Source organism: Streptomyces sp. NPDC050743, assembly GCF_044456925.1.
Taxonomy (GTDB): Bacteria; Actinomycetota; Actinomycetes; order Streptomycetales; family Streptomycetaceae; genus Streptomyces.
Genome location: NZ_JBITGJ010000018.1, coordinates 1 through 110,982 on the forward strand (window position 1 = coordinate 1; position 110,982 = coordinate 110,982).

Below are 110,982 nucleotides of genomic sequence, written 5' to 3' on the forward strand. Positions count from 1 at the left end.
AACCAGCGCCAAGTCGACTGGCACTTCACCACCGACGACGCACGCGTGAAACTGCGCCACCTCTACCCAACCACACAGCAAAATTAAGCCGCGACAATCTACTAGTGCTCCAGGATCCGAACACGGCGGCGCTTGACTGGGTCATTCCGCCGACCGCGTGATCAAGGTCACCGAGCCGTGCCACGAGCGTGCCAGATCGAGGGGGGAACCGCGGGGAATCACGGAGACTCGCGGTAGCCGTAGACGAGATCAGCCCCCGACCAAACTTGCTGGTCAGGGGCTGATTCACGTTACTGTGGCGGCGCCAGGATTCGAACCTGGGAAGGTAGAACCGGCAGATTTACAGTCTGCTCCCTTTGGCCGCTCGGGCACACCGCCGGGTTGGCCACCAGATCGAACCGCTTTTCGGCGGTGCCCCCTGGCGACGACGTAAACAATACCCGATACACGGGGGTGCTTCGCCACCCGATTGATCTCCGCCCCTCGGCTCGTGGGGTGGCTAGGCTGGTGCGGATGCGGCCCGGTCTCATGCCGGGCCCGGCGGCCGCCGCCGCGCACGCCGGCACGCACCCGATAGTCACCCCGATACAAGGAGCCACAGGACATGGCCGACTCCAGTTTCGACATCGTCTCGAAGGTCGAGCGGCAGGAGGTCGACAACGCCCTCAACCAGGCCGCCAAGGAGATCTCGCAGCGCTACGACTTCAAGGGCGTGGGTGCCTCGATCTCGTGGTCCGGGGACAAGATCCTCATGGAGGCGAACTCCGAGGACCGGGTGAAGGCTGTCCTCGACGTCTTCCAGTCCAAGCTGATCAAGCGTGGTATCTCGCTGAAGGCACTGGACGCGGGCGAGCCCCAGTTGTCCGGCAAGGAGTACAAGATCTTCGCGTCGATCCAGGAGGGCATCTCCCAGGAGAACGCGAAGAAGGTGGCGAAGATCATTCGTGACGAGGGCCCGAAGGGCGTGAAGGCCCAGGTGCAGGGGGACGAACTGCGCGTCTCCTCCAAGAGCCGTGACGACCTGCAAGCCGTGATCGCGCTGCTGAAGGGCAAGGACTTCGACTTCGCGCTGCAGTTCGTGAACTACCGGTAAGACACCGGCAGGACATTTGCGACAGCACGGAAGGGCGGGCGCCCCCGAGCGGTGCCCGCCCTTCCGTGCTGTCGTCGGGCACGTTCACTGCCTGTCGACGGCGTGTTCGTGGCCTGTCGACGAGGAAGACGCCGACGGCCGACCACCCGGTTCCGGCGCTCAGTAGGGTGCGGCGCATGACAACTTCCGGCACCGCACTGCGACGCACCCTCGGCGTGCGGGACGCCGTGGTCGTCGGCCTCGGCTCGATGGTCGGAGCCGGCGTCTTCTCCGCCCTGGGGCCCGCCGCGCGCGCGGCCGGATCGGCGCTGCTGCCCGGGCTGGCGCTCGCGGCCGTGGTGGCCTACTGCAACGCCATGTCCTCGGCCCGACTCGCCGCCCGCTACCCGGCCTCCGGCGGGACGTACGTGTACGGACGGGAACGGCTGGGCCCCTTCTGGGGCTATCTCGCGGGCTGGGCGTTCGTGGTCGGCAAGACGGCGTCCTGCGCGGCCATGGCGCTCACCGTGGGCGCCTACATCTGGCCGGGGCAGGCGCATGCGGTGGCGGTCGCGGCCGTGGTGGCCCTGACGGCCGTGAACTACGGCGGGATCCACAAGTCGGCGTGGCTGACGCGCGTGATCGTGGCGGTGGTGCTGACCGTGCTCGCGGCCGTGGTGGTCGTGTGCCTGGCCTCCGGGCAGGCCGACGCCGGGCGGCTGGACATCGGGCTGTCGTCGGGCGCGGGCGGGGTGCTCCAGGCGGCGGGGCTGCTGTTCTTCGCGTTCGCCGGGTACGCGCGTATCGCGACGCTCGGGGAGGAGGTGCGGGATCCGGCGCGCACGATTCCGCGTGCCATCCCGCTGGCCCTGGGGATCGCACTTGTGGTGTACGCGTGCGTGGCCGTCGCGGTGCTCGCCGTCCTCGGCGCGGACCGGCTCGGGCACGCGGCAGCGCCGCTGACCGACGCGGTACGGGCGGCCGGCGTACCGGGACTCGTGCCGGTCGTGCGGGTCGGGGCGGCGGTGGCGGCGCTCGGCTCGCTGCTCGCGCTGATCCTCGGCGTGTCCCGTACGACGCTCGCCATGGCCCGGGACGGGCATCTGCCAGGGGCGCTGGCGGCCGTGCACCCGCGTTTCCAGGTGCCGCACCGGGCGGAGCTCGCCGTGGGCGCGGTGGTCGCCGTACTGGCCGCGACGGTCGACGTACGCGGTGCGATCGGCTTCTCCTCCTTCGGCGTGCTCGCCTACTACGCCGTCGCCAACGCCGCCGCGTGGACCCTGAGTCCGGCCCCGTCGGCCCGCGCGGGGCCCGCGGTGGGCCTGCTGGGCTGCGCCACGCTGGCGTTCGCGCTGCCCGCCGTCTCGGTGGCCGTGGGGACGGGCGTGCTCGCGGTGGGCGTGGCGGCCTACGGCGTACGACGACGGGCGCGGCGGCGCCACACCGAGTGACGTCTCGTCAGCCGCGTCGGCACGCGCGCGTAGTGCCTCCTTTCCACCGGCCCGCTCAGCCGGCAGCCGGCCCTGCCGAACGGGGTCGTCTCCGAACGTTCCCGATCACGCCACAGTGATGCTGCGGGTCTGCCCGAACGCGCTGACACGCTGATACTTGTGGCAGCGGGCATGCCGGCGGAGCGACCTGGAGAGGTACCGATCATGAAGGTGTTCAACCTGCTGCTCAACATCCTGTGGCTCGTCTTCTGCGGCTTCTGGATGGCGATCGGCTATCTCATCGCCGCCCTGATCTGCTTCGTCCTGATCGTCACCATCCCGTTCGGCATCGCGTCGCTGCGCATCGCCGGCTTCGTCCTGTGGCCGTTCGGCCGGACCACCGTGGACCGCCCGGGCGCGGGGGCGGGCTCCTTCATCGGCAACGTGATCTGGGTGATCTTCGCGGGATGGTGGCTGGCGCTGGGCCACCTGATCACGAGCATCCCCCTGTTCCTGTCGATCATCGGGATCCCCTTCGGCTGGGCGAACCTCAAACTCATCCCGATCTCCCTCATGCCGCTCGGGCGTGAGGTGGTGCCGTCGGACCAGGGTTTCGCCGGGCGCTGATCTCCCCGCGCCGGCCGCTGGTCACGGCGGAGGCAGCATGCCCAGCGGCCCGAGGTCGATGTTGCGGTCGGCCAGGGTGAGGCCGTAGCAATCCCGCAGTTCGGCCGTCCGGTCGTGCAGCGGCATCTGGGTCATCGAACCTCGCGCAGCCGATCGGGGGACGGGCGGTCAGCGGGGCTCGTCCTCGGAACCACCGTCTCCCCGGTGTCCACCGTGCCCTGTGGGAGCCTGCCGCGGCGGTGGAGTACGTCCTGGCAGACGGCCATGACACCGCTCGTCTCCGGCACACGCCCGGCTCCACGACTTCGGCTTCCCGCCCCCGTCGGTCGGTCTCAGCGCCGAAACCGACTCCTGGGTTCGCCCCAGCAACTCGGCGAGCCGCTCCATCCCACTCCGCATGGCGTCGGTCGGGGACACGCGGCCCGGCCCGCGGGCTCCTGCCTTACCGGGACATACCGGGACGGCGGACCTTCACCGGTGGTGACCTGCCATCTTCTCCAGCCGGGCGATGCGGTCCGCCATCGGCGGGTGCGTGGAGAACATCTTGGTCAGGCCCTGGCCCGCGCGGAACGGGTTCGCGATCATCATGTGGCTGGCGGTCTCGATCCGCGGCTCGGGGGGCAGCGGGAGCTGCTGGGTGCCGACCTCCAGCTTGTGCAGGGCACTGGCGAGGGCCAGCGGGTCGCCGGTGAGCTGGGCGCCGGAAGCGTCCGCCTCGTACTCGCGGGAGCGGCTGATGGCCAGCTGGATGAGGGACGCGGCGAGCGGGCCGAGGATCATGATCAGGAGCAGGCCGAGCAGGCCGGGGCCGTCGTCGTCGTCCGAGCGGCCGACCGGGATCAGCCAGGCGAAGTTCACCAGGAACATGATCACCGAGGCGAGCGCGCCGGCGACCGAGGAGATCAGGATGTCCCGGTTGTAGACGTGGCTGAGTTCGTGGCCGATGACGCCCCGCAGCTCGCGCTCGTCCAGCAGGCGCAGGATCCCCTCGGTGCAGCACACGGCCGCGTTGCGCGGGTTGCGGCCCGTGGCGAAGGCGTTGGGGGCCTCGGTGGGCGAGATGTACAGGCGGGGCATGGGCTGGCGGGCCTGCGTGGACAGCTCGCGGACCATGCGGTACAGCGCCGGGGCCTCGAACTCGCTGACCGGACGGGCCCGCATCGCGCGCAGCGCCAGCTTGTCGCTGTTCCAGTACGCGTACGCGTTCGTGCCGAGGGCCACCAGGACCGCGACGATCAGGCCGGTGCGGCCGAAGAAGCTGCCGATGACGATGATGAGTGCGGACAGTCCCCCGAGGAGTACTGCGGTCCTGAGCCCGTTGTGCCGGCGGTGCACCGTGCGCCCTCCAAGTCGTGCAGCTGGGGAACACTTTGGTCCAGTGGACCCTCCCGCTTGTGACAACGCCAGGCGGCGGCTGCGAGTTCCCTGGTGGATGCGGCTGCGCGTCGGGCCGTACGGGTGACGGGGCGCGTACGGCCACGCGCGCGTGGAGGCTACGGGTGCCCCACGCGCGCGTGGCCGATGCCTCAGAACAGTCCGGTGGCCGCGAAACGCAGGACCAGCTGCGGTGCTCCGGACAGAGCGACGCCGAGTACGCCGGTGAGGGCGAGGGCGGCCGTGAGGGGGGCCGGGACGCGGTGCCGGGCGGGTTCGCCCTCGGGGGCGCGGAACAGCAGGGCCGTCCACTGCAGGTAGTAGAAGAGGGCGATCACCACGTTGACGGCCATGACGACGGCGAGCCAGCCGAGGCCCGCGTCGACGGCCGCCGAGAACACGGTGACCTTGGCGAACAGCCCGATGACGCCCGGCGGCAGGCCGGCCAGGCACAGCAGGAAGAACGCCAGCAGCAGCGCGGTGAGCGGGTTGGCGGCGTACAGGCCCCGGTAGTCGCTGATCCGGTTCAGGGCGCGGCTACGGCCCACCACGGCGGCCACCGCGAACGCGCCCAGGTTCACGGCGCCGTACATCAGCGCGTAGGCCACGGTGGAGCCGATCGCCTTCTGTGGGTCCCTGGCGTAGCCGGCGGCGGCGATCGGCACCAGCAGGTAGCCGGCCTGGCCGACGGAGGACCAGGCGAGCAGCCGTACGGCGCTGTACGCGCGCGTGGCCTGCTGGCGCAGGGCGCCGACGTTGCCGACGGTCATGGTGAGCGCGGCCAGGGCGGCGAGCGCGGGGCCCCAGACGTCGGCGTACGACGGGAACGCGACGACCGTGACGAGGATCAGCCCGGAGAAGCCGACCGCCTTGCCGACGACCGACAGATAGGCGGCGACGGGCAGCGGCGCGCCGACGTAGGTGTCGGGCACCCAGAAGTGGAAGGGCACGGCGGCCGTCTTGAACGCGAAGCCGATCAGAGTGAGGACGACACCCGCCTGGGCGAGTGTGTGCAGCTGTCCGCCGACGTGTGGCAGGCGCTGGGCGACCTGGGTGAGGTAGAGGGTGCCTGTGGAGGCGTAGACGAAGCTGACGCCCATCAGGCTGACGGCGGTGGCCGTCACCGAGGACAGGAAGAACTTCAGGGCGGCCTCGGAGGACCGCTCGTCGCCGTGCCGGATGCCGACGAGGGCGAAGGCGGGCAGGGAGGCGACCTCCAGGGCGACGATCAGGGTGGCCAGGTCGCGGGCGGCGGGCAGCAGGGCGGCGCCGGCCGCGGAGGACAGCAGCAGGAACCAGAACTCGCCCGGCGGGACGCGCCGCTCGTCGTCCCTGAGGTTGGTGACCGACAGCAGGGCCGTGAGCAGGGCGCCGCCGAGGGACAGGAACTGGATGACGAGCGTGAAGTGGTCGGCGGTGTAGCTGCACGCGCGCGTACCACCGCCCGTCAGGCAGAAGGTGCTGCGGTCGCCGTCCAGGAGGGGCAGCAGCATCAGCGTGGCCACGGCGAGTCCGGCGACCGATACCCAGCCGAGGACGGCCTTGCCGGCCTCGGGCAGGAACAGGTCGGCGACCAGGACGACGAGTGCGACCGCGGCGGCGATGGTCGGCGGGGCGACGGCGAGCCAGTCGACGGACTGGACCAGCGACTCGGCGAGGGGCTGGGCGCTCATCGGGTGCCTCCTGCGAGAAGCTGGTGCACGGCCGGGTCGGTCAGGCCGAGCAGCGCCCTCGGCCACAGTCCGGCGGCGACGGTGAGGGCGACGAGCGGGGTCCAGGCGGCGAACTCGTAGCCGTGGACGTCGGCGAGTTTCGGGACTTCCTGTTCGACTTCGCCCATGCAGACGCGGCGGACCACGATCAGCATGTACGCGGCCGTCAGCAGGGTGCCGAACGCGCCGATCGCCATGAAGGTGAGGAAGGCCGGCCGGCTGAGGTCGGCGGCGGGCTTGAACGCGCCGAACAGGGCCAGCATCTCGCCCCAGAACCCGGCGAGCCCGGGCAGCCCGAGCGAGGCGACCGCGCCGAACGCGAGGAGACCGCCGAGGCGCGGGGCCTTGCCGTACAGCGCGGCTCCCGTCTCCTCGGCAAGGGTGTCGAGGTCGGTGCTGCCAGTGCGGTCCTTCAGCGCGCCGACCAGGAAGAAGAGGAGGCCGGTGATGAGGCCGTGGGCGATGTTGGCGAACAGGGCGCCGTTGACGCCGGTCGGGGTCATGGTGGCGACGCCCAGCAGGACGAAGCCCATGTGACCGACCGAGGAGTAGGCGATCAGCCGCTTGAGATCGCCCTTCGCGCCCCGCTTGGCCAGGGCCAGGCAAGCCAGGGACCCGTAGATGATCCCGACGACGGCGAACGCGGCGAGATACGGCGCGAAGGTGTGGAAGCCGTGCGGTGCGACCGGCAGCAGGATCCGGACGAACCCGTACGTGCCCATCTTGAGCAGGACACCGGCCAGCAGGACCGAGCCGACGGTCGGGGCGGCGGTGTGGGCGTCGGGCAGCCAGCTGTGCAGCGGCCACATCGGCGACTTCACGGCGAGCCCGATCCCGATCGCCAGAACGGCGATGACCTGCACGGACGCGGTCAGCGACCGGCCGTTGTCAGTGGCGAGTGCCACCATGTCGAACGTGCCCGCCTTGAGCCCGATCAGGAGCAGGCCGAGCAGCATGACCACGGAGCCGAGCAGCGTGAACAGGATGAACTTCCACGCGGCCCGGGTCCGGCCCTCGCCGCCCCAGCGGGCGATGAGGAAGTACATCGGGATGAGCACCATCTCGAACGCGAGGAAGAACAGCAGCAGATCGAGGACGGCGAAGGTGGCGAGGGTGCCGGACTCGAGCAGGAGCAGCAGCGCGACGAACGCCTTCGGGGAGCCGCCCGCGGGCGGCTTGAAGTAGGAGTACAGCGCGCAGAGGAAGGTCAGCAGCGCGGTCAGGACGACCAGGGGGAGGGAGATGCCGTCGATGCCGAGGTGGATCCGCACGTCGAGTGCGGGGATCCAGCTGATGTCGGTCGTGGCTTGCATCTTCGACGGATGGTCGTGGTCGAAGCCGAGCGCCAGGACGATCGCGGCGATGAGGATCGCGCCGGTCACGGTCACGCCGTGCCGCAGCACGGCCTGCTCGGGCGACTTCCCCTTCAGTCCGGGCGGGGCCGGGAGGAGAGCGGCGACGGCGCCGAGGAGCGGGCCGACGACGACGAATGCCAGAAGGAACTGCATCACGGACTCGTTGATATCGATCACGCCTGCTCACGCTCCCGTGGCGACGAGGACGACGGCGACCGCCAGGACGACGGTGCCGGCGAGCAGCGCGCTCACATAGGTCTGCACATTGCCGGTCTGCGCCCGCCGTACGGCTGCCCCGAGCAGCCGGGGCAGGGCGGCCGCGCCGTGTACGTAGGTGTCGACGACCTCGCGGTCGAGGAACCGGACGAGGCTCGCTCCGGCCTGGACGGGGCGGACGAACAGTGCCGCGTATACGGCGTCCAGGTGGAAGCCGACGGCCGCGTGGCGGCGCAGCGGGCCGAGCAGCAGCCGTGCCGGGTCCGCGGGGTCGGGTGCGTAGGCGATGTCGCCGTAGGCGGGCTCGTGGGTGGTGATGGCCTCGGCCTCGACCAGCCCGGCGTCCTCCTCCGGATGGGCGGCGACCGCGCCCAGCGGGACCCGGGCGGCGAGCTGGGTGGTGCGCTGCCAGGCGCCGTAGGTGAGCAGTCCTCCGACCACGGCGAGGCCCGTGCCGAGGATGGAGGTGAGCAGGGTCGGGGTCAGGTCGCGGCCGTCGAACCAGCCGGGCAGCGAGCGGTAGGCGAGCCCGCCGAAGGCCAGGGACGGCACGGCGAGGATCCACAGCACCACGGTCATCGTCAGCGGCTGGCGGCCGTGGTCGGGGGCCTCGGCGCCCCGGCCGCGGAAGGCCAGCAGCCACAGCCGGGTCGCGTAGGCGGCGGTGAGCAGCGCGGTGACCAGACCGGCGACGAGGACGATCCAGCCGGCCGCGCCCGGCACGTGCAGGGTGCCGCCGTCGGCCGCGTGCTCGGCGGCGCCGAGGACGGACTCCTTGGAGAAGAAGCCGCTGAACGGCGGGATCGCGGCGAGCGCGAGGAGTGCCACGGTCATCGTCCAGTAGGCGTCCGGGACCCGGTCGCGCAGCCCGTGCATGCGGGACATGGCGGCCAGCGAGTTGGTGCCGGCGGCGTGGATGATCACGCCGGCCGCGAGGAACAGCAGCGCCTTGAAGGCGCCGTGGGACAGGAGGTGGAAGACGGCGGCACCGCGGTCGCCGACGGCCAGGGCGCCGGTCATGTAGCCGAGCTGGCCGATCGTCGAGTAGGCGAGGACGCGCTTGATGTCGTCCTGGGCGAGCGCGGCGAGACCGGAGCCGGCCATCGTGACGGCGGCCATGACGGCGAGCACGAGCATCGCGGCCTGGGAGGCCTCGAAGACCGGAAGGAGACGGGCGACGAAGTAGACGCCGGCGGCGACCATCGTCGCGGCGTGGATCAGCGCCGAGACGGGCGTGGGGCCCGCCATCGCGTCCGGGAGCCAGGTGTGCAGCGGGAACTGTGCCGACTTGCCCGCGACGCCCGCGAGGAGCAGCAGGGCGACCACCGTCGGATGGTGCAGGTTGCCGCTCGCGACGGCGCCGAGGACGCGCGTGATCCGGAACGAACCGGCGTCGGTGGCGAGCGCGAACAGCCCGATGAGGAACGGCACGTCGCCGAGCTTGGTGACCAGGAAGGCCTTCAGGGAGGCGGCGCGGGCCTCGGGGGTCTCCCAGTAGTGGCCGACCAGGAAGTAGGAGCAGATACCCATGACTTCCCAGCCGACCAGCAGCACGATCAGGTCACCGGAGTAGACGACCAGGAGCATCGCGGAGGTGAACAGGGAGACGAGGGCGGCGTAGGAGGGGTAGCGCGGGTCGTCGCGCAGATAGCCGGTCGAGTAGATCTGCACGCAGGCCGCGACGAACGCCACCAGGATCGCGACGAGCGCGGCGAAGCCGTCGATGTACAGGGCCAGCTCGATCGGGACCGAGCCGGTGGGCGTCAGCTCGGTGTGGGCGGTGATGGCCGGTCCGCCGCCCTGGCGCGCGGCGACGATCGCGGCCAGCGCGAGCGAGGCCAGCGGCGGCAGCACGGCGAGCGGGCGGACGAACCCGGGCGCGGTGCGGCCGAGCAGCAGTCCGCCCGCGGCGCCGAGGAACGGCAGAAGGGGGACGAGGGCGGCGAGGGTAGTCGTGGTCACGCGGTGGCCTCAGCCTTCTCGGCCGCGGAGGAGCCCGGTCCCTCGGTGCCGGGGCCCTCGGCGGTGTCGCGGAGCTTGTCGATGTCGGAGGTGCCGCGGTTGCGGTAGACGGCGAGCACGATCGCCAGGCCGATGCCGATCTCGGCGGCGGCGATGGTGATGGTGAACAGGGTCAGCGCCTGGCCGGAGTGCAGGGTGTCCTTCGCGGCCCGGCTGAGCCACACGTCGAAGGCGACGAGGTTGAGGTTGACGGCGTTGAGCATCAGCTCGACCGACATCAGGACCAGGATCGCGTTGCGGCGGGCGAGGACGCCGTACAGGCCGGTGCAGAACAGGAGGGCGGAGAGGACGGCCGGGTAGGCGAGGTGCATCAGCGGGCGCCTTCCTGCTCGACCGGGTGAATTCCGGAATCCGTGACGGAGGGGGAACTCTCGGTGATGCCTCGGGAGTTCACACGGGGAGGGTTCGACTCCGCCTTCGCCTTGCGGGACAGGACGATCGCGCCGACCAGGGCCGCGAGGAGCAGGACGGACAGCGCCTCGAAGGGCAGCACCCAGTTCCGGAAGAGGCTCTCGCCGGTGACCCGGGTGGAGCCGGCGGCCGGGCCGTTCAGGTCGATCCAGGTGGTGCGGAAGGCGTCGACGACCACCCAGACCAGGGCGACGGCGGCGGCGACCGCGACGGCCAGGGCGGCCCAGCGGTTGCCGGAGTCGGCGTCCGGGGAGCGGCCGATGGGGGCCTTGGTGAGCATCAGACCGAACAGCAGGAGGACGACGACGGAACCGACGTAGATCAGGACCTGCACCCAGGCGATGAACTCGGCCGTGAGCAGCAGGTACTCCACGGCGAGACCGCCGAGCGCGACCACGAGCCAGAGGGCGGCGTGCACCAGCTGGCGGGTGGTGACGGTGACCAGCGCGGCGCCGAAGGTGACCAGGCCGACGAGGAGGAAGGCGATTTCGACGCCGGTCGGGGACAGGAAGCCGGGCGAGGCCGCGGCGAGGTCCACGCCGGGGTGACCCGCGGCGAGGCTCAGGGTCGAGGTGAGGGTCATGCCGTGCCCTCCCCAGGTTCGGCCTGAGCGGCCGCCAGCTTCTCGGCGGTCTTGCGGGCGGCGGCGATCTCCTTCGGCTCCTCGGCGGCGGGGTCGAGGGCCGGCGGGGCCGGGACGGTCCACATCCACTCGCGGAGCTTGTCCCGCTCGTGGGTGAGGTCGCGGATGTCGGTCTCGGCGTACTCGAACTCCGGGGACCAGAACAGCGCGTCGAAAGGACACACCTCGATGCAGATACCGCAGTACATGCACAGGGAGAAGTCGATGGCGAACCGGTCGAGGACGTTGCGGCTGCGCTCGCGGCCGCCGGGGGCGGCGGGCGGGACGGTCTCCTTGTGGGAGTCGATGTAGATGCACCAGTCCGGGCACTCACGGGCGCAGAGCATGCAGACCGTGCAGTTCTCCTCGAACAGGCCGATCACGCCACGCGTGCGGGGCGGCAGTTCGGGCTGGGCGTCCGGGTACTGCTCGGTGACCGTCTTCCTGGTCATCGTGCGGAGGGTGACGGCCAGGCCCTTGGCAAGGCCGGAGCCGGGGATCGGAGCCACTAGGAGATCACCACCTTGACGATGCCGGTGAGGGCGATCTGGGCGAGGGAGAGGGGGACGAGGAGGGTCCAGGACAGCTTCTGGAGCTGGTCCTCGCGCAGGCGCGGGTAGGTGACGCGCAGCCAGATGACGAGGAAGGCGAGGATCGCGGTCTTCAGCAGGGTCCACAGCCAGCCCAGGCCGTCGTGGCCCCACGGGCCGTGCCAGCCGCCCAGGAAGAGGACGGTGGTCAGGCCGCACAGGACGACGATCCCGGCGTACTCGGCGAGGAGGAACAGTGCGAACCGCAGACCGGTGTACTCGGTGTACGCGCCGAAGATGATCTCCGAGTCGGCCACGGGCATGTCGAACGGCGGGCGCTGCAGCTCGGCGAGTCCCGCGACGAAGAAGACGACCGCGCCGACGATCTGCCAGGGCACCCACCACCAGTGGAAGCCATGCAGGATGCCGGGCAGGGAGACCGTGCCCGCCGCCATCGCCACCGAGGCGGCGGCGAGCAGCATCGGCAGCTCGTAGGCGAGCAGCTGGGCGGCCGTGCGCAGGCCGCCGAGCAGGGAGAACTTGTTCGCGCTGGCCCAGCCGGCCATGAGCGAGCCGAGCACGCCGACGCCCATCACCGCGAGCACGAAGAACACGCCCGCGTCCAGGACCTGGCCGACGGCGCCCTCGCCGGGGCCGATCGGGATGGCGAGCAGCACGAGGAGGTACGGCAGCAGGGCCACGGCGGGGGCGAGCTGGAAGACGCGGCGGTCGGCGCCGGCCGGGACCACGTCCTCCTTCTGCGCGAACTTCACGCCGTCCGCGATGAGCTGCGCCCAGCCGTGGAAGCCGCCCGCGTACATCGGGCCGAGGCGGCCCTGCATGTGCGCCATCACCTTGTGCTCGGTCTGACCGACGATCAGCGGGAAGGTGAGGAAGACGACGAACACGACCAGGAGTCGCAGGGCGACGTCCAAGGCGCCGTTCACTGCGGGCCTCCCGTGGGGTTGTCGTCGTTGGGCTCGGGTTCGGGGTTGCCGGGGGTGGCGGGCTCGTCGCCGGCGGCGGGGTCGTCACCGGTGCCGGCGGCCCGTTCGGGTTGCTGCTCGGTCTGCTCGGGTTCGGCAGGGGCCTGGGCGGGTTCGGCGGAGGCCTGTTCGGGGGTCTGCCCAGGCTCGGCGGTGCTCCGCTCGGGTTCGGCAGACGTCCGCTCAGGTTCCCTCGTCGCCTGCTCGGGCCCCGCATCGGTCCGCCCCGGTTCCTCCTGTGCCTGTTCGGGCTCCTCGAAGGCCGGACGGGCGTGGTGCCACGGGGCGTCCGAGCTGCGCGGGGCCGTGCTCCGGCGGGCGGGACGAGCGGCGCTGTCCGGTGCCGCCGACTCACCCGTAGCCGCTTCCGTCGGCTCGTCCGTGGCCGGTGCCGTCGGTTCCGGAGCCTGGGCTCGCTGTGAGGCCGAGCCTTCTGAGGCGCTGCGGGCGCGGCGGGGGCGGGCCGGGGCGAGGCCGGGCTCGTGGGCCACAGAGGCCTCGGCAGCCGGGCCTTCCGCCGCCGCTGCACGGGTCGCGTCGCCCTCGGCGGCGGTCTGCTCGAGTTCGGCCGCGTCCTGAGGGGGCCGCGTCTGGCTCACCGAGCCCTCGCTCGCGCTCCGCGTCCGCCGCGGCCGGGCACCGGCAGCACCCACGCCCCCGGTGGCCGCGGCAGCCTCGCCCGTCGGCTCGGTAGAGGCGGCCTGCGGCGCCTGGCTCGCCGAGCCCTGTGCCGCCGTGCGGGTCCGTCGTACCGGGCGGTCTCCGGCCGCGCCTGCGCGAGCAGCCGCCGGGCGTTCGCCCGCCGCGCGGCCCGCGCCCCGTGCGGGGCGGGCCGGGGCAGGGGGCAGCTGGCCCTTCAGGGGGCCCCACTCGTTGGGGTCCGGTACGCCCGGGGGAAGCATCTGGCGACGCTTCGGGCCGCCGTGCTCGGATTCGCCGGGCTCCTTGGCGCCGGGCCAGGCCTTGGCGACACGCGCGGCGAGGACGAAGTCCTTGCGCAGCGGGTGGCCCTCGAAGGTCTCCGGGAGGAGCAGGTGCTCCAGGCCGGGGTGACCCTCGAACACCACGCCGAACATCTCGTGGGTCTCGCGCTCGTGCCAGGCGGCCCCCGCGTAGACGCCGACGGCGGAGGGCAGGGTCGGCGCCTCGTGCGGGACGGTCGTGCGGACGAGGAGGCGGCGGACCGGGCCCAGGGCGACGACGTGGGCGGAGACGCGGAAACCCGTGCCCGGTTCGTCGACCGCGCTCAGCCAGTCGAAGTAGGTGCAGCCCAGGGTCGTACGGGCCGTCTCCAGGGCGGTGAGCCAGGAGGACGGCGGTACGTCCACGGTGAGGAGGTTGTACGACTCCTCGGCCGTGGCGTCCGTACCGAAGAGGTCCTCGACCGGGGCGGGCAGCCAGCCGACCGTGCTCATCGCCCGTCCCCCTCACCAGCAGGGGCGGGCGGCTTCACCAGGTCGCTGGTCAGGGCGGCCGCGGACGGGCGGGAGTGGCCGTACCGCTCCCCCAGCGACTCGCGGGCGATCTTCTCCTGGAGCTTGAGGATGCCCTGCAACAGTGCCTCGGGGCGCGGCGGGCAGCCGGGGACGTACACGTCCACCGGGATGATCTGGTCGACGCCCTTGGTGACGGAGTAGGAGTCCCAGTAGGGGCCGCCGCAGTTGGAGCAGGCGCCGAAGGAGATGACGTACTTCGGCTCGGGCATCTGCTCGTACAGGCGCTTGACGGCCGGGGCCATCTTGTCCGTGACCGTGCCCGAGACGACCATCAGGTCGGCCTGGCGCGGCCCGGGTGCGAACGGGATCACGCCGAGGCGGATGAAGTCGTGGCGGGCCATCGACGCGGCGATGAACTCGATCGCGCAGCAGGCGAGGCCGAAGTTGAAGACCCAGAGCGAGTAGCGGCGGCCCCAGTTCAGGACCACCTTCATCGGCTCGGGGGCCAGGCGGGCGAGCGTGCCCAGCCGCTTCGGCTCCGGGAGCGACACAGGTGTGGGGGTCACGTCCATGCCAGGACGCCCTTCTTGTATGCGTACAGCAAGCCCACGGCGAGGAAGCCGAGGAAGACGAACATCTCCACGAGCGTCGTCGCGCCGTAGCCGGGGGCGGCGAAGACCGTCGCCCAGGGGAACAGGAAGATCGAGTCGATAGCGAAGATCACGTACAGGAAGGCGTAGACGTAGTAGCGGACCTGGGTGTGGGCCCAGCCCTCGCCGACCGGGTCGACGCCGCACTCGTAGGTCAGGAGTTTCTCGGGTGTCGGCACGACCGGGCGCAGCAGGCGGCCCGCGCCGAAGGCGACCGCGACGAACAGCACGCCGATGAGCGCGAGCAGTCCCACCACCGAGTAGGACTGGAAGTAGCCAGCCGCGATGACGTTCCCCGCGGCGGCCGTCGAGTCCCCCAGCGTCTCCCGCACCGTCCGTCCCTCGCTCCCTGACCATGTGACCTGAGTGAATTCCGTGATCCCGCAGTTCGAGGATCTGTACGCACGGGAGTCTAGGCCCTGATAAAGAACCGGTAAGCAGCCCGTCAGGCCATGAGACAGCCGACGGAGCCGGCGGACGCCCACAGGGTGGGGTTTTCCCCCGTCGGCGGAGGGCGGCGTACCGCATGGCGCGGAGGGTGTCGGGCACGGCAGGCTGACCGGTATGACCGCTACCAGCTCCGCCGTCGGCCGAACCGACGGCCCCGACCGTCTGCCCCCGATACGGCCGGCGTACGACGCGCACACCTGGAAGGAGATCCTGTATCTCCTGCTGAACCTGCCGGTGACGGTGTTCGGCTTCGTCTACGCGATCACCGTGCTGACCGTCGGCGGGTCCCTGACGATCACCGTCGTCGGCCTTCCGCTGCTGGCGCTGAGTCTGCTGGGCTCCCGGCAGCTGGGGAAGCTGGAGCGGGCCCGCGCGCGATGGCTGCTCGGGGTGCGGGTGGAGGAGCCGACTCCGCTGCCGCTCGCCAGGAGCGGCGGGCTGATGCAGCGGCTGTGGATGGCGCTGAAGGACCCTGTGGGCTGGCGGACGCTGCTGTACGACGCCATCCGGCTGCCCTGGGGCATCCTCACCTTCTGCACCGTGCTGACCTCGTTGTTCGTGCTGTGGCCGGTGCTGCCGTACCTGGCGCGGGGCCTGGCGAACATGGACCGCTTCCTGGTGCGCGGGCTGCTGTCGCCCTCGGACGAGCTGGAGCGCCGTATCGCCGAGCTGGAGTCGGACCGAGGGGTCGTGGTCGACACGGCCGCCGCCGATCTGCGGCGCATCGAGCGGGATCTGCACGACGGGGCGCAGGCCCGGCTGGTCAACCTGGCCATGGGGCTCGGTCTGGCCAAGGAGAAGCTGCTGGAGGATCCCGACACGGCGGCGGCGATGGTGGAGGAGGCGCACGGCGAGGTGAAGCTGGCCCTGCAGGAGCTGCGCGACCTGGCCCGCGGCATCCACCCGGCCGTGCTCACGGACCGGGGCCTGGACGCGGCCCTGTCCTCGGTCGCCACCCGCTGCACGGTGCCGGTGAAGGTGCGCGTGGACCTGCCGGACCGCCCGGCGCCGGCCATCGAGGGCATCGCCTACTTCACCGTCTCCGAGCTGCTGCAGAACATCAGCAAGCACAGCCAGGCCCGGACCGCCTCGGTGGACGTGTGGCGCACCGAGGACCGGCTGCTCATCCAGGTCCGCGACGACGGCCGGGGCGGCGCCCGCCTGGAGGGGGGTACCGGCATGCGCGGCCTCGCGGACCGGCTGGGCGCGGTGGACGGGCTGTTCGTCCTCGACTCCCCGGCCGGCGGCCCGACGGTGGTCACGGCGGAGCTGCCGTGGAGGGACCGGACGGAGTAGCCGACGGCGCCGTACGCGGGTGGAGCAGCGGACGGTTCCACCTGCGGGTGCTGGCGACTGCAACCCCCTAGGGGCGCGGGGAGCTGCGCGAGCGCCCCCGGCGAACCCGCAGCGGCCCCCCAGCAGAACCCCCGGTGAACGGCTGCCCGCCGGAGGCAGCAGGTGGGGAAAACCCCCGCCCCAAGACGCCGACGGACTCCATGGCCCGCAAACCCCCGCCGCACGACCCTGGAACCACGGCTGAACCGCCGCTGCGACGAGGAGAACGGGACGGAATCGATGGCCACGGAGTACGGACACGGGTACGGATACGGACGGGGTGAGGGACAGTCCGCCGGCGCCGGCCACCGGCTGCCCGCCGCGCTGCGGGCGCCGTTCGAGGCGCGCAGCTGGCGGGAGTTCGGCTACGTCCTGCTGAGCCTGCCGATCTCGATCGTCCTGTTCACCTGGACGGTGACCATGGTGTCGCTCGGCGCGGGCCTGCTGGTGACCTTCCTCGGAGTCCCGGTGCTCGCGGCGGCGCTGGCCGGCTGCCGCGGCTTCGGCGCGCTGGAGCGGGCGCGGGCGCGGGGCCTGCTGCGGCTGGACGTGGCCGAGCCGGAGCCGCTGCGGATGCGCGGGCCCGGGGCGCTGGCCTGGATGGGCGCGGTGCTCAAGAGCGGCACCTCCTGGCGGAACCTGCTGTACGCGCTGGTGCAGTTCCCGTGGGCGGTGTTCTCGTTCTCGGTGGCGGTGAGCCTGTGGACGATGGGATGGACGCTGCTGACCTACCCGCTGTGGTTCTGGGTCTTCCCGGCGTACGCGGGCCAGGGCGGCATCCAGCTGTACGGCGACGAGCACCACAGCGTCTATCTCGACAACCCCTTCGAGATCACCGTGACCGCGCTGGTCGGGCTGCTGTTCACGCTGGCCACGCCGTGGATCGTACGGGCCCTGACGACGGTGGACGGGCTGCTGGTACGGGGCCTGCTGGGGCCGTCGCTGCTGTCGGCGCGGGTGGTGGAGCTGGAGTCGGACCGCGGGGTGGTGGTCGACACGGCCGCCGCCGATCTGCGGCGCATCGAGCGGGACCTGCACGACGGGGCCCAGGCCCGGCTGGTCAACCTCGCCATGGACCTGGGGCTGGCGAAGGAGAAGCTGCGGGAGGATCCGCAGGCGGCGGCGCGGATGGTGGACGAGGCGCACGGCGAGGTGAAGACGGCGCTGCAGGAGCTGCGCGATCTCGCCCGCGGCATCCACCCGGCCGTGCTGACCGACCGGGGTCTGGACGCGGCCCTGTCCGCGGTCGCCTCCCGCTGCGCGGTGCCGGTGCGGGTGGAGGTCGATCTGCCGGCCCGTCCGGCGCCGGCCATCGAGGGCATCGCCTACTTCACCGTCTCCGAACTGCTGCAGAACGTCAGCAAGCACAGCCGGGCCCGGTCCGCCTCGGTGGACGTGTGGCGTGCGGAGGACCGGCTGATGCTGCAGGTGATCGACGACGGCGTCGGCGGCGCGGACGTCACCCGCGGCTCGGGCCTGGCCGGTCTCGCCGGCCGCCTGGACGCGGTGGACGGCGTCTTCGTGGTGGACTCCCCGGAAGGCGGCCCCACCCGGGTGATCGCCGAGCTGCCCTGGCGGGCCTGACCCGACGATCCGAATCGTCGAGGCCCCCACCCACCCATCAATCACCGGCACACGCGCGTGAAGAAGATCCCACCCCCGAATCCGGTCGGTCCCCCGTACCCGGTCAGTCCCCCGCACCCGGCTCTTCCCTCCCCTTTCCCGGGGGCGGGATTGTGCTGATGCCGCGAGCGGCGCGTACCGAATACTGGAATGCTGGACCTCCGTACGCTGGAACGCTGGATCTCCGAGACGACGGACGTCGTCTCGGAGCGGGATCGGGCTTGGGGGGCCGGAAGATCGTGGAGGACAGGGTGCGGGTGGTCATCGCCGAGGACTCAGTGCTGCTCAGGGAGGGCCTGACCCGGCTGCTGACCGACCGCGGGCACGAGGTCGTGGCCGGCGTCGGGGACGCGGAGGCGCTGGTCAAGACGGTCGCCGACCTGGACGCTCAGGGTGAGCTGCCCGATGTCGTGGTGGCGGACGTACGGATGCCGCCGACACACACCGACGAGGGCGTGCGGGCGGCCGTACGGCTGCGCAAGGCTCATGCGGGGCTCGGCGTGCTGGTGCTGTCGCAGTACGTGGAGGAGCGCTACGCCACCGAACTGCTGGCCGGTTCCAGCCGGGGCGTGGGCTATCTGCTCAAGGACCGGGTCGCCGAGGTCCGCGAGTTCGTGGACGCGGTGGTGCGGGTGGCCCAGGGCGGTACGGCGCTGGACCCGGAGGTGGTCGCGCAGCTGCTCGGCCGCAGCCGCAAGCAGGACGTGCTGGCCGGGCTCACCCCGCGGGAGCGCGAGGTGCTCGGGCTGATGGCGGAGGGGCGCACGAACTCGGCGATCGCCAAACAGCTGGTGGTCAGTGACGGCGCCGTGGAGAAGCACGTCAGCAACATCTTCCTGAAGCTCGGGCTGGCTCCGAGCGAAGGGGACCACCGGCGTGTTCTGGCCGTACTGACCTATCTGAACTCCTGACCCGAAGAACACTGTGCCAGGAGGGCGCCGGACGGTCCGGCTTCGGTGGGAAGACCGGGTACCCGGATGGAAGACCGGAGGAGACGACCGGCAAAGGACGTCCTGACACCTCAGCGCCATGCCGACTCGAAAGCGCCACGGGCCGACTCGATGTCGTCCATTCTGTGGATCGCCTCGGGAAGGCGACCCTAACCGACGTAGGGTTGATCCTGGGATGGTCCGTGGGATGACCACGCCCCGGACAGCCGCCTCGAAGGAGGTCCAGTTCAGTGACCAGCCAGGTCAGCAGCCAGGCGGAGCAGGCCGACGGAGCCGTCGTCGGAGAGCAGCGCAAACCGGGCGGCGTCAAGGACGTACGGCGCCTGGACCGGGTGATCATCCGGTTCGCGGGGGACTCGGGTGACGGCATGCAGCTCACCGGTGACAGGTTCACCTCGGAGACCGCGTCCTTCGGCAACGACCTCTCCACCCTGCCCAACTTCCCCGCCGAGATCCGCGCTCCCGCCGGCACCCTGCCCGGCGTCTCCAGCTTCCAGCTTCACTTCGCCGACCACGACATCCTCACCCCGGGCGACGCGCCGAACGTCCTGGTCGCCATGAACCCGGCCGCGCTGAAGGCCAACATCGGCGATCTGCCGCGCGGCGCCGAGATCATCGTCAACACCGACGAGTTCACCAAGCGCGCCCTGCAGAAGGTCGGCTATGCCACCTCCCCGCTGGACGACGGCTCGCTGGACGGCTACAACCTCCACCCGGTGCCGCTGACCACCCTCACCGTGGAGGCGCTGAAGGAGTTCGACCTCTCCCGCAAGGAGGCCGAGCGCAGCAAGAACATGTTCGCGCTGGGTCTGCTGTCGTGGATGTACCACCGGCCGACCGAGGGCACCGAGAAGTTCCTGAAGTCGAAGTTCGCGAAGAAGCCCCAGATCATGGCGGCGAACATCGCCGCGTTCCGGGCGGGCTGGAACTTCGGCGAGACCACGGAGGACTTCGCCGTCTCCTACGAGGTCGCTCCGGCCGCCAAGGCCTTCCCCCTCGGCACCTACCGGAACATCTCCGGCAACCTCGCCCTGGCCTACGGTCTGATCAGCGCGTCCCAGCAGGCGGACCTGCCGCTCTTCCTGGGCTCGTACCCGATCACCCCGGCATCCGACATCCTGCACGAGCTGAGCAAGCACAAGAACTTCGGCGTGCGGACCTTCCAGGCGGAGGACGAGATCGCGGGCATCGGCGCGGCGCTGGGCGCGGCGTTCGGCGGCTCGCTCGCGGTGACCACGACGTCCGGCCCCGGTGTCGCGCTGAAGAGCGAGACGATCGGCCTCGCGGTCTCCCTGGAGCTGCCGCTGCTGGTCGTCGACATCCAGCGCGGCGGCCCGTCCACGGGTCTGCCGACCAAGACCGAGCAGGCGGACCTGCTGCAGGCGATGTTCGGCCGCAACGGCGAGGCCCCGGTGCCGATCGTGGCGCCGAAGACCCCGGCGGACTGCTTCGACGCGGCACTGGAGGCAGCCCGGATCGCGCTGACCTACCGCACCCCGGTGATGCTGCTGTCCGACGGTTACCTGGCCAACGGCTCCGAGCCGTGGCGGATCCCCGACCTGCACGAACTGCCGGATCTTCGGGTGCAGTTCGCCTCCGGCCCGAACCACAGCCTGGACGACGGCACCGAGGTCTTCTGGCCCTACAAGCGCGACCCCGAGACCCTCGCCCGGCCGTGGGCGATCCCGGGCACCCCGGGTCTGGAGCACCGCATCGGCGGCATCGAGAAGCAGGACGGCACGGGCAACATCTCCTACGACCCCGCCAACCACGACTTCATGGTCCGCACCCGGCAGGCCAAGGTCGACGGCATCGAGGTCCCCGACATCGAGGTCGACGACCCGCACGGCGCGAGCACGCTGGTACTGGGCTGGGGCTCGACGTACGGCCCGATCACGGCGGCGGTACGGCGGCTGCGGGCGGCCGGCGAGGAGATCGCGCAGGCCCATCTGCGCCACCTCAACCCATTCCCGCGCAACCTCGGCACGGTCCTGAAGCGGTACGACAAGGTGGTGATCCCCGAGATGAACCTCGGGCAGCTGGCCACCCTGATCCGGGCGAAGTACCTGGTCGACGCCCGCTCCTACAACCAGGTCAACGGCATGCCGTTCAAGGCGCAACAGCTCGCCAAGGCTTTGAAGGAGGCCATCGATGACTGACACCGGCAACGGGCTGCTGCAGCTGGTCCCCAAAGCCGGGGCCAAGCAGTCGATGAAGGACTTCAAGTCGGACCAGGAGGTGCGATGGTGCCCGGGCTGCGGTGACTACGCGATCCTCGCCGCCGTGCAGGGCTTCATGCCGGAGCTGGGGCTGGCCAAGGAGAACATCGTCTTCGTCTCCGGCATCGGCTGCTCCTCCCGCTTCCCGTACTACATGAACACCTACGGGATGCACTCCATCCACGGCCGCGCCCCGGCGATCGCCACCGGCCTGGCGACCAGCAGGCGGGATCTGTCGGTGTGGGTGGTCACCGGCGACGGCGACGCGCTGTCGATCGGCGGCAACCACCTGATCCACGCCCTGCGCCGCAACGTCAACCTGAAGATCCTGCTGTTCAACAACCGGATCTACGGCCTGACCAAGGGCCAGTACTCCCCGACCTCCGAGCTCGGCAAGATCACCAAGTCGACGCCGATGGGCTCCCTCGACGCGCCGTTCAACCCGGTGTCGCTGGCGATCGGAGCGGAGGCGTCCTTCGTCGCCCGCACCATCGACTCCGACCGCAAGCACCTGACCGAGGTGCTGCGCGCGGCCGCCGACCACCCGGGCACCGCGCTGATCGAGATCTACCAGAACTGCAATATCTTCAACGACGGCGCCTTCGACGCCCTGAAGGACAAGCAGCAGGCCGAGGAGGCGCTGATCCGGCTGGAGCACGGGCAGCCGATCCGCTTCGGCGCCGACGGCGCGCGCGGCGTCGTACGCAACCAGGCCACCGGTGACCTGGAGGTCGTCACGGTGACGGCCCAGAACGAGGCGGACATCCTGGTCCACGACGCCCAAGCGGCGTCCCCGACCACCGCCTTCGCGCTCTCCCGGCTCGCCGACCCCGACACCCTGCACCACACCCCGATCGGCGTCTTCCGCTCGATCGACCGGCCGGTCTACGACACGGCGATGGCCGACCAGCTGGACACCGCGATCGACCAGAAGGGCAAGGGCGACCTGGCCGCGCTGCTGGCGGGCGGGGACACCTGGACGGTCGTCGGCTGAGAACGCCTTCGGCTTGGCTATGAGGCCCGGGACCGGACGTCCCGGGCCTCGTCGTATGCCCGGCGGGCGCTGAGCACGTCGTCCATGCGCCGCTCGGTCCACCGGGCCAGCGCGCGCACCTGCTCCGCCGCCTCGCGGCCGAGCTCGGTCAGGGAGTAGTCGACGCGCGGTGGGATGACGGGCTTGGCGTCCCGGTGGACGAGACCGTCGCGCTCCAGGGTCTGCAGGGTCTGCGTGAGCATCTTCTCGCTGACGCCACGCCCGCCGAGGCCGCTGATCGCCCGGCGCAGTTCGCTGAAGCGATACGGGCGGTCGAGGAGCTGGATCAGCACCAGCACGCCCCAACGACTGGTCACTTGCTCCAGGACCAGGCGGTGGGGGCACATGGCCTCGCCGTCGCCCTTCCACTCACTTACCGGCATGCCGGTACCTTACTTCAAAGTGGGTACTTTCGCTTGGTTAGCGCCCCTCCTAGGGTGAGTGCCATACGAGAGTCACGGCACCCCCACAAGGAGTTCTGAACCATGAGCATCGTCGTCACCGGAGCCACCGGCCACCTCGGCAGGCACGTCGTGGAGCAGTTGCTGGAGAAGGTTCCGGCGGAGCGGATCACCGCCGTCGTGCGCGATGAGGCGAAGGCCGCCGACTTCGCCGCCCGCGGGGTGAAGCTGGCCGTCGCCGACTACAACGCGCCCGAGACCTTCGACGGCCTGTTCGCCGCCGGTGACAAGGTCCTGCTGATCTCCGGCAACGAGTTCGACAAGGGCAGGGTGCGGCAGCACCAGGTCGTCATCGACGCCGCGAAGGCCGCCGGCGTGGCGCTGCTCGTCTACACCAGCGCCCCGGGCAGCCTCACCGCCGCGCTCGCGGACGACCACCGGGCGACGGAGGAGGCGCTGCTCGCCTCCGGCCTGCCGTACACCCTGCTGCGCAACGGCTGGTACCACGAGAACTACACCGAGAACCTGGCCCCGGTGCTGGAGCACGGCGCGGTTGTCCAGGCCGCCGGCGACGGCCGGGTCTCCTCGGCCGCCCGCGCCGACTACGCCGCCGCCGCGGTCGCGGTGCTGACGGGCGAGGGCCACGAGAACAGGACGTACGAGCTGGGCGGCGACGAGGCGTGGGGCTTCGCCGAGTACGCCGCCGAGCTGAGCCGGCAGACCGGCAAGGAGATCGTCTACAACGCGGTCCCGGTGGAGACCTTCGCCGGCATCCTGGCCGGTGCCGGGCTGCCCGGGCCGCTGGCCACGATCCTGGCCGGTGTGGACGCCTCGGTCGAGAAGGGCGAGCTGGTGGTCTCCTCCGGCGACCTGTCGCGGCTCATCGGCCGCCCCACCACCCCGCTGGCGGAGGCGGTCACCGCCGCGCTCAAGGGCTGAGCACTCCGACACCCCTCGGACTGTCATGACCGTATGGCGATACGGCCATGACAGTCGGGGGTCCTCGGCGCTACCTTCCTTCTCGCGTGCATGATGCGAGAGGGAGGGGCCCATGGCCGGGAAGTCCAAGGGTGAGCACCGAATAGGCCTGCTGAATGGCTTCGCCGCCTACGGCATGTGGGGCCTGGTGCCCCTGTTCTGGCCCCTGCTGAAGCCCGCCGGGGCGGTGGAGATCCTCGCCCACCGCATGGTGTGGTCCCTGGTCGTCGTCGCCGTCGCCCTGCTCTTCGTACGGCGTTGGGCGTGGGCCGGACAGCTGCTGCGCCAGCCCCGCCGGCTCGGGCTCATCGCCGTGGCCGCCGCCGTGATCACGGTGAACTGGGGTGTCTACATCTGGTCCGTGAACTCCGGCCATGTCGTCGAGGCCTCCCTCGGGTACTTCATCAACCCGCTGGTGACCATCGCGATGGGCGTGCTGCTGCTGAAGGAGCGGCTGCGGCCCGTGCAGTGGGCGGCGGTCGCCACCGGCCTCGCCGCCGTCGTCGTCCTGACGGTCGGCTACGGCCGCCCGCCGTGGATCTCGCTCGTCCTCGCGTTCTCCTTCGCCACCTACGGCCTGGTCAAGAAGAAGGTCGCCCTCGGCGGCCTGGAGTCGCTGGCCGCCGAGACCGCGATCCAGTTCCTGCCCGCGCTCGGCTATCTGCTGTGGCTCGGCGCGCACGGCAAGACCAGCTTCCTGAACGACGGGACCGGGCACGCCGCCCTGCTCGCCTCCACCGGCCTGGTCACCGCGCTGCCCCTGGTCTGCTTCGGCGCGGCGGCGATCCGCGTGCCCCTGTCGACGCTGGGCCTGCTGCAGTACCTGGCGCCCGTCTTCCAGTTCCTGCTCGGCATCCTCTACTTCCACGAGGCCATGCCGCCCGAGCGCTGGGCCGGGTTCGCGCTGGTCTGGCTGGCGCTGATGCTGCTCACGGGCGACGCGCTGCGCTCGGCACGCAGGCCGCGGGAGCCGCTGGGCCTGCCCCGGGTTCAGACGCCCGATTCCGCGCCGGTGGAAACCTGATTCGGTGGGTCCGAAGTCAGTGCTCGCCGCTATAAGTGGTGAGCATGTCGACTCAGTCACCCACCGAGGCCCCTGCCCCGCTGCACTGGAAGCTCGTCATCGACGCGGCCGACCCGCACGCCCAGGCCGACTTCTGGGCCGCCGCGCTGCACTACACGGCCGAGGACAACAGCAGCCTGATCGAACGGCTGCTGTCCCTCGGCGCGCTGCCCCGCGAGGCCACGGTCGAGTACCACCGCCGGCCCGCCTTCCGTGACCTGATCGCCGTACGGCACCCCGACGACCCGTACGACCCGGAGACCGGCACCGGGCTCGGCCGGCGGCTGCTGTTCCAGCGCGTACCGGAGCCGAAGACGGTCAAGAACCGGCTCCACCTGGACCTGCACCCCGGCGAGGGCCGGCGCGCCGACGAGGTGGCACGGCTCCGGGCGCTGGGCGCGCGGGTGCTGGACGAGGTGAAGGAACCCTCGGGCGCATGGGTGGTGATGGCGGACCCGGAGGGCAACGAGTTCTGCGTGCACTAGGACTGTGGCCGGTTACGACCGCGCGGCGCGGGCCGCGCGGTCGGTTACGGCTGTACGGCGCGCGCCGCGCGGTCGGTCAGGCGGACCATGCGGGCGCGGGCGGACTCCAGCGGGCGCGGGTCGTCGGCGGCGGGACCCGGCTCGGTGGTGAGCTCCGTCCACAGCTCGATGAGGTCGCGGCCCAGCCGCAGGCCCTCCTCGGGATCGCGCACCGCACGCCACGCGGTCGCCGCGCTCTGCACGTTGCCGTACGCGGCTTCCGCGTCCCGCGCCTGCCGGCGCAGCCGGGCGAGGTCCAGGGACTGCCGGCAGGCGCCGACCGGGTCGCCTCCCAAGTAGGCGATGTAGGCGGACAGTTCACGCAGGTGCAGCACCTCGGCATGGCGGGGGCCCAGCATGGTGGTCGCCTCGGCGACCGTACGGTCGGCGAGTTGCGCCGCCGCCTCGATACGGCCGGAGCGCACTGCGTCATTGATCCGCGTCATCGGCTCGCTGAGCAGCTCGGCCCCCTCCGCGGTCTCGGTCACGGGCTCGTCGCCGAGCACCTCCTCGGCGACGGCGTCGAAGCCCCGGGCGGGGGTGGGAGTCGCGGTGGTGGGGGCGGGCTCGGACTCGAGGAGATCGATGACGGGCGCCGGGGGCTTGGTGACCGACATGGCGGGCGCCGGGTCCCTGGTGACCGACATGACCGGTGCGGGGCCGAACTGTCCCGTGGGGGCCTGCACGCTCCCAGCCGACACGGGTGCCGACCGCGTGACCGGGGGCACATCCCGCGCTCCCTCCGGTGCGGCCACGGCCGCCTGTGAGGACGCGCCCGCCGCACCCGGCTTCTCCGGCGCGGCCACCCGTACCGCCTGCCCCGTGACCCGGCTGGAGCCGTCCGCCGAGACCTCCAGGGGAACCACGCAGCCCGCGAGGTCGTCGTGGATCGTGGCGCGTATGGGGGCGCCGATGCTGATGGCCAGACGCTGGAGGTGGTTGAGGACGGCCTGCTGGATCTCCTCGCCCGGCGCCGCCACCACCGACGTCCCGCCGACCGACGCGCCTCCCGCGCCGAACACCCGGACCGGTACCACCGCCGGATGCGCAACGGGCTGCTGCGCCCGCTTCTTCTCGAAGCTGACTCGAGACATCGGTTTTCCCTCACTCCCCCGGCGTCGCGATCCGGTCGTACGCGTCCTGCCGACCAGTGTGTCGGCTCGCTTCGGTTTCCGCGTCACCACGGCGTCACAGCCTCGCACCAGCCACACCCTGACGCAGACTGCTTGCGCGTGCATATAATGCATGCGCCTTTATACGTCTGACGACAGCACGCCCCCGGGGGACCCATGAACCGTCGTTTTCTCTTCGTCCTGGGCAGCGCTCGCGCCGAGGGCAACACCGAGCTGCTGGCCCGCGCGGCGGCCGAGCAACTGCCCGGTGACGTCGAACAGCGCTGGATCCGCCTGGCCGAGCACCCGCTGCCCGACTTCGTGGACCTGCGGCACGACAGCGACCACGTACGGCCGCCCTCGGACAGCGCGACCGGTCTGCTGCTGGACGCCACGCTGGCGGCCACGGACATCGTGATCGCCTCGCCGCTGTACTGGTACTCGGTGTCGGGCCTCACCAAGCGCTATCTGGATTACTGGTCGGGCTGGCTGCGCACCCCGGGCGTCGACTTCAAGGCGACCCTGGCGGGGCGCACGCTCTGGGGCATCGCCGCGCTCGCCCATGCCGAGACGTCGGTCGCCGAACCCTACGTCGGCACGCTGAACAACTCGGCCGCCTACATGGGGATGCGCTTCGGCGGCGTCCTGCTGGGCAACGGCAGCGCCCGGGGTGACGTGCTGAAGGACACCGACGCGCTGGCACGCGCGAAGACCTTCTTCGCGCAGGACGCACCCTTCGCGCGCTTCCCGTACGACACGCCCGCCGGCTAGCCCTACGCGCTAATGTCCTTCGTCGTGAACCGCGCCCAGGCCGCCGAGCCGAACACGGCCGCGTACAGCGCCTGGAGGCCGAGGTTCTTCACCAGGTCGTCCCAGTAGACGGGGTCGCGCATCAGGTCGGCGAAGGACAGCCAGTAGTGCGAGAACAGGTACGGCCGCAGCGCGTGCAACTGGGGTATCTGGTCCAGGATCTGGACCGTGATGAGTATGCCGACGGTGGTCGCCATCGCCGCGATGCCGCTGTTCGTGAGCGTGGACACGAACAGGCCGAGCGCCGCCAGGCCGACCAGTGAGGCGGCGACCACCAGGGCGATCAGCAGGGCCCGGCCGAGGCCCTCGGTGAAACTGATCCGGGTGCCGGATATGGTCGTGAGGTCGCCCAGCGGGAAGAGCAGCGCGCCCACGATCAGCGCCGAGCCGGCCACGACCAGCGTGGCCAGCAGACAGAACGCCATCACCGTCGTGTACTTGGTGAGCAGCAGCCGGGTGCGGCCGGCCGGGGCGACCAGCAGATAGCGCAGGGTGCCCGCGCCCGCCTCGCCCGCTATCGCGTCGCCCGCGACGACCCCGACGGCCATCGGCAGGAAGAACGGCAGGGTCGCGGCCAGTGCCGTGAACACCAGGAACAGGCCGTTGTTGGTGATCTGTGTCATGAACGCCGGGCCCTGACCGCTGTGGTCCGCCGTCCTGCCGCCCCGCGTCTGGATCTTCACCGCGATCCCGACCAGCACCGGCACGGCGGCCAGCACCCCGAGCAGGGCGAGCGTGCGCCAGCGGCGGAGGGTCGTGACGAGTTCGCTGCGCAGCAGCCCGAACGTCCACAGGGGGCTCGGCCGGCGCACCGCGGCCTCGGGGGCCGTCCCGGACGCGGGGACCGTACCGTTCACGGAGACCGTCTCAGCCCGCGACATCGAAGCCCTCCCCCGTCAGCGCCACGAACGCATCCTCCAGCGAGGCCCGTTCGACCGTGAACCCCCGGACCCGGACCCCCGCCGCGACCAGGGCCGCGTTCACCTCGGCGAGGTCCCGCCCGGGCGGATCCCCGGTGACCCGGTCTCCGTCGACGGTGACGTCCCCGACGCCCTGCTCCTTCAGCACCCGGGCCGCCTCGGCCGGATCCGGGGTGGTCACCACCAGCCGGCCGCGCGCTCCGGCCGCCAGGTCGGCCACCGCACCCTGGGTGACGAGCCGGCCCCGCGCCATGACCGCCGCATGGGTGCAGACCTGCTCGATCTCGTCGAGGAGGTGGGAGGAGAGAAAGACGGTCGTGCCGTCGGCGGCCAGCTCCCGGATCAGGGTGCGGATCTCGCGCATGCCCTGCGGGTCGAGGCCGTTGGTGGGCTCGTCCAGGACGAGCAGCCGGCGCGGCTGGAGCAGCGCGGCGGCCAGACCGAGGCGCTGTCTCATGCCCAGCGAGTACGCCTTCGCCTTCTTGCCGGCGGCGGCCGCGAGGCCCACCCGGTCCAGGGCGGTGGCGACGCGGGCGTGCCGGGTGCGGGGGTCGGCGGTCGGGTCGGCGGCGTCGTAGCGCAGCAGGTTGTCCCGGCCGGAGAGGAAGCCGTACAGCGCGGGGCCCTCGATGAGCGCGCCGATCTGGGGGAGGACGGACCGGGCCGCCCGGGGCATCGGGCGGCCCAGCACGCGTGCCGTGCCCGCCGTGGGCTCGATCAGGCCCATCAGCATGCGGATGGTGGTGGTCTTGCCCGAGCCGTTCGGACCGAGGAAGCCGAAGACGCTGCCCGCCGGGACGGTCAGGTCGAGACCGTCGACGGCGAGCTGTCCGCCGCGGTAGCGCTTGGTGAGGCCGCGGGTGGCGATGACGCTCGCCTCCTCCTGCCCCGGCGCACGCTCCGCCGCGTCCCGCGCCTCCCGCTCCGTGACGGACCGTCCCTCCATCGGTTCCCCCCTCGCTTCGTGCTCCCGTGAAGGGTCAACGTACGGTCACGGCCCGTAGTGCCCGGGCAGGGTCACTTCCCTTCGTTCGCCGCCTTCACCAGGGCGTCCTTGGTCACCGCGCCGGCGTAGACCTTGCCGTCGTCGGTGATCAGGGCGTTGACCAGGCGGGTGGAGAAGACCGTGCCCTTGCCGAACTTGCCGGAGACCTTGTCGCCGAGCGAGCCGAGGAAGCCGCCGAGGTCACCGCCCTGGGCACCGGTCGGCAGGCCGCTCTTCGCGCCGGTGTCGAAGGTGGCGATGGAGGTCCAGCCCTTGCCGAGCACGTCGGCGCCGTTCATGCCCTTGGCGAAGTCCTCGCCGGACTCGGGCGCGTGCTTCCGAGCGGCGGAGTCCTGCTTCTCCTCCGTCACCTTCGCGCCCTTCGGCGGGCTGAAGGTGAAGGTCGAGGCGGCCGGCCTGGCGAAGGAGACCTGGGTGAAGCCGACGTCGAGGACGGCGGCGCCGCCGCTCTTCGGCGTCAGCGTGAACTTCAGCGGCATGCCCGTCTTCGCGTCGACGGCGATGCTGATGGCGCCGACCGTGGTGCCGGACTGCCTGGGCTTGATCAGCAGCTTGTAGGCGTCGCGGCCGGCGACCCGCTCGGTGCCGTCGACGGTGACGGACGTGGTGCCGTCCACCGACTTCAGCGCTTGGTCGGCGAAGTCCTTCGGCGTGGCCGGAGGCTCGGCGTTGTGCTCCTTGCCGGAGTCGGCCGAGGTGCCGTGGTACACCTCGTTGGTCTTGCTGTCGTAGCCCCAGACGTTCTTGCCGTTGTGGATGAGGTTGTACTCGGAGCCGCTCTCCAGCAGCGACAGCTTCTGCCTCTCCGGGCCGTCGGCGGCGACGCGCAGCGTGTGCGTGCCGGAGACCAGCGAGGTGAGCTGGGACTGCGGGTCGGCGGAGGAACCGTCGCCGGAGCCCTTGGCGGCGCCGGAGGCCACGCTGTTCTCCAGGCCGCCGAGGTCGGGCAGGCCGAGGTCGGTGTTGATCCGCACCGTGCCGGACAGCTGCTGCACGTCCGACTTGGCGATCTTCTCGATGAGCTGCTGTGCGGTGATCCTGGGCAGGTCGGGGTCGCCGGAGGCGGCGAGCGCCGGGACCAGACCGATCGTGGCCGCCGCGACCCCCACCACGGCGACCGGGACCGCGTAACGGGCCGCCCTGCGGTGCCCGGCGTTTCGCTCAGCGCCCCCCGCGGCGTCCACTGCGTCGTCGGATTCGTACGGTGCCATGTGTGCCTTACCTCCGTCGTCGGCGGCGGCTGTTCTCACGCTGGTCCACCTGAGCCGCCATTCTCACCCGAATCGGTGAGGATTGGTGATTTCCGTGGTTTCCATCTCACCAAATCGGCCGTGAGGAAGCGTCAGACCTCGGAGCCAACTCCGCGTACGCCTGCGGTATGACACGCCGGGGCGGGAACTCCGCCGACCCGTAGGGGTCGCGCCGGAGCGGAGGGGGCGGTACGGGGGCGCGAGGGGTGTACGGACGCGCGGGCGTACGGGTCGCACGAGCCCGTGCCGGGTCGCTCGGCTGTAGCGCGGCGTGGCGGGCGACCCCGAAGCGCGGCGTGACGTACGGCTGCGGCGCGGCGCGTCGCGATGGACGGACAGACGGAAGCCTGCCGCCACGTACAGCTCAAGCACGGCGCGACAGACGGCCGGAGCCGCGCCGGGTCGCACGGCCCGAACGCGGCGAGGCACACGGCGTCGGCAGCATGGCGCGACGTACGGCCGAAGACGTGCAACCGGCGCGGCGGACAGCCGTAAGCGTGCCATGGTGGCCGCCGGAGGCTGGGCGGGGCGTGGTGGGGCAGGCGGCCGGGTCAGCCGGCGCGGTGGACCACCGCGTCGCACAGCTGCATCAGCGCGGCCTTGGCGTCGCACTCCCGCAGCGGCGCCAGCGCGGCGCGGGCCTCCTCCGCGTACCGGATGGTGTCCCGGCGGGCCTGCTCCAGCGCGGGGTGGCCGCGCAGCGCGGCCAGCGCCTCGGCGTGCCGGGCGTCGTCGCTGAGGTCGGAGTCGAGCAGCTCGCACAGCGCAATGTCCTCGGCCAGGCCGAGGCGGGCGGCGCGCTCGCGCAGCCGGAGCACGGGCAGCGTCGGGATGCCCTCGCGCAGGTCGGTGCCCGGGGTCTTGCCGGACTCGTGCGAGTCGGAGGCGATGTCCAGGACGTCGTCGGCGAGCTGGAAGGCGACCCCGAGCCGCTCGCCGTACTGGGTGAGCACGTCGACGACCGTCTCGTCGGCGCCGGACATCATCGCGCCGAACCGGCACGACACCGCCACCAGCGAGCCCGTCTTGCCGCCGAGCACGTCCAGGTAGTGCTCGACCGGGTCGCGGCCGTCGGAGGGGCCGGCGGTCTCCAGGATCTGACCCGTGACCAGCCGCTCGAAGGCCAGGGCCTGCACCCGGACCGCCTCGGGGCCGAGGTCGGCGAGGATCTGGGAGGCGCGGGCGAAGAGGAAGTCGCCGGTGAGGACCGCGACCGAGTTGCCCCAGCGGGTGTTGGCGCTGTCCACGCCGCGCCGTACGGCCGCCTCGTCCATGACGTCGTCGTGGTACAGCGTGGCCAGGTGGGTCAGCTCCACGACCACGGCCGAGGGCACGACGCCCGGCGCGTAGGGGTCGCCGAACTGGGCCGCGAGCATCACGAGCAGCGGCCTGAACCGCTTCCCGCCGGCTCGTACGAGGTGCTGCGCGGCCTCCGTGATGAACGGGACCTCGCTCTTGGTGGCCTCGAGCAAGCCTTCCTCGACAGCCGCCAATCCGGCCTGGACATCGGCTTCCAGAGCCTGGTCCCGCACGCTCAGCCCGAACGGCCCGACGACGGTCACGAGGGGTCTCCTGTCTGCTGGTGTCTGCTGGCGATTACACGGTTTGTCGATAGGTCGCTGCCATCACTCAACTCAGCGTATCCGGTCCTGTTTCGATCACCGATAGCGCCCACCGGTCCAGCCTGGGTGGTATCGGATCACGACCGGTATGTTTTTGATCAAGTGATAAGAGCGGACATTTATCGACTTAACAGGAACCCGAACGCTTTGTCGCGAGCCGAGGGGGCGAGCGGAGTAATGCCTACGCCCAAGACAACGACAGACGGCTCGTCACGGGTTCCGCGACAGGCTCCGCCACGGGTTCCATCACCCACCCGATCCACCCGAACCCCTCATGTCCGATTTGAAATACTTTGTTATTTCGTGAATTGGGTCACGCTGGACCTGCGGCCCCCAGGAGCCCGTCAGGCCACCTCCACCCTTGCCGCGTCGGCGAGTTGAGGGTTGGCAACTGCAAAGGATCAAGTACCCTATATGCCACAGATCAAGGTCAAATAGTACGTAGTGTGCATCCGCTTCTTGTTCCCGACATGTGCTCTCGCATACGTTCCGGGCCGTCGGGCGGACGCTGAGTCCTGCCGCCGCCCGCGTGACCCATCGACGAACTCATTCGTACGGCAGGAGCGGGGGACCCAGGTAAGTCGCCGGGCCGGTCGGCACACGTCGCACCGGAACGGCTCGGGGTGAAGCCATGCCTTCTCGGGAAGGCGCGGCCGGGCACCTCCCCGCCCGAACCCGACAGCTCACCTCGCAGGCGACGGAGAGGACTTTCCCATGTCTGCTGCCGCCAAGCACCGCCGCCCGCGCAACAACCGCCTGGTCCGCGCCCTCACGGTCGCCGGCACCGGCGCCGCCGTCCTCACCCTCTCGCTCATCGGCGCCACCAGCGCCTCCGCGGCCACCGGCACGACCTCCAAGGCTGCCTCCACCGCCACCGCGTACCCGAACAACCTCGACGGCTGGATCCGCGAGTCTCTCGCGATCATGGCCCAGAAGGGCATTCCGGGCACTTACCACGGCATCTACCGCAACATCATCCGGGAGTACTCCGGCAACCCGAAGGCCATCAACCTCTGGGACTCCAACGCGGCCAAGGGCATCCCGTCCAAGGGGCTGCTCCAGGTGATCGACCCGACCTTCAAGGCGTACGACGTGGCCGGCACCTCCTTCGACCCCTACGACCCGGTTGCCAACATCACCGCGGCCTGCAACTACGCAGCCGCCCGGTACGGCTCGATCGACAACGTGTACAGCGCGTACTGACGGTCCCGCCGACCGGCACGGCAGCGGCCGCCCGGTGTGCCCTCACCTGACGGAGGGGCACACCGGGCGGCCGTCGCTCCTTCCGGGGCGGCCGTGTACTGATGTGCCGGTCAGTCGGTCGGGAACAGTCTTTCGAGGACGACGGCGACGCCGTCGTCCTCGTTCGACAGGGTGATCTCGTCGGCCACCGCCTTCAGTTCGGGATGCGCGCCGGCCATGGCGACCCCGCGCCCCGCCCAGTCGAACATCGGGATGTCGTTGGGCATGTCACCGAACGCCAGCGCCGCCTCCGCCGCGATCCCGAGCCGCTCGGCGGCCAGCGCGAGACCGGTCGCCTTGGTCACCCCCGACGGCTGGAGCTCCACGGTCCCCGGCCCGGACATGGTGACCGTCGCCAGGTCGCCCACCACCCCGCGCGCCGTGTCCGCCAACTCGTCGTCGGACAGCTCGGCATGGCGCAGCAGCACCTTGCTGATGGGCGCGCACCACAGATCGTCGCGCCGGTCGACCCGCACCACGGGCAGGGTCGGGTGCGGCATCCGGTAGCCGGGCTCGATGAGCGTGCGCCCGTCGACCCCGTCCTGGTCCACGGCCGCGTGCACCTGCCCCACCTCGGCCTCGATCTTGCCGAGCGCGGTCTCGGCCAGCTCCCGGTCCAGCCGGACCGACCACAGCAGGCGGCCGGTCCCGGCGTCGTAGACCTGTGCGCCCTGCCCGCACACCGCGAGCCCCGTGCAGCCGAGGTGCGCGAGGAGCTGCCGTACCCGCGGGGCCGGGCGGCCCGTCACCACCAGGTGCCGGGCGCCGGCCCGCGCCACCCGCGCGAGTGCGGCGAGCGACCGGTCGGAGACGGTGTCGTCGCCGCGCAGCAGCGTTCCGTCCAGGTCGGTGGCGATCAGTGCATATGCGGGGGAGGCTGCCATGATCAGAGAATACGGATACCGGGCCCCACCGACTCACCTTGTCGTCCCGCGCACTTACGTACTGTTCCACCCCAAGTAGTGCCCTCCGACTCCATGTTGATGACGGGACTCGGCACGGGCGGTCGGCGGCTTCAGCCGTGGGCCGACGCCAGGTGTTTCGTCAGGCGCGGCGAGGCGAACTCCGTGCCGCAGACGAAGCGCATCACCGGGCCGTACGACGACGCCGCCGGCAGGCCGGTGAAGTACAGGCCCGGAACGGACGAGACATACCCGGGTCCGAGTTTCGGCGTGCCGCGGCTCACCGCGAGCCGGGTACGCAACTCGTGGCCGAGGAAGTCCATCGCCGCGATGTCGACGCGGTAGCCGGTGGCGGCGATGACGTGGTCGGCGGCGAGCCGCTCGGTGTGCCCGCCATGGGTGCGGACGGTGAGGACGGGGCTGCCGTCCCGTGCCTCCGCGCTCACGACCCGCTCCACCTCCTGCACCTGCACCGCACTCTCGAAGCGCTCGCGCAGCCACCAGGCGCCGAGCGGTCCGAGGACCCGGCGGACCAGGAAGTGACGGGTGGCCTCGGGCAGGTAGCGGTAGGGGTGCGGGTAGTAGCTGAAGGCCCACAGCGACCATGCGCGGCCGAACGGGGACTCGGGGCGCAGCTTCGGCTGCTTCCAGGGCGGCGCGCCGAAGGCGACCCTGCCGCGGCCGCGCGCGACGACACGCACGCGTGCCCCCGCCTCGGCGGCGAGCGCCGCCGTCTCCAGCGCGGACTGGCCGGCGCCGACCACGATCAGTTCCTTGCCGGCGAAACGGCTCAGGTCGTGGTGCTGGGAGCTGTGCGAGACCGGGCCGGTGGGCGCCGGTCCGTCGGCCGCGGCTGCCGCGAGCTCCGCCGGCAGGTGCGCCAGGCCCGACAGGCCGGTGGCGACGACGACCGCGCGCGCGGTGAACATCTCCCCCGAGTCCAGCTTCAGCTCGAAGCCGCCGCTCTTGTCGCGGTCCACGGAGACGACCCGCACCCGCTCCAGGTCGGGGACGAGCTTGTGCTGGAACCACTCGCCGTAGGCGATGAACGTCTCCACCGGGATGATGTCCTCGTCGGTCACCAGGCGGCGGATCCCGGCCGCGTCGCAGTAGTCGGCGAGGGTGTGGCCGGGCTGCGGGCAGTCGAGGTTCGAGGCGGCGGGCGTGGACTTCAGGAGCATGCCCTCGGGCATGTGGTCGCGCCAGCTGACCATGGGGTCGCCGAAGACGCGGACGGGGATACCGCGCGCCCGCAGATGGGCGGCGGTGGACAGGCCGAACGGCCCGGCCCCGATGACTGCAACCGGTCGAGTCACGAAGTCCCTCCCCAGGACATGGTGAGCCACTTTTGGCGTGGCTTTGCCTACTTCGTGGAGGTGCCGCTGCCGCGGCGGTTGGTCCGCCACAGCTGATACAGGTGCTTCGCGCCCGGGCGCACGAAGCGGGCGAGCATCGTGAGGAACGGCAGCGGGTCGTCACCCGCGAGCCAGGCCAGCTCCGTCCCGCTCGCCTTCGCCGGCGCGTGCGGCGTCGTGTAGCCGCTGCGGCGGTAGGCGAGGAGGGCGGGAAGGTCGATGTTCTCCACGATGTAGCGGTGGCCGGCGCGCTGTTCCCCCTCCGGAACGGGGCGGCCGGTCAGGTTCAGGTGCATGGCGCGTACGACGTCCACTCCCGACTCATTCTCGAACAGCCGGAACTGGGCGCCCATGCGCGGGTTGAAGTCGAGGAGCTTGTACTGTCCATCGCGCCGGTCGAAGCGCAGGTCGAGGTCGATGATGCCGCTGTAGCCGATCTGTTTGATGAAACGTGCGGCGAGGTCGGTGAGTTCCGGGTTGTCGACGACGTAGGCGTTGGCCGTCATGCCGGCGTGCGGCGGCCATGAGCGGACCTTGACGCCGGTGAACAGCGCGAGCGGGCTGGAGTCCTGGTCGAAGCAGGCGTGCACGATCCAGTCCTCGGCCTCCTCGCGCGGCAGGTACTCCTGGAGGATCACGCCCGGCCGCGCGCTCCAGTCACGCGCGAGGGTGAGCAGGCCCTCGCGGGTGGCGATCCGCGTGGTGCCGTTGACGGCGGGCCGTCTGCGCCGGACGAACGCCTCGCGGTTCTTGGCCACCACCGGGAAGCGGGCCGTGTCGGCGAAGGTGACGATGTCCTCGTACGACTCCGGGAACGCCGACGCGGGGCTCGCGATGCCGTGCTCCACGCACAGTTCGTGCAGCCCCTGCTTGCTGGCGAGCCGGCGCGGCAGCGCGGGGTCGACGCGCGGGAAGAGGAAGGAGCCGGCCAGATCGTCCTGGTGCTCGGCGATCAGTACGGCGGCTTCCTCGTCGGTCGGGACGAGAACGGCGGGGCGCCCGATGCGGCGACCGATGCGCAGCAGGCCCTCGACCAGCCGGTCCGGGTCCTCCGCACCGGTCGTCGGCCACACGAAGGCCTTCTTCAGGTAGCGGGAGGAGGCCGCGGGCGTGTACGCGTCCTCGGTGATGGCGTACATGGGCACGCCGAGCCGGCCCAGGCTGCGGATCGCGCCGACGCCGCCGTGGTGCAGCGGATAGTCGCCGAACTTGACGATCAGCCCTGGTACGTCCCGGTCCAGCTCGAACGGCACACCGACGGTGTCTCCGGCCACGGGTCCCCCCACGTGTCCCCCCAATGGAACGGACCCACCCCGTCCGTGTCCCCAAAGGACGCTAAGCCGGAATTGCCGACTCCGACAAGACCTATTCGGACATTGCGAACCCTTTAGACAGGGTGCGAGCAACCTTTCGAAGGCCCCGCGACACGCACCTTTCGGACACCGTGGCGGGCGCCGCAGCAGGCTCTGCCCAAGACACGCATCACGGCCGTAACGTGTGGCGCGACCACATGGAACGAGCGCCATGCACGGCCCGGATGAGAGTGAGGCAGCACCCCATGCCCCCCTTCGACGTCCCCGAGGGCGACCCCTTCGGCCCGCACAACCTTCCCTATGGCGTGTTCTCGCCCTCCGGCAGCACGGAGCGGAGGGTCGGCGTCCGGCTCGGGGACCAGGTCCTCGACGCGGGCGCCGCGGCCGCCGCCCTCGGCTCGCCGCACCACGCGCTGCTCGCCCAGCCCACCCTCAACGCGCTGCTGGCCGCCGGCCGCCCGGTCTGGACGGAGGTACGGCGCGCCGTCACGGCCTGGGTCACCGACCCCGCGCACCGCGAGACGGTCGAGCCGCTGTTCCACCCCCTGTCCGAGGTGACCCTGCACCTGCCCTTCGAGGTGGCGGACTACGTCGACTTCTACGCCTCGGAGAACCACGCCCGGAACGTCGGCCGGATCTTCCGCCCGGACGCCGAGGACTCCCTCACCCCCAACTGGAAGCACCTGCCGATCGGTTACCACGGCCGATCCGGCACGGTCGTCGTCTCCGGCACGGACGTCGTACGGCCGTCCGGGCAGCGCAAGGCCCCGGCCGACCCCGCCCCCGTCTTCGGCCCGTCGATCCGGCTGGACATCGAGGCCGAGGTCGGCTTCGTCGTGGGCGTGCCGACCGAGCTGGGCCGGCCGGTCGCGCTCGGCGACTTCCGCGACCACGTCTTCGGGCTGTGCCTGCTGAACGACTGGTCCGCGCGGGACATCCAGGCCTGGGAGTACGTCCCCCTCGGCCCCTTTCTCGGCAAGTCCTTCGCGACCTCGGTGTCTGCGTGGATCACCCCGCTGCAAGCGCTGGAGCACGCGCGCGTGGCGCCTCCGGAGCGCACACACCCGCTGCTGCCGTACCTGGACGACTCGGCACCCGGCATCGAGCCGGGCGGCTACGACCTGCGGATCTCCGTCGCCATCAACGGCCACGTGGTCTCCGAGCCGCCCTTTTCGACCATGTACTGGACCGCCGCCCAGCAGCTCGCCCACATGACGGTGAACGGCGCCTCCCTGCGCACCGGCGACCTGTACGGCTCGGGCACGGTCAGCGGCCCCGAGGAGCGCCAGCGCGGCTCCCTGCTGGAGCTGACCTGGAACGGCCGCGACCCCCTCGAACTCCCGGACGGCAAGCGGACCTTCCTGGAGGACGGGGACGTGGTGACTCTGTCGGCCTGGGCCCCCGGCGCGGACGGGCGCAGAGTGGGGCTGGGGGAGGTCAGCGGGCGCGTTGTGACGGGGTGACGGGCCACCTTGTAGCACGAGGTCCCACACGTCCGCCGGGGCCGGCAGGGGCGGCACCGTGGCCCGCGCTTACCGCGAACCGGAGGCCGCGTCCCTGATCCGGGCCCGGCGCGGCGCGGGCACGCGCGTGGCCGCGCCGTCCCTGGCGCCCGCAGCCATGAGAGGTGTGAACTCATCGGTGGCACGGGTGACTTCACGGCCTGCACAGTGGCCCTGGGCTCGGAGCGGACGACGTGCTGGAGGCGGTGCGGCAGGCCTTTCGGGAGCGGGAGCCGCAGGGCTTCCGCGCCGCAAGCCGGGCAAGCCGGACCCGGGGGAGATCGGACGGCCGCAACCGCGGGACCGATCGCCGCCGAGACCTGCCTCTCGCCGCCCCGCACCGTCATACTGGGCGGACACGCACCACGCGAGGCGCCCTCGGCGCATCGCCCCGCACCACCCGCATCCGCACAACTCTCCGACCAGGAACCGGAGCCCCGGCATGACCATCTGCCTGCTCCTGCTGAGCGTCGTCGCCCTCACGGCCGCCCTGCCGGCGCCGCGCGCGCTGACCCGTGCCGCCTGGCCCGAGCGGGAACCCGTGGTCGCGCTGTGGGTGTGGCAGTGCCTGGTCGCCACCGTCCTGCTGTGCTGCCTGGCCGCACTGGTCCTGGGCGCGGCGGCCGTCTTCCACACCGTCCGCGACCGCGTGTTCGCCCCCGCGCCGCCCTCCGTCACCGCCGCCTACGACCTCTCCTCCGCGCCGGTGTGGGCCGCCGGCCTCACCGTGCTGCTGGCCTGCGGGGCCGCCTGGACGACGGCGATGCTGGCGCGGGAACTCGTCGAGGCCCGCCGCACCCGTGGCCAGGCCCGCGCCCAGCTGCGGGAGCGTGCCCCCGACCTCCCGGCCGGACTGCCGGCGGCACGCGGGCCGATGCTGGTGCTGGAGGACGAGTACCCGGACGCCTGGTGGATGCCCGGACACCCGCCGCAGCTGGTCGTCACCACGGGCGCGCTCCACCGGCTCACCGACCACCAGCTGGACGCCGTCCTCACCCACGAGCGCGGGCACGCGCGTGCCCACCACGACTGGCTGCTGCACCTGTCCACCGCGCTCGCAACGGGCTTCCCGCGCGTGCCGCTGTTCGCCCACTTCTGCGACCAGACGCACCGCCTGGTCGAGCTGGCCGCCGACGACACGGCGTCCCGGCGCTGCGGCCACCTCACCACGGCCCTCGCGCTGATCGAGCTGAACCAGCACCGGGGTGTCCTGTCCTGCGACTCCAGCCGCCGTCTCCTCGGCGAACGCGTGGACCGCCTGCTGGAACCGCCACCACGGCTGCTGCGCCGGCACCGCGCCCTGACGACGACGGTGGCCGCCCTGGTGCCGCTGCTTCCGCTGCTGATCACGTTCGCGCCGGGACTGACGGCACTGTCCTGACGGCCGCAGCCCGACCGGGTCAGCCGGGTGGCGGATCTCCCCGTCCGGAGAGGAAAACCCGCAGCTCAGTGGCGTATCCGACGCTCCCTCACCTGGCGCAACACTTCGGCAACACGAGTTTCCCTACCGCATCGGTATGGTTCCAGCCATGCCACCCACCGACCGCCCCCGGGACAACGCCGGTCAGGGCGCCGCGACCACCGTCGCCGCCCACCGCGCGCGTCGTCGGCTGCGCGCGGACCGGGCCAGGCAGCTCGCCGATCTGCTGCGCCGCCAGATCCTCACCGGTGCCTTCCAGAACGGCCCCCTCTCCCACGAGTCGACCCTCGCCGCCGACTACCGAGCCTCCCGCAACACCGTCCGCCAGGCCTTGGACCTGCTCAGGGCCGAGGGCCTGGTGGAACGGCTGCCCGGCGTCGGCACCGTGGTCGTAGCCCGGAAGTACCCGCACGGGCTCGACCGCCTCATGGGCCTCGCGGAAACCCTCCGCGAACATGGCCGCGTCACCAACGAGGTCCGCACCATGGGCCCGGCCCCCGCACCCGCCCCGGTGGCCGACCGCCTCCACGTCCCCGCCGGCGCCGATGTCCTCTACATCGAGCGTCTGCGCCGCCTGAACGGCCTGCCCCTCTCCCTCGACCTCACCTACATCCCGCTCGACATCGGCACCGCCCTGCTCGGTGCCGACCTGGAGAACACCGATGTCTTCCGCCTCCTGGAAGCCATCACCGGCCAGCGCCTCGGCCAGGCCGAGATCACCCTGGAAGCGGTGAACGCGGACACCCACTCCGCCGCCGTGCTCCAAGCCCCGCGCGGCGCCGCCGTACTGATGCTGGAACGCCTCACCCACCTCGCCGACGGCCGCCCCGTCGACCTGGAGTTCATTCGCTTCCGCGGCGACCGGATCACCATGAGCGGCCTGCTCCACCGGTCGTAGACACCCTTCCACCACCCCTGCCTGCACGTTTCCTGGAGACAGCCATGCCCTTGGCGCCCCAGCGGGCCGACGTGCCCGTGACCATCGACGAGTCGAAGTGCATCGACGGCTGCACCCTCTGCGTGGACATGTGCCCGCTGGACTCCCTCGCGATCGACGAGACCAACGGCAAGGCGTACATGCACGTCGACGAGTGCTGGTACTGCGGCCCCTGCGCGGCCCGCTGCCCCACCGGGGCCGTCACGGTCAACATGCCCTACCTGCTCCGGTGAGAGGTCCAACCGCCATGAAACGAACGGCAGTCGCCGCATCCATCGCCGCGCTCCTCCTCCCCCTGTCCGCCTGCGGCGGCAGCGCCGAGGCGGGCAGCGGCTCCACAGTCACCGTGACCATCGGCTACCAGTCCAGGACCATCAACACCGTCACCGCGGGCACCCTGCTGCGCTCCCTCGGTTCCTTCGAGAAGCAGCTCAACTCCCTGCACGACGGCCACACCTACAAGGTCGACTGGCAGGACTATGCCACCGGCGCGCCGATCACCGCCCAGATGACCGCCGGCAAGGTGGACATCGGCTCGATGGGCGACTTCCCGCTGCTGCTCAACGCCGCCCGCGGCAAGCAGCTCGGCCGCCCCACCCGCCTGGTCTCGGTGACCGGTTACAACCTCCGCGGCGGTCTCAACACCGTCGTGACCGCGCCCGGCTCGAAACTCACCTCCCTGCAGGACCTCAAGGGCAAGAAGGTCTCCACGAGCGTCGGCTCCGCCGCAGACGGCACCCTCGTACGGGCCCTGCAACGCGCCGGCATCGACCCGGACAAGGGCATCTCCAAACTCAACCAGCAGCCTGCCGTCGGCGCCTCGGCGCTCTCCTCCGGTGGCGTGGACGCCCTGTCGCAGTTCGTCGCCTGGCCGGGCCTGCTCGCCTACCAGGGCAAGGCGAAGGCCCTGTACGACGGCGCCCAGCTGAATCTGCCCACCTTCCATGGCGTCACCGCCCGGGAGGACTTCGCCAAACAGCACCCGGCCGTTCTGGAGGCCTTTCTCAAGGCCCAGGCGGCGGCGACGGACTACCTCAACGCCCACCCCGTCGCCGCCGCAGAGAAGGTCGCGAAGGCCACCGGTCTGCCCGCCGAGGTCGTCTACCTCTACAACGGCGCCCGCGGCATCGCCACCTTCGACCCGGCCGTCAAGCCACAGCTCGTCTCGGCGCTGAAGCAGGACGTGTCCGTGCTGAAGGCCGCCAAGCTGACCGGCGACATCAACGTGGACTCCTTCGTCGACGACCAGTACGTCAAGAAGGCCCTCGGTCCCTCCTATGCCGGGCGGCTCACGGCCACACCCGCGCCGGCTGCGAGCGAGGTGTGGCCCAAGGGCAGCGAGAAGACGGTCTCCTTCAAGTCGGCGAAGGAGCTGCTGATTTATGTGGGTGGACACCAAGGCGGCATCCGCGCCGCCTACGTGGCCGACGCCACCACCGGCACCCTCTGGTTCGCCGACAAGGCTGTCTGGGTGGCCGACGGCAACCAGTTGCTGCCCTTCGTCACACCGGCGACCGCCCAGGCCTACATCGCCGCCCACGGCGGCGCACGTACGGTCTCGTACCGCGAGGCTCTGGAGCGGGCCTCATGACCCGGCGACCCCTCGCCCGGTATGCGCTGCGGACGGCCTCCCTGGCCGCTTTTCTCGGCCTGTGGCAGCTGCTGACCAGCCTCGACGTCGATCTGTGGCTGCGCTTCTCGCAGTTCCCGACGGTCACCGACGTGGCCCGCGCCTTCGCCGGCCGGCTCTCCGGAGGCGACTTCTGGACCGACCTCACCGACAGCCTCACCCGGATCCTGACCGGCTTTGCTCTGGCGGCCGTCCTGGGCGTGGCCACGGGTGTGCTCGTGGCCCGTTCGCGCCTCGCCGAGGATCTGCTCGGCCCGGTCCTGGAAGTGATCCGCCCGGTCCCGGCGATCGCCCTCGTCCCGGTCGCGATCCTGCTCTTCCCGTCCGATGAGCAGGGCATCGTCTTCATCACCTGCACCGCCGCCTTCTTCCCCGTGCTGGTCTCCACCCGGCACGCGGTCCGCGCGCTGACCCCCGTCTGGGAAGAGGCGGTGCGCACCATGGGCGGCGGGCGGCTGCGGATCCTCGGTTCGGTCGTACTGCCGGGCGCGCTGCCCGGCATCTTCGGCGGGCTGTCGGTCGGCATCGGCGTGTCGTGGATCTGCGTGATCTCCGCCGAGATGATCTCCGGCCAGTACGGGGTCGGCTACCGCACCTGGCAGGACTACACGGTGGTGAACTACCCGGGCGTCTTCGTCGGCATGGTCACGATCGGCGTTCTCGGCTGGGTCACCTCCACGGCCGTGGAACTCCTCGGCCGGCGCCTGACCCGCTGGCTGCCCCGCACCTCGTACGTCCCCGGTGGCCGCACCCGCGCGCCCCGGCCTGTCGCCGCACCCGTCCGTGCCAACAGCGATTCCAAGCACCAGGCCCAGTCCGAGCAGCAGGGCCAGAAGGACACCGAGGAGGCCCGCGATGAGCACCTCGTCTGAGACCGTGACCTCTCCCGTCGCGCCGGTATCGGGCTCCGTACGCGGCACCCGGCTCACCTTCCGGGCCGCCGTGCTCGGCCACCCGGACGCGCCGGTGCTGTACGACGTCGACCTGGACGTCTCCCCCGGCGAGATCCTCACCGTCGTCGGCCCGTCCGGCTGCGGCAAGTCCACGCTGCTGCGCACCCTCGCCGGGCTGTTGCCTCCGCTGGGCGGCGTGGCAGAAGTGGACGGTGTCCCGCTGACGGGGCCGTCGGCCGACCGTGCGCTGGTCTTTCAGGAGGATGCGCTGCTGCCATGGCGTACCTTGCGCGGGAACGTCGAACTGCCGCTCGCCATCAGTGGCGTACCGCGCTCCGAACGCCGCTCCCGGGCCGAGTCCTGGCTCGGCCGCGTCGGACTCAGCGCGCATGCGGGGCAGTTGCCGCACCGGGTGTCCGGTGGGCAGCGCCAGCGTGCCCAGTTGGCCCGTGCGCTGGCCGACAGCCCGCGAGCGGTCCTCATGGACGAGCCCTTCGGCGCCCTTGACGCCCAGACCCGCTCCGGCATGCAGGACCTGCTGGTGGAGGTGTTGCGCGGCACGGGCGCAACCGTCGTCTTCGTCACGCACGACGTCGACGAGGCCCTCTTCCTCGGCGACCGCGTGGCCGTGCTCGGCTCCGGCCGGGTGGCCGCCGTACGGGACGTGCCCGGGCCGCGTGACCGCGGGGCCGTGGACGACCCGGCCCGCGTGGCTCTGCGCCGCGACATCCTCACCTCGCTCGGCTCCTGAAAGGCACCCCGGTGACCACCCTCGCCACCACTCACCCGGAGATCCCCGCCATCGCCGACGCCGAGGAGCTGAGCTGCGACGTCCTCGTCATCGGCGGCGGCACCGCCGGCACCATGGCCGCCCTGACCGCCGCCGAGCACGGTGCGAACGTCCTGCTGCTGGAGAAGGCCCATGTCCGCCACTCCGGCGCGCTCGCCATGGGCATGGACGGCGTCAACAACGCGGTCATCCCCGGCCGCGCCGACCCCGACGACTACGTCGCCGAGATCACCCGCGCCAACGACGGCATCGTCGACCAGTCCACCGTCCGCCAGACCGCCACCCGCGGTTTCGCCATGGTGCAGCGGCTGGAGTCGTACGGCGTCAAGTTCGAGAAGGACGAGCACGGTGAGTACGCGGTGCGCCAGGTGCATCGCTCCGGCTCGTACGTACTGCCCATGCCAGAGGGCAAGGACGTCAAAAAGGTCCTGTACCGGCAGCTCAGGCGGCGCGAGATGAGGGAGCGGATCCGGATCGAGAACCGGGTGATGCCGGTCCGGGTCCTGACCGCCGAGGGGCGGGCCGTGGGCGCCGCCGGCTTCCACACCCGCACCGGCGCCTTCGTCACCATCCGCGCGGGCGCCGTCATCCTCGCCACCGGCGCCTGCGGCCGGCTCGGCCTGCCCGCCTCCGGCTACCTCTACGGCACCTACGAGAACCCCACCAACGCCGGTGACGGGTACGCCATGGCCTACCACGCGGGCGCCGAGCTGACCGGTATCGAGTGCTTCCAGATCAACCCGCTGATCAAGGACTACAACGGCCCGGCCTGCGCCTACGTCGCCAACCCCTTCGGCGGCTACCAGGTCAACCGGCACGGCGAGCGTTTCGTCGACTCCGACTACTGGTCGGGGCAGATGATGGCCGAGTTCGCCGCCGAGGTCGCCGGCAACCGCGGCCCGGTCTACCTCAAGCTCAGCCACCTCCCGGAGGAGTCGATCTCCGCGCTGGAGTCGATCCTGCACTCCACCGAGCGGCCCACCCGGGGCACCTTCCACTCCGGGCGCGGGCACGACTACCGCACCCACGACGTCGAGATGCACATCTCCGAGATCGGCCTGTGCGGCGGCCACTCCGCCTCCGGCGTCCGCGTCGACGACCACGCCCGTACGACCGTGCCCCGCCTCTACGCCGCCGGTGACCTCGCCTGCGTGCCGCACAACTACATGATCGGCGCCTTCGTCTTCGGCGACCTCGCGGGCGCGGACGCCGCCCAGTACACCGCGTACGAGGGGGAGCTTCCCGCCGAGCAGGTGCGCGAGGCGCATGAGCTGATCTACGGCCCGCTGCGCAACCCGGACGGTCCGCCGCAGCCCCAGGTCGAGTACAAGCTGCGCCGCTTCGTGAACGACTACGTGGCACCGCCGAAGTCCGGGGCCCGGCTCTCCCTCGCCCTGGAGGCCTTCGAGCGGATGCGCGCCGACATCGCCGCCATGGGTGCCCGCAGCCCGCACGAGCTGATGCGCTGCGCCGAGGTCGGCTTCATCCGTGACTGCGCCGAGATGGCCGCTCGCGCCTCTCTCGCCCGCACCGAGTCCCGCTGGGGCCTCTACCACAACCGTCTCGACCACCCGGGCCGCGACGACGTGTCCTGGTTCCACCATCTCGATCTGCACAAGTCCCCCTCTGGTGCGATGGAGTTCACGGCTCGTCCCGTGGCTCCGTATCTGGTCCCGGTCAAGGAGTTCGCGCCGGTCGGCGGTCCCTCACGCCGGCTCGGCGAGGTCCGTCCCGAGGACGTGGCCACGGCCGGGCCACGCGAGGTGGCACCGGTCGCCGCAGGACCGACGTCCGCGCGTGTCACCGCCTCCGCCGACCGGGCCGACGTGGCGGACACCGCCTCGCCCCGGCTCCTCGAACTGCTGGCACTGGCCGAGACGGAACCCGAACTCGCCGTACTCGGGCCCTACTTGGCCGACCCGGACCCCGCCGTCCGTCGTACGGCCGTCTCGGTGCTCACCGAGACGGTGCCGGCTGGCACCGGGCAGGCTCTGGCCGGCGCCCTGTCCGATCCCGACGCCAAGGTCCGCGCGGCCGCCGCTGCCTCACTGCGCGAGCTGGTCGAGACCCTGCCGCCCGAACCCGCCCTCGGCACCGCTCTCACCGGCGCCCTCACCTCGCTCGACCCGGTGGTCCGCGCCGCCGCTCTCGATGTGCTGCGCGCCCTGCGGCTCGGCGAGGCCGGGGTGTTCGCGGCAGGGCTGGACGACCCCGACATCGCTGTCCGCACCGAGGCCGTACGGGCCCTTGTCGCCGTCGACGCGGTCGGACCGCTGACGGCTGCTGCGAACGATCCGTCCCGGGAGGTCCGGGTCACCGTGGCCAAGGCCCTGGCCTCCGTCGGCTCGGCGTCCCTGACCGCAGCCGACCGGGCGCTGCTCACCACCGCCCTGGACCGGCTCATCGGGGACAGCGATCCCCTGGTGCGTGGCGTCGCGTTCGCCGCCCTGGCCGACACCGGCTGCCCGGACCCGCTCGCCAACCGCGCCGTGGCCGCGCTGACCGACCCTGCCTGGCAGGTCCGCTCCGGCGCCGCCACCGCGCTGTCGGCCGCGTCCGCCGAGGCAGCCGTCCCCGCCCTGGCCAAGGCACTGGCCGACCCCAACGCCGACGTCCGCAAGGCGACGGTGCTGGCCCTGACCCGGCATCGGGCCACGGAGGAGGCCCGCGCGGCCCTCGCCACGGCCACGTCCGACACCGACGCGGACGTCAGGGCGTACGCGGCTCGGGGCCTGTGACGGCCACCGCGTCCGGACGGACAGGGGGCTATATCCAGTCGTCCGGCCCAGGCTCCTCGTCCGGCTCCGGCCAGTCGGCGTCCTGCGCGTCGCCCGCGGTCGGGGCCGGGTCGTCCAAAGCGGCCAGCACGGCCAGCACGCCCTCCCCGTACGTCGCCAGCTTCTTCTCGCCGACGCCGCTCACCGTGCCGAGCTCACGCACCGAACCGGGCCTGCGGCTGACGATCTCCCGCAGGGTGGCGTCATGGAAGATGACGTACGCCGGCACGCCCTGCTCGCGGGCCTGTTCGGCGCGCCAGGCACGCAGCGCCTCGAAGGCGGGGAGGAGTTCGTCGGGCAGCTCGGCCGCGGCGGCCTTGGCCTTGCGGTCGCCGCCGGAGGGGCCGGCCGACCGGGACCGGGAGACGGCGGGCTTCTTCGGCTCCTTGCGCAGCGGCACCTCCCGCTCTCTCCGCAGCACGGTGCCGCTCGCCTCGGTGAGCACCAGAGTGCCGTACTCCCCCTCGACCGCGAGCAGCCCCTGGGCCAGCAGCTGCCGGATGACGCCCCGCCACTCGGCCTCGGTGAGGTCCTGTCCGATGCCGAAGACGGACAGCTGGTCGTGGTCGAACTGGATCACCTTGCCGGTGCGCTTGCCGAGCAGGATGTCGACGATCTGCACGGCGCCGAACTTCTGCCCCCGCTCCCGCTGCAGCCGTACCACCGTCGACAGCACCTTCTGCGCGGCGATCGTGCCGTCCCAGGTCTCCGGCGGGGTGAGGCAGGTGTCGCAGTTGCCGCAGGCCTCCGCGTCGGGGTCCTGGCCGAAGTAGGCGAGCAGCTGGCCGCGGCGGCACCGGGCCGTCTCGCACAGCGCGAGCATGGCGTCGAGGTGGGCGGTGACCCGGCGGCGGAACGCCTCGTCGCCCTCGCCGGACTGGATCAGCTTGCGCTGCTGTATGACGTCGTTCAGGCCGTACGCCATCCAGGCCGTGGACGGCAGTCCGTCGCGGCCCGCGCGGCCGGTCTCCTGGTAGTAGCCCTCGATCGACTTGGGCAGGTCCAGGTGGGCGACGAACCGTACGTCCGGCTTGTCGATTCCCATGCCGAAGGCGATGGTCGCCACCACGACCAGGCCGTCCTCGCGCAGGAAACGTGCTTGATGGGCGGCGCGCATGCCCGCGTCCAGGCCCGCGTGGTACGGCACCGCCGCGATGCCGTTGGCGGCCAGGAACTCCGCCGTCCGCTCCACCGAGTTGCGCGACAGGCAGTACACGATGCCGGCGTCGCCCGCGTGCTCCTCGCGAAGGAAGGCGAGCAGCTGCTTCCTGGGGTCGGCCTTGGGCACGATCCGGTACTGGATGTTGGGTCGGTCGAAGCTGGCGACGAAGTGGCGGGCCGTCGGCAGGTTCAGCCGCTGGGTGAGCTCCTGGTGGGTGGCGTGGGTGGCCGTGGCGGTGAGGGCGATGCGCGGGACGTCCGGCCAGCGCTCGCCGAGGAGGGACAGGGTGAGGTAGTCGGGGCGGAAGTCGTGACCCCACTGGGACACGCAGTGCGCCTCGTCGATCGCGAAGACGGAGATCTTGCCGCGGGAGAGCAGGTCCAGGGTGCCCTCCAGGCGCAGCCGCTCCGGCGCCAGGTACAGCAGGTCAAGCTCGCCGGCCAGGAACTCGGCCTCGACCACGCGCCGCTCGTCGAAGTCCTGCGTGGAGTTGATGAAGCCGGCGCGCCCGCCCAGGGCACGCAGGGCGTCCACCTGGTCCTGCATGAGGGCGATCAGCGGCGAGATCACCACGCCCGTACCCGGTCTGACCAGGGCCGGGATCTGGTAGCACAGCGACTTTCCGCCGCCGGTGGGCATGAGGACGACGGCGTCGCCGCCCGCCACGACATGCTCGATGATCGCTGCCTGCTCGCCCCGGAAGGCCTCGTATCCGAAGACCCGGTGCAGGGTGGCCAGCGCCTCGCTGTCGGCCGCGCCCGGCCCCTCGGTCACCTGTGGCATCTCGCTGATCCCGCCCGTCGCACCCATCGTCCTGTCCCCCGTCGGTCCCCCGTGTGTCGTTCCTCGACCACTGCCTCCACCATAGGGGCCCGGACCGACAGCCTCGGAGTTATCCACAGGCTTGGTCCGTTCTTCCGCGTCATCGGACGCTGACGTGAAGCGACGAGCGGCTTTCCCCTGTCGCCGACAGCACGACGGCCCGGCGCCCCCCTGAGGTGCCGGGCCGCTGTGTACCTGGGGGCGTCAGCGCACGAACACTCCCGCCTGGCTCGCCAGGTCCAGGAAGTACTGCGGCGCCACACCGAGCACCACCGTCACCGCGACGCCCACGGCGATCGCCGTCATGGTCAGCGGGGACGGGACGGCGACGGTCGGGCCCTCCGGCCTGGGCTCGCTGAAGAACATCAGGACGATCACACGGATGTAGAAGAACGCGGCGATCGCCGAGGAGATCACACCGACCACGACCAGCGGGGCCGCGCCGCCGTCCGCCGCCGCCTTGAACACCGCGAACTTCCCGGCGAAGCCGGAGGTCAGCGGGATGCCGGCGAAGGCCAGCAGGAACACCGCGAAGACCGCCGCGACCAGCGGGGAGCGGCGGCCGAGCCCCGCCCACTTCGACAGGTGGGTCGCCTCGCCGCCCGCGTCGCGCACCAGCGTGACCACCGCGAAGGCGCCGATCGTCACGAACGAGTAGCCGGCCAGGTAGAAGAGGACGGATGAGACGCCGTCCTTCGACGTGGCGATGACACCCGCGAGGATGAATCCGGCGTGCGCGATGGACGAGTACGCCAGCAGTCGCTTGATGTCGGTCTGCGTGATCGCGACGATCGCGCCGCCGAGCATGGTGATGATCGCCACCGCCCACATGACCGGCCGCCAGTCCCAGCGCATCCCGGGCAGGACGACGTACAGCAGGCGCAGCAGCGCGCCGAACGCGGCCACCTTCGTCGCCGCCGCCATGAAGCCGGTCACGGGGGTCGGCGCGCCCTGGTAGACGTCCGGCGTCCACATGTGGAACGGCACCGCGCCCACCTTGAACAGCAGGCCCATCACGATCAGGGCGCTGCCGAGCAGCAGCAGTGCGTCGTTGCCCATGGTGTTGGCGAGCGCCGGGTCGACGTTGGTGACCGTGCCGTCGACGACCTGCGCGATGCGCGCGTACGACACCGAGCCGGCGTAGCCGTACAGCAGGGCGATGCCGAACAGCGTGAACGCGGAGGCGAACGCGCCGAGCAGGAAGTACTTGACCGCGGCTTCCTGCGACATCAGCCGCTTGCGGCGGGCCAGCGCGCACAGCAGGTACAGCGGCAGGGAGAAGACCTCCAGGGCCACGAACAGGGTCAGCAGGTCGTTGGCCGAGGGGAACACCAGCATGCCGGCGATCGCGAAGAGGAGGAGCGGGAAGGCCTCCGTGGTGGTGAATCCCGCCTTCACCGCCGCTTTCTCGCTGTCGCTCCCCGGTACGGAGGCGGCCTGCGCGGCGAAGGAGTCGACGCGGTTGCCGTGCGCCGCCGGGTCCAGGCGCCGCTCGGCGAAGGTGAACAGGCCGACGAGACCGGCCAGCAGGATCGTGCCCTGCAGGAACAGGGACGGGCCGTCGACCGCGATCGCCCCCATGGCCGCGATGTGCGCCTTGGTGGTGCCGTAGCCGTCGGCCGCCAGCGCGACCACCGCGGCGAAGGCGGCGCACAGCGCGACGACGGACACGAACACCTGGGCGTAGTAGCGGGACTTGCGCGGGACGAACGCCTCGATCAGCACGCCGACCAGCGCCGCACCGACGACGATCAGCGTCGGCGACAATTGTCCGTATTCGATCTTCGGTGCCGGGATCTTCGCGATCGGGTCGGCCGCGGTTGTCCACAGGCTGTGGACGACTGTTGCGCTCACTTGGCCGCCTCCACCGAGGGCTTGGGGTCGGTCTTGTGTACGTCGGACATGGTCTGCTTGACCGCGGGGTTGACGATGTCCGTGACGGGCTTCGGGTAGACGCCCAGGAAGATCAGCAGCACGATCAGCGGGGCGACGACGACGAGTTCACGCGCGCGTAGGTCGGGCATCGCCGAGACCTCGGGCTTCACCGGGCCCGTCATCGTCCGCTGGTACAGGACGAGGGTGTAGAGCGCCGCGAGGACGATGCCGAAGGTGGCGATGATGCCGATCGCCGGGTAGCGCGTGAACGTGCCGACCAGGACCAGGAACTCGCTGACGAAGGGGGCGAGTCCGGGCAGCGAGAGGGTGGCGAGGCCGCCGATCAGGAAGGTGCCGGCGAGCACCGGGGCGACCTTCTGCACACCTCCGTAGTCGGCGATGAGCCGCGAGCCGCGCCGGGAGATCAGGAAGCCGGCGACCAGCATCAGCGCGGCCGTGGAGATGCCGTGGTTGACCATGTAGAGCGTCGCGCCGGACTGGCCCTGGCTGGTCATCGCGAAGATGCCCATGATGATGAAGCCGAAGTGCGAGATCGACGCGTAGGCCACCAGGCGCTTGATGTCCCGCTGGCCGACGGCGAGCAGTGCGCCGTAGACGATGCTGATCAGGGCGAGGACGAGGATGACGGGCGTCGCCCACTTGCTGGCCTCGGGGAACAGCTGGAGGCAGAAGCGGAGCATCGCGAAGGTGCCGACCTTGTCGACGACCGCGGTGATGAGTACGGCGACCGGGGCGGTGGACTCCTGCATGGCGTTGGGCAGCCAGGTGTGCAGCGGCCACAGCGGCGCCTTCACCGCGAACGCGAAGAAGAAGCCCAGGAACAGCCAGCGCTCCGTGCTCGTCGCCATGTGCAGCGAGCCGTTGGCGCGGGCCTGCGCGATCTCTTGGAGGCTGAAGTTTCCGGCCACCACGTAGAGGCCGATCACCGCGGCCAGCATGATCAGACCGCCGACCAGGTTGTAGAGGAGGAACTTGACGGCCGCGTACGACCGTTGCGTCGAGGCCGCCTCTTCGCCCTGCGCATGGGCGCGGTCTCCGAAGCCGCCGATGAGGAAGTACATCGGGATGAGCATGGCTTCGAAGAAGATGTAGAAGAGGAAGACGTCGGTGGACTCGAACGAGATGACCACCATCGCCTCGACGGCCAGGATCAGCGCGAAGAAGCCCTGGGTGGGGCGCCAGCGGCGGCTGCCCGTCTCCAGCGGGTCCGCGTCGTGCCAGCCCGCGAGGATGATGAACGGGATCAGTACGGCGGTCAGGGCGACCAGCGCCACCGCGATGCCGTCGACCCCCAGCTCGTATCGCACGCCGAAGTTCTCGATCCAGGCGTGGGACTCGGTGAGCTGGTAGCGGGCGCCGCCCGGGTCGAAACGGACCAGGACGATGATCGCCAGGGCGAGTGTGGCGAGCGAGACGAGCAGCGCCAGCCACTTGGCGGCGGTGCGCCGCGCGGCCGGTACGGCGGCCGTGGCGACGGCTCCCACGGCCGGGAGCGCCGCCGTCGCTGTCAGCAGAGGAAAGGACATCGGTATCAGACCGCCCTCATCAGCAGGGTCGCGGCGACCAGGAGTGCCGCACCGCCGAACATCGAGACCGCATAGGAGCGGGCGAAGCCGTTTTGGACCCGGCGGAGCCGTCCGGACAGGCCGCCGAAGCCGGCCGCCGTGCCGTTGACGACGCCGTCGACCAGCGTGTGGTCGACGTAGACCAGGGAGCGCGTCAGGTGCTCGCCGCCGCGCACCAGGACCACATGGTTGAAGTCGTCCTGGAGCAGGTCGCGGCGGGCCGCGCGGGTGAGCAGCGAGCCGCGCGGGGCGACGGCCGGAACGGGTTTGCGGCCGTACTGGGCCCAGGCGATGCCGACGCCGACGACCAGGCAGACCATGGTCGCGCCGGTGACCGCCGCCGCGCCGACCGGCGAGTGGCCCTCGCTGTGCCCCGTGACCGGTTCGAGCCAGTGCAGGAAGCGGTCGCCGAGGTTGAAGAAGAAACCGCCGGCCACCGATCCCACGGCCAGCAGGATCATGGGGATCGTCATGACCTTGGGCGACTCGTGCGGGTGCGGCTCGGCGTGCTCGCCGCGCGTCTCGGCGGCGGGCTCCACGCTCGGTTCGGCCGGGGACGGGGTCGGGGCGTGTCGCCAGCGCTCTTCTCCGAAGAACGTCATCAGCATCACGCGCGTCATGTAGAAGGCGGTGATGGCCGCGCCCAGCAGGGCCGCGCCGCCGAGGATCCAGCCCTCGGTGCCGCCCTTGGCGAAGGCCGCCTCGATGATCTTGTCCTTGGAGAAGAAGCCGGACAGGCCCGGGAAGCCGATGATGGCGAGGTAGCCGAGCCCGAAGGTGATGAACGTGATCGGCATGTACTTCCGCAGGCCGCCGTAGCGGCGCATGTCGACCTCGTCGTTCATGCCGTGCATGACGGAACCGGCACCGAGGAACAGCCCGGCCTTGAAGAAGCCGTGCGTCACCAGGTGCATGATGGCGAAGACGTAGCCGATGGGGCCGAGGCCCGCCGCCAGCACCATGTAGCCGATCTGCGACATGGTCGAACCGGCCAGCGCCTTCTTGATGTCGTCCTTCGCGCAACCGACGATCGCACCGAAGAGGAGCGTGACCGCACCGACCACGGTGACGGCGAGCTGGGCGTCGGGCGCCGCGTTGAAGATGGCGGCGGAACGGACGATCAGGTACACGCCCGCGGTCACCATCGTCGCCGCGTGGATCAGGGCCGAGACCGGGGTCGGGCCCTCCATGGCGTCACCGAGCCAGGACTGCAGCGGCACCTGGGCCGACTTGCCGCAGGCGGCGAGGAGCAGCATCAGCGCGATAGCGGTGAGCTTGCCCTCGGACGTGTCGCCGGCGTGGCCGAAGACCGGGCCGAAGGCGAAGCTGCCGAAGGTGGTGAACATCAGCATGATCGCGATCGACAGGCCCATGTCGCCGACGCGGTTGACCAGGAAGGCCTTCTTCGCGGCCGTCGCGGCGCTGGGCTTGTGCTGCCAGAAACCGATCAGCAGGTACGAGGCGAGGCCGACGCCTTCCCAGCCGACGTACAGCAGCAGGTAGTTGTCGGCGAGGACGAGCAGCAGCATCGCCGCCAGGAACAGGTTCAGGTAGCCGAAGAAGCGGCGGCGCCGCTCGTCGTGCTCCATGTACCCGACCGAGTACAGATGGATCAGCGAGCCGACGCCCGTGATGAGCAGGACGAACGTCATCGACAGCTGGTCCAGGCGGAAGGTTACGTCCGCCTGGAAGCTGCCGACCGGGATCCAGGTCCACAGGTGCTGGGTCAGCGTGCGCTGGTCGGCGCTCTTGCCGAGCAGGTCGGCGAAGAGGACGACACCGATGACGAAGGAGACGAACGAGAGCAGCGTGCCGATCCAGTGGCCGACGCTGTCCAGGCGCCGGCCGCCGACCAGGAGGACGGCCGCTCCGAGCAGGGGCGCCGCGATGAGCAGCGCGATCAGGTTCTCCACGATTCTTCCGACCCCTTACAGCTTCATCAGGCTGGCGTCGTCGACCGAGGCCGAGTGGCGGGTACGGAACAGCGACACGATGATCGCGAGGCCCACCACGACCTCCGCGGCGGCGACGACCATCGTGAAGAAGGCGATGATCTGGCCGTCGAGGTTGCCGTGCATCCGGGAGAAGGTGACGAACGCGAGGTTGCAGGCGTTCAGCATCAGCTCGATGCACATGAAGACCACAATGGCGTTGCGCCGGATCAGTACGCCGGTCGCACCGATCGTGAACAACAGGGCGGCGAGGTAGAGGTAGTTGACCGGGTTCACTTCGACGCCTCCTCGGGCCGCTTGAACGTCGCCGGTTCGATCGCCGTGCGCTCCAGGCGTTCCTGCGCGCGCTGCTCCAGCGCCCGCAGGTCGTTGAGCGCCTCCGCCGACACGTCACGGATCTGGCCGCGCTCGCGCAGCGTCTTGCTGACGGTCAGCTCGGACGGGGTGCCGTCGGGGAGCAGGCCCGCGATGTCGACGGCGTTGTGCCGGGCGTAGACACCGGGGGCGGGCAGCGGCGGGACGTACTTCCCGTCGCGTACGCGCTGTTCGGACAGCTCGCGCTGGGTCTTGGCGCGCTCGGTGCGCTCGCGGTGGGTGAGCACCATGGCACCGACGGCGGCGGTGATGAGCAGGGCGCCGGTGATTTCGAAGGCGAACACGTACTTGGTGAAGATGAGGGAGGCGAGGCCCTCCACATTGCCGTTCGCGTTCGCCTGGCCGGTGCCGGCGAAGTCCTTAAGGGAGGCGTTCCCGATGCCGGCCAGCAGCAGGACTCCGAAGCCGATCCCACACAGAAGGGCCAGCCAGCGCTGGCCCCTGATGGTCTCCTTCAGCGAGTCAGCGGCCGTGACGCCGACGAGCATCACCACGAACAGGAACAGCATCATGATCGCGCCGGTGTAGACGACGATCTGCACGATGCCCAGGAAGTAGGCGCCGTTGGCGAGGTAGAACACCGCCAGGACGATCATGGTCCCGGCCAGGCAGAGCGCGCTGTGCACGGCCTTCTTCATGAAGACGGTGCACAGGGCGCCGATCACCGCGACGGTGCCGAGGACCCAGAACTGGAAGGCCTCACCGGTGGAGGTGGTGTAGGCGGCGAGCTGCGGGCTCATGCGTCCACCTCCTGGTCCTCGGGCTTCTCACCCTTGGAGACGGCGACCTGGCGGACCGTACCGGGCGCGGCCTGGGTCACCAGGCCCCGGTAGTAGTCCTGTTCGTCGGTCCCTGGGAAGATCGCGTGCGGTGTGTCGACCATGCCTTCTTCGAGGCCGGCGAGGAGCTGTTCCTTGGTGTAGATGAGGTTGGCGCGGCTGGAGTCGGCCAGTTCGAACTCGTTGGTCATCGTCAGCGCGCGTGTGGGGCACGCCTCGATGCACAGGCCGCACAGGATGCAGCGGGCGTAGTTGATCTGGTAGACGCGGCCGTACCGCTCGCCCGGCGAGTAGCGTTCCTCGTCGGTGTTGTCGGCGCCCTCCACGTAGATGGCGTCGGCGGGGCAGGCCCAGGCGCACAGCTCGCAGCCGACGCACTTCTCCAGGCCGTCCGGATGGCGGTTGAGCTGGTGCCGTCCGTGGAACCGCGGAGCCGTGGTTTTCTTCTGCTCCGGGTACTGCTCGGTCAGCCGCTTCTTGAACATGGCCTTGAAGGTCACGCCGAAGCCGGCCACGGGGTTCTGGAAACCGGGCTTGGTCTCCTTGGGCTCCTCAGCCATCGGACGCCTCCTTTCCATCCGAAGATCCGTCACTGACAGTGTCCGACCCGCCACTGACAATCAGCTCCCGCTCACGGCGTGAGCGGCGCCTGGGCACCGGCGGCAACTCCTGTCCGGGCAGCGGCGGTACGGGGAATCCGCCCGCCATCGCGTCGAATCCGGCCTCCTCGGCGGCGGGCTGCTCGGCCGCCTTGGCCTTCTCCCGGAACATGTCGACGACGTAGGAGATCACCAGCAGGGCGAGGACCGCGCCGACGACCGGTAGGGCGATGCTTGGGAAGTCGTAGTGCTCGTTGCGCAGGGCCCGTACGGTCGCCACCAGCATCAGCCAGGTCACGGAGACCGGGATGAGGACCTTCCAGCCGAGCTTCATCAGCTGGTCGTAGCGGACGCGTGGGAGCGTGCCGCGCAGCCAGATGAAGAAGAACAGCAGCAGCTGGACCTTGATCACGAACCAGAGCAGCGGCCACCAGCCGTGGTTCGCGCCCTGCCAGAACGAGCTGATCGGCCAGGGGGCGCGCCAGCCGCCGAGGAACAGCGTGGTCGACACAGCCGACACCGTCACCATGTTCACGTACTCGGCGAGCATGAACATCGCGAACTTGATGGACGAGTACTCGGTGTTGAAGCCGCCGACCAGGTCGCCCTCGGACTCCGGCATGTCGAAGGGGGCGCGGTTGGTCTCGCCGACCATCGTGACGATGTAGAGGATGAACGAGACCGGGAGCAGCAGGATGTACCAGCGGTCGTGCTGCTGCTCGACGATCGTGGACGTCGACATCGACCCCGAGTACAGGAACACGGAGGCGAACGCGGCGCCCATGGCGATCTCGTAGGAGATCATCTGCGCGCAGGAGCGCAGGCCGCCGAGGAGCGGGTAGGTGGATCCGGAACTCCAACCCGCGAGGACGATGCCGTAGATGCCGACGGAGGCGACCGCGAGGATGTAGAGCATCGCGATCGGCAGGTCGGTCAGCTGCATCGTGGTGCGGGTGCCGAAGATCGAGATCTCGTTGTCGGCCGGGCCGAAGGGGATCACCGCGATCGCCATGAAGGCCGGGATGGCCGCGACGATCGGCGCCAGGACGTAGACCACCTTGTCGGCGCGCTTGACGATGATGTCTTCCTTGAGCATCAGCTTCACGCCGTCGGCGAGCGACTGGAGCATGCCCCAGGGGCCGTGCCGGTTCGGGCCGATGCGCAGCTGCATCCAGGCGACGACCTTGCGCTCCCAGACGATGGAGAACAGCACGGTCACCATCAGGAAGGCGAAGCAGAACACGGCCTTGACGACGACCAGCCACCAGGGGTCGCGGCCGAACATCGAGAGGTTTTCAGCTGCGAGGTACGGGCTCATGCCTCCACCTCCTTGGGGGCCTGTTCGGCGGATGCCGCCGGGCCGATGCGGACGAGTGAGCCGGGCCGTGCCCCGGTGTCGGAGGCGACGCCGGCGCCGACGGAGTTCAGCGGAAGCCAGACCACCCGGTCGGGCATCTCGGTGATCTGCAGCGGCAGTTCGACGGTCCCGGCAGGACCTGTGACGGCGAGGGCGTCGCCTTCCTCGACGCCCGCCTCCGCGGCCGTCGCCGCCGACACGCGCGCGTGCGCGGCATGCCGGGTTCCGGCGAGCGCCTCGTCGCCCTCCTGGAGGACGCCCTGGTCGAGAAGGAGCCGGTGCCCGGCGAGTACGGCCTCGCCGGCGGCCGGGCGGGGCAGCGCGCCCGCGGTCTCGTGGGGGTCCTGGGCGCGCGGGCCGTCCCAGGAGCCGAGCCGGTCGATCTCCGCGCGCGTGGTGCGCAGATCCGGCAGGCCCAGGTGGACGTCCATGGCGTCGGCCAGCATCTGCAGCACGCGCGTGTCGGTCGGTGCGAGGCGACGTGTCATCTGGTCGGGCTTGAAGGCGGCGTCGAAGAGACGCACCCTGCCTTCCCAGTTGAGGAAGGTGCCCGCCTTCTCGGCGACCGCGGCGACCGGCAGGACGACATCGGCGTGCTCGGTGACCTCGCTGGGCCGCAGCTCCAGCGACACCAGGAAGCCGACGCTGTCGAGTGCTTCACGCGCGCGTGACGGGTCGGGCAGGTCGGCGACCTCCACCCCGGCGACCACGAGGGCCGACAGTTCGCCGGTGGCGGCGGCCTCGACGATGTGGTGGGTGTCGCGGCCGTAGCGCAGCGGGAGTTCGGCGAGCCCCCAGACGGCGGCGACCTCTTCTCGCGCACGCGGGTCGGTCGCCGGACGGCCGCCCGGCAGCAGCGACGGCAGTGCGCCCACCTCGACGGCACCGCGCTCGCCTGCCCGGCGCGGGATCCACACCAGCTGGGCGCCGGTCGCGGCGGCGGCGCGTACGGCGGCGGTGAGGCCGCCGGCCACCGCGGCGAGCCGCTCACCGACGACGATGACCGCGCCCTCGCTGCGCAGGGCCTCGGCGGCACGGGCGCCGGGCTCCTCCAGGCCGACGCCGCTCGCGAGGGCGTCCAGCCACTCGGTCTCGGTGCCGGGCGCGGCCGGCAGCAGGGTGCCGCCCGCCTTCTGCAGACCCCGGGTGGCGTGTGTGGCCAGCGCGAACACCTTCTGCTTGCGCTTGCGCCAGGCCTTGCGCAGCCGCAGGAAAACGCCGGGCGCCTCCTCCTCCGACTCGAAGCCGACCAGCAGGACCGCGGGCGCCTTCTCCAGGGAGGTGTAGGTGACGCCCGTGCCGTCGAGGTCCCGGCCGCGGCCTGCCACCCGGGAGGCCAGGAAGTCCGCCTCCTCGCCGCTGTGCACGCGCGCGCGGAAGTCGATGTCGTTGGTGTCGAGCGCCACGCGCGCGAACTTGCTGTACGCGTAGGCGTCCTCGACGGTCAGCCGGCCGCCGATGAGGACGCCGGCCCGGGAACGTGCGGCGGTCAGGCCCTGGGCGGCCGCCTCCAGGGCTTCCGGCCAGGACGCGGGTTCCAGGACACCGTCGGCGTTACGGACGAGCGGAGTGTCCAGGCGGTCCTTCATCTGCGCGTAGCGGAACGCGAAGCGTCCCTTGTCGCAGATCCACTCCTCGTTGACCTCGGGGTCGTTCTCGGCGAGCCGCCGCATGACCTTGCCGCGCCGGTGGTCGGTGCGGGTGGCACAGCCGCCGGAGCAGTGCTCGCAGACCGACGGCGAGGAGACGAGGTCGAAGGGGCGGGAGCGGAACCGGTAGGCCGCCGAGGTGAGCGCTCCGACCGGGCAGATCTGGATGGTGTTGCCGGAGAAGTACGACTCGAACGGGTCGCCCTCGCCGGTGCCGACCTGCTGCAGTGCGCCCCGCTCGATCAGCTCGATCATCGGGTCGCCCGCGATCTGGTTGGAGAAGCGGGTGCAGCGGGCGCACAGCACGCACCGCTCGCGGTCGAGCAGCACCTGCGTGGAGATCGGCACGGGCTTTTCGTAGGTGCGCTTCTTGCCTTCGAAGCGGGACTCGGCGTTGCCGTGCGACATGGCCTGGTTCTGCAGCGGGCACTCGCCGCCCTTGTCGCAGACCGGGCAGTCCAGCGGGTGGTTGATGAGCAGCAGCTCCATCACACCGTGCTGGGCCTTCTCCGCGACCGGTGAGGTGAGCTGGGTCTTCACCACCATGCCGTCGGTGCAGGTGATGGTGCAGGACGCCATCGGCTTGCGCTGGCCCTCGACCTCGACGATGCACTGACGGCATGCGCCGGCGGGGTCGAGTAGGGGGTGGTCGCAGAACCGGGGGACCTCGATGCCGAGCTGCTCGGCGGCCCGGATGACCAGGGTGCCCTTGGGCACGCTGATCTCGATGCCGTCGATCGTCAGCGTGACGAGGTCTTCCGGCGGGACCGCCGCCTCTCCCCCACCCGTGGGAGCACTGGTGGTCACGGTCATGCGTTCACCTCCGGGCGGTCCGCCCAGGCCGTCGACTTGGCCGGGTCGAAGGGACAGCCCCGGCCCGTGATGTGCTGCTCGTACTCCTCGCGGAAGTACTTCAGCGAGGAGAAGATCGGGGACGCGGCGCCGTCGCCGAGGGCGCAGAAGGACTTGCCGTTGATGTTGTCGGCGATGTCGGCGAGCTTGTCGAGGTCGGACATGGCGCCCTTGCCGGCCTCGATGTCCCGCAGCAACTGCACCAGCCAGTACGTCCCTTCGCGGCAGGGCGTGCACTTTCCGCAGGACTCGTGGGCGTAGAACTCGGTCCAGCGGGTCACGGCCCGCACCACGCAGGTCGTCTCGTCGAAGCACTGCAGGGCCTTGGTGCCGAGCATCGAGCCGGCGGCGCCGACGCCCTCGTAGTCGAGGGGGACGTCGAGGTGCTCGTCGGTGAACATCGGCGTCGAGGAGCCGCCCGGCGTCCAGAACTTCAGGCGGTGCCCGGGCCGCATGCCGCCGCTCATGTCGAGGAGCTGGCGGAGCGTGATGCCGAGCGGAGCCTCGTACTGGCCGGGGCTGGCGACATGGCCGCTGAGCGAGTAGAGCGTGAAGCCCGGGGACTTCTCGCTGCCCATCGACCTGAACCAGTCTTTCCCGTTTTTCAGGATCGCGGGAACCGACGCGATCGACTCGACGTTGTTCACAACAGTCGGACAGGCGTAGAGGCCTTCCACCGCAGGGAAGGGGGGACGCAGCCGCGGTTGACCACGGCGGCCTTCGAGCGAGTCCAGCAGTGCGGTCTCCTCACCGCAGATGTACGCGCCGGCGCCCGCGTGCACGGTGAGCTTGAGGTCCAGCCCGCTGCCCATGATGTTCTCGCCGAGGTAGCCCGCCGCGTAGGCCTCGCGCACGGCCTCGTGCAACCGCCGTAGAACGGGGACGACTTCACCACGCAGATAGATGAAGGCATGCGACGACCTGATGGCATAACACGCGATCACAATGCCCTCGATGAGGCTGTGCGGGTTCGCGAAGAGGAGCGGGATGTCCTTACAGGTCCCGGGCTCCGATTCGTCGGCGTTGACAACTAGATAGTGAGGTTTTCCATCACCCTGCGGAATGAACTGCCACTTCATTCCGGTCGGGAACCCCGCGCCGCCGCGGCCGCGCAGACCGGACTCCTTGACGTAGGCGATCACGTCGTCCGGTGACATGGCGAGCGCCTTGCGGAGCCCCTCGTACCCCTCGTGCCTCCGGTAGACGTCCAGAGTCCAGGACCGGTCCTCGTCCCAGAAGGCCGACAGCACGGGTGCGAGCAGCTTCTCGGGGCTCGTGTCCTTGACCTCGGGTACCACGGTCATCACTCCCCCTCCTCGGCGGTAGGCCCTGCCGGGTGGGCCGGGTCGGAGGCCGATGTGTCCAGCGGCGCGTCATGGGAACTGAGGTGTTCGGCCGGCGACGGCTCGTGCACCCTGTCCTGCGGTTGCTCGTGGGGACCTCCGCGCGGATGGACCACGCGCGCGGGTGCGGCCTCTCCCCTTGCCAGGCGAAGGCCCACCAGCGACGCCGGTCCCGCACCTCCGCCCTCCTCGACGGCCCCGGGCCGCTCGTCGGGGAAGCCGGCCAGGATCCGCGCGGTCTCCTTGAACGTGCACAGCCGCGCCCCGCGCGTGGGCTGTACGGGCCGTCCCGCGCGCAGGTCGTCGACGAGGCGCTTGGCGCTGCCCGGCGTCTGGTTGTCGAAGAACTCCCAGTTGACCATCACGACCGGCGCGTAGTCGCAGGCCGCGTTGCACTCGATGTGCTCCAGGGTGACCTTGCCGTCGTCGGTGGTCTCGCCGTTGCCGACGCCCAGGTGCTCCTGGAGGGTCTCGAAGATCGCGTCTCCGCCCATCACCGCGCACAGCGTGTTCGTGCACACGCCCACCTGGTAGTCACTGGACGGCTTGCGCCGGTACATGGTGTAGAAGGTGGCGACGGCGGTGACCTCGGCCGTGGTCAGGTCCAGCATGTCCGCGCAGAACCGCATTCCGGTGCGCGTGACATGGCCCTCCTCCGACTGCACGAGGTGGAGCAGCGGGAGCAGGGCGGACCGGGAGTCCGGGTAGCGCGCGATGACCTCGCGCGCGTCCGCCTCCAGCCGGGCCCGGACGTCGTCCGGGTAGGCGGGCGCGGGCAGTTCGGGCATGCCCAGGCTGACGCCCCGCTCCGAAGAAGAGGTGGTCACCGGTCGACGCCTCCCATCACGGGGTCGATGGACGCGACGGCGACGATGACGTCGGCGACCTGGCCGCCCTCGCACATCGCCGCCATGGCCTGCAGGTTGGTGAAGGACGGGTCGCGGAAGTGGACCCGGTAGGGGCGGGTGCCGCCGTCGGAGACGACGTGCACGCCGAGTTCGCCCTTGGGGGACTCGACGGCCGCGTACGCCTGTCCCGGCGGAACGCGAAAGCCCTCGGTGACGAGCTTGAAGTGGTGGATCAGGGCCTCCATGGAGGTGCCCATGATCTTCTTGATGTGGTCGAGGGAGTTGCCGAGTCCGTCCGGTCCGAGCGCGAGCTGGGCGGGCCAGGCGATCTTCTTGTCGGCGACCATGACCGGGCCGGGCTGGAGCCGGTCCAGGCACTGCTCGATGATCCTGAGCGACTGGCGCATCTCCTCCAGGCGGACAAGGAAGCGGCCGTAGGCGTCGCAGGTGTCGGCGGTCGGGATCTCGAAGTCGTACGTCTCGTAGTCGCAGTACGGCTGTGCCTTGCGCAGGTCGTGCGGCAGGCCGGTGGAGCGCAGGATCGGGCCGGTGGCGCCGAGGGCCATGCACCCGGCCAGGTCGAGGTAGCCGATGTCCTGCATGCGGGCCTTGAAGATGGGGTTCCCGGTGGCGAGCTTGTCGTACTCCGGGAGGTTCTTCTTCATCTTCTTCACGAACTCGCGGATCTGGTCCACCGCGCCGGGCGGCAGGTCCTGGGCGAGTCCGCCGGGGCGGATGTACGCGTGGTTCATCCTCAGGCCCGTGATGAGCTCGTAGAGGTCGAGAATCATTTCACGATCACGGAAGCCGTAGATCATGATCGTGGTGGCGCCGAGCTCCATGCCGCCGGTGGCGATGCACACCAGGTGGGAGGACATCCGGTTCAGCTCCATCAGGAGCACCCGGATGATCTTGGCCCGCTCGGTGATGTCGTCCTCGATGCCGAGGAGTTTCTCGACGGCGAGGCAGTAGGCGGTCTCGTTGAAGAAGGACGTCAGGTAGTCCATGCGCGTGACGAAGGTGGTGCCCTGCGTCCACGTGCGGAACTCGAGGTTCTTCTCGATGCCGGTGTGGAGATAGCCGATGCCGCACCGGGCCTCGGTGACCGTCTCGCCCTCGATCTCCAGGATCAGGCGGAGCACTCCGTGAGTGGAGGGGTGCTGGGGACCCATGTTGACGACGATGCGTTCGTCGTCGGCGCGGGTCGCGGACTGGACGACCTCGTCCCAGTCGCCACCGGTGACCGTGTAGACGGTGCCCTCGGTGGTTTCCCGGGCGGCTGCTGACTGGGTGCTGCTCACGAGTACGACCTCCGCTGGTCCGGAGCCGGGATCTGGGCGCCCTTGTACTCGACGGGGATGCCGCCGAGGGGGTAGTCCTTGCGCTGCGGGTGGCCCTGCCAGTCGTCCGGCATCATGATCCGCGTCAGGGCCGGGTGACCGTCGAAGACGATTCCGAAGAAGTCGTAGGTCTCGCGCTCGTGCCAGTCGTTCGTCGGATAGACGGAGACGAGGGACGGGATGCGCGGGTCGGCGTCGGGGGCGCTGACTTCGAGGCGGAGCAGCCGGTTGTGGGTGATCGAGCGCAGGTGGTAAACGGCGTGCAGCTCGCGGCCCTTGTCGTGCGGGTAGTGGACGCCGCTGACGCCGGTGCACAGTTCGAAGCGCAGGGCCGGGTCGTCGCGCAGGGTGCGGGCGACGCGGAGCAGGTGCTCGCGCTCGATGTGGAAGGTGAGCTCGCCGCGGTCGACGACCGTCTTCTCGATGGCGTTGTCGGGGAGGAGTCCCTGTTCCTCCAGGGCGCCCTCCAGCTCGTCGGCGACCTCGTCGAACCAGCCGCCGTAGGGCCGGGTCGCCGGTCCCGGGAGTCGGACCGAGCGGACCAGGCCGCCGTAGCCGGAGGTGTCGCCGCCGTTGTTGGCGCCGAACATGCCGCGCTGGACGCGGATCTCCTCGCCGCCCTGGCCGCGCTGGCCGGGGAGGTTGGAGGCGGAGAGGTCCTTCTCGGGGTTCACCCCGTTCGCGGACCCGTTCACGCCGCCCGTGCCGTTGCCGTTCGCGTCGCTCACCGCAGCAGCCCCTTCATCTCGATCGTGGGCAGGGCCTTGAGCGCCGCTTCCTCCGCCTCGCGGGCGGCCTCCTCGGCGTTGACGCCGAGCTTGGTGGACTGGATCTTCTGGTGGAGCTTGAGGATCGCGTCCATCAGCATCTCGGGGCGGGGCGGGCAGCCCGGCAGGTAGATGTCGACCGGGACGATGTGGTCGACGCCCTGGACGATCGCGTAGTTGTTGAACATGCCGCCCGAGGAGGCGCAGACGCCCATGGAGATCACCCATTTCGGGTTGGGCATCTGGTCGTAGACCTGCCGGAGCACCGGCGCCATCTTCTGGCTGACCCGGCCGGCGACGATCATCAGGTCGGCCTGACGCGGTGAGCCGCGGAAGACCTCCATGCCGAAGCGCGCCAGGTCGTACCGGCCGGCGCCGGTGGTCATCATCTCGATGGCGCAGCAGGCCAGGCCGAAGGTGGCCGGGAAGACGGACGCCTTGCGCACCCAGCCCGCGGCCTGCTCGACGGTGGTCAGCAGGAAGCCGCTCGGCAGCTTTTCTTCGAGTCCCATGTCCTAAGGCCCCTCAGTCCCATTCCAGGCCGCCGCGCCGCCATACGTACGCGTACGCGACGAAGACGGTGAGCACGAAGAGCAGCATCTCCACGAGCCCGAAAATCCCCAGGGCGTCGAAGGTGACGGCCCAGGGGTAGAGGAAGACGATCTCGATGTCGAAGACGATGAAGAGCATCGCCGTCAGGTAGTACTTGATGGGGAAGCGCCCGCCGCCGGCCGGCGTGGGGGTCGGCTCGATACCGCACTCGTAGGCCTCGACCTTGGCGCGGTTGTACCGCTTCGGACCGATCAGCGTGGCCATGACCACGGAGAAGATCGCAAAGCCTGCCCCGAGGGCTCCCAGTACGAGGATGGGCGCATACGCGTTCACCGCTCCTCGCTCCTCTCAGTCGGCGCTGACTGCTGGCGGTTGCACTGGTGCACTGAGCTCACTTCCACCTCACCGGTCCCACGAGCCCCGCCGTCCCGGGCGAAGATCGAGAACATGTGAAGCAGGTCACAAGCCCAGTTGCCACGCATCTTATGCCCGTCGCTCTGTGATCTGCGACACGGGGTATTGCACGAGCTTTGTGATCTCCACCACCTGACGAAGGATCATGAAGTCGGATTATGAGTGATCTTCATACGCGAAGCGTTCAGTTGATCACGAGAAGTGACATTCTCGCTCGTCATCGCAGGCGGGAGGGTGCGTCTCCATATCAAGAGGGTTCCGACGCATGCAAATTAGTGCTGGACGTGGGCGACTGATAGAGGGACGCGTTCACACATCAGGGGGAGGTGCGAGGTGCGATGTGGACGGGGGTCCGGACGCGTGCACGCGTTCACGAGCTCCTCGCGCACGGGACGCCGCGTTTCCGGTGACCGTTCCGTGACCTCCGCCACATCGATGAGAGGTCCCTGAGAGCCGGGCTTGGCCAATGACCTCAACCAGTGGTAAGCGTGGGGCAATTCGGACGTAATGATCAAAGACCGTGATCAAGCCCTTGATCGCGGGCGTCCGCAATGTCCGTTACGGCGTCAATAAAGAGCGGCGCGCCCGGGATTTCAGGTCTCGATTGAGCAACTGTGGCGCAGCACACGTTTCTTGAAGATATGAAGGAGCCCCTGATACCGGTTGTTCCCATGTCCCACACCGCTCACATACGCAGCCACCGGAAGCCCCGCCGCAGCGCGTCGACCCTCGCGATGCGGGCCGGAGTTGCCGGTGGCGTCCTCAGCACCCTGGCAGTGGCCGGGGCGTCGGGCTCGGCGAACGCGGCCGAGCCGGTGACGCAGACCCTCGAACTGCCCACCCTGACGGCCGACCTGGCCGCTCAGGCCGCCAAGTCCGCAGACGCCACCCAGCAGGCCGCCGCGAACTACCAGCTGCAGGCCGAGCGTGACGCGGCCGCCGCAAAGGCCGCGAAGCAGGCCAAGGCGGACCTGGCGGAGGCGAAGCAGAAGGCCGCCGAAGCCAAGAAGAAGGCCGAGGAGGCCGCCCGCAAGGCCGCCGCCGAGCGTGCCTCGCGCACCGCGGCCCGGACGACGCTCGCCGCCACGGACAGCGCCGGTACCTCCACGAGCACGGCCACCGGTTCCGCGGCGGCCGTCATCTCCTTCGTGAAGGCGCAGATCGGCAAGTCCTACGTCATGGGCGCCTCCGGCCCGAGCGCCTACGACTGCTCCGGCCTGGTGCAGGCCGCCTTCAAGCAGATCGGCGTCAGCCTGCCGCGCGTCTCCCAGGACCAGTCGACCGCCGGCACGCAGGTCTCGCTGAGCAACCTGCAGCCGGGCGACATCCTCTACTGGGGCAGCGCGGGCAGCGCGTACCACGTGGCGGTGTACGTCGGCGACGGTATGTTCGTCGGCGCGCAGAACCCCTCCACCGGCATCGTGGAGAAGCCGCTGTCGTACGACCCGCCGACCGGCGCCGTGCGGGTGCTCTGACCGCACCACGCACCTCTCACGCGCGACAGGGCCGCAGCCGCTCGGGGGCAGCGGCCCTTGCGCCGTACCCGGCGCCGTGGAGCGCCGCTCCTGACATGCTCTGCTCGGACCGCCGTCCGGCGGTCCGTCCATGAGCGAAGGAGACCGCGGCATGCCACGTGTGTTCGTACAGGGAAGGCCCGCCGACTACTACCCCCGCCACGCCCCCGAGGCCAGGCGCGGCGCGGTGCGCCGGATCACCGAGGTCGGCGAGGAAGTCCTGCACAAGCCGTGCCGGGACGTCACGGAGTTCGGACCCGACCTCGCCGCACTCGTCGACGACATGTTCCTGACCCTGTATGTCGCCGAAGGAGCGGGACTCGCGGCGAATCAGGTGGGGGTCGATCTGCGGCTATTCGTGTACGACTGCCCCGATGACGACGGAGTCCGGCATGTCGGGCACATCGTCAATCCGGTGCTCGAAACGCCCACGAGCGGGCGGCGATTGCTGGACGAGGGCGAGGGCTGTCTGTCGGTTCCGGGTGCCGTGATGGCCGTACCGCGGCCGGACCGGGCCGTCGTGCGCGGGCAGGACAAGGACGGCGACCCCGTTGTCATCGAGGGCACGGGATACTTCGCGCGCTGCCTCATCCACGAGACCGACCACACCAACGGGTACATCTACCTGGATCGGCTCTCCAAGCGGGAGAAAAAGGACGCGCTGCGGCAGATGACGGACCGACGGGACGAGGTGTTCGCCCGCCGGGCCGCCCGTGCCGAGGAGCTGAGCCGGTCCTAGAAAAGGCTCACGCCTTCGGGGCCACCTTGCTCAGGCCGTTGATGATGCGGTCCATCGCGTCGCCGCCCGTGGGGTCGGTGAGGTTCGCCAGCAGCTTGAGGGTGAACTTCATAAGCATCGGGTGGGTGAGGCCGCGCTGCGCCGCGATCTGCATGACCTTCGGGTTGCCGATGAGCTTCACGAAGGCACGGCCGAGCGTGTAGTAGCCGCCGTAGGTGTCCTTCAGGACGCGCGGGTAGCGCTGCAGGGCGATCTCGCGCTGGGCGGGCGTGGCCCGCGCGTGGGCCTGGACGATGACGTCGGCGGCGATCTGGCCGGACTCCATGGCGTAGGCGATGCCCTCGCCGTTGAAGGGGTTCACCAGGCCGCCGGCATCACCGACGAGCAGCAGGCCGCGCGTGTAGTGCGGCTGGCGGTTGAAGGCCATGGGGAGGGCGGCGCCACGGATGGGGCCGGTCATGTTCTCGGGGGTGTACCCCCAGTCTTCCGGCATGGAGGCGCACCAGGCCTTGAGGATCTCGCGCCAGTCCAGCTCCTTGAAGGAGGCGGAGGTGTTCAGCACACCGAGGCCGACGTTCGAGGTGCCGTCGCCCATGCCGAAGATCCAGCCGTAGCCGGGCAGCAGCCGGTCCTGGGGGCCGCGGCGGTCCCACAGTTCCAGCCAGGACTCCAGGTAGTCGTCCTCGTGGCGGGGCGAGGTGAAGTAGGTGCGCACCGCGACACCCATCGGGCGGTCCTCGCGGCGGTGCAGGCCCATCGCGAGGGACAGGCGGGTGGAGTTGCCGTCGGCGGCCACCACCAAGGGCGCGTGGAAGGTGACCTCGCGCTTCTCCTCGCCGAGCTTGGCGGTGACACCGGTGATGCGGCCGGTGCGGTCGTCGATGACCGGGCCGCTCACGTTGCAGCGCTCGTACAACCGCGCCCCCGCCTTCTGGGCGTTGCGGGCGAGCTGCTCGTCGAAGTCGTCGCGCTTGCGGACGAGTCCGTAGTTCGGGTAGGAGGCCAGCTCCGGCCAGTCCAGCTGGAGGCGGACGCCGCCGCCGATGATGCGCAGGCCCTTGTTGCGCAGCCAGCCGGCCTCCTCGGAGATGTCGATGCCCATGGCGACGAGCTGCTTGACCGCGCGCGGGGTGAGGCCGTCGCCGCACACCTTCTCGCGCGGGAACTCGGTCTTCTCCAGGAGCAGGACGTCGAGGCCGGCCTTGGCGAGGTGGTACGCGGTCGTGGAGCCGGCGGGCCCCGCGCCCACGACGATCACATCGGCGGTGTTCTCGGAGAGGGGCTCGGTCTCGACGGTCACGGCGGGATCTCCCCAAGTTCGAAATCTGTGTGCCGACCGGCACTGGACATGGGCAGTCTATTCAGCAGAATTGATCACCCGGCTGAAGGGCTGCCCTGTGAACCGACCTCTCCCCGCGGTACGGCTGCGCGTTCCCACCCATGAGGACGCGATCGCCTGGCACCGGGTCTTCGACGACCCCGAGGTCATGGAGTTCTACGGCGGCAGACCGGCCGCGCTGTCGGTCTACGAGGAACTCACCGCGCGGCAGCGGCGGCACGACGCCGAACTCGGCTTCTGCCTGTGGACCATGCTGGACGAGTCCGGTGAGGTCATCGGCTTCACCGGAGCGCAGCCCTGGCGGCCGGAGTGGGGTCCGGTCGGCGAGACAGAGATCGGCTGGCGGCTCGGCCGCGCGCACTGGGGCAAGGGGTACGTCACCGCGGCCGCGCGCGAGACGCTGCGGCGGGTGCGGACGGCCGGGGTCAAGGAGGTGGTGGCGATGGTCCGGCCGGGAAACGAGCGGTCGATCGCGGTGGCCCGGCGGCTCGGCATGCGCCCGGCGGAGACCTATCCGCATCCCACCCTGGACGAAGACGCCCTGTGCTTCCGGCTGAGCCTCGACCACACAGAGTAGCCATCTGTCACAGAAAGACACCGACTCCTTCCAGCCGGGGCGCACGGGAGTTACCCTTCCAGTACCGCTGGGGGTGACATCTGTGCACATAACACCCAAAACACCCGAAGTGCGCGTGCCGCGGCTGGTCGGACTGATGGCCATGGACGCGCGCGAGACGGCCCAGGCGCGGGGCCTGTTCCTCAACGCGCCGGACCGCCCGGACTTCCACCTCGCGGTCGTCGACTACGTCGTACGCCAGTACCCGCAGCCCGGCGCCGAGGTGCCCCGGGACTCCATGGTGTACGTGTGGTTCGACTTCGGTGAGGGAGAGGGCGGCGGAGGCGTGCGCGAGCCACGCATCCCACGGCCGCCCAGCGGCGGAATGCAACGCGAACTCGGTGAGCCCGGGGACGCCTTCGAGACGATCAACCGCTAGGCGCCGTGAAGGGCCTCAGCCCTCCTTGAAGCCCCGGTGCAGCGCGACCACGCCGCCGGTGAGGTTGCGCCAGGCCACCTTCGACCAGCCCGCCTTGCGCAGCCGTTCGGCTAGGGCGGGCTGGTCGGGCCAGGCGCGGATGGACTCGGCGAGGTAGACGTACGCGTCCGGGTTGGACGAGACCGCCCGCGCGACCGGCGGCAGCGCACGCATCAGGTACTCGGTGTAAACGGTCCTGAAGGGCGCCCAGGTCGGGTGCGAGAACTCGCAGATCACCACCCGGCCGCCGGGCCGGGTCACCCGGTACATCTCCCGCAGCGCCGCGTCCGTGTCCTGGACGTTGCGCAGCCCGAAGGAGATCGTCACCGCGTCGAAGGTGTCGTCCTTGAACGGCAGCCGCGTCGCGTCGCCGGCCGTGAACGGCAGCCAGGTGTGCTTCTTCTTGCCGACCTGCAGCATCCCGAGCGAGAAGTCGCACGGAACGACGTACGCGCCCGTCCGCGCGAAGGGCAGCGAGGAGGTGGCCGTGCCGGCGGCCAGGTCGAGGACCTTCTGCGCGGGGCGCGCGTCGACCGCCTTCGCCACCTCCTTGCGCCACACCCGGTCCTGGCCGAGCGACAGCACGTCGTTGGTCAGGTCGTACCGTTCCGCCACGTCGTCGAACATCGAGGCGACTTCGTGCGGCTGCTTGTTCAGGGAAGCGCGGGTCACCCGCCCATTCTTGCAGCCCGCCCTCACGGCAGGACCCTGGGCCACCTCCGTGCCGCGACGTCCTCCACCCAGCCGCACAGCAGCACGAAAACGGCGATCAGGATCCAGCCGATGCCGAACATGAACCACTGGCTGTCCAGGGGCAGGTATCTCTCGAAGGCGGGCACGTCCCAGAACCGGTCGATCAGCGGGACGGCCAGGACCAGGGCGATCTCGTGCCAGAGGTAGATCGTCACCGCGCGCGCGTTGAAGACGGTGACCGTACGGTCCAGCCGCCGGAACCGGGTCAGCCAGGCGAAGTCGATCCGGAAGGACGCCTTCGCCCACATCAGCAGCGTCACGAAGCCCGCCGACCAGAAGGCCTGGGCGAGGGGGTTCTCGTCGAGGTCGTAGGTGCCGAAGTCGGCCTGGTGGGAGAAGGCGTACCAGGCGCCGTAGGCCATCGCGGCGCACGACAGGACGCAGACGAGCGCCGGTCGCATCCGCCGCAGCACAGCGTCGCGGTGGGCGAAGCCGAGGATCCAGCAGAAGAGGTACGTCGACAGGTCCCACAGGGCGCTGCCGAAGCGGTTGTCCGGACCCGGCCAGAGGAAGTTCAGGACCAGGACGGGCGTGAGGGACAGGAGCAGGACGGGGACCGGCGCCTTGCGGAAGATCCACAGCAGGGCCGGGGAGAGCAGCACGAACCACAGATAGGTGCGCAGATACCAGAGGATCTCCCAGGCCTGCTCGCCCCAGCCGTTGCCCGGCGGGTCGCCGAGCGGCACGACCCAGTAGACGATCTGCCAGCCCGGCATCCAGCCGTGGACGAGCATGGCCGGCACGACGAAGCAGCCCCAGAACCAGAAGGGCGGCAGGAGCCTTCTGAGCCGACTCCTCACGACCTTCAGGGCGGGGCGCTGAAGGGACTTCGCCATCAGGGTGCCGGCGAGGGCGAACATGATGCCCATGGAGGGGAAGACGAGACCGCACCAGGCCCAGCCGAAGGTGTGGTACGTCACGACCCTGATCAGCGCCAGGGCCCTGAGGGTGTCGAAGTAGCGGTCCCGTCCGGCGGGCTCGGGTCGGGGCGGTCGTACGACGGGAGCGGCCGCGGTCCTGCTGTGCGCTCCCATGTCAGCTCACCCCCACCGGAGTCCCGACCTCGCCCGTGCGCTTGAGTTTCTGCCAGCGCAGGCGGCCGCCGGTGAGGGCGGTGATGCAGGAGTGGATGAGGACGAGGTACATCATCTGGCGGTAGGCGAGTTGCTGCAGGGGCATCATCAGCAGGTAGCGGTACTTCTCGCGGTCCAGGCGGAAGGCGTAGGCCGCGCAGGTCAGTTGGATGCCCAGCACCGCCAGCCAGGCCAGCAGGGAAGATCACCACCAGGGGCATGCCCACTCGGCCGAAGCGGCCCGAAGCTCCCTTGTCCGTCAGGGACTTGCGGTGCTTCCAGAGGGCCTGCATGGTGCCGTACGACCAGCGGTAGCGCTGGGACCAGAGCTGCTTCAGGGAGCCCGGCGCCTCCGTCCAGGCCTTGGCGTGCTCCTGATAGACGACCCGCCGGCCCGCGTGGTGCAGCGCGATGGTGATGTCGGTGTCCTCGGCGAGGGTGTCCTCGCTCATCCCGCCGACCGCGAGCACCGCCTCGCGCCGGAACGCGCCGATCGCGCCCGGGATCGTCGGCATGCAGCGCAGCAGGTCGTACATGCGCCGGTCGAGGTTGAAGCCCATCACGTACTCGATGTGCTGCCAGGCGCCGATGACGGTGTCGCGGTTGCCGACCTTGGCGTTGCCGGCGACCGCGCCGACGGACGGGTCGGCGAACGGCTGCACCAGGTGCCGTACCGTCTCCGGCTCGAAGACGGTGTCGCCGTCCATCATCACGACGATGTCGTACGAGGCGCTCCGCACGCCGTTGTTCAGCGCCGCCGGCTTGCCCGCGTTCTCCTGGCGGATCACCCGGACATTCGTCATGCCCAGCGACTCGGCCGCCGCGCGGGCGATCTCCGACGTGCCGTCGGCCGAACCGTCGTCGACCACGATGATCTCGATCGGATGGGTGCTCCGGGCCAGCGACTCCAGGGTGTTGGCGATGCACTCCTTCTCGTTGTACGCCGGGACGATCACGCTCACGGGCCGGGTGACCGGCGGTCCCCAGCTGAACCGGCGTCTGTTGCGCCGTCGGTGGTGGCGGCGGGCCAGGATCACCATCATCCCGAAGCGGCCCATCACGGCCACGCCCACGATCGCCAGCCCGACGGAGAGCACCGGCAGCGTCCACTCGGCCACGGCGACGGCCGCGACGAGCGCCTTGCCCTCGTAGAGGGTCATGCCGGTGGCCGTGTGGTGGGCGGCCTGGAGATCGCCCTGCCGGGACGGCACCGCGCTGACGTCCGGCGCCACCGCCTGCCGCTCGGCGGCGCGCTGTTGCTCCAGGACGCCGCTGATGGTGGTGAAGGTGTAGCCCTTCGCCTTCATCTTCTCGATGTACGCCGGCAGCGCCTCGATCGTCTGCGAGCGCTCACCGCCCGCGTCGTGGAAGAGGACCGAGGCACCCTTGGTGCCCTTCGGGGTGGCCCACTGGACGATCTTCGACACGCCGGGCCGTTTCCAGTCGTCGCTGTCGGTGTCGACGAAGACGCTCGTGTATCCCTCCTTGCCGAGCTTCTGGTAGACGGGCCAGCTGTAGTTGTCGATGGCGTCGGTCTCGGAGGAGTACGGCGCCCGGAACAGGGTCGTGGTGATGCCCGCGGCGCCGGCCAGGGCGAGCTGTGTCTGCTCCATCTCCCGCTTGATTCGGGCATCGCTCTGGTAGGACAGGTCGACGTGCGTGAAGGTGTGGACGCCGACCTCGTTGCCCTGCCGCACCATCGTCTTCACGATGCCCGGATAGCGCGACACCATCGAGCCGACCAGGAAGAAGGTGCCGGGCACGTCGTACTTCCGCAGGATCTCGAGCACCTTGGGGGTCCAGGTCGGGTTCGGGCCGTCGTCGAAGGTGAGCGCGATGGTCTTCGCCGGGACGGAGACCGTGGTGGCCTGTCCGCCCCGGAAGGTGAGGATCGGGCCGCCGTTCAGGATCTTGTCGGGGACCTTGCCGGACCCGGCACCGGTGCGTACGCGCTGGTCGCCGCCGACCTCGGCGCGCAGATAGCCGTCGAGCAGCATCACGCAGGTCAGGGCCAGCAGGAGGAGAAGCGCGAGGATGACACGGGGGCGCTGGAGCGCCGCGGCCCTGCCCGCCGCGCGTTCGATGCGGGTGGGGGCGCGCCGGCGGCCGCGCGAGGACGTCGGAATGGTCATGACTGCCGCTGCGCTCCGGTCAGTTGGCGCCTGCGGAGGCGGATACGGAAACCGAAGCGGCTGGGGATCGGGTGCCCTGGGACGGCAGGTCGGCCTGGCGGCCGATGCCGCCCTGCGGCCGTACGCCGACCGGGGCCCGGCCGTCGCCGTTGGCGCCGAAGGGCAGCAAGGAGGACGGGTTGAGGGAGGTGCCCCAGCCCATGAAGGCGGCGGCGAGCACGCCCGCGTAGGCGAGGCAGACGGCGCCGACGAGCAGGCCGATACGGCGCAGTACCTTCGAGCGGCGTCCGGTGGAGTCAACGAACACGGGTCCCTCGGTGGACCCGTTGCCATGTTTGCGGCGGCGACCATGCCGCGCGATGCGACTTTCGATGGCGGGTTCGGATTGCATTCCTCGGATATTAGGCGGCCTTCATGTGCGCTTTTCCCGGTGATTTTTGTGAGCCACCCATGAGTACCTGCGCAGTCTGTCACTTCGCTGAGTCTTTTCCGGAGTGGCCGCTTCCGCGCGAGGGAGCGTGAGAGAGTGCCTGCACGATGAGGAATTCACTGACATCGATCGCCGGGACCGTCTGTGTGTTTGCATTCGCTAGCGCAGGATGTTCCGCGAGCTCGCCCTCGCCCTCGACGGTCGCCTACGCCCCCTACGTCAGCGCCACCGAGGCGTCGGACACCGACTCCGCCGGTTCACCGTCGACGTACAACCTGGCCTTCGTCATCTCCGACGGCAGTGGCTGCACGCCGAAGTGGAACGGCACCGCGGCGATCGGCGACTCGGCCGTGGAGTCCCGGATAGCGCGCCTGAAGAAGAAGGGCGCCGGCGTCCGTGTGTCCTTCGGCGGGGCGTCCGGCAAGGAGCTGGCCGCGACCTGCGACAGCGTCGCGGAACTGGCCGCCGCCTACGGCAGCGCGCTGGACGCGGCCGGCTCCAGCCGGGCCGACTTCGACATCGAGGGTGACGAACTGACCGACTCCGCGTCCGTCGCCCGGCGTTCGCGGGCGATAGCGCTGCTCCAGAAGCAACGGCCGGACCTGAAGGTCTCCTTCACTCTGCCGGTGATGCCGTCGGGCCTCGACTCCGACGGCCTCGCGCTGCTGGCGTCCGCGAACACGTACGACGTCCAGGTCGCCACGGTGAACCTGATGACGATGAACTACGGCGAGTCCTACGCCGGCGACATGGGCGACTACGCGGTCACCTCCGCCGAGGCCGCGCACGTCCAGCTGAAGAAGGTGTTCGGGCTGTCGGACGCCGGGGCGTGGCGGGGCATGGCGCTCACCTCGATGATCGGGGTCAACGACGTGGACGGGGAGACGTTCACGCTGTCCGACGCGGCGCGGGTACGCACGTTCGCGGAGGAGAAGGAGATCGCCTGGGTGTCCATGTGGTCCACGTTCCGGGACCGGCGGTGTACGGCCGGGGACTCCGGCGCGGACGACGCCGCGACCGACTGCAGCGGGGTGAGCCAGAGTTCGGGGGCGTTCGGCAGGGAGTTCGCGGGGTAGGCCGTCGGAGGAATCAGCGGCGTCTGAACACCAGTCGGCCTGCCAGCACCGTCGCCACGCACGTGCCCGCTCCCCGTTCGGCCAGTTCCTCCTCGTCGCGGACGTCGAAGACGGCGAAGCGGGCGGCCGAGCCCCGGTCCCGGGCAGGGGCGAACACCGCCGGGACCCCGGCGGCGAACGGGTCGAGGGACGGGACGCCGGCCGGGCGACCGGCACGGCCGGCGAGCACCAGTCCGGTGCGCCGTACGGCGTCGGCGACCGCCCGGTTGCGCAGCGGTTCGCAGGCCGCCGCGACCGTGCCGTGCGCCAGCATGCGCTGCGCCCCGCGCCGGGCGCTCGCGCCCCAGCGGGCGTCGTCGAGCGCGAGCGCGGTGAGCGCGTCGCCGGTCAGCGGTTCGGTGCCCAGCTCGTCGGCCTCCCGGGGGTCCGGGTGGTACGCCTCCTCCAGCAGTTCGGTGCCGTGCTGGTTGACGAGCCCCGGCGTGAGGATGCCGGGCCAGGAGCGCACGCGCGCGTGCGGGTACGCGGCGACCAGCTCCTGAAGGGGACCGGCGCCCGCGATCAGCTCTCCCTCGACGGCGAGGGCGCGGCCCCTGGAGTCGGTGTGGATCGTCAGCAAGGCGGGAGCGGCCGGCTCAGTTGGACGCCAGCAGCTTCAGTTCCGGGTGGGCCGTGCCGCCCTCGATCGCCGTGGACGAGATGTGGGACATCACCCGCTCGTCGACGGGGTCGTTCGCCGGGTCGTCGTGGACGACCAGGTGCTCGTAGGTCGTGGAGCGCTGCGCCGGCACCCGCCCCGCCTTCCTGATCAGGTCGATGATCTCCAGGCGGTTGGAGCGGTGCTTGGCGCCGGCCGAGGAGACCACGTTCTCCTCCAGCATGATCGAGCCGAGGTCGTCCGCGCCGTAGTGCAGCGACAGCTGGCCGACCTCCTTGCCCGTGGTCAGCCAGGAGCCCTGGATGTGCTGGACGTTGTCGAGGAAGAGGCGGGCGATCGCGATCATCCGCAGGTACTCGAAGAGGGTCGCCTGGGTGCGGCCCTTCAGGTGGTTGTTCTCGGGCTGGTAGGTGTACGGGATGAAGGCGCGGAAGCCGCCCGTGCGGTCCTGTACGTCCCGGATCATCCGCAGGTGCTCGATGCGCTCGGCGTTCGTCTCCCCCGTGCCCATCAGCATGGTGGAGGTGGACTCCACGCCCAGCCGGTGCGCGGTCTCCATGATCTCCAGCCAGCGCTCGCCGGACTCCTTGAGGGGCGCGATGGCCTTGCGGGGGCGTTCCGGGAGCAGTTCGGCGCCGGCGCCGGCGAAGGAGTCGAGGCCGGCCTCGTGGATCCGGGTGATGGCCTCCTCGACCGACACGCCGGAGATACGGGCCATGTGCTCGACCTCGGACGCGCCCAGCGAGTGGATCACCAGCTGGGGGAAGGCCTCCTTGATGGCCCGGAAGTGCTTCTCGTAGTACTCGACGCCGTAGTCCGGGTGGTGGCCGCCCTGGAACATGATCTGGGTGCCGCCCAGCTCGACGGTCTCCGCGCAGCGGCGCAGGATGTCGTCGAGGTCGCGGGTCCAGCCCTTGTCCTTGTCCTTGGGGGCCGCGTAGAAGGCGCAGAACTTGCACGCCGTGACGCACACGTTCGTGTAGTTGATGTTCCGCTCGATGATGTACGTCGCGATGTGCTCGACACCGGCGTACTTGCGGCGGCGTACGGCGTCGGCGGCGGCGCCCAGCGCATGCAGGGGGGCGTCCCGGTAGAGGTCGAGCGCCTCTTCCGGGGTGATCCGCCCACCGGCAGCGGCACGGTCGAGGACAGACTGGAGGTCGGCCTTCTCGGTCACCAGGGCGTCCCTTTCGGGGAGGTTCGAATCAGGGCAGTGCGCGAAGCGCTCGTTTGGGGTGGCGGTGGGAGACGGGTGGGCGGACCGACTCAGCCTACGCCAGCGGTTTCACCGTCAGGACGTCAGGCCGCGTACGCGCCGACCAGCAGCCCGGCGAGGGCGCCGGCCAGCAGGAACGGCCCGAACGGGATCGTGGTCTTCCGGCCCGCCCGCCGTACGACGACGAAGGCCGCGCCGTACAGCGCGCCGAGCAGGAAACCGGCGAAGGCGCCGAGCAGGACGGTGGACCAGCCGTACCAGCCGAGTACGGCGCCCATGCCGACCGCCAGCTTCACATCGCCGAAGCCCATGCCGGCCGGGTTGATGCGGTACAGCGCGTAGTAGCCGGCGCCGAGCGCGAGGGCCCCGTACAGCGCGGTGAGCCAGTGGCCGGCGTGCTCGGGCAGCAGGGCGGCGAGGCCCAGCAGGGCGAGGGCGGACGCGGCGAGGGGCAGGGTCAGCGGGTCGGGCAGCCGCTGCACCCGGAAGTCGACCACGGCCAGCAGCACGCCGACCGGCGCGAGCAGCAGCCACACCGCCAGTTCCGGCCGGGTGCCCGTGGCGGCGGCGAGGGCGGCGCAGGTCAGGGCGGTGACGAGGGAGGCGGGGAGGGCGGCGGCGGTTGGTGCGTCCGGGCGGTGGCCGACTCCCCCGCAGGCGGCGCACGCGAGCCGGCCGATCCAGCCGCGGATCGGATGGCCGTCCGGGCAGCGGTCCCGCCAGGGCTCACCGGACGGTACGGCGAAGCGGTAGACGGCGCGGGGCAGCAGCCCGCCCACGAGCGCGCCCCACACCGCGGCGACGGCCACCAGCGCCCCTGTGCTCATCCGCTCCCCCGCTCCCCGTCGCGCTCACCGTGCTCATCCGACCTTCGACAGGCGCGCCACCGGGTTGCCCTCGGCGGAACTGTCCGAGGTGAACCTCAGGTCGTCGCCGACCGGGGTCAACTCGACCTGATGCGGGGTGGGTACGCAGTGGCCGGGGTTGTCCCTGGCGCCGGTCGAGGTCGCGAGGACCTGGGTCTTCGTCACCTTCTTCAGGGTCAGGACGTCCGTGCAGACCTGGCCGATCTGGTCGGTCTGCCGGAGCTGTCCCAACTCCTTCCCCACCGTGGCCTGATGGACGGTGAGCCGGAAGGTGCCCTCGGGCAGGCTGCCGCCGAGGCCGGTGGCCTGTCCTTCCCAGGTGCCGAGATAGCGGGCCGGGATCGCGCCGGGCTCGGAGCCCGTGCCGGTGGCGTCGGTGGAGCCCGCGGTCGGCGCCTGGGAGGGGGAGGGGCCGCTGCCCGCGCCCTTGTCGCCCCCGTCCTGTCGGGCCCAGGGCTGGAGCAGCACGCTGGCACCCAGGGTCGCCGCGGCCAGCGCACCGGCGACGGCCAGCACCACCGTGCAGCTCAGCCGGCGCCCCCGGGCGCCCTCGACCGGCGCGGAGGCCGCCGCCACGCTGACGGAGAACCGGCCGGGCGGCACCGCGTCACGCGGCGCGGGCACGACGGTCGGCGCTCCGGGGACCGCGCCGTCCACACCGGTCGGCGGCCCCGGGACCGCCCCCACACCGGAAGGCGCTCCCGAGGACACCCCGCCGGCACCGGTCGCCGCGGCCGGACCCCCTGGACTCATCACCGGCGCGGGCCCGAAAGCACCGGCTCCGGTGAACGCGTTCAGCTCCGCGGGGGCAGGGGCAGGGGCAGGGGCCGGGGCCGGGGCGGGCACGGAGGCAGAGGCCGCCCTCGCACCCGCCCCCGAAGCCGGCGCCGGGACCGAGGAGCCCGTCACCGCCGGGCTGTCGAAGGGCGCCGGGCCCGAGGGTGCCGTCTCCCCCGTGTCCAGGTTCAGGAGGCGTACGGCGCTGCGGCTGACCTGCTCCACCAGGGGGCCCGGCAGCCAGCCGCCGGTGATCAGGCGGGCGGCGCCCTCGGGGGCGAGTCGGCGGCTCACCTCGGCGGGGGTGGGCCGGGAGGCAGGGTCCTTGGCCAGGCAGGCCGTCGCCACCTGGGCCAGGTCACCGCCGAGCGTGCCGAGTTCGGGCTCCTCGTGGACGACCTTGTAGAGCAGCGCGGCTGAGGAGTCGCCGCGGAAGGGCGGTTCGCCGGTGGCCGCGTGGACGAGGACCGCGCCGAGGGAGAAGACGTCGGCGGCGCCCGTTATGCCCTTGCCGAGGATCTGCTCGGGCGCCATGTAGCCCGGGGAGCCGATCGACACACCGGTGGACGTCAGGGACGCCGTACCGTCCATGGCCCGGGCGATGCCGAAGTCGATCAGCAAGGGGCCGTCCAGGGTCAGCAGGACGTTGGAGGGCTTCACGTCCCGGTGCACCAGGCCCAGTTCGTGTACGGCCGTCAGCGCCTCGGCGAGGCCCGCGCCCAGGGCCCGTACGGTGTGCGCGGGCAGCGGGCCGGCGTCCGTGACGGCCGCGGCGAGCGACGGGCCGGCCGCGTAGGCGGTGGCGACCCAGGGCACCGGGGCGTCCGGGTCCGCGTCCAGGACGGGTGCGGTCCAGGCGCCGCCGACCCGGCGGGCGGCCGCCACCTCGCGCCGGAAGCGGGCGCGGAACTCCTCGTCCAGCGCGAAGTGCGGGTGCACGATCTTCACGGCGACGGTACGGCCGCCCGCGCTGCGGCCGAGGTAGACCCGGCCCATGCCACCCGAGCCGAGCCGGCCTAGCAGCCGGTAGGGCCCGACGGTGGCAGGCTCGTCCATGTCCAGCGGCTGCATGACGCGCTCCCCCCAACGCCTCGTACCGAGATCGCCGACCCGGGGTCGGCAACCCGAGGTCACCGGCCCGAGGTCACCGAACCTCAAGACCGCTACCTCAACGGCTTGTGGGTTCAGCCTAGTGACGCGTCCTCACCGCTGCAGCAGGTCCACCTTCACGTCCGCCGGGAAACCGGTCGTCGGGCCGACGCGGCGGGCGAACTCGGCGACGGCCTCCAGTTGGGGGGTGCCGAAGCTGAAGTCGAGGGTGGTGAAGTACTGGGCCAGGGTCGCCTCGTCGAAGGACTCCCAGCGGGCCGCCTGTTCGGCGACCTTGGCGACCTCCTCCAGGGAGAGGTTGCGGGAGGCGAGGAACGCCTCGTGGACCTGGCGGGTGATGAGCGGCTCGCGTTCCAAGTAGTCGCGGCGGGCGGCCCAGACGGCGAAGACGAACGGCAGGCCGGTCCACTCCTTCCAGAGCGCGCCGAGGTCGTGGACTTCGAGGCCGTAGCGCGGGCCGTCGAGCAGGTTCGCGCGCAGCGCCGCGTCGCCGATGAGGACCGCCGCCTCCGCCTCCTGCATCATCAGGCTGAGGTCGGGCGGGCAGGTGTAGTAGTCGGGCTGGACGCCGTAGCGCTCGGCGAGCAGGAGCTGGGCGAGGCGGACCGAGGTGCGGGAGGTCGAGCCGAGGGCGACGCGGGCGCCGTGCAGGCGGTCGAGCGGGACCTGCGAGACGATCACGCAGGACATCACCGGGCCGTCGCAGCCGACGGCGATGTCCGGGAAGGCGACCAGGTCGTCGGCGTTGCGCAGGAACTCGACCAGGGTGATGGGGCCGATGTCGAGATCGCCGCGCACGATCTGCTCGCTGAGCTTCTCCGGGGTGTCCTTGGTGAGGTCGAAGTCGAGTAGGGTGCCGGTTCTCGCGAGCCCCCAGTAGAGGGGCAGGCAGTTCAGGAACTGGATGTGGCCGACGCGCGGCCGAGTGCGAGAATTGTCCACATCGCGAGACTAGACCCCGTGCCGTACGGTGTCGGGACCACCCCCACCCTCGCCGTGCCGTCGAATGGCCGATCGAACGTTCAAACATCCGGGTGACGTGATCTTGACCCCTATTGCTTTCGGCTGCCCGGATGCTAGGCTTGCCGCAAGTTGCAGTTTGGTTTCCCTTGCAGTACAGAGCCTGCGGAGCATGTAACCGCAGGCTCTCGTCGTTTTCAGACGTATGCAGTTGTGCAGCACCAGTTTCACACTTGCAGGTTCTGGAGCAGGGCAACCCTTTTGAGCCCAAGGAGGGCTTATGGCTACCGGAACCGTTAAGTGGTTCAACGCCGAAAAGGGCTTTGGCTTCATCGCCCAGGAGGGCGGCGGCCCCGACGTCTTCGTTCACTACTCCGCGATCAACGCCTCCGGCTTCCGCTCCCTCGAGGAGAACCAGCAGGTGAGCTTCGACGTGACGCAGGGTCCGAAGGGCCCGCAGGCGGAGAACGTCACCCCCGTCTGATCACTGCCTGATCGCAGAACCTGAGAGCAGTACCCAAGGAGCCCCGCGCCGTTCCGGCGACGGGGCTCCTGCCTTTGCTCCCGCCTTTTCCCCTCCCCCGCCGTCGATGAATTCTGTGCGAATTCTCTACGTGTGCTGCATGACGAGGACGAAGGTCGTCCCCGGTTCCAGTGCCTCGTACGAGTGCGCCACGTCCCCCCGATAGGTCATGTAATCGCCGGGCGCCAGTTCGGCCTCCTGTCCGGCGGGGCCCGCCTTCATCCGGCCCGAACCGACGATCAGATGTTCGACCGCGCCAGGGATGTGCGGGTCCGACATACGGGCCGCCCCCGGCTCGGCGCGCAGGCGGTAGATGTCCCGCCGGGCCCCGGGAGGGCTCGCGGACAGCAGGGTGGCGACGTAGTTCGCCTGCCCCGAGCCGACCTCCGGGCCCTCGCCGGCGCGGATCACCTGGACCTGCGGCGCGGGCGGCTCGACCAGCGCGCTGAACGGCACCCCCAGCGCGACCGCGAGCGCCCAGAGCGTCTCCACGTTCGGATTCCCGCTCGCCGCCTCCAGCTGGGAGAGCGTGGACTTCGCGATTCCCGCGCGTTTGGCCAGCTCGGACAGGGACAGGCCGGTGCGGGCGCGCTCGCGCTTGAGCGATGCGGCGATCCACTCCAGCGGGAGCCGGGCGGGGGTCCCGGCGGACGGCTCGGCCATGTCGTTCGCTCCATCGGTACGATCGTTCGGCTTGACGGACAGCCGCTGTTCGTTCCAGTGTAGAAAACATGCGTTCGGTACAGCGAACACCCGATGACATGTCCCTGGTGCGTGACAGCTCGCTCGTCTGGCTCGCCGGCGGCATCGTCGGCGTCTCCTTCGGCGCCGTCTCGGTCGCCGGCGGGCTGCCGGTGTGGGTGCCGGTGGTGATGTCCCTGGTGGTGTACGCCGGCTCGGCCCAGTTCAGCACGGTGGGGGTGCTGCTCGCCGGGGGCGGGCCGATCGCCGCCGCGGCGACGGGGCTGCTGCTCAACACGCGCACGGCCGCGTTCGGCCTCGCGGTGGCGGACATCATCGGCACCGGCCGGGCGAGCCGTCTCCTCGGCGCGCACCTGGTCACCGACGAGACGGTCGCCTTCGCCCTCGCCCAGTCCGACCCGGTACGGCAGCGCAGGGCGTTCTGGATCTCCGGGCTCGGCCTGTTCGCCGTGTGGAACATCGGGGTGTGGGCCGGCGCGCTCGCGGGGGACGCGCTGGGGGACACGGCCCGGTACGGACTCGACGCCGCGTTTCCCGCCGTACTGGTGGCGCTGGTGCTGCCCCAGCTGCGGACGGACGCGGCGGTACGGCGGTGTGCCCTGCTCGGCGCGGCCATCGCCCTGGCGCTGACGCCCGCCGTACCCGCCGGGGTGCCGGTGCTGCTCGCACTGGCGGGGCTCCTGCTGCACCGACGGCGGCCCGTGGAGGCCGCCGTATGAAGGCCACCGCCGTCGTGATCCTCGCGCTGGCTCTGGGCACCTACGCCTTCCGGCTGGTGGGGCCGGTACTGCACGGGCGGGTCGAGATACCGGCCCGGGCGCACCAGCTGGCCTCGGCCGGGGCGGTCGTGCTGCTCGTCGCCCTGCTGGCCACCGGTGCGCTGACGGAGTCCGGCGGCTTCGCGGGCTGGGCCCGCCCCGCCGGGGTCCTGGCCGGCGGGGTCCTCGCCTGGCGCCGGGCGCCGTTCCCCGTGGTGGTGCTCGGCGCGGCGGCGACGACCGCGCTGCTGCGGCTCGCTGGGGTGGGCTAGGCCGCCAAGGACAACAGACTGAAGGGGTGTCGGTGGGGTCCGCTACGGTCCCTCCCCATGACCGACACCCGGGACTTCCTGACGGCCACCCGCACGTTCTACGACACCATCGCCGAGGACTACGCCGACCACTTCCGGAACCCGCTCGCCGACAGGCCATTGGAGCGGGCGCTGCTCGGCGCGTTCGCCGAACTGGTCGGCACGGCCGGGACCGTGGCCGACCTCGGCTGCGGGCCCGGCGCGGTCACGGCCCACCTCGCGAGCCTGGGTCTGACCGTCTTCGGGCTCGACCTCTCCGAGTCGATGCTCACCGTCGCCCGCCGCGAGTACCCCGCTCTGCGGTTCGAGCAGGGGTCGATGCTGGAGTTGCCCTGCGCCGACGGTTCGCTGGCCGGGGTCGTCTCCTGGTACTCCAGCATCCACACACCTGTGGACGAACTGCCCGCGCTGTTCGCCGAGTTCAACCGCGTGCTCGCTCCCGGCGGCCACCTCCTGCTCGCCTTCCAGGCCGGCGACGAGGCGCTCCGCCTGGCTCAGCCGTGGGGGTACCCGGTGACGCTGGACTTCGAGCGACGCCGCCCCGAGTTCATGGCAGGGCTGCTGGCCGACGGCGGTTTCGCTCTCCAAGCCGGCACCGTCCGCGAACAGAACGCCGCGCTGGCGGACTCAGCGCCGCAGGCGTTCCTGCTCGCCCAGAAGAAAGGCTGACCAGGCGGCGGGGGTGACGGTGAGGTGGGCGGCGGCGGGTCGCTTCGAGTCGCGGATGTGTTCGAGCTGAGCGACGCCCGGGGAGACAAGGAGCTGCGGTTCCTGGACGGCGGGCCGGCGGACGAGAACGGGCGCGGACTCGTGGTCGTACTGGTGCTGTCGAGCCGGTGGGGCGTGACCCGGCGCACGGTCGGCAAGACCGTCTGGGCCGAACTCCCGCTCAGCCCGCGCCGGCGCTTGCGCCCCCGCCCCGGAACTCCGCCACCGTGTGCGCGAAGGCCCGGGCCGGAGGGCTGAGGGAGTCCCAGCGGCGGACGGCCCAGCCGACGGGCAACGGGCGCAATCCGGGCAGGGGGACGAGCCGCAGATCGCCCACGCCCGGCACGGGAAGCCCTGGTACGGCCGGGACCACCGCCCGGCCCACCCCCAGCTCGGCCAGCAGCAGTGCCGTGTCCCAGTCGGCGACGCTCGTGTCGTAGGTGAAGCGGACGCCCAGCTCGGCGCAGGCCGCGTCCAGGTGGACGGCGGAGGTGGAGTTGGGGGGCAGCCGGATGAGACGGATTCCCGTCAGGTCGGCCGCGTCGAGACGGGGGCGCCCGGCGAGGGGGTCGTCCGCGGGGACCGCGAGCAGCCACGGCAGTTCCGCGACCGTCCGCTGCTCGATGCCCCGGACCGGGGAGCCCACGGTGATCCAGACCAGGTCGAGGGTGCCGTCGGCCAGGGCGTCGAAGGTGCCGCGCCCCGAACTGACCGTGCGGAACTCCAGGTTGACCTCGGGGTGGCGGCGGCGGAAGGCGACCACCGCCTCGGACATGAAGTGCCGGACGGTGGTGGCGCCGGTGGCGACGCGGACGTGTCCGCTGTGGCCGTCCACCAGGTCGCGCAGTTGCCGTACGGCGATGTCGAGCCCGGAGATGCCCTCGGCCGCCGCGGCTTCGAGCATCCGCCCGGCCTGGGTCGGCAGGACGCCCCTCGGCAGCCGTTCCAGCAGCGCCACCCCCGTCTCCCGCTCCAGCCGCTTGATGTGCTGGCTGACGGCGGACTGGGTGCAGCCGAGGTCCCGGGCGACGGAACTGAGGCTGCCGGCGCGGCACACGGCCACGAACACGCGGAGGTCGTCGAGAGTCACAACTCCTAAGTTAATGCTTGGGGTTGGTGAGGAAACCCAAGGATTGGCTGGAATCAGGGGGCGTACGAAGATCGGTACCGGGCCACGGCCGACCCAGGCGGCAACCCGCTTCGCGCGCGAGGAGCGGGTGCCGACCTTCAGGGGCCGGTGGCCGGGCCGTACAGGCCCTCCACCTCGGGGGCGAAGTCGGTCATGATCTGCTCGCGGCGCAACTTCATCGACGGGGTCAGATGCCCGGCCTCCTCGGTGAAGTCCACGGGCAGTACGACGAAGCGGCGGATGGACTCCGGTCGGGAGACCAGCTTGTTGGCCTCGTCGATCGCGCGCCGCAGGACGGCGTCCAGCTCCGGGTCCCCCACGAGGAGTTCCGGCGGCACCGGGTGCTTGCCGATCATCTGGCGCCAGTGGGAGACACCGTCGGGGTCGAGGGTGATCAGCGCGGCCACGTACGGGCGGGCGTCGCCGACCAGCATCACCTGGGAGATCAGCGGGTGCTGGCGCAGCCAGTTCTCCAGCGGGGCCGGGGCCACCGACTTGCCGCCCGCCGTGATCAGCAGCTCCTTCTTGCGGCCGGTGATGGTGAGGTAGCCCTCGTCGTCCAGTTCGCCGATGTCTCCGGTCGCGAGCCAGCCGTCCCGGGTCGCGGGGACGACTCCGCCGGCCTGCGGGTCCCAGTAGCCGCGCAGGACGTGGTCGCCGGAGACGAGGATCTCGCCGTCGGCGGCGATGCGGACGCGGGTTCCGGGGAGCGGCCAGCCGACCGTGCCCAGGCGGGGTTTGAGGGGTGGGGTGACGGTGGTGGCGCCGGTGGTCTCCGTCAGGCCGTAGCCCTCGAAGATCTCGATGCCCGCGCCGGCGTAGAAGGCGGCCAGGCGCCGGCCGAGCGGGGAGCCGCCGCAGATGGCGTACCGGACGCGACCGCCCATGGCGGCCCGGATCTTGCGGTAGACCAGCGGGTCGTGGAAGGCGCGGGCCGTCTTCAGGGAGCGGCTCGGTCCGCCGCCGGTGCCGGTCTGCCGGGACTCCAGCGCCTCGCCGTAGCGGACGGCGACCGCCGCCGCCCGGTCGAAGGCGGCGGCCCGGCCGCCCGACTCGGCCTTCGCGCGGGCCGAGTTGTAGACCTTCTCCAGCATGTACGGGATGGTCAGCAGGCAGGTCGGTTTGAAGGCGGCGAGGTCCGGCAGCAGGTCCTCGGCGGCCAGGCTCGGCGCGTGGCCGAGACGGACCCGGGCCCGGACGCAGGCGATGGCCACCATGCGCCCGAAGACATGGGACATCGGCAGGAAGAGCAGGACCGACGGCTCCTCACCCTTGGCCTTGAAGACCGGGTAGAGCAGCTCGACGGCGTTGTCGACCTCGGCGAAGAAGTTGCCGTGCGAGAGGGCGCAGCCCTTGGGGCGGCCGGTGGTGCCGGAGGTGTAGATGAGGGTGGCGAGGGTGTCGGGGCCCAGCATGCCGCGCCGTACGTCCACTTCGGCGTCCGGCACCTGCACGCCGGCCTCGGCGAGCCGGGTCACGTGCTCCTTGTCGATCACCCACAGATGGCGCAGGTCGGGCAGGTGCTGGAGTTCGGGGCCGAGGGCGGCGGCCTGGGCGGCGGTCTCCGTGATCAGGGCGACCGCGCCGGAGTCGTGCAGGATCCACCGGGTCTGGAAGACGGAGGAGGTCGGGTAGACCGGCACGGTGACCAGGCCGGCGGCCCAGGCGGCGAAGTCGAGCAGCGTCCACTCGTACGTCGTCCGGGCCATCACGGCGATCCGGTCGCCCGGCACCAGCCCCTCGGCGATCAGTCCCTTGGCCACGGCCAGGACTTCCTCGGCGAAGTGCGCGGCCGTCATGTCCGTCCAGCGGCCGTCGGGGAGCCTGCGGCTGAGCGCGGTCCGGGCGGGGGCCGACTCGGCGTTGTCGAACGGCAGGTCCGCGAGCGAGCCGTGTTTCACCGGGGGCGCGAACGGCGGTACGGACACCTCCCGGACGGCGCCGTCCAGGCGCTGGACCCAGGGCTCCACGAGGACCGGGCGGCCGTCGTAGTCGATGGCGGAGACGGGGGTGCCGGAGGAGACGGAGGTGTTCGGGAAGGGGGTGGACACGGGCGGCTCCTCTGGCGTGCGCGTACCGGCGGTGCCTCGGCGGAAAGGGGTTACCGCAGGTTAGGGAGGTGATCGTACGGGTCCGCCGTGAGGGGGTTGTGCGGGTTTGGGGGTGGTACGGGGCCGGGGGTGTGCAGCCTCGGGGGTTATGTGACGAGGGCTCACTTCTGGACCGATGGCGTAGCCTTACCGGCGGTAACCTTACTTCAGAGTAAGCAGATGGGGGTGGGCGTGAGGGGTGAGTTGCTGCATCTCGCGGGCGGCGTGCTGCGCTCGCCGTTCAAGCGGCCCTGTCCGGAGGCGGAGTTCCCGCGGGAGCGGCTGGTGCTGGACGGCGTGCGGGTCGGCCACAGGCGGCTGGTCGCCTACGAGCGGGTGTGCGGCTTTCCCACCGGATCGGCCGACGGCGCCCTCCCCGTCACCTATCCGCACGTCCTCGGCTTCCCGTTGGCCATGCGGCTGATGAGCGACGCGGATTTCCCGCTGCCCCTGCTGGGGCTCGTCCACACGTCGATCGGGATCACCCGGTACACCTCCCTTCCGGCGAGCGGTGAGTACGAACTCGCCGTGCGCATCGAGCAACTGGCCCCGCACCGGCGCGGCACCGAGGCCACGGTGGTCACCGGGATGCGGGCCGGCGGGGAGGTCGTATGGGAGTCGCGGAGTACGTACCTCGCGCGGCATCGCACCGACGGGGCCGCCGAACCTCCGGAAAAGCGGCCGGCCCCGCTGCCCGTCGTCGACTCGTGGCGGCTCGCCGGGGACGTGGGCCGGCGGTACGGTGCCGCCTCCGGCGACCGCAACCCCATCCACCTCTACCCGCTCACCGCCCGCCTCTTCGGCTTCCGGCGGCCCATCGCGCACGGCATGTGGACGGTGGCACGCTGCCTGGCCGCCCATGGCACGAATGGCTCCGCCACGGTGCGGGCTCGGTTTCTGGCGCCGGTGTTGTTGCCGGGGACGGTTACTTTCGGGGCCGATGGTGCCGGGCGGTTCGAGTTGCGGGGTGCAGGGGGTCGCGTTCACCTGCTCGGAGAGGTACGGGCGCTTTCAGGCTGAGCGCCGTTGGAGGTCTCGCCCTTGCCGGGTGCGGGTGGGTGGTGGGTTGCTCGCGCCCACGCGGTGGAGCCGCATATCGATACAGCCCCGCGCCCCTAGGCATCTCCGGCAGGCGGGGTCCACACATGGCCCCGCATCAGGTTGCCCAGGCCCGACCAGGCGAAGTTCATCAAGGTGGACGCCGCCTGGCGGGCCGTGACGCCGGGCGTGCTGTTGGCCCACGCGGCCAGCGACTCCGCCGCGCCCACCAGGGCCTCGGCCAGGCCCGCCACCTCGTGTTCGGGGAGGTCGGGGTCGCGGTGGGCCTCCCTTGCCGCGATCGCGACCAGGCGGGTCACGAACGCGACGATCTCCCTGCGCATCGCGGCGGCCTCGGCCGCGAAGGGCTCGCCGTGGGTGCGGGCCTGGAGGTGGAGCACGGACCAGGCGTCGGGGTGTTCGGCGGTGTGGGCGAAGAAGGCCTGCAGGCCGTCCCAGAGCCGGCGGTCGGCGGGGAGGTCCGTGCGCACGCCGGCGCGGACGGCCTCCGTGAGGGCGGCGGCCTCGCGCCGGATACAGGCGCTGAAGAGGTCTTCCTTGGAGTTCAGGTACAGGTAGACCAAGGGCTTGGAGACCCCGGCGAGCTCGGCTATCTCGTCCATGGAGGCGGCCATGTAGCCGCGTTGCCCGAAGATGCGCACAGCGGCGTCGAGCATCTGCTGCTCCCGCACCGCACGCGGCATCCGCTTGGTCTTCGCCCCACCCATGAGGGCAAGACTAGTTGGACGCGGCTGCCCCGCCCTGCGCCCTCGCGGTGTCGTCGGCCCCGTCCTCCTGGCTGCGGTTGGCGTCCAGGTTGGCCTTCATCCGGTCGACCCTGGTCACGATCTGCACCGAGGCCCGGTCCCGCTCCTTGCGCAGCACCACCCAGCTGATCGGCGCCGACAGGACCAGCGCGAGCAGCAGCACCCACAGGCCGTTGGAGCTGCCGAAGCCGCGCGGGAAGATGCCGGAGTAGACGGCTCCCCAGACGACCACGAGGCAGCCGGCGAAGATGCCGAGGCGCATCAGCGTGTAGCGGAGCATCTCAATCCACTCGTCCGATTCCAAAAGGGGTCATCGTCCAGTGAAGCACGGACCCGGGGGGATCTTGCAGCGGGGTCAGTGGAGGGGGAGCAGCATGATGATGTCGTCGCGGTCGTCGCCGGGCGCCACCCGGATGGCGCCGGGCACCCGGCCGACCTCCTTGTAGCCGCAGGAGCCGTAGAACCGCTCCAGGCCGAGGCCGCCCCGGCAGGTCAGCCGGATCGCGTCGACGCCGTCGAAGGTGCGGGCCGCGTCCGCCGCGGCCGCCAGCAGGTCGCGGCCGTACCCCTTGCCCTGGTGCCTCGGGTGGACCATCACCGTGTACAGCCACACCCAGTGCGTCTGCAGCCGGTGCGTGTTGAAGGCGAAGAACGCGGTCGCGGCCGGCTCGCCCGTCTCGTCGCACCCGACCAGCAGCCGGTGCCGCCCCTCGGCCATGCCCACGAAGTGCCGCACCAGCTCCGGCCGGACGTCCTCCCGGCTCACCGGCGGTACGAAGCCCACGGCGCCGCCGGCGTTGGAGACGTCCGTCCACAGGTCGAGGATGCCGTCGCGCAGGGCCGGGGTGATGGCGGGGTCCAGCGTGAAAGTAAGTGGCATGCGGGCAGTGTAGCCATTACCCGAGGGCTCGGGCAGCCACTTTCAGGTCGGCGACCAGCCCTTGGTACGCGGCCTTCCTGTCCTCGTCGTCCTGCGCCCGGAGGACCGAGGACGGGTGCACGGTGGGCACCAGCCGCTCGGGCCGCCCGTGGATCTCCCGCTCCAGCACGGTGCCGCGCACCTCCCCCACCCGGAACGACGACCCCAGCAGCGCCTTCCCGGCCGTCGCGCCCAGCACCACGATCAGCTCCGGCTCGACCAGCGCCAGCTCCGCCGCGAGCCAGGGGCCGCAGGCGGTCATCTCCCTCAGGCTCGGCGCCTTGTGGATGCGGCGCTTGCGGGGTTCGGCCTGGGTGAACTTGAAGTGCTTGACGGCATTGGTCACGTAGGCGTCGCCCGGGTCGATCCCGGCCTCTGCGAGCGCTTTGTCCAGCATGCGGCCCGCGGGCCCGACGAAGGGTCTGCCCTGCCGGTCCTCCTGGTCGCCGGGCTGCTCACCGACGAGCATGATGCGGGCGTGCGCGTTGCCCGCGCCGAACACCGTCTGGGTGGCGTTCTCGTGCAGCGGGCAACCACGGCAGTCGGCGGCGGCTTTCCGCAGGGCGGTGAGACTGGCGCCCTCCGGGACGAAGGGCTCCGCCGTGTAGGCGTCCTCGGGGGCCTTCGTAGCAGCCATGCGTGCCGGGTACCCCCGCTGAAATGTCACACCCGCATCGGCTGCGGGGACTCCCGGCGCGCCGGGTCCGGGCCGTCGTACTCGCGGATGATCTCGTACCGCGTGTTCCGCTCCACCGGGCGGAAGCCGGCGTCGCGGATCACTTCCAGCAGGTCCTCGCGGGTCAGCTTGTTCGGCGTGCCGAAGTTGTCCGCGTCGTGGGTGATCTTGTACTCCACGACCGAGCCGTCCATGTCGTCCGCGCCGTGCTGGAGGGCCAGCTGGGCGGTCTGCACGCCGTGCATCACCCAGAAGACCTTCACGTGCGGGACGTTGTCGAACAGCAGGCGGGAGACCGCGAAGGTCTTCAGCGCCTCCGCGCCGGTCGCCATCTGGGTACGGGCCTGGAGGGTGTTGCGTACCTTGCCGTCCTTCATGTCCACGAAGTCGTGCTGGTAGCGCAGCGGGATGAAGACCTGGAAGCCGTTCGTCTCGTCCTGCAGCTCGCGCAGCCGCAGGACGTGGTCGACGCGGTGCCTCGGCTCCTCGATGTGGCCGTAGAGCATGGTGCACGGGGTCTTCAGCCCCTTCTCGTGCGCCAGGCGGTGGATCCGGGACCAGTCCTCCCAGTGGGTGCGGTGGTCCACGATGTGCTGCCGGACCTCCCAGTCGAAGATCTCCGCGCCGCCGCCGGTGAGGGACTCCAGGCCCGCGTCGATCAGCTCGTCCAGGATCTCCGAGGCGGACAGACCGCTGATCGTCTCGAAGTGGTGGATCTCCGTCGCCGTGAAGGCCTTCAGGGAGACGTTCGGGAGGGCCGCCTTCAGCTCCCTGAGCGAGCGCGGGTAGTAACGCCACGGCAGGTTCGGGTGCAGGCCGTTGACGATGTGCAGCTCGGTGAGGTTCTCCGACTCCATCGCCTTGGCGAGCTTGACGGCCTCCTCGATGCGCATCGTGTACGCGTCCTTCTCGCCCGGCTTGCGCTGGAAGGAGCAGTAGGCGCAGGAGGCCGTGCACACGTTGGTCATGTTGAGGTGCCGGTTGACGTTGAAGTGCACCACGTCACCGTTCTTGCGGGTGCGCACCTCGTGCGCGAGCCCGCCGAGCCACGCCAGGTCGTCCGACTCGTACAGCGCGATGCCGTCCTCGCGGGTCAGCCGCTCACCGGAGCGGACCTTCTCCTCCAGCTCGCGCTTGAGCCCGACGTCCATGCCAACACGCCCTTTCTACGACAGCCGGACCAACCGTATCCCTAGACCTCTTCGGGCAGTTCCCCGACCCGGTTCTCCCACTTGGTGGAGAGCACGATCGTGGTCCGGGTGCGCGAGACGCCCTTGGTGCCGCTGAGCCGGCGGATGATCCTCTCCAGGCCGTCCACGTCCGTCGCCCGCACCTTGAGCATGTAGGAGTCGTCGCCGGCGATGAACCAGCAGTCCTCGATCTCCGACAGGTCCCTGAGGCGCTGGGCGACGTCCTCGTGGTCGGCGGCGTCGGAGAGCGAGATGCCGATCAGCGCCGTGACGCCGAGGCCGAGGGAGGCCGCGTTCACCGTGGCACGGTAGCCGGTGATGACACCGGCCGCCTCCAGCCGGTTGATGCGGTCGGTGACGCTCGGGCCCGACAGGCCGACGAGGCGCCCCAGCTCCGCGTACGAGGCCCGGCCGTTCTCCCTCAGGGCCTGGATGAGCTGCCTGTCCACCGCGTCCATGCGATCGAAGCCTTCCGCTGAAGAGTCTGAAGAGGTCTGAAGAAGTCTGAAGAGGTTTCCGAAGAAGTCTGACCAGGTTCCCGTGGCGATGAGCGGTACCGCCCGCGCGCTACTGGTCCGTGCCGCCGCCCAGTTCGCCCTTCCAGCGCCGGTACAGGCCGTGCCCGGCGCCCGCCGCGTCCAGCACCCGCCCGGCGACGAAGTCCACCAGGTCCTGGATGTGGGTGGCACCCGCGTAGAAGGCGGGCGAGGCCGGTACGACGCTCGCGCCGGCGTCGTCCAGCGCCACGAGGTGCCTCAGGGTCTGGCCGCTGAGCGGGGTCTCCCGCACGGCCACGACCAAGGGGCGGCGCTCCTTGAGGGTGACGCTCGCCGCCCGCTGCAGCAGATCCTTGGACAGGCCCAGCGCGACGCCCGCGACACAGGCCGTCGAGGCGGGCACGATCAGCATCCCCTTGGCCGGGTACGACCCCGAGGACGGCCCGGCCGCGAGGTCGCCCGCGCTCCAGTACCGCACCGCGCTGATGTCCACGTCGAAGGTCCCGGGCTTGCCGTCGGCGCCCCGGGCCAGCCATTCCCGCAGGTCGTCCTGCCAGTGGGCGTCCCGGAACGAGATGCCCGTCTCGTCCAGCAGCGTCAGTCGCGAGGCCCGGCTGACCACCACGTCGACCGCCTCCCCGGCCCCGAGCAGCGCCCGCAGCACGGCCGCCGCATACGGCGTCCCGGACGCACCGGACACCCCCACGATCCAAGGCACGCGCTGCGATTCTCCTGCGTTCACACTTTGAGCGTACCGGCGGACCGAACCGTCAGACGGACAGCCCCCGCACCAGCAGGTCGAGCAGCGCGCACACGAACAGGGCGATGCCGATGAAACCGTTGACGCTGAAGAAGGCCCGGTTCAGGCGGGAGAGGTCGTGCGGCCGGACGATCGAGTGCTCGTAGAGGAACGCGCCCGCGACGATCAGCAGGCCGAGCCAGAAGAAGGCACCCGCGCCGGTGACGAGGCCGTACCAGACGAACAGGGCCGTCGTGATCGTGTGGCAGGCGCGGGCGCCCCAGATCGCCACCGGGATGCCGAAGCGGGCCGGTACCGACATGACACCGATCTCGCGGTCGGTCTCCACGTCCTGGCAGGCGTAGATCAGGTCGAAGCCGCCGATCCAGATGCCGACGGCGAGGCCGAGGACGGCCGCGTCCCAGTCCCAGGTCCCGGAGATGGCCAGCCAGCCGCCCACCGGCCCCATCGCCTGGGCGAGGCCCAGGATCGCCTGCGGGAAGTTCGTGAACCGTTTGCCGTAGGGGTAGATCACCATGGGGATCACCGCCACCGGCGCCAGGGCCAGGCACAGGGGGTTGAGCAGGGCCGCCGCGCCCAGGAAGATCACCAGGGCGATCAGGGCGCCGGTCCAGGCGTGCCGGACCGACATCGCGCCGGTGACCAGCTCGCGGTGGGCCGTACGGGGGTTGCGGGCGTCGATCTCGCGGTCGATGATCCGGTTGACCGCCATCGCGAACGTGCGCAGGCCGACCATGCAGACGGTGACCAGCAGCAGCCGGCCCCAGTGGATGTTCCTGTCCCACTCGTACATCGCCGTGAGGGAGGCGATGTAGGCGAAGGGTAGCGCGAAGATCGAGTGCTCGATCATCACCAGGCGCAGAAAGGCCTTCGTGCGTCCCGGCTGGGGGATCGCGGCGGAAGCGCTGCTCACAGGCCGTACTCCTTCCAGCGGCGGTCCACCAGGGCCGCCGTAGCCGGGTCCGACAGGACCATGTCCGGCCAGCCCCCGTCGCGGGTGTAGCCCTCCTCGGGCCACTTCTTCGTCGCGTCGATCCCCGCCTTGCCGCCCCAGAACTGCTGGTAGGAGGCGTGGTCCAGATGGTCGACGGGGCCTTCGACGACCGTGAGGTCACGGCCGTAGTCGGTGTTGCCGAGGGCCCGCCAGGCGACCTCGTGCAGATCGTGCACGTCGCAGTCGGCGTCCACGACCACGATCAGCTTGGTCAGGGACATCATGTGCGCCCCCCAGATCGCGTGCATCACCTTCTGCGCGTGCTTGGGGTACTTCTTGTCGATCGAGACGATCGCGCAGTTGTGGAAGCCGCCGGCCTCGGGCAGGTGGTAGTCCACGATGTCCGGGACGATGATCTTCAGCAAGGGGAGGAAGAAGCGCTCCGTGGCGCGGCCCAGCGGGCCGTCCTCCGTCGGGGGGCGGCCGACCACGATCGACTGCAGCAGCGGGCGCCTGCGCATGGTCACGCAGTCGATCTTCAGCGCCGGGAACGGCTCCTGGGGGGTGTAGAAGCCGGTGTGGTCGCCGAAGGGGCCCTCGGGCAGCATCTCGCCCGGCTCCAGCCAGCCCTCCAGGACGACCTCGGCGTTCGCCGGGACCTGGAGGGGGACGGTCTTGCAGTCGACCATCTCGATCCGCTTGCCCGCGATGAACCCGGCGAACAGGTACTCGTCGATGTCGCCGGGCAGCGGCGCGGTGGAGGCGTAGGTGACGGCCGGGGGGCAGCCGAAGGCGATGGCGACGGGCAGCCGTTCGCCCCTTCTGGCGGCCACCTGGTAGTGGTTCCGGCTGTCCTTGTGGATCTGCCAGTGCATGCCGATGGTGCGCCGGTCGTGGCGCTGCAGGCGGTAGAGCCCGAGGTTGCGGATGCCCGTCTCCGGGTCCTTGGTGTGGGTGAGCCCCAGGTTGAAGAAGGAGCCGCCGTCCTTGGGCCAGGTGAACAGCGCCGGGAGCCGGTCGAGGTCCACCTCGTCGCCGTGCAGGACGACCTCCTGCACCGGGGCCTCCTTGACCTTCTTCGGCGGCACGTGGGTCATCGCGCCGAGCTTGCCGAAGGCCTCGCGCACGCCGACGAAGCCGTGCGGCAGCTCGGGCCGCAGCAGGCCGCCGATCTTCTCGGAGATCTCGCCGTACGACTTCAGGCCCAGGGCCTTGAGCAGGCGGCGGTCGGTGCCGAAGACGTTCATGGCCAGCGGCATCGCCGAGCCCTTCACGTTCTCGAAGAGCAGGGCGGGGCCGCCGGACTTCTGTACCCGGTCGACGATCTCCCCGACTTCGAGATACGGGTCGACCTCGGCCTTGATGCGCTTGAGGTCGCCCTCGCGCTCCAGCGCCCGCAGCAGGGAGCGAAGATCGTCGTAAGCCATGAGGCCCAGTATCGCCGACGGACCGCTTTGTCCCCGCGCCCACCCCTGCCCTGCCGGGCGTCCGGGAAGGCTGGGATACTCGGCGATCATGAGACGCCGTCGCGTGTTACCGGTCCTGGCCGTGCTGCTCGCGCTCGCCGCGTGTACGCCTCAGCAGGACGAGGACACCTCCGTCGATTCCCTGCTGACCCGCATTCCCGCCGCCGACCGCCAGGCCGCTCCCGACCTCTCCGGCACCGCCCTCGACGGCGGCCGGGTCCGGCTGTCCGACTACCGCGGCAAGGTCGTCCTCCTCAACGTCTGGGCCTCCTGGTGCGGCCCCTGCCGCGCCGAGGCGCCGGAACTGTCGCAGGCGCAGCGGCACTTGGCGGCCAAGGGGGTCCAGGTGCTGGGGGTGGACACCGACGCCGACCGGTCCCAGGGCCGGGCGTTCGCCGGCGACCACCGGCTGTCGTATCCGAGCCTGTACGACGCCGGCGGCCGGCAGCTCGTGCACCGGCTGCCCGGGAAGTACCTGGGACGGGCGCTGCCGTACACGCTGTTCGTCGACCGGCAGGGGAGGATCGCCGCCCAGGCCGTGAGCGGGCTCACGGAAGCCGACGTGCGCGCCCTCACCCGTCCGCTGCTCGGCGAGAAGAGCTGAGCCGGACTCAGTCACCGTCCAGGCAGCGGTCGCTTTGCCGCACCGGTGCGACCAGCCGGCTCAGTTCCATGAGTACGGCGTCGGTCTGCCGGACCGAGGCGGCGAGCGTCACCTCCACGGCGGGCCTGCGCCCGTAGGTGACGAGGAGGCTCCGGCCGTCGCGCGCGGCGACCCGGCGCAGCACCCAGTCCACGCCGTTCACGGAGATGCACGAGTCCTTGGTGGGTGCGGGCGGGTTGAGGCCGCAGCGCAGCCGCACCGTGCCATGGCCCCAGGCCGCCAGGCCCTCATAACTGACCCGGTCGCGCCGGTCACCGTCCAGGCGGTCCGGGTAGTGCGCGGCGATCCGCGCGCACACCGGGTCCTTGGCGAGCGGCGGCTGCCGCATGCCGTACACCGGCGAGGCCAGCTCCCGCGCCACCAGCACCCCGGCCAGGGCCAGCCCTCCCGCGGCCACCCCGGCCGCCGCCCATCTCCTGCGCGAACCCGTCCTCATCACGGCCACCTCTCCCCCGGTCCACGGGTGGCGATCACGGAACATCCATCATGGCCACCCGCTACCCTGGCCCGGTCACCGGGCCCGTCTCACTTCGTCGGGGGATTGCACGCCATGCTCAGGTATCTGCCGTTCCTGCTGGTGCTGGCGCTGTGGATCTACGCCTTCGTGGACTGCCTGAACACCCCCGAGGAAGAGGTGCGGCATCTGCCGAAGGTGGTGTGGGTGATCATCATCCTGCTCTTCGGCGAGGTGCTGGTCGGCCCGGTCGCCTGGCTGATCACCGGCAAGGTGCGGCAGCCGGTCCGGGCGGCCGGTGCCATGCCCGGGCAGTGGGTCGCGCCCGACGACAACCCCGAGTTCCTCAAGTCCCTGAACAAGGACGACCCGGAGAAGGGCTGATGGAACTCCGGCTGCTCGTCACCTTCGAGAAGGTCGCCACGGTGCTGAGCTTCACCCAGGCCGCGGCCGAGCTGTCGTACGCGCAGTCCAGCGTGACCGGCCAGATCCGCACCCTCGAATCCTCCCTCGGCATCGAGCTGTTCGACCGGCTCGGCAGCCGGATCCGCCTCACCGAGGCCGGTGAGCGGCTGCTGCCGTACGCCCGGCAGATCATCGAGCTCACCGAGGAGGCCCGGGCGGCGGTCGTCGAGCCGGAGGAGCCGTCCGGCACCCTCACCGTCGGCACCATGGAGTCCCTGACCTCCTACCGGCTGCCGCCCCTGCTGGAGTACTTCCACCACCGCCACCCCAAGGTGCGGCTCGCGCTGCGCACCACCATCGGCGACGAGACCCGGCAGGCTCTGCGCCAGGGCATCTACGACGTCGGGTTCCTGATGGAGGAGCAGACCGGGCACCCGGGGCTGGAGAGCGCGGTGCTCGCCGTGGAGCCGCTGGCGCTGGTCGCGGCGCCCGGTCACGCGCTGAGCGGCTTCCCCGTGCCGACCGCCGCCCTGACGGAGCAGCCCCTGCTGGCCACCGAGCCCGGCTGCGCCTACCGGGACCTGTTCGAGCGGGAGCTGAAGTCCTTCGGGGACGTGGAGTTCATGGAGTTCGGCACGATCGAGGCCACCAAGCGCGCGGCGGCGGCCGGCCTCGGGATCGCGCTGCTGCCCGAGGTGACGGTCGCCGCCGAACTCGCGGAGGGCTCTCTCGTACGACTGGACTGGGAGCCGCCCTTCACGCTTCGCACGCAGCTGGCGTGGCGGGCCGGGAAGCGGCTTCCGGCGCACGCCCGGCTGTTCGTGGAGCAGGCGCGGCGGCTGGTCGCCGAGCAGGACGGGCGAGGGTGACCTTGAGGCTCGCCGCCACGATCAGCGGCACGCCGAGCGCCTGGACGAGCCCGATGTGGTGGCCGTAGACCAGCCAGTCCATCAGCATCGCCACCGCCGGGTAGACGAAGGCCAGTACCGCGATCTTCGCGGTCGGCAGCTGGGCGTACGCGGCGTACATGAGGACGTACATCACCCCGGTGTGGATCAGGCCGAGGCCGACGAGCCAGCCCCACCGCCAGCCGGTGCCGCTCATCGCGCCGAAGTCCGCGAAGGGCAGCAGGAGCGGGATGCCGACGAGGACCTGGACGAGGGCGATCAGGTGCGGGCGGACACCGGTGATCTGCTTGGTGACCAGGGTGGACAGGCCGTAGAGCAGGGCGGCGAGGAGGGCCTGGCCGATGCCGAGCAGGTACGAGCCTCCGCTCGCGAAGTCGCCGGGGGTGACGCCCGAGACGAGGACCAGCCCGGCGAAGGCGACGGCGATCCAGCCGACCTTCGCTGCGGTGATCCGCTCGCGGAACAGCAGGGCGCCCAGGAGGACCACGTAGAAGGGCTGGGTGTGGTAGACGACCGTGGCGACGGAGATGGACGTGTTCTCGTACGACGAGAACAGCAGCACCCAGTTGAAGACGATGAACACCCCGCCCAGGACGGCCAGTGAGAGGGTGCGCCGGGTGAAGCCGTGGTCGCGCAGCCAGCCGCGGGCGGCGACATAGCCGCCGAGGGCGAGGGCGCCGAACAGGACGCGGAAGAAGACGACGTCGAAGGGCGAGGCGCCGGACTCGACGACGAAGACGCCGAGGGTGCCGGAGAGCATCATGGCGGTGGTCAGCTGGGCCGCGCCCCTGGTCTGTGAGGTCATGCCGACGACGCTACGAACGGCCCCCCGTGCCGGTCCACGCGCCGGTGCGGGGCGCTGCCGATGGGCTCATCGGCGGTGCCGATACCCGCAGTTCACTGGAAGACGGCCACCGGGTACTGCAGTACCACCTCGCGGGTGTCGGGGCGCCAGGTCGTCACCTTGCCCAGGCAGTGGGCCTGGAACTGGCCCTCGGGCAACTGCCGGCCCGGGGGGCGCAGTCCGGCGGGGCGCAGCACGACCCGCAGGTGCGCGGACTGCTCGCCGTCTCCGTAGGGCGCCCGCATCACCAGGGTGTCGCCCTCGCTCTCCTGGGCCTCGAACCGGCCGGTGATCATGACGAACTCGCCGATCTCGCTGAGCACCACGTCGCTGGTGACCCCGGCCCGGAGGAGGGCGCCGTTCGGCCTGACCGTCGCCTTGTGCTGCCGCAGCCGCACCTGGGCGAGCCCGTCCCCCCGCTGCAGGACGGACAGCAGCAGGCCGATCACCTGTATCGGCTGGCTGTCCTCGACGTACTTGGCGACGATCTCGGTGGTCCTGTCCCCGGTGATCCGGAACATCAGGGACAGCACCGGAATCGCCGCCAGACAGCCGGTGTTGCGCACGTTGCGCTCCTCGACCTCCTTGCGCAGCGCCGACCGGTGGTTGCCCATCTTGAACACGTCCATGACCGCGTCGTTGTCCAGGTACAGCGGCAGGTAGTGGGAGTCCTCGGGTGTCCTCCTCATGCGCACCACGGCCCGCCGTACGAAGAGCACGGCCAGCACGAGCAAGCCGGCGAAGGCCGCCAGCCACCACGTCATCGCGCCCCACCAGGCGCTCCACCAGGTGCCGTCAAGAACAGCCACGGATCTCCTTGAACACGGTGGACAGGGACGAGTGACGGGCGTCGACCATGCGGCCGCCGGTCACCGAGGCGACCTGGCGCAGTTCGGCCGCGTCGGCGTCGCCGAAGTGGACGGGGTAGGTGTGCACGGCGCGGGCGTCGGCGGGCCGGGCCCGGTAGCGGCTGACGAAGGTCGCGCGGTCGATGCCCGCGTTGTTCTCGCCGTCGGTCATCAGCACGATGGCCACGGCCCGCCCCGGGTCCTCGCGCAGCGCCCGCTCGGCGGCGCCGTAGCCGTGGTCCAGGGCGGACCAGACGGCCGTCGAGCCGTCGTAGCCGCCACCCGCGACGAAGTCCGTGAGGGCCGTGAGGTCGGAGCCGCCGTGCACGGTGACCGTGCGCTCGTCCAGCGGGCGCCCGCCGAAGCGGATCGCGGTCAGCCGCTCGCCCTGGTAGAAGCGCACGAACTTGCCCGTGGCGGAGGAGTCCGCCCCGCTGAGCCCCGCGAAGGCGGCCCTGAGCGCGGTGGTCCGGGCGCCGCGCATGGAGGCGGAGAAGTCGAGCAGGAAGATCACCTGGTCGGCGGCGCGGCGCCGGGGGTCGCCGTAGTCGGCCAGCAGCCGGTCGAGGGCGGCCGGGTCGTCCGGGAAGTACAGGGCGTTGTCCAGGGGCGCGGTGAGCCGGGGGTCGCGGGTCACCGCGGTGCTGACCGGGCGACGCAGCGTCCGCCGCATGATCTCCCGCTGGTGGTCGGCGGCGGTCAGCCACTTCACCACGCGGTCGTAGGCGTCTCGATGGCGCTGGTCGAGCAGGAGCAGCGGATAGTCGGACAGCACCATGCCGTCGGCGGGGTGGACGATCTGGAGGGGCTGCTTGAGGCGCCCGGAGGCGTTCAGGGTGAGCAGTTCGGACTCGTAGGTGATCAGGGCGTTGGTGCGGCCGGGGTGCTCGGCGAAGGCGTCCAGCAGGGCGTGGGAGCTCTCGGCGGTGAGGGTCTGCCCGGAGCGGAAGCCGCGCAGCCGGTCGCAGCTGACGTCCTGCGGGCGCAGCGCGCTGCCGGTGCCGGCCGCGGCGGTGGCGACGCCGACCAGCGCGGCGAGCCCGCTGTTGCTGTGCCGGGGGTCGGCCATGCCGAAGCGCATGGTGCCGGTGGCGGCGGCGTCGGCGAGGTCCGCCCAGGACAGGCGTCCGCCGGGCGCCTTGGCGCGCAGCGTGCGGGCCAGGGCGCCGGTGAGGCCGACGACGACCGGGGAGCGCATGATCGAGGTGCTCTGCACGGGGGTGGCCGGGTGGGTTCCGGCGGCGGCCTTCTTGGCCTTCAGCCGGAAGTAGCGGTCGGAGGAGAGCCAGGCCAGGTCGTAGGAGTGGCGGCCGCTCAGCAGGGTGTCGCTCGCGTCGTTGGTAGCCCGGTAGTCCAGGTCCAGGCGGACTCCGGTGTCCTGGCGGAGCCGGGTCAGCAGGGGTTCCATGTCGGTGAGTTCGTCGCTGGCCAGGACGTGCAGGGTGGTGTCGGGGCCGCCGCCCCCGCCGGAGCAGGAGGCGAGCCCGCCGAGCGCGGCGAGCAGGACCAGGCAGAGGGCGGCGGGCAGGCCACGGGACCGGCACAGGGCGGCCATCAGTCCGCGGGCGGTCATGGCGCCTCCTGGCCGGCCGCCGCCTTGGCCACCGGGTCGCAGTCGCCGACGATCTCGATCATCTTCTCCAGCAGGTCGAGCCGGGGCAGCACCGCCTTGGTGTCGTCGTCCGACAGGACGGGCGCCTGGATGTGGTGGTCGGTGAGGAACCGGGTCAGCGAGTCGCTGGTGGCGGAGGCGCCCTCGGCGTCCCGGACCCGGAAGCCGAGCTCCATCGCCCGCTTCTGCAGCGCCGGGTCCGTGCTGATCAGGTCGCCGAGCCGGGCGCCGTCCGGGGTGAGCGCGATGAGCTGCGGCTCGGTGATGAACCGGGCCGACGGATAGAGCAGCACACGCTCGCTGTCGACGTGCCCGGTGCCGGCCCGGGTGGCGATCTGGTGGGCCAGGAACTGGTGCTCGTAGATCACCGCGATCGGCGAGATGCTCTTGCCCTCGGCGGAGACGTACGTCTCGTTCTTCTCGGAGGACGGCATGCCCTGGTCGTTGAGGAGGAGCCTTATCTGCTCGGCGAACCGGGTCGCCTCGGCGGTGTTCTGCGGGATGTTGTCGTGGTTCCAGACGTAGGAGACGAGCCCCAGATAGGTGCCGGCGGAGTTGGCCTCGCAGATGTCGGAGGTCTGGGCGAGGACCTTGTTGCCGTTGTGGATGCCGTGCCGGTCGATGCCGATGCGGTGGCCGTCGCGGTCGGTGCCGAGAGCGTCCCAGCGGCGGTTGTCGGCGGTCGCCTGCAGGAACTTCTTCATGTCGAGGGAGTAGTAGAGGGGCTTCGCGCCCGTGGGCACCCCCGGTAACGGGGTGGCGATCCCGGCGTCCTGCAGCGTCTCGGCGTACTCGCGGTAGGTGCCGAGCACGACCGGGCTGACGAACGGGCGGTACGTCGTGGCCGGGTGGCCCTCGGCCGCGCGCTTCCTGGTGATCAGGTCGGCGGCGGGCTGGCCGGAGGGGAAGACGACGTCGTAGCCGTCGTAGCTCTGGGCGGCGATGCCCCGCGAGCCCATGCGGGTGATGTGCACCCGGAAGCCGTGCCGGACCAGCAGCCGCTGGACCTCGGGATCCTCGAAGTAGTCGGCCTTCGAGGCCATCTTGGCCTCGATCGTGACGATGCGGGTCAAGGGCAGGCCGGCATGGCCCTGGGCGAGGACGACGATCGCGCACAGGGCGGTGACGGCGGCGACGGCGCGCGGGAACCACCGGCGTGCCGTGGAGCCGCGCGTGGGCGCCACCGCCGGCTCCCCGACCCGCAGGCGGGGCTCGCCGGTCTGACGGGGTCTGTCGGTCTCGGCTCTGTCTGTGACCACCCGTGTCTCCTGCGTCAGCGGAGAAAGGATCGTCCGCCGACCGGACGATGACCGATGGAACGCCCAACCAACCCCAGGAGAAAGTAATGTGAAGAAGCATCAGGAAAAATCGTCGGTGCGCAGGACGAGGTCGAGCAGCCCCGGGAAGCGGGCGTCGAACTCGGTCCGGCGCAGACGGTTGACCCGCCGGGGCCCCTCGTCGCGCTGCTCCACCAGTCCGGCCCCGCGCAGCACCGCGAAGTGGTGACTGAGGGCGGCCTTGCCGACCGGCACGTCGAAGCTGCCGCAACTGCGGGTCCAGTCGCCGGATCCGGCCAGCTCCCTGACCAGGGTGAGGCGCACGGGGTCGGCGAGGGCGGCGAGCGCCGTGAGGACGGGCACCTCGTCGGGGTGGGTGTGCTCCGGGGCGGCCCGGTGACTGCCGGTGGTCACGCCGCACTCCCCTCTTTCCGTTTCTTCGGCTTCCGCTTGCCGAGTGTTCGATGAAAACCATACACTCGCAAGTGTTCGCTTTTGATTGAACAGTCGAGTCGAACCAGGGGTGTGGCATGCGCGCGGTGGAGTTCCAGGAGTACGGCGGCCCCGAGGTGCTGCGTCCGGTGACGGCCGAGGCGCCCCGGCCAGGCCCCGGGCAGGTGAGCATCGACGTGGCCTACACCGGCGTGAACTTCGCCGACCTCAAGGCCCGCGCGGAGGGCTACCGGGTGCCCGCGCTGCCGTACGTCCCCGGTCTGGAGGTCTCCGGCCGCGTCCGCGCGCTCGGCGCCGGCGTCACGGGCCTGGCCGTCGGCCAGGAGGTGGTCGCGCTCACCGAGGGCGGCGCGTACGCGGAGGTGGCGGTGGCCGAGGCGGCGACCGTCTTCCCGGTCCCTGCCGGCCTGGACCTGCGCACCGCCGCGACCCTGCCGACGGTCCTGCCCACGGCCTACGCCCTCGTCCACACCGTCGGCCGGCTCCAGCCCGGCGAGTCGGTCCTCGTCCAGGGCGCGGCGGGCGGGGTCGGCACGGCGGTCGGGCAGCTCGCCCGGGCGGCGGGCGCCGGGGCGGTGTACGGCGTGGTGTCCTCGGCCGCGAAGGCCGCCCACGCCAAGAGCCACGGCTACGACGAGGTGTTCGTCGGCGCCTTCCAGGAGCCGGTGCGCGAGGCGACCGGCGGGCGCGGCGCCGACCTGGTGCTGGACCCCGTCGGCGGCGACACCCTGCGCGCGGGGCTGGCCTCGCTGGCGGTCTTCGGGCGCCTGGTCTCCTACGGCAACGCGAGCGGCGCCGAGCCGTGGAGCGTGGGCCAGCCCGAGCTGTACCCGCTCGGCGTCTCCGTCTCCGGCTTCTCCATCCTGAATCTGGCCCGGACCGCGCCGGACGCGCTGCGCCGGCTGTCGGAGCGGGCGTTCGCGAAGGCGGTCGACGGCACGGTGAGCCTGCCGGTGACGGCCGAGTTCCCGCTCGCCCGGGCGGCGGAGGCACACCGGCTGATGGGAGGCCGGTCGAGCACGGGGAAGCTGCTGCTGCGGGTGGCCGACTGATCCTCAGTCAACTCCCTGCTGTACCACGGCGCTTCGCAGTTCATAACGACTTGCCATCCCCTACGAGGGATGTTGTAAATGGTCGTCACTGAGTTGCGAGGGATCACCTGACCTCTGGGGGACAGAAGCAGATGCAGCACGGCCAGCCACCCGAGCGCCCGGCCCAGGATCCGCCGATCGCGGGGGCCGCTCCCCCGGCTCCGCCGACCGCGCCCGCCACGCCACCGTTCATGCCCGACGTCCCCGCGCCGTCGCCGCATCCGGCGCCGTTCGGCGTCGAACTGCGGGTCAGCAAGCGGATCCTGTGGATCGGCGCGGCCGTCTACCCGTTGCACAACATCGCCCGCGTCTACGCCTTTGTCATGCGCCCCAGGCGCAAGGAGGCGGTGCTGCGGTTCCTGCGGTACACCGCCGGGACGCTGGTGGTCGGGTTCATCGCGATGCTGCCGGGCCTGCCCGTCGTCGCGCTGAGCGGAGGGGACTCCGGCAGCGGTTACGTCGGCTTCATCTGGCTCTTGGCCATCGCCGCGGAGATCTACTTCTTCATCGACATGATGTCCGTCCTGACCGCCTCCCCGCACCATGTCCTGGCGGTCGAGACCTCGGGTGCGTCCACGGCGCTGGTCACCAGCCAGGACCCACGCTACCTGGACCAGCTCGTCGGCCAGATCTCCTACGCCATCGATCATCCGGACACCGAGTTCAAGGTGACGGTGGGCAGCCTCACCGTCTCGCCGAAGAACTACTACTTCGGCGACAACGTCAACATGTACGGCGGCAGCGGAAACGTGGGGATCGGCGCATGAGCGGCTCGAACTACTACTACTACGGCGACAACGTGAACATGTACGGCGGCCAGGGCAACCAGGGCATCGTCAAGAACCAGGGCGCCGGCTCCGGACAGCAGGACCCGGCCCTGGTCGCCGCCCTCGCCGAACTGCACCGTCTCATCGTCGAGTTGCGGGCGCAGGTGCCGACGCCCAGCGCGCAGCTCCTGGACGAGTCCCTGCCCGCCCTCAGCCCCGACGCCGCCGTGCCCGCGCAGGAGCGGCACCGGGCGCTGATGGCGATCGCCGGTATCGCCGCCACCGTCGGTGCCGTCGGCCAGCCGGTGGCCGAGGCGGTACGGGCGGTCATCGGGATGATCAGCGGCTGACGGCCGACCCTGGACCGGCTCGGCGAGGAGGCCGGGCCGGTGGCGGCGAAGGGGGGCGAGCCCCACGGGCGCGGGTGCTCCGCCACGCCGGGCGGGTGAGCCCCTCGGGGTGCTTCGCCATCGCCAGGCGCGGGTCCCCTGGAGCTGGTCGCGCCCGCGCGGAAGAGCCGCATATCGAGACAGCCCACGCCTCTCACGCAACTGCGGTCCCGCCGACCGCGCAGTCCTACCGCCACTGCGGGCAGTCGCGCCTCCCCGGTGCCATGCCCCCAGGCCGACCGGGGTGAGCCCCGCGGGGTGCTTCGCCATCGCCAGGCGCGGGTCCCTGGGACTGGTCGCGCCCGCGCGGAAGAGCCGCATATCGAGACAGCCCACGCCCCTCACGCAACTGCGGTCCCGCCGACCGCCCAGTCCCGCCGCCGCTGCGGACAGTCGCGCCTCCCCGGTGCCATGCCCCAGGCCGGCCCGGATCCGGTGAGCGCTCCCAGGCCCCATTGCCGCGCCCCCGCCCGCCCAGCACAGTGAAGCCATGGACGAACGACAGGCCCGTGCCTGGCTCGGCACCGCCGTGGAGGAGGCCCGCGCCGGGCGTGAGGAGGGCGGCATCCCCATCGGTGCCGCGCTCTACGCCGCCGACGGCACGCTGCTCGGCCGGGGCCGTAATCGCCGGGTCCAGGACGGCGACCCCTCGATGCACGCCGAGACGGCCGCGTTCCGCGCGGCGGGACGGCAGCGCACGTACCGTGGCACGACCATGGTCACCACCCTCTCCCCCTGCTGGTACTGCAGCGGCCTGGTCCGCCAGTTCGGCATCTCCAGGGTGGTGATCGGCGAGGCCACCACCTTCCACGGCGGCCACGAGTGGCTGGCCGAGCACGGCGTGGAGATCCTGGTCCTGGAGGACCCCGAGTGCGTCGCGGTGATGCGTGCCTTCGTCGAGGACAACCCCGAGCTGTGGAATGAGGACATCGGTGACTGACGCGCGTGTTCCCACCATCGACCTGCGGCCCTGGCTGAACGGCGACGAGGAGACCCGCGCCGCCCTCGCCCGTACCGTCGACCGGGCGCTGCAGACCGCCGGGTTCCTGCTGGTCACCGGGCACGGCGTGGAGCCGGGGCTGCGGGCGGGGATTCGCCGGGCGGCGCGGGAGTTCTTTCTGCTGCCCGTCGAGGTCAAGCAGCGCTACGAGGCGAAGGTCGGCGGCCGGGGCTGGCTCGGGCCCGGTGCCGAGGCCAACGGGTACGCGGAGGGCACCGAGACCCCGCCCGACCTGAAGGAGTCGCTGACCTTCGCGACGGACGAGCCCTTCGACGATCCCGTCGTCGACGCGGAGTGGTACGCACCCAACGTCTGGCCGGCCGAGGTGCCCGCACTCCAGACCCTCTGCAAGGAGTACCTGGCCGAGATGGCCGCCCTGGAGAAGGAGCTGCTGACGCTGCTCGGATACGCGCTGGGGCTCGAACGCGACTTCTTCTCCCGGCACATGGACCATCCGACGTACGGCTTCAACATCAACTGGTATCCGGGCACGGACGTCGTCGGCGAGCCGCTGCCCGGGCGGTTCCGGATCGGCCCGCACACCGACTTCGGGACGGTGACCATCCTCGACCGGCAGGCCGGCAGGGGCGGGCTGCAGGTGTACACCGACGCCGGCGGCTGGGAGGACGCGCCGTACGACGCGGCTGCCTTCACCGTCAACATCGGTGATCTGCTGGCCCGTTGGACCGGCGACCGGTGGCGTTCCGGGCGGCACCGGGTGCTGCCCCCGCCCGTCGACGCGCCCGCCGAGGAGCTGATGTCGCTCGTGTACTTCGGCGAGTGCACCCCGGGCACCCGCGTGGAGTCCGTGCCGGCGCCGGTGGGCCGGGTGGCGTACCCGCCGGTCGACTCGCATGTCTACCTGCGCGAGAAGCTGGACTCGATCACCATCGGGTGAGCCCCGGGTGAACCGGACCCCGGCGCCTCACCGTCGGTTATTCACTTCCGCGTTCGGCCTGCCACCCGTTCCGTTGAAATGAACCCGACGGGCATGTCCCGGCCGCGTCCCACGGCATTGCCCTGAAAGGGGGCCCGCACTCAGGGGCCCCCTTCTGCGATGGGAGACGCGTGCGAATCACTGACATCCAGCGCTGCGAGGTCCGGCCGGGACGGCTCGTCGAGTGGACACTGAGCCCGGCGACGGTGGCGGCGGCGACGGCGCTCCCGGAGGACTCCCGGCCCCCGGCCTACATCCAGGAGTCGCACATCAGGACCGCCAGGTGCGTGCGGGAGGACGGGCTGTTCGTGCCGACCTGGCTCGGCACCGCCTTCGACCTGCCGGGCCCGGTCGACCTCGGGGTGCTCCAGGAGGCGCTGCGCGCCTGGACGGTACGGCACGAGACGCTGCGCAGCGGTTTCCGCTGGTCCGGTGACGAGCTGCGCCGCTTCACCCTCGACGCCGCCGACGTGTCGCTGCAGCGCCGGGAGGCGGGCGACTTCCCGGACGCGGACGACCTGGTCCGGTACCTCCAGGACCGTTTCGACTCCGTCGCGGACGCGCTGCGCTGGCCGAACCTGATCTACACGGCGGTCGTACGGGACGACGGCGCCAGCGTGTACATGGCCTTCGACCACAGCAACGTCGACGCCTACTCCCTGACCCGGATCGCCGCCGAGGTGCACGAGCTGTACACGGCGGGCCTGGCCGGCACCGACCCCGACTCCCGCGCTCCGGCCGCCAGTTACGTCGACTTCTGCGAGCTGGAGCGGGCCGACGCGGACGGCATCGACGCCCGGCACGCGACCGTCGGCCGCTGGCGCGAGTTCATCCGGCGCTGCGACGGCATGCTGCCGGGCTTCCCGGTCGACCTCGGCCTGGAGCCGGGCGGCCCGCTGCCGAGGCAGCAGATGCTGTGCGAGCCGCTGGCGGACGCGGCCGAGGCGGCGGCGTTCGAGGCGTACTGCAGGCCGTACGGCGGCAGCCTGGTCGGTCTGCTGGCCGCGACCGGGCTGATCGTGCACGAGCTGGGCGGGCAGCCGGTGTACCGGACGGTGGTGCCGTTCCACACCCGGGTGAAGTCGCGCTGGAGCGATTCGGTGGGCTGGTACGTCGGCGGCGCCCCGATCGAGGTCCCGGTGGGCCGTACGACGGGCTTCCCGGACACCCTGCGCGAGGTGCGCGCGCAACTGCAGGCCAACCGGTCGCTGGCCCGGATGCCGCTGGCTCGGGTGCTGAGCCTGCTCGGCGCGGACTTCCGGCCGACCTCGCCGGACCTGTACTCGATCGTCTCCTACGTCGACGCCCGGACCGTCCCCGGCGCCGAGCGCTGGGCCGGGCAGCGGGCGCACGCGCTGCTGCGGGTGTCGTACGGCGACCAGGTGTGCGTGTGGGTGAACCGGCTGCACGAGGGGCTGTGGCTGGCGAGCCGGTATCCGGACACGGACGTGGCGGCGAAGAACCTGCGGCTGTACGTCGAGCGGCTGCGCGACCACATCGCCTCGGTGGCCCACGGCAGCCTGTCCGCGGTGTGCTGATCGCCCGGGCCTAGGTGAGCTGCCCGGGAAGGGGCACCGACGGCTCGGGGGGCTGCGGGGGTCGCTGCGCCGTGAGGCCCTGCGGGGACTCCAGGATTTCAATCAGGCGTTCGAATCTGGCGCGCCAGCGTGACTCCGCCGCCGCCTCGCCCTGGAACTCGTGGGTGAAGCGCAGCACGCTGCCGGTGTCGCCGCCCCGCTCCAGATGGAACCGGATCCGGCCGCCGCCCTCGACGGTGTACTCCGCGACCCGGTCCACGTCCCAGGCGGTGACCCGGCCGGAGCCCAGGTCACGCAGGGTGACCGCGCCGTCGAGGCGGGGCTGCAGAACGTCGACGGCGGTGCACCACGCCCCGAGTCCCTCGGGGGTGGCCACCGCCGGCCAGACGTCTTCCATGGGCCTCGGGAGCCGCACCAGGAAGTGGAGTATGTGCGTGTTCCCGTGGGTCTGGCTGGTGCCCTGTGCGATGGAACCGCTCATGACACCAGTGTGGGCGACCCGCGGCTCACACGCCCGCGTAGGAGTGCTTGCCGCTGACGAAGATGTTGACGCCGTAGTAGTTGAACAGCCAGCAGCCGAAGGCGATCATCGCCAGATAGGCGGCCTTGCGGCCCTTCCAGCCGGCCGTCGCGCGGGCGTGCAGGTAGCAGGCGTAGGCGACCCACGTGATGAAGGACCAGGTCTCCTTCGGGTCCCAGTTCCAGTAGCGGCCCCAGGCGTCGCCGGCCCAGATCGCGCCCGCGATGATCGTGAACGTCCACAGCGGGAAGACGGCCGCGTTGACCCGGTAGGCGAACTTGTCCAGCGAGGCGGAGGCGGGCAGCCGCTCCAGGACCGAGGTGGCGAACGCGCCGGGCTTGCCGCCGGTCTGCAGCTTGGTCTCGTACGAGTCCTTGAACAGGTAAAGGATCGTGGCGACCGCGCCGACGTAGAACACCGCGCCGCAGAAGATCGCGGTGGAGACGTGGATGTACAGCCAGTACGAGTGCAGCGCGGGAACCAGCTGGTCGCTCGCGGTGTACAGGACGGTGACGGCGAGACCGAGGTCGAGGAGGACCGTGGTGATCAGGAACAGCCCGAGCCAGCGCACGTTCTTCTTCAGCGCCAGCAGCGCGAGGTACACGCCGACGGCCACCGTGGAGAAGGTGATGTTGAACTCGTACATGTTGCCCCACGGCGCCCGCTGCACGGAGGCCGCGCGGGTGACGACGCCGCCCAGCTCCACCAGGAAGGCGAGCACGGTGAGCGAGATGGCGATGCGCCCGTAGAGGTCGCCCTGCGCGTCCCCGCCGTGCGCGCCGAGGCCGTCCGGCACATCGCGGGCGCCGGAGGCCGAGCGCACGACGACCTTGGGCCGCTCCAGCACGGCGGTGCCCCCGGCCTTCTTGACGGTGACGGCGGGAGCCTTCGCGGAGGTCTCCGTCCGAGCCGTCAGCGCGGCGGCCGTGCGGGCCACCTTGCTGCGGCTGCCGAAGAGCCATTCGGCGATGTATGCGAAGAAGGCCAGGGTGTAGACGGCCATCGACGAGTAGATCAGCGTGTTGCTGATGCTCGCCAGGTGTTCGTTGGTGGCGGCGGCGAGAGTCACTGCTTCTCAGCCCCTTCGGCAGGTACGGCTTGAGGGTCGGGGGTGGTGGAAGGGTCGTCGTCGGGGTCGGGTGCCCCCGGCGCCTGGTCGTAGAGGATTCCGGCGAGGTCGCCCAGCTCCTCGGGCACCTTGGCGGACTCGCTGCGGCCGAGCCCGGCCATCTCGACGACCGTCACGCCGTCGGCGCCGCGCACCGCGCGCACCCACACCCGGCGCCGCTGGATGAACAGGGAGGCGGCCAGGCCGAAGATCGCGGCGAGGGCACCGCCGAGCGCCCAGCCGCTGCCGGGCTCCTGGACGATCTCGAAGCCGGCCCACTCCTTGATGTCCTTCTCGAAGGTGATGGACCCGGCGCCGTTCGGGAGGGTGAGCGTGTCGCCCGGCTGGAGAAGCTTCTTCAGCAGCTGGCCCTTGCCGTCCTTGAACGCCTTCATGTGCGTCTTGTCCAGCTGGTACACGCTCTGCGGGATGCCGGAGTTGACGCCCAGGTCGCCGTGGTAGGCGTTCACCGCGAGCAGCGGGTTCACCAGCGCGGGGAACTGGGAGAGCATCGTGCCGCTCTTGGGGTCGAAGGTGGGCACGAAGAAGGCCTGGAAGCCGAGCTGTTCCTTCTGGCCCTGGGCGTTCTTGTAGCCGTCCATCACCTTGACGACACCGTTGGAGGTGACGTTCCCGTCGAGCGGCAGCAGCGGTACGGCGTCGTGGTACACGACGTTGCCCTTGCCGTCGCGGACCGTGACGACCGGCGCGTAGCCGTGGCTGACGAGATAGACCTTGGCGTCGCCGATGTGCAGCGGCTGGTTGACCTTGATGGTGGTCGACTTCTGCTTGCCGTACGCACCCTCGCTGTAGTCGATCTTCGCTTGGTAGGTGCGCGGGGTGCCCTTGTTGGGGCCGCTGACCTCGTAGGTGCCCTTGAAGTCCTTCAGGTCGAAGCTGAACGGCACGAGGTCGTCGTTCTGGAACAGGCTGCCGGACTTGAAGTCGTCGTACATCGGCAGCGCGTTGGAGAAGCCGTCGCCCTCCACCATCAGCTTGGTGCCGTCCGACTTGTACAGCTGGCCGGAGGCGAAGGCGATCAGCAGCACGATCAGGGCGATGTGGAAGGCCAGGTTGCCCAGCTCGCGCACATAGCCCTTCTCGGCGGCGACGGCGTCACCGGCGATGTGGGCGCGGAAGCGGCGCTTCTTCAGCAGGGCGAGCGCGGCCTCGCGGACCTGCTCGGGCTCGGCGGTCGTGCGCCAGGTCGTGTAGGCGGGCAGCCGGTTCAGCCGCTTGGGGGCGCCCGG

At 70.9% G+C, this 110,982-nt stretch carries 107 protein-coding genes, 1 tRNA gene and 1 riboswitch (1 of these 109 only partly in view); of the genes, 40 read left to right on the forward strand and 68 right to left on the reverse strand.

Annotation, left to right across the window (positions count from 1 at the left end):
- Window positions 1-296 precede the first annotated feature (296 nt).
- Window positions 297-378: transfer RNA gene (locus ACIBJF_RS19320), tRNA-Tyr, on the reverse strand.
- 226 nt (window positions 379-604) lie between these two features.
- On the opposite strand from ACIBJF_RS19320, the gene ACIBJF_RS19325 reads away from it, so the two are divergent.
- The 3 genes from ACIBJF_RS19325 to ACIBJF_RS19335 all read left to right on the forward strand — a co-directional run bounded on the left by ACIBJF_RS19325 (window position 605) and on the right by ACIBJF_RS19335 (window position 3,129).
- Entirely contained in the window at window positions 605-1,093 is a 489-nt protein-coding gene (locus ACIBJF_RS19325) for a YajQ family cyclic di-GMP-binding protein (RefSeq protein ID WP_166001462.1), read from the forward strand.
- A 176-nt stretch (window positions 1,094-1,269) separates the two neighbouring features.
- Entirely contained in the window at window positions 1,270-2,523 is a 1,254-nt protein-coding gene (locus ACIBJF_RS19330; protein WP_399175044.1) for an APC family permease, read from the forward strand.
- Window positions 2,524-2,727: 204 nt separating this feature from the next.
- Window positions 2,728-3,129 (forward strand): YccF domain-containing protein, encoded by a 402-nt coding sequence (locus ACIBJF_RS19335; RefSeq protein WP_351802257.1) that lies wholly within the window; start codon window positions 2,728-2,730, stop codon window positions 3,127-3,129.
- 471 nt (window positions 3,130-3,600) lie between these two features.
- On the opposite strand, the gene htpX is transcribed toward ACIBJF_RS19335, so the two are convergent.
- The 11 genes from htpX to ACIBJF_RS19390 form a co-directional block, all read right to left on the reverse strand.
- Window positions 3,601-4,464, reverse strand: coding sequence for a zinc metalloprotease HtpX (gene htpX / locus ACIBJF_RS19340; protein WP_399175046.1), 864 nt, complete (start codon window positions 4,462-4,464; stop codon window positions 3,601-3,603).
- A 191-nt stretch (window positions 4,465-4,655) separates the two neighbouring features.
- Window positions 4,656-6,176 (reverse strand): NADH-quinone oxidoreductase subunit N, encoded by a 1,521-nt coding sequence (locus ACIBJF_RS19345; RefSeq protein WP_399175048.1) that lies wholly within the window; start codon window positions 6,174-6,176, stop codon window positions 4,656-4,658.
- On the reverse strand, window positions 6,173-7,747 hold the full coding sequence (locus ACIBJF_RS19350) for an NADH-quinone oxidoreductase subunit M (protein ID WP_399175049.1): 1,575 nt from the start codon (window positions 7,745-7,747) through the stop codon (window positions 6,173-6,175). Before ACIBJF_RS19350 ends, ACIBJF_RS19345 begins: the two co-directional genes overlap by 4 nt.
- Before the next feature lie 6 nt (window positions 7,748-7,753).
- A complete protein-coding gene (locus ACIBJF_RS19355; RefSeq protein ID WP_399175051.1) occupies window positions 7,754-9,748 on the reverse strand; it encodes an NADH-quinone oxidoreductase subunit L in 1,995 nt (664 codons plus the stop codon).
- Window positions 9,745-10,119 carry an NADH-quinone oxidoreductase subunit NuoK gene (gene nuoK / locus ACIBJF_RS19360; RefSeq protein ID WP_153539358.1) on the reverse strand — a complete coding sequence of 125 codons (375 nt, stop codon included), beginning with the start codon at window positions 10,117-10,119 and terminating at the stop codon, window positions 9,745-9,747. The genes ACIBJF_RS19355 and nuoK (ACIBJF_RS19360) overlap by 4 nt, the downstream gene beginning before the upstream one ends.
- The gene (locus tag ACIBJF_RS19365; RefSeq protein ID WP_399175053.1) at window positions 10,119-10,802 is read right to left on the reverse strand and encodes an NADH-quinone oxidoreductase subunit J; all 684 of its coding nucleotides are present in this window, start codon (window positions 10,800-10,802) and stop codon (window positions 10,119-10,121) included. The genes nuoK (ACIBJF_RS19360) and ACIBJF_RS19365 overlap by 1 nt, the downstream gene beginning before the upstream one ends.
- Entirely contained in the window at window positions 10,799-11,350 is a 552-nt protein-coding gene (locus ACIBJF_RS19370) for a NuoI/complex I 23 kDa subunit family protein (protein ID WP_399175055.1), read from the reverse strand. The genes ACIBJF_RS19365 and ACIBJF_RS19370 overlap by 4 nt, the downstream gene beginning before the upstream one ends.
- Window positions 11,350-12,318, reverse strand: a complete 969-nt coding sequence (locus tag ACIBJF_RS19375) for a complex I subunit 1 family protein (protein ID WP_356307616.1) — start codon at window positions 12,316-12,318, stop codon at window positions 11,350-11,352. The genes ACIBJF_RS19370 and ACIBJF_RS19375 overlap by 1 nt, the downstream gene beginning before the upstream one ends.
- Window positions 12,315-13,772 (reverse strand): NADH-quinone oxidoreductase subunit C, encoded by a 1,458-nt coding sequence (locus tag ACIBJF_RS19380; protein ID WP_399175057.1) that lies wholly within the window; start codon window positions 13,770-13,772, stop codon window positions 12,315-12,317. Before ACIBJF_RS19380 ends, ACIBJF_RS19375 begins: the two co-directional genes overlap by 4 nt.
- Window positions 13,769-14,365: an NADH-quinone oxidoreductase subunit B family protein gene (locus ACIBJF_RS19385; protein ID WP_356307620.1), complete on the reverse strand. Its 597-nt coding sequence runs from the start codon at window positions 14,363-14,365 to the stop codon at window positions 13,769-13,771. Before ACIBJF_RS19385 ends, ACIBJF_RS19380 begins: the two co-directional genes overlap by 4 nt.
- Entirely contained in the window at window positions 14,356-14,775 is a 420-nt protein-coding gene (locus ACIBJF_RS19390) for an NADH-quinone oxidoreductase subunit A (RefSeq protein WP_351802279.1), read from the reverse strand. The genes ACIBJF_RS19385 and ACIBJF_RS19390 overlap by 10 nt, the downstream gene beginning before the upstream one ends.
- A 232-nt stretch (window positions 14,776-15,007) precedes the next feature.
- Here ACIBJF_RS19390 and ACIBJF_RS19395 point away from each other — a divergent pair, with 232 nt between their 5' ends.
- The 5 genes from ACIBJF_RS19395 (at window position 15,008) to ACIBJF_RS19415 (ending at window position 22,014) form a co-directional block, all read left to right on the forward strand.
- Window positions 15,008-16,189 (forward strand): sensor histidine kinase, encoded by a 1,182-nt coding sequence (locus ACIBJF_RS19395; protein ID WP_399175059.1) that lies wholly within the window; start codon window positions 15,008-15,010, stop codon window positions 16,187-16,189.
- 279 nt (window positions 16,190-16,468) lie between these two features.
- Window positions 16,469-17,812, forward strand: a complete 1,344-nt coding sequence (locus ACIBJF_RS19400; RefSeq protein WP_399175061.1) for a sensor histidine kinase — start codon at window positions 16,469-16,471, stop codon at window positions 17,810-17,812.
- Window positions 17,813-18,102: 290 nt separating this feature from the next.
- Entirely contained in the window at window positions 18,103-18,762 is a 660-nt protein-coding gene (locus tag ACIBJF_RS19405) for a LuxR C-terminal-related transcriptional regulator (protein ID WP_399175234.1), read from the forward strand.
- Between the two features lie 269 nt (window positions 18,763-19,031).
- Window positions 19,032-20,960 carry a 2-oxoacid:acceptor oxidoreductase subunit alpha gene (locus tag ACIBJF_RS19410; RefSeq protein ID WP_399175062.1) on the forward strand — a complete coding sequence of 643 codons (1,929 nt, stop codon included), beginning with the start codon at window positions 19,032-19,034 and terminating at the stop codon, window positions 20,958-20,960.
- Window positions 20,953-22,014, forward strand: coding sequence for a 2-oxoacid:ferredoxin oxidoreductase subunit beta (locus ACIBJF_RS19415; protein ID WP_399175064.1), 1,062 nt, complete (start codon window positions 20,953-20,955; stop codon window positions 22,012-22,014). The genes ACIBJF_RS19410 and ACIBJF_RS19415 overlap by 8 nt, the downstream gene beginning before the upstream one ends.
- A 17-nt stretch (window positions 22,015-22,031) precedes the next feature.
- On the opposite strand, the gene ACIBJF_RS19420 is transcribed toward ACIBJF_RS19415, so the two are convergent.
- Complete coding sequence (locus tag ACIBJF_RS19420; RefSeq protein WP_399175066.1) at window positions 22,032-22,436, reverse strand: winged helix-turn-helix transcriptional regulator; 405 nt, start codon at window positions 22,434-22,436, stop codon at window positions 22,032-22,034.
- A 102-nt stretch (window positions 22,437-22,538) separates the two neighbouring features.
- Here ACIBJF_RS19420 and ACIBJF_RS19425 point away from each other — a divergent pair, with 102 nt between their 5' ends.
- The 3 genes from ACIBJF_RS19425 (at window position 22,539) to ACIBJF_RS19435 (ending at window position 24,980) form a co-directional block, all read left to right on the forward strand.
- A complete protein-coding gene (locus ACIBJF_RS19425) occupies window positions 22,539-23,393 on the forward strand; it encodes an SDR family oxidoreductase (RefSeq protein WP_399175068.1) in 855 nt (284 codons plus the stop codon).
- 112 nt (window positions 23,394-23,505) lie between these two features.
- The gene (gene rarD / locus ACIBJF_RS19430) at window positions 23,506-24,456 is read left to right on the forward strand and encodes an EamA family transporter RarD (RefSeq protein ID WP_399175070.1); all 951 of its coding nucleotides are present in this window, start codon (window positions 23,506-23,508) and stop codon (window positions 24,454-24,456) included.
- 44 nt (window positions 24,457-24,500) lie between these two features.
- Window positions 24,501-24,980 carry a VOC family protein gene (locus ACIBJF_RS19435; protein WP_399175071.1) on the forward strand — a complete coding sequence of 160 codons (480 nt, stop codon included), beginning with the start codon at window positions 24,501-24,503 and terminating at the stop codon, window positions 24,978-24,980.
- Window positions 24,981-25,024: 44 nt separating this feature from the next.
- Here ACIBJF_RS19435 and ACIBJF_RS19440 read toward each other — a convergent pair whose 3' ends face one another.
- A complete protein-coding gene (locus tag ACIBJF_RS19440) occupies window positions 25,025-26,113 on the reverse strand; it encodes a hypothetical protein (protein WP_399175074.1) in 1,089 nt (362 codons plus the stop codon).
- A 195-nt stretch (window positions 26,114-26,308) separates the two neighbouring features.
- Here ACIBJF_RS19440 and ACIBJF_RS19445 point away from each other — a divergent pair, with 195 nt between their 5' ends.
- The gene (locus ACIBJF_RS19445) at window positions 26,309-26,902 is read left to right on the forward strand and encodes an NAD(P)H-dependent oxidoreductase (RefSeq protein WP_366486315.1); all 594 of its coding nucleotides are present in this window, start codon (window positions 26,309-26,311) and stop codon (window positions 26,900-26,902) included.
- 2 nt (window positions 26,903-26,904) lie between these two features.
- On the opposite strand, the gene ACIBJF_RS19450 is transcribed toward ACIBJF_RS19445, so the two are convergent.
- From ACIBJF_RS19450 to ACIBJF_RS19465, 4 genes are all read right to left on the reverse strand, one after another.
- Complete coding sequence (locus ACIBJF_RS19450; RefSeq protein WP_399175075.1) at window positions 26,905-27,822, reverse strand: ABC transporter permease; 918 nt, start codon at window positions 27,820-27,822, stop codon at window positions 26,905-26,907.
- Window positions 27,809-28,807, reverse strand: a complete 999-nt coding sequence (locus tag ACIBJF_RS19455; RefSeq protein ID WP_399175077.1) for an ATP-binding cassette domain-containing protein — start codon at window positions 28,805-28,807, stop codon at window positions 27,809-27,811. Before ACIBJF_RS19455 ends, ACIBJF_RS19450 begins: the two co-directional genes overlap by 14 nt.
- A 71-nt stretch (window positions 28,808-28,878) precedes the next feature.
- Entirely contained in the window at window positions 28,879-30,078 is a 1,200-nt protein-coding gene (locus ACIBJF_RS19460; RefSeq protein WP_399175079.1) for an outer membrane lipoprotein carrier protein LolA, read from the reverse strand.
- Window positions 30,079-30,668: 590 nt separating this feature from the next.
- Complete coding sequence (locus ACIBJF_RS19465) at window positions 30,669-31,679, reverse strand: polyprenyl synthetase family protein (RefSeq protein ID WP_351802307.1); 1,011 nt, start codon at window positions 31,677-31,679, stop codon at window positions 30,669-30,671.
- 588 nt (window positions 31,680-32,267) lie between these two features.
- A riboswitch (cyclic di-AMP (ydaO/yuaA leader) is annotated at window positions 32,268-32,449 on the forward strand.
- 4 nt (window positions 32,450-32,453) lie between these two features.
- On the opposite strand from ACIBJF_RS19465, the gene ACIBJF_RS19470 reads away from it, so the two are divergent.
- Window positions 32,454-32,942, forward strand: a complete 489-nt coding sequence (locus ACIBJF_RS19470; RefSeq protein WP_399175081.1) for a transglycosylase SLT domain-containing protein — start codon at window positions 32,454-32,456, stop codon at window positions 32,940-32,942.
- Window positions 32,943-33,052: 110 nt separating this feature from the next.
- Here ACIBJF_RS19470 and ACIBJF_RS19475 read toward each other — a convergent pair whose 3' ends face one another.
- The 3 genes from ACIBJF_RS19475 to ACIBJF_RS19485 all read right to left on the reverse strand — a co-directional run bounded on the left by ACIBJF_RS19475 (window position 33,053) and on the right by ACIBJF_RS19485 (window position 36,491).
- Window positions 33,053-33,865, reverse strand: coding sequence for an HAD family hydrolase (locus tag ACIBJF_RS19475; protein WP_399175082.1), 813 nt, complete (start codon window positions 33,863-33,865; stop codon window positions 33,053-33,055).
- Window positions 33,866-33,996: 131 nt separating this feature from the next.
- Window positions 33,997-35,199, reverse strand: coding sequence for an FAD-dependent oxidoreductase (locus tag ACIBJF_RS19480; protein WP_399175084.1), 1,203 nt, complete (start codon window positions 35,197-35,199; stop codon window positions 33,997-33,999).
- Window positions 35,200-35,246: 47 nt separating this feature from the next.
- Complete coding sequence (locus ACIBJF_RS19485; protein WP_399175235.1) at window positions 35,247-36,491, reverse strand: ATP-grasp domain-containing protein; 1,245 nt, start codon at window positions 36,489-36,491, stop codon at window positions 35,247-35,249.
- 305 nt (window positions 36,492-36,796) lie between these two features.
- Here ACIBJF_RS19485 and fahA point away from each other — a divergent pair, with 305 nt between their 5' ends.
- The 8 genes from fahA to ACIBJF_RS19525 all read left to right on the forward strand — a co-directional run bounded on the left by fahA (window position 36,797) and on the right by ACIBJF_RS19525 (window position 46,461).
- Window positions 36,797-38,014 (forward strand): fumarylacetoacetase, encoded by a 1,218-nt coding sequence (gene fahA / locus ACIBJF_RS19490; protein WP_399175086.1) that lies wholly within the window; start codon window positions 36,797-36,799, stop codon window positions 38,012-38,014.
- 481 nt (window positions 38,015-38,495) lie between these two features.
- Window positions 38,496-39,434, forward strand: coding sequence for a M56 family metallopeptidase (locus tag ACIBJF_RS19495; protein ID WP_399175088.1), 939 nt, complete (start codon window positions 38,496-38,498; stop codon window positions 39,432-39,434).
- Window positions 39,435-39,582: 148 nt separating this feature from the next.
- Entirely contained in the window at window positions 39,583-40,371 is a 789-nt protein-coding gene (locus tag ACIBJF_RS19500) for a GntR family transcriptional regulator (RefSeq protein ID WP_399175089.1), read from the forward strand.
- Window positions 40,372-40,415: 44 nt separating this feature from the next.
- Window positions 40,416-40,643: a ferredoxin family protein gene (locus ACIBJF_RS19505; protein WP_031166915.1), complete on the forward strand. Its 228-nt coding sequence runs from the start codon at window positions 40,416-40,418 to the stop codon at window positions 40,641-40,643.
- A 14-nt stretch (window positions 40,644-40,657) separates the two neighbouring features.
- Window positions 40,658-42,001: an ABC transporter substrate-binding protein gene (locus ACIBJF_RS19510; protein WP_399175092.1), complete on the forward strand. Its 1,344-nt coding sequence runs from the start codon at window positions 40,658-40,660 to the stop codon at window positions 41,999-42,001.
- Entirely contained in the window at window positions 41,998-42,912 is a 915-nt protein-coding gene (locus ACIBJF_RS19515) for an ABC transporter permease (protein ID WP_399175094.1), read from the forward strand. Before ACIBJF_RS19510 ends, ACIBJF_RS19515 begins: the two co-directional genes overlap by 4 nt.
- A complete protein-coding gene (locus ACIBJF_RS19520; RefSeq protein ID WP_399175096.1) occupies window positions 42,896-43,684 on the forward strand; it encodes an ABC transporter ATP-binding protein in 789 nt (262 codons plus the stop codon). Before ACIBJF_RS19515 ends, ACIBJF_RS19520 begins: the two co-directional genes overlap by 17 nt.
- An 11-nt stretch (window positions 43,685-43,695) precedes the next feature.
- On the forward strand, window positions 43,696-46,461 hold the full coding sequence (locus tag ACIBJF_RS19525; RefSeq protein WP_399175098.1) for a fumarate reductase/succinate dehydrogenase flavoprotein subunit: 2,766 nt from the start codon (window positions 43,696-43,698) through the stop codon (window positions 46,459-46,461).
- Between the two features lie 28 nt (window positions 46,462-46,489).
- Here ACIBJF_RS19525 and recQ read toward each other — a convergent pair whose 3' ends face one another.
- From recQ to ACIBJF_RS19600, 15 genes are all read right to left on the reverse strand, one after another.
- Window positions 46,490-48,472, reverse strand: a complete 1,983-nt coding sequence (gene recQ, locus ACIBJF_RS19530; RefSeq protein ID WP_399175099.1) for a DNA helicase RecQ — start codon at window positions 48,470-48,472, stop codon at window positions 46,490-46,492.
- Window positions 48,473-48,688: 216 nt separating this feature from the next.
- Window positions 48,689-50,338, reverse strand: a complete 1,650-nt coding sequence (gene nuoN, locus ACIBJF_RS19535) for an NADH-quinone oxidoreductase subunit NuoN (RefSeq protein ID WP_399175100.1) — start codon at window positions 50,336-50,338, stop codon at window positions 48,689-48,691.
- Entirely contained in the window at window positions 50,335-51,906 is a 1,572-nt protein-coding gene (locus ACIBJF_RS19540; RefSeq protein ID WP_399175102.1) for an NADH-quinone oxidoreductase subunit M, read from the reverse strand. The genes nuoN and ACIBJF_RS19540 overlap by 4 nt, the downstream gene beginning before the upstream one ends.
- Window positions 51,907-51,911: 5 nt before the next feature.
- On the reverse strand, window positions 51,912-53,858 hold the full coding sequence (gene nuoL, locus ACIBJF_RS19545) for an NADH-quinone oxidoreductase subunit L (RefSeq protein ID WP_399175103.1): 1,947 nt from the start codon (window positions 53,856-53,858) through the stop codon (window positions 51,912-51,914).
- Between the two features lie 15 nt (window positions 53,859-53,873).
- Window positions 53,874-54,173: an NADH-quinone oxidoreductase subunit NuoK gene (gene nuoK, locus ACIBJF_RS19550; RefSeq protein WP_023547474.1), complete on the reverse strand. Its 300-nt coding sequence runs from the start codon at window positions 54,171-54,173 to the stop codon at window positions 53,874-53,876.
- Window positions 54,170-55,012, reverse strand: a complete 843-nt coding sequence (locus ACIBJF_RS19555) for an NADH-quinone oxidoreductase subunit J (protein WP_399175106.1) — start codon at window positions 55,010-55,012, stop codon at window positions 54,170-54,172. The genes nuoK (ACIBJF_RS19550) and ACIBJF_RS19555 overlap by 4 nt, the downstream gene beginning before the upstream one ends.
- Complete coding sequence (gene nuoI / locus ACIBJF_RS19560) at window positions 55,009-55,611, reverse strand: NADH-quinone oxidoreductase subunit NuoI (protein ID WP_399175107.1); 603 nt, start codon at window positions 55,609-55,611, stop codon at window positions 55,009-55,011. The genes ACIBJF_RS19555 and nuoI overlap by 4 nt, the downstream gene beginning before the upstream one ends.
- Entirely contained in the window at window positions 55,604-56,968 is a 1,365-nt protein-coding gene (nuoH, locus tag ACIBJF_RS19565; protein WP_399175108.1) for an NADH-quinone oxidoreductase subunit NuoH, read from the reverse strand. Before nuoH ends, nuoI begins: the two co-directional genes overlap by 8 nt.
- Entirely contained in the window at window positions 56,965-59,469 is a 2,505-nt protein-coding gene (locus tag ACIBJF_RS19570) for an NADH-quinone oxidoreductase subunit G (protein ID WP_399175109.1), read from the reverse strand. Before ACIBJF_RS19570 ends, nuoH begins: the two co-directional genes overlap by 4 nt.
- Complete coding sequence (gene nuoF / locus ACIBJF_RS19575) at window positions 59,466-60,812, reverse strand: NADH-quinone oxidoreductase subunit NuoF (RefSeq protein WP_399175111.1); 1,347 nt, start codon at window positions 60,810-60,812, stop codon at window positions 59,466-59,468. The genes ACIBJF_RS19570 and nuoF overlap by 4 nt, the downstream gene beginning before the upstream one ends.
- On the reverse strand, window positions 60,812-61,678 hold the full coding sequence (nuoE, locus tag ACIBJF_RS19580; protein ID WP_399175113.1) for an NADH-quinone oxidoreductase subunit NuoE: 867 nt from the start codon (window positions 61,676-61,678) through the stop codon (window positions 60,812-60,814). Before nuoE ends, nuoF begins: the two co-directional genes overlap by 1 nt.
- Entirely contained in the window at window positions 61,675-63,000 is a 1,326-nt protein-coding gene (locus ACIBJF_RS19585) for an NADH-quinone oxidoreductase subunit D (RefSeq protein ID WP_399175114.1), read from the reverse strand. The genes nuoE and ACIBJF_RS19585 overlap by 4 nt, the downstream gene beginning before the upstream one ends.
- Window positions 62,997-63,767, reverse strand: coding sequence for an NADH-quinone oxidoreductase subunit C (locus ACIBJF_RS19590; RefSeq protein ID WP_399175116.1), 771 nt, complete (start codon window positions 63,765-63,767; stop codon window positions 62,997-62,999). The genes ACIBJF_RS19585 and ACIBJF_RS19590 overlap by 4 nt, the downstream gene beginning before the upstream one ends.
- Window positions 63,764-64,318: an NADH-quinone oxidoreductase subunit B family protein gene (locus ACIBJF_RS19595; protein ID WP_009190037.1), complete on the reverse strand. Its 555-nt coding sequence runs from the start codon at window positions 64,316-64,318 to the stop codon at window positions 63,764-63,766. The genes ACIBJF_RS19590 and ACIBJF_RS19595 overlap by 4 nt, the downstream gene beginning before the upstream one ends.
- A gap of 13 nt (window positions 64,319-64,331) precedes the next feature.
- On the reverse strand, window positions 64,332-64,691 hold the full coding sequence (locus ACIBJF_RS19600; RefSeq protein ID WP_399175118.1) for an NADH-quinone oxidoreductase subunit A: 360 nt from the start codon (window positions 64,689-64,691) through the stop codon (window positions 64,332-64,334).
- A gap of 752 nt (window positions 64,692-65,443) precedes the next feature.
- Between ACIBJF_RS19600 and ACIBJF_RS19605 the strand changes: the two genes are divergently transcribed.
- Window positions 65,444-66,247, forward strand: a complete 804-nt coding sequence (locus tag ACIBJF_RS19605; RefSeq protein WP_399175120.1) for a C40 family peptidase — start codon at window positions 65,444-65,446, stop codon at window positions 66,245-66,247.
- A gap of 151 nt (window positions 66,248-66,398) precedes the next feature.
- Window positions 66,399-67,025, forward strand: a complete 627-nt coding sequence (def, locus tag ACIBJF_RS19610) for a peptide deformylase (protein WP_399175122.1) — start codon at window positions 66,399-66,401, stop codon at window positions 67,023-67,025.
- Window positions 67,026-67,032: 7 nt separating this feature from the next.
- Here the strand turns inward: def and ACIBJF_RS19615 are convergent, their stop codons facing one another.
- The gene (locus ACIBJF_RS19615) at window positions 67,033-68,325 is read right to left on the reverse strand and encodes a geranylgeranyl reductase family protein (RefSeq protein WP_399175124.1); all 1,293 of its coding nucleotides are present in this window, start codon (window positions 68,323-68,325) and stop codon (window positions 67,033-67,035) included.
- A gap of 97 nt (window positions 68,326-68,422) precedes the next feature.
- Between ACIBJF_RS19615 and ACIBJF_RS19620 the strand changes: the two genes are divergently transcribed.
- Together ACIBJF_RS19620 and ACIBJF_RS19625 are read left to right on the forward strand one after the other, a co-directional pair.
- Window positions 68,423-68,941, forward strand: a complete 519-nt coding sequence (locus tag ACIBJF_RS19620) for a GNAT family N-acetyltransferase (protein WP_399175126.1) — start codon at window positions 68,423-68,425, stop codon at window positions 68,939-68,941.
- Between the two features lie 109 nt (window positions 68,942-69,050).
- On the forward strand, window positions 69,051-69,359 hold the full coding sequence (locus ACIBJF_RS19625; RefSeq protein WP_399175237.1) for a PASTA domain-containing protein: 309 nt from the start codon (window positions 69,051-69,053) through the stop codon (window positions 69,357-69,359).
- 15 nt (window positions 69,360-69,374) lie between these two features.
- Here ACIBJF_RS19625 and ACIBJF_RS19630 read toward each other — a convergent pair whose 3' ends face one another.
- From ACIBJF_RS19630 to ACIBJF_RS19645, 4 genes are read right to left on the reverse strand one after another with little or no spacing between them, the layout of a single operon-like run.
- Window positions 69,375-70,070, reverse strand: a complete 696-nt coding sequence (locus ACIBJF_RS19630; RefSeq protein WP_399175127.1) for a demethylmenaquinone methyltransferase — start codon at window positions 70,068-70,070, stop codon at window positions 69,375-69,377.
- Between the two features lie 23 nt (window positions 70,071-70,093).
- Window positions 70,094-71,185: an acyltransferase gene (locus ACIBJF_RS19635; RefSeq protein WP_399175128.1), complete on the reverse strand. Its 1,092-nt coding sequence runs from the start codon at window positions 71,183-71,185 to the stop codon at window positions 70,094-70,096.
- A complete protein-coding gene (locus tag ACIBJF_RS19640; RefSeq protein WP_399175130.1) occupies window positions 71,080-73,356 on the reverse strand; it encodes a glycosyltransferase in 2,277 nt (758 codons plus the stop codon). The genes ACIBJF_RS19635 and ACIBJF_RS19640 overlap by 106 nt, the downstream gene beginning before the upstream one ends.
- 19 nt (window positions 73,357-73,375) lie before the next feature.
- Window positions 73,376-73,663: a hypothetical protein gene (locus tag ACIBJF_RS19645; protein ID WP_399175131.1), complete on the reverse strand. Its 288-nt coding sequence runs from the start codon at window positions 73,661-73,663 to the stop codon at window positions 73,376-73,378.
- Window positions 73,664-73,893: 230 nt separating this feature from the next.
- Between ACIBJF_RS19645 and ACIBJF_RS19650 the strand changes: the two genes are divergently transcribed.
- Window positions 73,894-74,862, forward strand: coding sequence for a chitinase (locus ACIBJF_RS19650; protein ID WP_399175133.1), 969 nt, complete (start codon window positions 73,894-73,896; stop codon window positions 74,860-74,862).
- 13 nt (window positions 74,863-74,875) lie between these two features.
- Here the strand turns inward: ACIBJF_RS19650 and ACIBJF_RS19655 are convergent, their stop codons facing one another.
- The 5 genes from ACIBJF_RS19655 to ACIBJF_RS19675 form a co-directional block, all read right to left on the reverse strand.
- Window positions 74,876-75,481 carry a hypothetical protein gene (locus ACIBJF_RS19655; protein WP_399175135.1) on the reverse strand — a complete coding sequence of 202 codons (606 nt, stop codon included), beginning with the start codon at window positions 75,479-75,481 and terminating at the stop codon, window positions 74,876-74,878.
- A gap of 16 nt (window positions 75,482-75,497) precedes the next feature.
- Window positions 75,498-76,697, reverse strand: a complete 1,200-nt coding sequence (gene mqnC / locus ACIBJF_RS19660; RefSeq protein ID WP_365333036.1) for a cyclic dehypoxanthinyl futalosine synthase — start codon at window positions 76,695-76,697, stop codon at window positions 75,498-75,500.
- A gap of 122 nt (window positions 76,698-76,819) precedes the next feature.
- On the reverse strand, window positions 76,820-77,563 hold the full coding sequence (locus ACIBJF_RS19665; protein ID WP_399175137.1) for a prepilin peptidase: 744 nt from the start codon (window positions 77,561-77,563) through the stop codon (window positions 76,820-76,822).
- Between the two features lie 33 nt (window positions 77,564-77,596).
- Window positions 77,597-79,450: a serine/threonine-protein kinase gene (locus tag ACIBJF_RS19670; RefSeq protein WP_399175139.1), complete on the reverse strand. Its 1,854-nt coding sequence runs from the start codon at window positions 79,448-79,450 to the stop codon at window positions 77,597-77,599.
- Between the two features lie 132 nt (window positions 79,451-79,582).
- On the reverse strand, window positions 79,583-80,431 hold the full coding sequence (locus ACIBJF_RS19675) for a menaquinone biosynthetic enzyme MqnA/MqnD family protein (RefSeq protein WP_399175141.1): 849 nt from the start codon (window positions 80,429-80,431) through the stop codon (window positions 79,583-79,585).
- Window positions 80,432-80,729: 298 nt separating this feature from the next.
- On the opposite strand from ACIBJF_RS19675, the gene ACIBJF_RS19680 reads away from it, so the two are divergent.
- Window positions 80,730-80,933, forward strand: a complete 204-nt coding sequence (locus ACIBJF_RS19680; protein ID WP_003992177.1) for a cold-shock protein — start codon at window positions 80,730-80,732, stop codon at window positions 80,931-80,933.
- A 126-nt stretch (window positions 80,934-81,059) separates the two neighbouring features.
- Here the strand turns inward: ACIBJF_RS19680 and ACIBJF_RS19685 are convergent, their stop codons facing one another.
- Complete coding sequence (locus tag ACIBJF_RS19685) at window positions 81,060-81,635, reverse strand: helix-turn-helix domain-containing protein (protein ID WP_399175142.1); 576 nt, start codon at window positions 81,633-81,635, stop codon at window positions 81,060-81,062.
- A gap of 68 nt (window positions 81,636-81,703) precedes the next feature.
- Between ACIBJF_RS19685 and ACIBJF_RS19690 the strand changes: the two genes are divergently transcribed.
- Genes ACIBJF_RS19690 through ACIBJF_RS19700 form a run of 3 tightly spaced genes read left to right on the forward strand, consistent with a single transcriptional unit; the run spans window position 81,704 to window position 83,412 of the window.
- Window positions 81,704-82,393, forward strand: coding sequence for an AzlC family ABC transporter permease (locus ACIBJF_RS19690; protein WP_399175144.1), 690 nt, complete (start codon window positions 81,704-81,706; stop codon window positions 82,391-82,393).
- Complete coding sequence (locus ACIBJF_RS19695) at window positions 82,390-82,704, forward strand: AzlD domain-containing protein (RefSeq protein ID WP_399175146.1); 315 nt, start codon at window positions 82,390-82,392, stop codon at window positions 82,702-82,704. Before ACIBJF_RS19690 ends, ACIBJF_RS19695 begins: the two co-directional genes overlap by 4 nt.
- A 57-nt stretch (window positions 82,705-82,761) precedes the next feature.
- A complete protein-coding gene (locus tag ACIBJF_RS19700; RefSeq protein ID WP_399175148.1) occupies window positions 82,762-83,412 on the forward strand; it encodes a class I SAM-dependent methyltransferase in 651 nt (216 codons plus the stop codon).
- On the opposite strand, the gene ACIBJF_RS19705 is transcribed toward ACIBJF_RS19700, so the two are convergent.
- The 3 genes from ACIBJF_RS19705 to ACIBJF_RS19715 all read right to left on the reverse strand — a co-directional run bounded on the left by ACIBJF_RS19705 (window position 83,371) and on the right by ACIBJF_RS19715 (window position 86,577).
- On the reverse strand, window positions 83,371-83,469 hold the full coding sequence (locus ACIBJF_RS19705) for a DUF397 domain-containing protein (protein ID WP_399175239.1): 99 nt from the start codon (window positions 83,467-83,469) through the stop codon (window positions 83,371-83,373). The genes ACIBJF_RS19700 and ACIBJF_RS19705 overlap by 42 nt on opposite strands.
- 163 nt (window positions 83,470-83,632) lie before the next feature.
- A complete protein-coding gene (locus ACIBJF_RS19710; protein WP_399175150.1) occupies window positions 83,633-84,541 on the reverse strand; it encodes a LysR family transcriptional regulator in 909 nt (302 codons plus the stop codon).
- Between the two features lie 137 nt (window positions 84,542-84,678).
- Complete coding sequence (locus ACIBJF_RS19715; protein WP_399175241.1) at window positions 84,679-86,577, reverse strand: AMP-dependent synthetase/ligase; 1,899 nt, start codon at window positions 86,575-86,577, stop codon at window positions 84,679-84,681.
- A 273-nt stretch (window positions 86,578-86,850) separates the two neighbouring features.
- Here ACIBJF_RS19715 and ACIBJF_RS19720 point away from each other — a divergent pair, with 273 nt between their 5' ends.
- Window positions 86,851-87,690, forward strand: coding sequence for a MaoC family dehydratase (locus ACIBJF_RS19720; RefSeq protein WP_399175152.1), 840 nt, complete (start codon window positions 86,851-86,853; stop codon window positions 87,688-87,690).
- 95 nt (window positions 87,691-87,785) lie between these two features.
- Here the strand turns inward: ACIBJF_RS19720 and ACIBJF_RS19725 are convergent, their stop codons facing one another.
- From ACIBJF_RS19725 to ACIBJF_RS19765, 9 genes are all read right to left on the reverse strand, one after another.
- Window positions 87,786-88,436 (reverse strand): TetR/AcrR family transcriptional regulator, encoded by a 651-nt coding sequence (locus tag ACIBJF_RS19725; protein WP_399175154.1) that lies wholly within the window; start codon window positions 88,434-88,436, stop codon window positions 87,786-87,788.
- Window positions 88,437-88,446: 10 nt separating this feature from the next.
- On the reverse strand, window positions 88,447-88,755 hold the full coding sequence (locus tag ACIBJF_RS19730) for a DUF4229 domain-containing protein (protein WP_399175242.1): 309 nt from the start codon (window positions 88,753-88,755) through the stop codon (window positions 88,447-88,449).
- A 75-nt stretch (window positions 88,756-88,830) separates the two neighbouring features.
- On the reverse strand, window positions 88,831-89,355 hold the full coding sequence (locus ACIBJF_RS19735; protein ID WP_399175156.1) for a GNAT family N-acetyltransferase: 525 nt from the start codon (window positions 89,353-89,355) through the stop codon (window positions 88,831-88,833).
- A 16-nt stretch (window positions 89,356-89,371) separates the two neighbouring features.
- Window positions 89,372-90,031 (reverse strand): UdgX family uracil-DNA binding protein, encoded by a 660-nt coding sequence (locus ACIBJF_RS19740; protein WP_399175158.1) that lies wholly within the window; start codon window positions 90,029-90,031, stop codon window positions 89,372-89,374.
- Window positions 90,032-90,057: 26 nt separating this feature from the next.
- The gene (gene mqnE / locus ACIBJF_RS19745; RefSeq protein ID WP_399175160.1) at window positions 90,058-91,221 is read right to left on the reverse strand and encodes an aminofutalosine synthase MqnE; all 1,164 of its coding nucleotides are present in this window, start codon (window positions 91,219-91,221) and stop codon (window positions 90,058-90,060) included.
- Window positions 91,222-91,262: 41 nt separating this feature from the next.
- The gene (locus ACIBJF_RS19750; RefSeq protein WP_351802403.1) at window positions 91,263-91,718 is read right to left on the reverse strand and encodes an Lrp/AsnC family transcriptional regulator; all 456 of its coding nucleotides are present in this window, start codon (window positions 91,716-91,718) and stop codon (window positions 91,263-91,265) included.
- A 109-nt stretch (window positions 91,719-91,827) separates the two neighbouring features.
- Window positions 91,828-92,475, reverse strand: coding sequence for a UbiX family flavin prenyltransferase (locus tag ACIBJF_RS19755; protein ID WP_399175244.1), 648 nt, complete (start codon window positions 92,473-92,475; stop codon window positions 91,828-91,830).
- A 52-nt stretch (window positions 92,476-92,527) separates the two neighbouring features.
- Window positions 92,528-93,430 (reverse strand): menaquinone biosynthesis prenyltransferase MqnP, encoded by a 903-nt coding sequence (mqnP, locus tag ACIBJF_RS19760; protein WP_399175162.1) that lies wholly within the window; start codon window positions 93,428-93,430, stop codon window positions 92,528-92,530.
- Window positions 93,427-94,878 (reverse strand): menaquinone biosynthesis decarboxylase, encoded by a 1,452-nt coding sequence (locus tag ACIBJF_RS19765; RefSeq protein WP_351802409.1) that lies wholly within the window; start codon window positions 94,876-94,878, stop codon window positions 93,427-93,429. The genes mqnP and ACIBJF_RS19765 overlap by 4 nt, the downstream gene beginning before the upstream one ends.
- 88 nt (window positions 94,879-94,966) lie before the next feature.
- Between ACIBJF_RS19765 and ACIBJF_RS19770 the strand changes: the two genes are divergently transcribed.
- Window positions 94,967-95,521: a TlpA family protein disulfide reductase gene (locus ACIBJF_RS19770; RefSeq protein ID WP_399175164.1), complete on the forward strand. Its 555-nt coding sequence runs from the start codon at window positions 94,967-94,969 to the stop codon at window positions 95,519-95,521.
- Window positions 95,522-95,528: 7 nt separating this feature from the next.
- Here ACIBJF_RS19770 and ACIBJF_RS19775 read toward each other — a convergent pair whose 3' ends face one another.
- Entirely contained in the window at window positions 95,529-96,017 is a 489-nt protein-coding gene (locus ACIBJF_RS19775; RefSeq protein WP_399175166.1) for a DUF3515 family protein, read from the reverse strand.
- A 114-nt stretch (window positions 96,018-96,131) separates the two neighbouring features.
- Between ACIBJF_RS19775 and ACIBJF_RS19780 the strand changes: the two genes are divergently transcribed.
- Together ACIBJF_RS19780 and ACIBJF_RS19785 are read left to right on the forward strand one after the other, a co-directional pair.
- Complete coding sequence (locus ACIBJF_RS19780; protein WP_399175168.1) at window positions 96,132-96,419, forward strand: PLD nuclease N-terminal domain-containing protein; 288 nt, start codon at window positions 96,132-96,134, stop codon at window positions 96,417-96,419.
- Window positions 96,419-97,309 carry a LysR family transcriptional regulator gene (locus ACIBJF_RS19785; RefSeq protein ID WP_399175169.1) on the forward strand — a complete coding sequence of 297 codons (891 nt, stop codon included), beginning with the start codon at window positions 96,419-96,421 and terminating at the stop codon, window positions 97,307-97,309. The genes ACIBJF_RS19780 and ACIBJF_RS19785 overlap by 1 nt, the downstream gene beginning before the upstream one ends.
- Here ACIBJF_RS19785 and ACIBJF_RS19790 read toward each other — a convergent pair.
- The 5 genes from ACIBJF_RS19790 to ACIBJF_RS19810 all read right to left on the reverse strand — a co-directional run bounded on the left by ACIBJF_RS19790 (window position 97,197) and on the right by ACIBJF_RS19810 (window position 102,343).
- A complete protein-coding gene (locus ACIBJF_RS19790; RefSeq protein WP_399175171.1) occupies window positions 97,197-98,153 on the reverse strand; it encodes a DMT family transporter in 957 nt (318 codons plus the stop codon). The genes ACIBJF_RS19785 and ACIBJF_RS19790 overlap by 113 nt on opposite strands.
- 92 nt (window positions 98,154-98,245) lie before the next feature.
- Entirely contained in the window at window positions 98,246-99,001 is a 756-nt protein-coding gene (locus ACIBJF_RS19795) for a hypothetical protein (RefSeq protein ID WP_399175173.1), read from the reverse strand.
- Entirely contained in the window at window positions 98,988-100,613 is a 1,626-nt protein-coding gene (locus ACIBJF_RS19800) for a substrate-binding domain-containing protein (RefSeq protein WP_399175174.1), read from the reverse strand. The genes ACIBJF_RS19795 and ACIBJF_RS19800 overlap by 14 nt, the downstream gene beginning before the upstream one ends.
- Entirely contained in the window at window positions 100,610-101,911 is a 1,302-nt protein-coding gene (locus ACIBJF_RS19805) for a hypothetical protein (protein WP_399175175.1), read from the reverse strand. Before ACIBJF_RS19805 ends, ACIBJF_RS19800 begins: the two co-directional genes overlap by 4 nt.
- Before the next feature lie 99 nt (window positions 101,912-102,010).
- On the reverse strand, window positions 102,011-102,343 hold the full coding sequence (locus tag ACIBJF_RS19810; RefSeq protein WP_399175177.1) for an ArsR/SmtB family transcription factor: 333 nt from the start codon (window positions 102,341-102,343) through the stop codon (window positions 102,011-102,013).
- A gap of 116 nt (window positions 102,344-102,459) precedes the next feature.
- Here ACIBJF_RS19810 and ACIBJF_RS19815 point away from each other — a divergent pair, with 116 nt between their 5' ends.
- From ACIBJF_RS19815 to ACIBJF_RS19840, 6 genes are all read left to right on the forward strand, one after another.
- On the forward strand, window positions 102,460-103,434 hold the full coding sequence (locus ACIBJF_RS19815) for a zinc-binding alcohol dehydrogenase family protein (protein ID WP_399175179.1): 975 nt from the start codon (window positions 102,460-102,462) through the stop codon (window positions 103,432-103,434).
- A gap of 230 nt (window positions 103,435-103,664) precedes the next feature.
- On the forward strand, window positions 103,665-104,240 hold the full coding sequence (locus ACIBJF_RS19820; protein WP_399175181.1) for a DUF6232 family protein: 576 nt from the start codon (window positions 103,665-103,667) through the stop codon (window positions 104,238-104,240).
- Entirely contained in the window at window positions 104,237-104,590 is a 354-nt protein-coding gene (locus ACIBJF_RS19825) for a hypothetical protein (RefSeq protein WP_399175182.1), read from the forward strand. The genes ACIBJF_RS19820 and ACIBJF_RS19825 overlap by 4 nt, the downstream gene beginning before the upstream one ends.
- A gap of 529 nt (window positions 104,591-105,119) precedes the next feature.
- Complete coding sequence (locus tag ACIBJF_RS19830; RefSeq protein WP_399175184.1) at window positions 105,120-105,569, forward strand: nucleoside deaminase; 450 nt, start codon at window positions 105,120-105,122, stop codon at window positions 105,567-105,569.
- Window positions 105,550-106,527 (forward strand): isopenicillin N synthase family dioxygenase, encoded by a 978-nt coding sequence (locus tag ACIBJF_RS19835; RefSeq protein WP_399175186.1) that lies wholly within the window; start codon window positions 105,550-105,552, stop codon window positions 106,525-106,527. The genes ACIBJF_RS19830 and ACIBJF_RS19835 overlap by 20 nt, the downstream gene beginning before the upstream one ends.
- 170 nt (window positions 106,528-106,697) lie before the next feature.
- Entirely contained in the window at window positions 106,698-108,104 is a 1,407-nt protein-coding gene (locus ACIBJF_RS19840) for a condensation domain-containing protein (protein WP_399175188.1), read from the forward strand.
- A gap of 10 nt (window positions 108,105-108,114) precedes the next feature.
- On the opposite strand, the gene ACIBJF_RS19845 is transcribed toward ACIBJF_RS19840, so the two are convergent.
- The 3 genes in view from ACIBJF_RS19845 to ACIBJF_RS19855 are tightly spaced (at most 25 nt apart) and all read right to left on the reverse strand, a layout consistent with a single transcriptional unit that may run on beyond the window.
- Entirely contained in the window at window positions 108,115-108,585 is a 471-nt protein-coding gene (locus ACIBJF_RS19845; protein ID WP_399175190.1) for a hypothetical protein, read from the reverse strand.
- Window positions 108,586-108,610: 25 nt separating this feature from the next.
- Complete coding sequence (ccsB, locus tag ACIBJF_RS19850) at window positions 108,611-109,693, reverse strand: c-type cytochrome biogenesis protein CcsB (protein WP_399175191.1); 1,083 nt, start codon at window positions 109,691-109,693, stop codon at window positions 108,611-108,613.
- Window positions 109,690-110,982: the 3' portion of a cytochrome c biogenesis protein ResB gene (locus ACIBJF_RS19855; RefSeq protein ID WP_399175193.1), read on the reverse strand. Its footprint extends 435 nt past the window's final position; only the last 1,293 of its 1,728 coding nucleotides appear in the window; the start codon falls outside the window, past its right edge — the gene reads right to left on this strand; its stop codon occupies window positions 109,690-109,692. The genes ccsB and ACIBJF_RS19855 overlap by 4 nt, the downstream gene beginning before the upstream one ends.

What these genes read in the sequence shown, in the direction of transcription:
- ACIBJF_RS19570 (WP_399175109.1), bottom strand. Translation starts at nt 59,469, where the DNA reads ATGACCGTGACCACCAGTGCTCCCACGGGTGGGGGAGAGGCGGCGGTC.
- ACIBJF_RS19635 (WP_399175128.1), bottom strand. Translation starts at nt 71,185, where the DNA reads ATGGGAGCGCACAGCAGGACCGCGGCCGCTCCCGTCGTACGACCGCCC.
- ACIBJF_RS19595 (WP_009190037.1), bottom strand. Translation starts at nt 64,318, where the DNA reads ATGGGACTCGAAGAAAAGCTGCCGAGCGGCTTCCTGCTGACCACCGTC.
- ACIBJF_RS19345 (WP_399175048.1), bottom strand. Translation starts at nt 6,176, where the DNA reads ATGAGCGCCCAGCCCCTCGCCGAGTCGCTGGTCCAGTCCGTCGACTGG.
- ACIBJF_RS19450 (WP_399175075.1), bottom strand. Translation starts at nt 27,822, where the DNA reads ATGTCGCGGGCTGAGACGGTCTCCGTGAACGGTACGGTCCCCGCGTCC.
- ACIBJF_RS19680 (WP_003992177.1), top strand. Translation starts at nt 80,730, where the DNA reads ATGGCTACCGGAACCGTTAAGTGGTTCAACGCCGAAAAGGGCTTTGGC.
- ACIBJF_RS19400 (WP_399175061.1), top strand. Translation starts at nt 16,469, where the DNA reads ATGGCCACGGAGTACGGACACGGGTACGGATACGGACGGGGTGAGGGA.
- ACIBJF_RS19830 (WP_399175184.1), top strand. Translation starts at nt 105,120, where the DNA reads ATGGACGAACGACAGGCCCGTGCCTGGCTCGGCACCGCCGTGGAGGAG.
- ACIBJF_RS19845 (WP_399175190.1), bottom strand. Translation starts at nt 108,585, where the DNA reads ATGAGCGGTTCCATCGCACAGGGCACCAGCCAGACCCACGGGAACACG.
- ACIBJF_RS19780 (WP_399175168.1), top strand. Translation starts at nt 96,132, where the DNA reads ATGCTCAGGTATCTGCCGTTCCTGCTGGTGCTGGCGCTGTGGATCTAC.
- def (WP_399175122.1), top strand. Translation starts at nt 66,399, where the DNA reads ATGCCACGTGTGTTCGTACAGGGAAGGCCCGCCGACTACTACCCCCGC.
- ACIBJF_RS19605 (WP_399175120.1), top strand. Translation starts at nt 65,444, where the DNA reads ATGTCCCACACCGCTCACATACGCAGCCACCGGAAGCCCCGCCGCAGC.
- ACIBJF_RS19515 (WP_399175094.1), top strand. Translation starts at nt 41,998, where the DNA reads ATGACCCGGCGACCCCTCGCCCGGTATGCGCTGCGGACGGCCTCCCTG.
- ACIBJF_RS19445 (WP_366486315.1), top strand. Translation starts at nt 26,309, where the DNA reads ATGAACCGTCGTTTTCTCTTCGTCCTGGGCAGCGCTCGCGCCGAGGGC.
- recQ (WP_399175099.1), bottom strand. Translation starts at nt 48,472, where the DNA reads ATGGGTGCGACGGGCGGGATCAGCGAGATGCCACAGGTGACCGAGGGG.
- ACIBJF_RS19750 (WP_351802403.1), bottom strand. Translation starts at nt 91,718, where the DNA reads ATGGACGCGGTGGACAGGCAGCTCATCCAGGCCCTGAGGGAGAACGGC.
- ACIBJF_RS19555 (WP_399175106.1), bottom strand. Translation starts at nt 55,012, where the DNA reads ATGAGCCCGCAGCTCGCCGCCTACACCACCTCCACCGGTGAGGCCTTC.
- fahA (WP_399175086.1), top strand. Translation starts at nt 36,797, where the DNA reads ATGCCCCCCTTCGACGTCCCCGAGGGCGACCCCTTCGGCCCGCACAAC.
- nuoI (WP_399175107.1), bottom strand. Translation starts at nt 55,611, where the DNA reads ATGGCTGAGGAGCCCAAGGAGACCAAGCCCGGTTTCCAGAACCCCGTG.
- ACIBJF_RS19725 (WP_399175154.1), bottom strand. Translation starts at nt 88,436, where the DNA reads ATGGGTGGGGCGAAGACCAAGCGGATGCCGCGTGCGGTGCGGGAGCAG.
- nuoF (WP_399175111.1), bottom strand. Translation starts at nt 60,812, where the DNA reads ATGACCGTGGTACCCGAGGTCAAGGACACGAGCCCCGAGAAGCTGCTC.
- ACIBJF_RS19820 (WP_399175181.1), top strand. Translation starts at nt 103,665, where the DNA reads ATGCCCGACGTCCCCGCGCCGTCGCCGCATCCGGCGCCGTTCGGCGTC.
- ACIBJF_RS19735 (WP_399175156.1), bottom strand. Translation starts at nt 89,355, where the DNA reads ATGCCACTTACTTTCACGCTGGACCCCGCCATCACCCCGGCCCTGCGC.
- ACIBJF_RS19470 (WP_399175081.1), top strand. Translation starts at nt 32,454, where the DNA reads ATGTCTGCTGCCGCCAAGCACCGCCGCCCGCGCAACAACCGCCTGGTC.
- rarD (WP_399175070.1), top strand. Translation starts at nt 23,506, where the DNA reads ATGGCCGGGAAGTCCAAGGGTGAGCACCGAATAGGCCTGCTGAATGGC.
- nuoH (WP_399175108.1), bottom strand. Translation starts at nt 56,968, where the DNA reads ATGAGCCCGTACCTCGCAGCTGAAAACCTCTCGATGTTCGGCCGCGAC.
- ACIBJF_RS19325 (WP_166001462.1), top strand. Translation starts at nt 605, where the DNA reads ATGGCCGACTCCAGTTTCGACATCGTCTCGAAGGTCGAGCGGCAGGAG.
- ACIBJF_RS19540 (WP_399175102.1), bottom strand. Translation starts at nt 51,906, where the DNA reads ATGTCCTTTCCTCTGCTGACAGCGACGGCGGCGCTCCCGGCCGTGGGA.
- ACIBJF_RS19500 (WP_399175089.1), top strand. Translation starts at nt 39,583, where the DNA reads ATGCCACCCACCGACCGCCCCCGGGACAACGCCGGTCAGGGCGCCGCG.
- ACIBJF_RS19380 (WP_399175057.1), bottom strand. Translation starts at nt 13,772, where the DNA reads ATGAGCACGGTCGGCTGGCTGCCCGCCCCGGTCGAGGACCTCTTCGGT.
- ACIBJF_RS19765 (WP_351802409.1), bottom strand. Translation starts at nt 94,878, where the DNA reads ATGGCTTACGACGATCTTCGCTCCCTGCTGCGGGCGCTGGAGCGCGAG.
- ACIBJF_RS19770 (WP_399175164.1), top strand. Translation starts at nt 94,967, where the DNA reads ATGAGACGCCGTCGCGTGTTACCGGTCCTGGCCGTGCTGCTCGCGCTC.
- ACIBJF_RS19365 (WP_399175053.1), bottom strand. Translation starts at nt 10,802, where the DNA reads ATGACCCTCACCTCGACCCTGAGCCTCGCCGCGGGTCACCCCGGCGTG.
- ACIBJF_RS19435 (WP_399175071.1), top strand. Translation starts at nt 24,501, where the DNA reads ATGTCGACTCAGTCACCCACCGAGGCCCCTGCCCCGCTGCACTGGAAG.
- ACIBJF_RS19790 (WP_399175171.1), bottom strand. Translation starts at nt 98,153, where the DNA reads ATGACCTCACAGACCAGGGGCGCGGCCCAGCTGACCACCGCCATGATG.
- ACIBJF_RS19815 (WP_399175179.1), top strand. Translation starts at nt 102,460, where the DNA reads ATGCGCGCGGTGGAGTTCCAGGAGTACGGCGGCCCCGAGGTGCTGCGT.
- ACIBJF_RS19440 (WP_399175074.1), bottom strand. Translation starts at nt 26,113, where the DNA reads ATGTCTCGAGTCAGCTTCGAGAAGAAGCGGGCGCAGCAGCCCGTTGCG.
- ACIBJF_RS19330 (WP_399175044.1), top strand. Translation starts at nt 1,270, where the DNA reads ATGACAACTTCCGGCACCGCACTGCGACGCACCCTCGGCGTGCGGGAC.
- ACIBJF_RS19510 (WP_399175092.1), top strand. Translation starts at nt 40,658, where the DNA reads ATGAAACGAACGGCAGTCGCCGCATCCATCGCCGCGCTCCTCCTCCCC.
- ACIBJF_RS19685 (WP_399175142.1), bottom strand. Translation starts at nt 81,635, where the DNA reads ATGGCCGAGCCGTCCGCCGGGACCCCCGCCCGGCTCCCGCTGGAGTGG.
- ACIBJF_RS19385 (WP_356307620.1), bottom strand. Translation starts at nt 14,365, where the DNA reads ATGGACGTGACCCCCACACCTGTGTCGCTCCCGGAGCCGAAGCGGCTG.
- ACIBJF_RS19505 (WP_031166915.1), top strand. Translation starts at nt 40,416, where the DNA reads ATGCCCTTGGCGCCCCAGCGGGCCGACGTGCCCGTGACCATCGACGAG.
- ACIBJF_RS19695 (WP_399175146.1), top strand. Translation starts at nt 82,390, where the DNA reads ATGAAGGCCACCGCCGTCGTGATCCTCGCGCTGGCTCTGGGCACCTAC.
- ACIBJF_RS19825 (WP_399175182.1), top strand. Translation starts at nt 104,237, where the DNA reads ATGAGCGGCTCGAACTACTACTACTACGGCGACAACGTGAACATGTAC.
- ACIBJF_RS19800 (WP_399175174.1), bottom strand. Translation starts at nt 100,613, where the DNA reads ATGACCGCCCGCGGACTGATGGCCGCCCTGTGCCGGTCCCGTGGCCTG.
- ACIBJF_RS19425 (WP_399175068.1), top strand. Translation starts at nt 22,539, where the DNA reads ATGAGCATCGTCGTCACCGGAGCCACCGGCCACCTCGGCAGGCACGTC.
- ACIBJF_RS19520 (WP_399175096.1), top strand. Translation starts at nt 42,896, where the DNA reads ATGAGCACCTCGTCTGAGACCGTGACCTCTCCCGTCGCGCCGGTATCG.
- ACIBJF_RS19335 (WP_351802257.1), top strand. Translation starts at nt 2,728, where the DNA reads ATGAAGGTGTTCAACCTGCTGCTCAACATCCTGTGGCTCGTCTTCTGC.
- ACIBJF_RS19420 (WP_399175066.1), bottom strand. Translation starts at nt 22,436, where the DNA reads ATGCCGGTAAGTGAGTGGAAGGGCGACGGCGAGGCCATGTGCCCCCAC.
- ACIBJF_RS19775 (WP_399175166.1), bottom strand. Translation starts at nt 96,017, where the DNA reads ATGAGGACGGGTTCGCGCAGGAGATGGGCGGCGGCCGGGGTGGCCGCG.
- ACIBJF_RS19700 (WP_399175148.1), top strand. Translation starts at nt 82,762, where the DNA reads ATGACCGACACCCGGGACTTCCTGACGGCCACCCGCACGTTCTACGAC.
- ACIBJF_RS19740 (WP_399175158.1), bottom strand. Translation starts at nt 90,031, where the DNA reads ATGGCTGCTACGAAGGCCCCCGAGGACGCCTACACGGCGGAGCCCTTC.
- ACIBJF_RS19415 (WP_399175064.1), top strand. Translation starts at nt 20,953, where the DNA reads ATGACTGACACCGGCAACGGGCTGCTGCAGCTGGTCCCCAAAGCCGGG.
- mqnE (WP_399175160.1), bottom strand. Translation starts at nt 91,221, where the DNA reads ATGGACGTCGGGCTCAAGCGCGAGCTGGAGGAGAAGGTCCGCTCCGGT.
- ACIBJF_RS19730 (WP_399175242.1), bottom strand. Translation starts at nt 88,755, where the DNA reads ATGCTCCGCTACACGCTGATGCGCCTCGGCATCTTCGCCGGCTGCCTC.
- ACIBJF_RS19640 (WP_399175130.1), bottom strand. Translation starts at nt 73,356, where the DNA reads ATGACCATTCCGACGTCCTCGCGCGGCCGCCGGCGCGCCCCCACCCGC.
- ACIBJF_RS19665 (WP_399175137.1), bottom strand. Translation starts at nt 77,563, where the DNA reads ATGAGCACAGGGGCGCTGGTGGCCGTCGCCGCGGTGTGGGGCGCGCTC.
- ACIBJF_RS19690 (WP_399175144.1), top strand. Translation starts at nt 81,704, where the DNA reads ATGCGTTCGGTACAGCGAACACCCGATGACATGTCCCTGGTGCGTGAC.
- ACIBJF_RS19835 (WP_399175186.1), top strand. Translation starts at nt 105,550, where the DNA reads ATGAGGACATCGGTGACTGACGCGCGTGTTCCCACCATCGACCTGCGG.
- ACIBJF_RS19650 (WP_399175133.1), top strand. Translation starts at nt 73,894, where the DNA reads ATGAGGAATTCACTGACATCGATCGCCGGGACCGTCTGTGTGTTTGCA.
- ACIBJF_RS19495 (WP_399175088.1), top strand. Translation starts at nt 38,496, where the DNA reads ATGACCATCTGCCTGCTCCTGCTGAGCGTCGTCGCCCTCACGGCCGCC.
- ACIBJF_RS19785 (WP_399175169.1), top strand. Translation starts at nt 96,419, where the DNA reads ATGGAACTCCGGCTGCTCGTCACCTTCGAGAAGGTCGCCACGGTGCTG.
- nuoK (WP_153539358.1), bottom strand. Translation starts at nt 10,119, where the DNA reads ATGCACCTCGCCTACCCGGCCGTCCTCTCCGCCCTCCTGTTCTGCACC.
- ACIBJF_RS19475 (WP_399175082.1), bottom strand. Translation starts at nt 33,865, where the DNA reads ATGGCAGCCTCCCCCGCATATGCACTGATCGCCACCGACCTGGACGGA.
- ACIBJF_RS19395 (WP_399175059.1), top strand. Translation starts at nt 15,008, where the DNA reads ATGACCGCTACCAGCTCCGCCGTCGGCCGAACCGACGGCCCCGACCGT.
- ACIBJF_RS19455 (WP_399175077.1), bottom strand. Translation starts at nt 28,807, where the DNA reads ATGGAGGGACGGTCCGTCACGGAGCGGGAGGCGCGGGACGCGGCGGAG.
- ACIBJF_RS19720 (WP_399175152.1), top strand. Translation starts at nt 86,851, where the DNA reads ATGGGGGTGGGCGTGAGGGGTGAGTTGCTGCATCTCGCGGGCGGCGTG.
- ACIBJF_RS19460 (WP_399175079.1), bottom strand. Translation starts at nt 30,078, where the DNA reads ATGGCACCGTACGAATCCGACGACGCAGTGGACGCCGCGGGGGGCGCT.
- ACIBJF_RS19670 (WP_399175139.1), bottom strand. Translation starts at nt 79,450, where the DNA reads ATGCAGCCGCTGGACATGGACGAGCCTGCCACCGTCGGGCCCTACCGG.